Below are 115,343 nucleotides of genomic sequence, written 5' to 3' on the forward strand. Positions count from 1 at the left end.
ATTTATCGGCCTGGAAATCTCATTTTCGGGTCGCTATTTTTATTTATCGGCCTGGAAATTGCATTTTCGGGTCGCTATTTATTCATTAGACATATATTTCGTTGATTTTGCTTTACCAACTCTTTTGAAATTTTTATATAGTATTCTTTTAATCGCGCTATTTGAGACCCCCGTCCACATTTCTGCTTCTTTTACTGAAAATGGTGCGCCTTTTAATAAATATAATTCTTCTAATGATTGAATAATAATATTCGCTCTATTCAATTCTTTCTTACAATGGTGACATTTTAAATATTTTCGTTTATTAAATAATTCATCTACTCGAATCAACTTTCGACAGTTTGTACATCGTACGCCTCCTTTTAAATCTTTATAGTCTATATTCAAATTTGGTATTTGATTTGTATTTAAAAATGGTTCGTGTAGGCTTTTTAGTTTGCAGTATATCCATTTATTTTCTTCATATTTAAAGTTTTGTGATACCATGTCTTTTATTTTATGTATCTCACTTTTTAAAATAATGTTCATTCGAGATCGTAAATCACCATGTAACGTGAATGTTGGATGTATAAAAACAACATAGCTTTCTACTTTGCGTTTTAATTTATATTTCTCAACGATTCTTTTTAAGCCTTCTTGAGCGACTTCATATTGATTAATAAGATCTTTAGATACAAAACCTGTACTTCTAAATAATTTGTGCTGATCATAATAATAGTCACCTGTATAATTTTTAATTTCAAATTGAATAATAGCATCGTCAGTTATGACTACAAAATCAAGTTGAATATGGTTAAAATTTTTAATCTGCAAATCATATAGCCACCATTCTGCCCCATAACTTTCAAGTATTTGAGCGAATGCTTTTTCACCTTCGTACCCTTGTTTTGTGACTTGGTATTGTTCATCTACATTTTCAGGTAACACATCTATCCTATTTTGCAATGCATCAATATAAGCTAAAAATAAATTTTTACGTATTTTCATAAAATACCACTCATTTCTTCAAAAAATTCAAATCCAAAATAAAAAAAGTCCTCCAAATTAAATTTGGGGACTTTTTTCTAAAATACGTTTCATATTATAGTCTATCTTCTAATTCTTTTTTCAAGTCTTCGAATCCTGGTTTACCAAGTAATGCGAACATATTTTGTTTATATGCTTCAACACCCGGTTGGTTAAATGGATTCACACCTAACATATAACCACTCATTGCACATGCTAATTCGAAGAAGTATACAACATAACCGAATGTATATGCATCTAATTGAGGAACTTTAACAACTAAGTTTGGTACGCCACCATCTGTATGTGCTAATAATGTTCCTTGGAATGCTTTCGTATTAACGAAGTCAACTGTTTCACCTGCTAAGAAGTTTAAACCGTCTAAATCGTCTTTGTCTTCTTCAATTGTAATATCATGTTTAGGATTTTCAACTTTTACAACTGTTTCAAATAAGAAACGACGGCCTTCTTGTACATATTGACCAAGTGAATGTAAGTCAGAAGTGAAGTTTGCACTTGATGGATAAATACCTTTGAAGTCTTTACCTTCAGATTCACCGAATAACTGTTTCCACCATTCACTGAAGTATTGTAAAGCTGGTTCATAGTTGATTAACATTTCTGTTGAATATCCTTTTGCATATAAGATATTACGAATTGCTGCATATTGATATGCAATATTGTCATCAAGTTCTGAAGATGATAAATCTTCACGTGCAGCTGCAGCACCTTTCATCATATCTTGAATATCAATACCACTTGCTGCGATTGGTAATAATCCAACTGCTGTTAATACTGAATATCTACCACCGACATCATCTGGTACGACAAATGTTTCATATCCTTCACCAGTTGCTAAATCTTTTAAAGCACCTTTTTCTTTATCAGTTGTAGCAAAGATACGGTTTTTAGCTTCTTCTTTACCGTATTTTTCTTCTAAAATTTTCTTAAAGATTCTAAATGCTACTGCAGGTTCAGTCGTTGTACCTGATTTAGAAATAACATTAATAGAGAAATCTTTACCATCTATATACTCAATTAAATCATGTACATAAGATGAAGATAAATGATGACCTACAAATATAATTTGAGGATTTTCACCTTTTTCATAATTAGCAAATGTAGAATTTAACATTTCAACTGCTGCACGAGCACCTAAATATGAACCACCAATACCAATTACAAGTAATACTTCAGATTGTTCTTTGATACGTTTAGAAGCAGCTAGAATTCTATCGAACTCTTCTTTGTCATAATCTACAGGAAGGTCAACCCATCCTAAAAAGTCGCTACCTGCTCCAGTCTTTTCATGTATAACATGATGTATATTTTTTACTAGATCACGTGATTGTTCTAACTCATGTTCACCAAAAAATGTTAAAGCTTTTTTATAATCAAATTGAATATGTGACATAATATCCTCCTATGTAATCTATATTTAATTTCAACAACGTCTTTATTTTACTCTAGTTTTCATAGGCTTTCAATCGAAATGCAACGATATACTTTTAAGTGCATAAATATTTAAAATAACTATTGAACATTCATTCCTAATATGATATTGTATGTTTATCGATTAAATATACAAGATATTAAATATTAATACAAAAGCGAGGTTTTTTTAATGACTAACAAAGTTGTATTGGCATACTCAGGTGGATTAGATACGAGTGTTGCAGTAAAATGGCTAATTGAAAAAGGATATACAGTAATTGCATGTTGTTTAGATGTTGGTGAAGGTAAAGATTTAGAACTAGTAAAACAAAAAGCATATGATATGGGTGCAGAAAAATCATATGTAATAGACGCAACTAAAGAATTCAGTGAAGATTTTGTTGGATATGCAATTAAAGGGAATACAATGTATGAAGGAAGTTATCCACTTGTTTCTGCATTAAGTAGACCACTTATCTCTAAGAAATTAGTTGAAATCGCGCAAGAAGAAGATGCGATTGCAATAGCACATGGCTGTACTGGTAAAGGGAATGACCAAGTACGTTTTGAAGTAGCTATTAAAGCATTAGCACCTCATATTGAAGTATTAGCGCCAGTACGTGAATGGTCTTGGAGTCGTGAGGAAGAAATTGATTATGCTAAAAAACATAACATTCCAATTCCTATCAATTTAGATTCTCCATATTCAATTGACCAAAATTTATGGGGTCGTAGTAATGAGTGTGGTATTCTTGAAGATCCATTTGCGACACCACCAGAAGATGCATATGATTTAACGAAACCAATAGAAGAAACACCTGATACACCAGAAGAACTTGAAATTGTATTTGAAAAAGGTTTACCTATTTCAATCAATAATAAATCATATCCGTTAGATGAATTAATTTTACAACTTAATGAAATTGCTGGTTTACACGGTATCGGTAGAATCGATCACGTAGAAAACCGTTTAGTTGGTATTAAATCACGTGAAGTCTATGAAACACCGGGTGCAAAGGTTATAATGGAAGCACATAAAGCGTTAGAAACGATTACTTTAACTAAAGACGTTGCACACTTTAAACCAGTAATCGAAAAACAATTAGCTGAACAAATCTATAATGGATTATGGTTCTCTCCATTAACAGATAGCTTAAAACAATTTATCGATTCTACACAAACTCAAGTAACAGGTACAGTTCGTGTTAAACTATTTAAAGGAAATGTAATCGTTAATGGACGTAAATCTCCATTTAGTTTATACAATGAAGCACTTGCTACGTATACTAAAGAAGACGCATTTAACCAAGAAGCAGCTGTTGGATTCATTGAAATCTTCGGTTTACCTACTAAGGTTAAAGCATTATTAGAAACAGAGGGTGTTTTAAAATGACAAAAAAAGCATGGGGTGGAAGATTCGAGTCTAACCCTGAATCATGGGTAGATGCATTTAATGCATCTATCCATTTTGATAAAAATTTAATTGATCAAGATATTCAAGGTAGTATTGCACATGCAACAATGTTAGCGGAGCAAAATATCATCAAAACAGAAGAAGCAAATCAAATTATTCAAGGTTTAAAAGATATTCAAGCCGACTATTATAACGGTAATCTTGAGCTTTCTGAATCACTAGAAGATATTCATTTAAATATTGAACATGCTTTAATTCAGAAGATTGGTCAAGTTGGCGGTAAATTGCATACTGGTAGAAGTAGAAATGACCAAGTTGCAACGGATATGCACCTTTATACAAAACAACATGTTCAAGAGATTTTCACACTTATAGAGTCTCTTCAAAAATCAATACTTGTTATTGCTGATGAACATGTGCATACTATCATGCCCGGTTACACGCACTTACAAAGAGCGCAACCTATTTCTTTCGCGCATCATATCATGACTTATTTCTGGATGTTAGAGCGTGATAAATCGAGATTTAATGATAGTTTAAAAAGAATCGACATCAGTCCACTAGGTGCTGCAGCTTTAAGCGGTACAACGCACCCTATTGATAGACATCGTACACAAGAACTTTTAAACTTTAGTAGTTTATATGAAAATAGTCTTGATGCAGTTAGTGACCGTGATTATATCGTTGAAACATTGCATAATATTTCATTAACGATGGTTCACCTTTCGAGATTTGCAGAAGAAATTATTTTCTGGTCTACTGATGAAGCTAAATTCGTTACATTATCAGATAGTTTCTCTACTGGATCATCGATTATGCCACAGAAGAAAAATCCTGATATGGCAGAATTGATTAGAGGAAAAGTAGGCCGAACAACGGGTCATTTAATGAGTATGCTCGTTACTTTAAAAGGCTTGCCACTAGCATATAATAAAGATATGCAAGAAGATAAAGAAGGTCTGTTTGATGCCATTCATACGATTAAAGGCTCATTACGTATTTTCGAAGGTATGATTTCTACTATGCAAGTGAATAAAGAGCGTTTAAACGAAACAGTCCATAAAGATTTTTCTAATGCTACTGAGCTAGCTGATTATTTAGTAGAACAAAATATACCTTTCAGAGAAGCACATGAGATCGTAGGTAAAATCGTCTTATGGTGCATTCAAAACGGTAAATATTTATTAGATGTGCCATTAGAACAATATCAATCTTATAACGAACGTATACAAGAAAATGTATATGATTACTTGAAACCTGAAAACTGTTTAAACCGTAGAAAAAGTTATGGTTCAACAGGTCAAGAGTCCGTACAACATCAAATTAATGTCGCTAAAGAACTCATATAATCAAAAAAACACACCATTCAAAATGGTGTGTTTTTTATTGGTTAAGGCTTATGCCCATCCTCTATATCTAGCCGCTTCAGCTGTACGTTTAATACCTACAATATAAGCTGCTAATCTCATATCTATTTTTCTGTTTTCTGATAAGTTGTAAATTGTATCAAAAGCTTTAACTAATTTTTCACGTAGTTTTTCGTTAACTTCTTCTTCAGTCCAGTAATAACCTTGGTTATTTTGTACCCACTCGAAGTAAGATACTGTTACGCCACCAGCACTTGCTAGTACGTCTGGTACAAGAAGAACGCCACGCTCACTTAATATTTTAGTTGCTGCCATTGTAGTTGGACCATTAGCTGCTTCTACTACAATTTCAGCTTTAATATCATTAGCATTTTCTTCTGTAATTTGATTTGAAATCGCTGCTGGAACAAGGATATCACAATCAATTTCGAATAACTCTTTATTAGAAATTGTATCATCAAATAGATTTGTAACTGTTCCGAAGCTATCACGACGATCTAATAAATAATCGATATCTAAACCTTCAGGATCATGAAGTGCACCGTAAGCATCTGAAATACCTACAATTTTAGCGCCTTGATCATATAAGAATTTCGCTAAAAAGCTTCCTGCGTTACCAAATCCTTGAATAACGACTCTTGAACCTTCGATTGTTTTTCCACGTCTCTTAGCTGCTTCTTCAATTGCAATAACAACACCTAATGCAGTAGAACGATCTCTACCTTGAGAACCACCTAAAACAATAGGTTTACCAGTAATAAATCCTGGAGAATTGAATTCATCCATTTGACTATATTCATCCATCATCCAAGCCATAATTTGTGAGTTTGTAAATACGTCTGGTGCTGGAATGTCTTTTGTAGGACCTACTATTTGAGAAATAGCACGAACATATCCACGAGATAATCTTTCTACTTCATGAATACTCATTTGTCTTGGGTCACAGACAATACCACCTTTACCACCACCATATGGTAAATCTACAATTCCACATTTTAACGTCATCCACATAGATAATGCTGTTACTTCTTCGACATCAACATCTGGGTGGAAACGAACCCCACCTTTAGTTGGTCCAACTGCATCATTATGTTGTGCACGATAACCAGTAAATGTCTTAACAGAACCGTCATCCATTCTAACAGGTATACGCACTGTTAATAATCTCATTGGTTCTTTAATTAAATCGTACATTCCCTCGTCAAAACCTAATTTATTAAGGGCTTCACCAATAATTTCTTGTGTCGATGAAACTAAATTTAAATTTTCGCTCATGATCCTCTTCGCCTCTTTTTTAAATACTTTTAATCTCTAAATAATTGTAACATAATTGATTATTTTTAAAAGGTCTTAAACGTTTTTTTGTAAACGTTATCAGATTTTTTATTTAAAAACAGACTTAACTTGATCAAGTGCCCAATCTAAATCTTCTTTTTCGATAATAAGTGGTGGTGCAAAACGAATAACTGTATCGTGTGTTTCTTTACATAACAGACCTAATTCTTTTAATTTTTCACAATATGGTCTTGCATCTTCAGTTAATTCGATACCGATGAATAAACCTTTACCTCTTACTTCTTTGATTGATGGATGATCAATTTTTTGTAATTCTTCTTTGAAATAAGTTCCTAATTCTAAAGAACGCTCAGATAATTTTTCATCAATTAGTACATCTAATGCTGCAACAGATACCGCACATGCTAGAGGGTTACCACCAAAAGTAGAACCGTGTGAACCTGGGTTAAATACTTCTAGAATTTCTTTATTACCAACGATACATGAAATTGGGAATACGCCTCCACCTAATGCTTTACCTAAGATATACATATCTGGTTGAACATTATCCCAATCTGTTGCGAATAATTTACCTGTTCTACCAAGACCAGCTTGAATTTCATCTGCAATGAATAATACATTGTTTTCATCACAAACTTCTCTAATTTGTTTTAAATAACCGTCTTCAGGTACATTAATACCCGCTTCACCTTGAATAGGTTCAATTAATACGGCTGCTGTATTTGGTGTAATAGCAGATTTAATTTGTTCGATATCACCGAAATCAACAAGTTTGAATCCACCTAATAATGGACCGTAACCTCTTTGGTATTCTTTTTCTGAAGAAAGTGAAACTGCAGCCATTGTACGACCATGGAAGTTACCATTCATCGCAATGATTTCTGCTTTGTTATCTTCTACGCCTTTCACATCATATGCCCAACGTCTTGCAGCTTTAATAGCTGTTTCAACAGCTTCTGCACCTGTGTTCATTGGTAATACCATTTCTTTATTTGCAAGTTTACAAATTTTTTCATACCAAGGACCTAATTGGTCACTGTGGAATGCACGTGAAGTAAGTGTTACACGATCTGCTTGATCTTTTAATGCTTGGATAATTTTCGGATGACGATGACCTTGGTTAACTGCAGAATAAGCAGATAACATATCTAAATAGCGATTGCCCTCTGGATCTTTAACCCAAATACCTTCCGCTTCTGAAATTACAATTGGTAATGGCAAATAGTTCGGCGCACCAAATGTATTTGTTTGTTCAATGATTTCTTGTGACTTTGTCATATTAAATCTCCTCCCATTAAAACAGTAGAGCATGTATACGCCCTACTGTATTTTTATTATTTCAACAATATTATAACATTTCTGAAGTAGTACGTCCTTGTAAGTGAAGTACTAAGTAATCTGGTCCACCTGCTTTAGAATCTGTACCTGACATTTTAAAGCCACCAAATGGTTGGTAACCTACAATTGCACCTGTACATCCTCTATTGAAGTATAAGTTACCTACCATAAAGTCTCTACGTGCTTGTTCTAATTTAGAGCGGTTATTTGTAATAACGCCACCTGTTAAACCGTATTCTGTATCATTTGCAAATTCAATTGCTTGATCAAAATCTTTTGCTTTGCTGAAACCAACAACTGGTCCGAAGATTTCTTCTTGCATTACTCTGTCGTCATGTTTTAAATCAGCAATAACAGTTGGGTTAACGAAATGTCCTTTTTCTTCGTCAGTTGTACCACCTGCTACAATACGGCCTTCTTTTTTACCGATTTCGATATATTTTTTAATTTTGTTTAATGAGTTTTCGTCAATTACTGGACCCATATAATTAGCTTGATCAGTTGAATCACCGACAGTTAATTTTTCTGTACGTTCAACTACTTTGTCTAATAATTCATCATAAATATCTTCAACTGCAATGACACGTGAACATGCTGAACATTTTTGACCTGAGAATCCAAATGCTGATTGTACAATTGAATCAGCTGCTAAATCTAAGTCGCCTTCTGAATCAACGATAATTGTATCTTTACCGCCCATTTCAGCAATAACGCGTTTAAGGTGTGTTTGGCCTTTTTGAACTTTTGCAGCTCTTTCGTAAATAGAAACACCTACATCACGAGAACCAGTAAATGAAATAAGACTTGTATCTTTATGATCAATTAAATAATCACCGATTTCACTTGATGAACCTGGAATATAGTTTACCACCCCTTTTGGTAAACCTGCTTCTTCTAAAACTTCCATAAATTTATAAGCGATAACTGGCGTTTTAGATGATGGTTTTAATAACACAGTGTTTCCTGTTACCACTGGTGCTACAGTTGTACCAGCCATGATCGCAAATGCGAAGTTCCATGGTGAAATAACAACACTTACACCAACTGGTAAATAATTATATTTATTATATTCTCCTGGACGACTTTCTACTTTTTTACCGTCTTTTAATTCAAGCATTTGACGTGCATAGTATTCCATAAAGTCGATTGCTTCAGCAGTATCTGCATCTGCTTCTTTCCATGGTTTACCACCTTCTTTAGAAAGTAAAGCTGAGAATTCGTGTTTACGACGTCTCGTAATTGCTGCTGCTCTGAATAAAACGTCAGCACGGACACTTGGATCAGTATCTCTCCATGTTTTAAAGGCTTCTTTAGCAGCTTCCATTGCTTTTTCAGCATGTTCTTTGCTTGCTTTAGAAACTAATCCTACTGTTTCTTCAATATTTGAAGGGTTATATGAACGTGTTTTATCTTCTGTAAAAATACGTTCGCCTCCAACAATAATTGGATACTCTTTTCCTAAATATCCTTCAACTGTTTTAAGACCTTCTAAATAAGCAGCCTTATTCTCCTCTTTCGTAAAATCAGTAAATGGTTCGTGTTTGTATGGAATCATTAAAGTAAACCTCCCTATGTTTATACGGGGTATTAAGAAACCCCTTACATCCCTATAATGACACACTTTTATAGATTACTTCAAGCTATTTTTTTCTGAATTTTTACAATAAAAATAAGTTGTAAATTTACTTCAAATAAATATTCAAAAAGCCGTTTAAATGTTCATTCAATGAAGTGATTTTTCGTATAAAAAAAGCCGGATTATCATGTAAGATATCCGGCTTGTAAAGACGATAGATCATTTATTCGTCTTCAAAATGTTTATTTGATTGTTTAATCCACTTAGGCAACCTTTCTTCCAAAGGTTGAAACCCGTATTTTTCTGTCTCTCTAATTTCATCTAGAACTGAGCGCTTTTCTTTCTTACGTTCTTGTCTTTTGAAATATTCATTATCTTTAAGTGATAAATTCAACTTGCCATCCGCTTCAACTTTAATTATTTTAGCTTTTACTATCTGGCCAACATTAAGAAATTGATTAAGGTTGTGCACGTAATCATTCATCACTTCAGAAATATGAATGAGACCTTCCACATGATCAGGGGTTTCAACAAAGGCGCCATATGGCTGAATGCCAGTCACTTTTACCTTTACAAACTGACCAATTTTATATTGTTTTCTCACTTTTAGAAAACCCCTTGTACTTGAAGTTATTAACTATTTCATCATAGCATAGTTATTTTTATTAAACCATTAATTTGATATATAATTCTGAAAATATTATGCATAAATATAAATCATCTATAAATTCATGAATTTATTATTAGATTAAGAAATAAGTATTCTATGGAGAAAATAGATTAAAGATTCTTTATGTGTTGGAGGATTTGTATGGGGATTTTGTATGATATGCTGGGCGCTAACGATCTTGTTTCTGTTTCTTGAGCGTTAGCGCCTCGTTTTTGCTCTATTTTTGGATTTTTTTCTGCGCTAACGATCTTGTTTTTGAGTCTTGATCGTTAGCGCCCACCCCTTAACTCAAAATATAAAAGAGACTTCGACATACATATGTCTCAGTCTCTTCCTATATATAGTATTCGTTTGGAATGCTTTATTTACTTCTTATTGTTCTTTTTCTCCTCTTGCTCTAAATGATCCATTACTTGTTTTTCAAATGATTTCATTTTTTCTTCGTCTTTTTTAGATTTTTTACGGAACATCATAAATACGATATACGCCAAAATCATAAATAATATCAACGTAGCAACAGCAGGAATATATTCTAATTTATTATCTGGAAAATAAAGAAATTCCATCATAAGCCGACCACTCCCTTAGCAACTAAATTATACCAAAGATTGAGTCGAATGCATTGATTTTTTTATGACAATTGAATGTCGATTTATTTTATAATTTCAATTGTTTCAATTACTACATCTTCAACTGGTTTATCGTTAGCGCCAACTTTAACATTAGCAATCTCTTCAAGAACTGATTCACCTTCAACAATTTGACCAAATACTGAGTGTTTTTGGTCTAACCAAGGTGTACCACCTTTTTCTGCATAGCGATCAACGATTTCTTTAGGCCAACCACCATCTTTAAGTTGAGATAACATATTTGCTGGTACTTCTTTCATTTGAACAATGAAAAATTGTGAACCGTTTGTATTTGGTCCAGCATTAGCCATAGATAACGCACCGTATAAGTTAAATGCTTGTAATGAGAATTCATCTTCAAAAGCACTTCCATAAATACTTTCGCCACCCATACCTGTACCAGTTGGGTCTCCACCTTGAACCATGAAGTCGTTGATAACTCTGTGGAAAATGATGCCATCATAATATTTTTTCTCAGCTAAACCGATGAAGTTTTCAACAGTTTTAGGTGCTAATTCAGGAAATAACTTGAATGTCATGTTTCCTTTAGTTGTTTTAATTTCTACAACTCTTTCACCTTCTAATATTTCAGTTGTTAATTGAGGATAGTTTGTCATTTAATATTCTCCATTCATGTTAAAATAATTACAATAGTGATATCATAACATAATTTTTTAGAAAGGGGATATCAACATGTATTATCAATTTCCACACAAAACAGGTCAATATGTCGTAGAAATAGTTGAAGAAAAAGGAGACCAGTTTCTCGTTAAAGTATTAGCTGTTCTCAAACATCCTAGACAAGGAGATTTACATAGTCCAAATGAAGTTGAAAATGTCTTTTTCCATGAAAGAAAAGCTTTAAGTCAATTCGAAAAAAGATATACAACTGCACAGTTTTTAAAAGACTATCCGCACGATGTTCCGAACTATATTGATTCATTAAAAACATCATTAGCTGAACTTGAAGAAAAAATGATTAAAAGAAATAATGCTTATAGTGAACAAGCTTTAAAGTGTATTGAACAATTAAAAATAGATTATTCACGTCAATACAAGGCGAATTTTTAGCAAAACTAAAAAATTTTTAATAAATTTTTAACGTGTTTCTTCATATTTAAAAATAACCTAAAAATTCTGAAAGATTGACTTGATAGTATTTTCAAGCATTAACTTTATTGTGTATAATAATATTTATAAGATTTTTGGAAGGAGGTTATTAAATGAGTTTGATGCATATTATGATTTTGTTACCTTTAATTTTTGTAATCATAATACCAATTTTATACAGATTTTATAAAGGTATACATCTAGGATGGTTTGTACTACCTATTCCGATTATTATATTTAGTTATTTTATGTCATACATAAATGTTCCAGATTCGGATAAACCATTCATTGTAATATGGGATTTCATGCCTAGATTAGGTATGAACTTCTCCGTTCATTTAGACGGACTAAGTTTATTATTCGCATCTTTAATTACAGGGATTGGTGCGCTCGTTGTTTTATATTCCATTACATATTTAAGTAAAAATGAATCACTCGGTAATTTTTATTGTTATTTACTTATGTTTATGGGAGCTATGTTAGGTGTTGTATTATCAGATAACCTATTAATGCTTTACCTATTCTGGGAATTAACATCTATTTCAAGTTTCTTACTTATCGCTTATTGGCGCCATAAACAATCGTCAATATACGGCGCACAAAAGTCATTATTAATTACAGTGTTCGGTGGCTTAATGTTACTAGGTGGATTTATTTGTATCGCAATTGCAGGTAATTCATGGAGTATTACCTCTTTAGTACAAAATGCCGCTGAAATTCAAAGTTCACCTTACTTTATTTTTGCAATGATTTTAATTTTAATTGGTGCTATGACTAAATCTGCACAATTTCCATTTCACATTTGGTTACCAGATGCAATGGAAGCACCTACACCAGTCAGTGCGTATTTGCACTCAGCAACAATGGTTAAAGCAGGTATATATTTAGTTGCTCGTACAACGCCAATTTTTGCAGCAAGTGCTGGATTTGTTTGGGCGGTAACTGCTGTCGGATTAATCACATTGTTCTGGGCATCATTTAATGCTGTTAAACAACAAGATTTAAAAGGTATTTTAGCATTCTCAACAGTTTCACAGCTCGGTATGATTATGTCCATGCTTGGAATCGGTGCTGTCAGTTATCATTATTCTGGTGAAGAAAGTCAGTTATTCTTAGCTAGTATTATCGCTGCAGTATTCCATTTAATTAACCACGCAACATTTAAAGGTGCGTTATTCATGATTACGGGAACAATCGATCATGAAGTTGGTACAAGAGACATTAAGAAATTGGGCGGTTTAATGACCATCATGCCAATTTCTTGTACATTCACAATTATTACTGCTTTAAGTATGGCGGGTGTTCCACCATTTAATGGTTTCTTATCTAAAGAAATGTTCTTAACAGCAATGTTTGATAGTCATCAAGCTGATGTATTTGGTTTATCAACACTTGGTTACTTACTACCTATCGTTGCGATTGTTGGTAGTATCTTTACGTTTGTATATTCATTTAAATATGTACATGAAATATTCTTTGGAGATTACAAACCTGAAGCATTACCTAAGAAACCACACGAAGCGCCATTACTTATGTTATTGCCGACAGGTATTTTGACATTCTTAGTTGTGTTATTTGGTTTATTCCCAAATATATTAAGCAACAGTATTATTGCACCAGCAGTAAGAGCAATTGCACCATTCGCTGATGCGCCTGATGTTCATATATCTCATTGGCACGGTATAACACCTGCTTTAATAGGTACATTAATCGTATTTATTATTGGTTTTATATTATTTAAATCAGTAGAAAAATGGTTCAATATTTACAGTATTCAACCTGAATACTTAACGTTTAATTATTATTACGACAGAGGTATTCAATTAAGTTCTTATATCTCAAACAAAATCACACAAAGCTATATGACTGGATTTATCAGATCATACTTAATGTATATTTTCGCATTCTTTATCATTATGACTGCACTTACGTTATTTACACATCCTGTAAGTGTTGCATTCGATAATATAAGCGAAATTAGACCATATGAAGTGATTTTAATGGGCTTAATTCTAGTGAGTACATTCTGTATCGTATTAGCTAAATCAAGACTATTTAGCATCATTATGTTAGCAGCAGTTGGTTATTCAGTTGCTTTATTCTTTGTATTCTTCGGTGCACCAGACTTAGCACTGACACAATTATCAATTGAAACAATTTCGACTGCCCTATTCTTACTATGTTTCTACCATTTACCTAAAATGAGTAGACATGATGAAAATAGAAACTTTAAAATTGGTAACTTAATTATTTCGATTTGTGTAGGTATTGGTGTTATCACAATCGGATTAATTTCATATGGAAATAGACATTTTGATTCTATTTCTCAATATTATATAGATAATGTATACGATCTAGCCGCTGGGAAAAACATGGTAAACGTTATTCTTGTAGACTTCCGTGGATTCGATACATTATTCGAGTCAGCTGTTTTAGGTATTGCTGGCTTAGGTATTTACACATTAGTTAAATTAAGAGACAAAGGTAAAGATGGAGGTGAAGAACATGAAGAAACAATCGAATGATGTATTCTTTCAGTTTAATGCCATTATCATTTTCCTAATTATTATGATGTATGCTGTTTCTATTTTCTTTGGTGGACACTATACACCAGGTGGCGGTTTTGTAGGTGGATTATTACTTTCATCTGCAGTCATTATTATCGGTATAGCATTTGACACTAAAACATTAAAGAAAATGTTCCCATTTGACTTTAAATTAGTAACAGCAACTGGTTTGTTCTTCTGTGTTCTAACACCAATTTTAAGTTGGACATACAACAAAACATTTTTCACACATAAATTTGGAGAATTCCATCTTCCTATCTTTGGTGAAGTTCATTGGCATACAGCAATGCTATTTGATTTAGGTGTATTACTAGCTGTTGTGGGTACCGCCATTACTATCATATTAGCGATTGGAGAGAATGAATAATGGAAATATTAATGATTTTCGTTGCAGGTATTATTATATCCGTATCAGTGTACCTAGTTCTCTCTAAAAGTTTAATTAGGATAATTATTGGTACTACATTACTATCCCATGGCGTACATTTAATGTTACTGACAATGGGTGGATTGAAAAAAGGTGCCTTACCAATTGAAGAAGAAGGTATTAAGAACTATGTTGACCCATTACCACAAGCATTGATCTTAACTGCCATCGTAATAGCTTTCGCTGTTACAGCATTCTTCTTAGTATTAGCTTTTAGAAGTTATAAAGAATTAGGAACTGATAATTTAGAAGAGATGAAGGAGGTACCGAAAGATGAGTAATTTGATTATTGTACCTCTTGTCATTACGTTTTTAACGGCCGTTACGTTAATTTTTGTCGGTCACAGACCTTATGTTAAACGTAAAGTAGTATTAACAGGTTTCTCGTTAGCATTTTTAGTGAGTTTATACAACCTCTACCACATATATATGAATGGAACACAAACTTTAAATCTAGGTAGCTGGCCAGTTCCATACAGTATTGTGATTTACGTGGATATGTTAAGTGCATTACTCGTAACTGTAAGTTTATTGATTACGCTTATCGTACTCATATACTCTCACCAATCAATTGGACTCCATCGTGAAAGATATTTTTATTACTTCGGTGTTTCAATGATGGTAACAGGTGTTAACGGCGCATTTATGACTGGTGACTTATTTAACTTATTCGTATTTTTCGAAGTATTTTTAATGTCATCATATTTATTACTTGTTATTGGTGGTACTAAAATCCAACTACAAGAAAGTATTAAATATATACTCGTTAATGTATTAACATCTGCATTCTTTGTATTAGGTGTCGGTATGCTTTACTCAATTACTGGTACATTAAATATGGGAGATCTACATGTTAAATTCGCTGAACTTTCAGGAACAGATTTAAATATCGTTGTGATTACATTTATTATGTTTCTATTTGTATTTGCGACTAAAGCAGGTATGTTTCCACTGTATTTCTGGTTACCTGGCGCTTATTATGCACCACCAATTCCAATTATCGCGCTATTCGGTGCTTTATTAACTAAAGTCGGTGCATATGCAATTATGCGTACATTTAGCTTATTCTATTCAACAAATAGTGAATTTATTACGCAAACATTAATTGTTCTAGCAATTTTAACAATCATCATGGGTTGTATCGGTGCTATCGCTTATTACGATGTTAAAAAGATTATCATCTATAACATTATGATCGCGATTGGTGTTATCTTAATTGGTGCTGCTATGATGGATAAAAATGGCATGATGGGAAGTATATACTACTTGTTACATGACATGATTATCAAAGCTGCTTTATTCTTATTAATTGGTGTCATCATTAAAATAACTGGTACCCCTGATTTAAGAAGGTTCAGTGGTTTAATCAACCACTATCCAGTTCTTGGTTGGATTTACTTTATAGCTGCCCTTTCGTTAGCAGGTATACCACCATTAAGTGGTTTCTATGGTAAATATATCATCGTAATGTCTACATTTGAAAATGGTTATTACATAAGTGGTATTATCGTTCTTTTATCAAGTTTATGTGTACTCTATTCTGTAATGCGTATTTTCTTAATGGCATTTTGGGGCGAAGAAAAAGGTTATGTTTATAACCCTAAACTACCAATTAATAAATTAATGATCGCATCAGTTGCCATTACAATTGTAGCTATTCTATTTGGTCTTGGTGCAGACTACTTATATCCATTAGTGGAAAAAGCTGCATTACCATTCTATAACCCAGAGACTTATGTTAATGCGTTAGGAGGCGATTATTAATGGCGATACAAGTACTCATAAATGTTCTTTTAGCTGCATTATGGATGATGCTTTCTGATACGTATACATTTGGTGCATTTGTATTTGGTTATCTATTTGGTATATTGTTCGTCTTAGTAGCCTTACCGCTTCTTCCAGGCAAACATTTATACTTACGTCCTGTTTGGAAATCGCTTATTTTAGCAGTGATATTCATGAAAGAATTAATTTTAGCGAATATAGATGTTATTCGAATAGTTATTCAAAAAGAAATCCATAATAAGCCAGCATTTTTCGCTTATCCTACAGATTTAGATAAAGATTGGGAAATTAGTTTATTATCACAATTAATCACTTTAACACCAGGTACAATCGTCGTAGCAATTTCAGATGACAAAAAAACACTCTATATTCATTCAATTGACTTTTCAGATATCGATTCTGAAGTGAGTGCGATTAAAGATTCATTTGAAAAAGCTATCAAGGAGGTGAGCATACGATGACAAATATATTCGTTATTATCGCGATTATCATCGTTGCACTCTCTATGATTGGTATGCTGATTCGTGTTATTATTGGCCCTACTCTTGCTGATAGAGTCATTGCGCTCGATGCATTGGGTATTACATTAATGGCCATCATAGCTTTATTCTCAGTATTAACTAATACTAGATATTTATTCGTTATACTTTTATTAATAGGTATATTAGCATTCTTAGGTACTGCAGCATTTGCGAAATTTATGGATAAAGGAGAGATCATTGAAAATGATAGAAACGATTCTTATTAGTATCTCAATTTTTATGATGGTCATTGGAGCTTGCTTTAGCTTTTTCGCAGCGTTAGGTATTCTAAGATTACCAGATGTCTTTTCTCGCGCACACGCCTCAGGAAAAGCTTCTACGTTAGGTGTTATGCTTATCTTATTAGGTGTATTGATATACTTTATCGCAAAAGAAGGACATTTCAATGTTCAATTACTACTTGGTATTATCTTTATATTCATAACAGGACCATTAGCAGGTCACTTAGTTTCAAGAAGTGCTTACTATATGGGCGTTAGACCTAGTGAAAGAACAATACGTGATGATTTAAAAGATGCAAAATAAATAATAAGAGCATGGGACAGTTAGTCCCATGCTCTTATTTGTTTATCTTTTCTTTTTGATAGCAATTGTTGCGCGTATAACGGAGATGAGTTCGTCTTGTTCGTTCGTAACTTTGACGTCCCATACTTGAGTTGTACTTCCGATATGAAGGGCTTGACCTATTGCGCGTACTGTACCTGATCGAGTTGACTTTATATGGTTTGCGTTGATTTCTAATCCTAATGGTATTTCATCTTCACTTGAAGCGTAATGTGCTCCCATAGATGCTGCTGTTTCTGCTAATGCTATTGTTGCACCGCCATGTAAGAATCCGAATGGTTGTTTAACTTTATCCGTTACGGGCATCGTCATTTCTATATAACCATGACTTGATTCGATTGTTTCTATTCCAAAGTTCTCTATTAAATCCATATGATTAATCCCCCTTAATCATACTATAATACCATTGCTGCAATAAATCCAAAAATAATTAGCGGGATATTATATATTAAGAAGTTCGGTATACACGTATCTCTAATATGATCGTGTTCACCATCAACATTTAAACCAGCTGTTGGTCCTAAAGTTGAATCACTTGCAGGACTTCCTGAATCTCCTAACGCACCTGCTGTTCCGATAACAGCTATTAATGCCATTGTGCTAAGTCCAATTTCTTGTCCAAATGGAATAAATAAACTAGCAATAATCGGGATTGTCGCAAATGATGATCCTATGCCTAGTGTTACAACAAGACCAATAGCATACATCATTATAATACTGAATGCTTTATTATCTCCTGTAATTGATGCTAGACTTTCAACTAGTGAACCTACTTCATTTGTGGCACTCATCACACCTGCAAATCCGTTTGCTGTTAAAATCACAACACCAATGTATGCCATGATTTGAATACCTTCAACTAATTTAGCATCTAAGTCTCTCCAGTTATATAATCCTGAGAAGAAGAATATTAAAATCCCTGCTAATGCACCAAAAATCATAGATTCCGTTAATGTTTGAACAACGAATGTTCCTAAAATCGCTAAGCCAGTCACAATTAATGGATATGGCTTTAATGTTTTCATTTCTTCGTCTTCTTCTACTTTAATTGTTTTATATGTTCTAGGTTTCCAATACATTATAATCGCAACGATTAATCCGAATACATAACCCATTGATGGAATTAACATTGCTTTCCAAATACTATTGAATTCTATATCTACGTTTGCTTTTCCAAATGCATCAAAGATAATAGATTGGAATATGTGACCATAACCGTATGGGAATAAAATATAAGGGAAACATAGTCCGAATCCAATAACTGTAGCAATTAATCTTCTATCCATTTGTAGTTCATTAAATAAGCTTAATAATGGTGGTATAAGAATAGGTATAAATGCGATATGGACAGGTATAATATTTTGACTGAGTACTGATATGACAAGTAATACAGCCACTAATAATATTTTTATTTTTACTCTACTTTTCTGTGAATTTTCTTTTTTCATTGATGTAATGATTTTTCCTACGATGTAGTCAGTAATACCACTATATGAAATCAGTGCTGCAAATCCTCCTAATAATGCATAAGATAGTGCAACTTCTGAACCATCAACGATTGTTTTACCAAATGTGGAAATGACTTTATCAACAGACATTCCACTTAATAAACCACCTGTTAATGCACCTATGAATATACTTAGTACAACATTTAAACGCATTAAACAAAGTATAATCATCACAATAACAGCTACTAATACTGCATTTATTTCCAAAAAGACCCTCTCCATTCTTTAGTTCTCTACCACGATAAAGTGAAATAATGAACTTATCATATCAGTTGAGAAATAGCATGTCAACATTTCAAGAATTAGTCCGAATATTCTGAATCGAATTTCGTCATAATTAAAGCGGGATCTAAACCTAGTTTTTTACATAGATTTTTTATCCCGCTTTTTATATGTTTGATTTTATTTATTTTTTAAGAAATGTAGTACTGTTGGTATCATAGCACCTGTCGCACCTTTTGGACCTTTGAATGAATCCTTTTCTGTTTCCCCTGAACCTGCAATATCAAAGTGTAAGTGTGGTATTTCATCACTAAAATGCGTTACAAATGCTGCTGCAAATAAAGCTTTACCGTTTTTATTTAAAATACAGTTAGTTAAATCTGCAACTTCTGAAGATTTAATATCTTGTTTCTCTTCATCTGTTATTGGTAATTCAAAACTTACTTCATTTGAATATTTTGCAGCTTGTTTCACATCATCAATGTATTGATCAGCATCGCTTGAGAATATCCCCGTTTTCCCTAAACCTAATGCTGCAACAACAGCTCCTGTTAATGTCGCAAAGTTCATAATAAGCTCTGGCTTATATTGTTTAACGAATGAAACAGCATCACCTAATACTAATCTTCCTTCAGCATCCGTATTTGTTATTTCAACTGTTTCTCCACTTAATGCTGTATATACATCATCTGGTTTCATTGCATTGCTTGAAATCATATTTTCAGCTAATGGTAATACTGCTACTACATGAATTGGTAATTGTAATTTGTTTATAGCATGCATCATACCTACTACGTTACTTGCACCACTCATGTCATATTTCATCGTTGGCATACCTGTTTTAGATTTAATTTGGTAACCACCTGAATCATATGTCACACCTTTACCTACAAGTGCAATTGGATCTTGAGTTGAGCCTTTATATTCAAGCACGACTAAACGTGGTGGGTTTATAGATCCTTTACCAACTGCATCTAATAAACCAATACCTTCTTCTCTAATTTCATTTTCATTTTTAATCGTTACTTTTACTTGTGAATCTTTAAAGTGCTGTTCAATTTGGTTTGCGAAATAATCTGGCGTTAAAATATTCGGTGGTGTTTGTGAATAAGTTCTCGCTATATTAACACTCTCTCCTAAAATTTCACCTTGATTAATAAATGTCGTAACATCTTCATTTGTCGTTGTAACATAATTAATGACTGTATCAACATTTGCTGATTTGTTTGATTTATACGTATCAAATACAAATGTAGCTTGTGTGAATAACCAACCAAAACGATAAGCACGTTCTTGATGAGATACATTTTGTGATACAAACGTATCATCTAACAAATGTACTTCTTCAATTCTATTACTTTGTAAATATCTGCTTAAGTTTCCGTACACAACTTGATAGTCATTTTCTTTAATTTCTTTTAAATTACTTAACCCTACAGCAATTAATTTAACGACTTGTCCATTTACGATAATCGCTGTACTAGTGATTTTACCAAGTTCGCTACTAATAATTTGTTGTTTTTTTAAATTTTCAAGTTGTCCGCCTAAAATTTGATCAATTTCATCAAAATTGTGCATTTGATTTAAATGACTTGGACAACCGATTACAATCGGATGTTCATTATTAGAATATGATTCTTTAATTTTTATATTCATCATTATTATCCCCTTTTGTTAAAACATTGAATAACCGCTTCTTCGTAAATTCCTTATAACAAATCCTGCGACAATCGCGCCAATCCATCCTGAACCAAGCATTAATATATCCGCAGTATGTATGTGTGTTAAACCTGTAATAAGTTTTGAAAATGCAGTTGTTGGATCTGTAAAGTACATAGCCGTGGAAATTTTATCTACAATTGCAAAAATAACAAATGGATAAAGTACGACCATTAACCAAGTACCTTTTAATAGCATATTTAATATAAAAGCGATTCCAAAAAACAGAACAAAAAATAATGCCATTGATATGATAACTTGCGGTAAAGATATCATAGCTAACCTCCTTTAAAAAAAGAGACCCGCCTAATAGCAGGTCTCTACACTTAATAATGAATCAATTAGAATTTACCTTTTTTATAGGCTAATCCGATACCACCAATTTTGAAAATTGCACGAGTATCGATAACTTTTTTCATGAATGCTGCTTTTTTACCAGTAATTTCACGACCCATAACAACACCAACACCATCATGGCTACCTAATGAACATACAGTACCTTTGTCATCGTATACGAATGGTTCTGTTTTCTCACCATTGAAGATGTTTTTGATGTTTTTAGCAAGGTGTTCACCTTGTTGCATAGCGATTTGTGCTGTTGTTGGAAGTGGACGTTTGTTGTCTCCTTCACCAGCCATAACAGCTGAACAGTCACCAATTACGAAGATATCATCATAGTTGTCGATTGATAAATCATCTTTAACTACGATACGACCACGTTTAACGCCGTCAAATGATTCTTCCATTAATTTGCTACCTCTAACACCTGCAGCCCAAATAGCTGTGTTAGCTTCTAAAGTTTGTTCTTCGTCGTTAACTTTAACTACGAAACCTTTTTCATTACAAGCAACGATTGGAGTAGAAATTTTGAATTCAACACCACGGTCTTCTAAATATTTAACAACGTAGTTCACTAAGTTTTCTGAGAACATAGGTAACATTTTTGGAGCAGCTTCAACACAAGTAATTTTAACTTTAGATTGATCTACACCGTATTTTTTACATAATTCAGGAATGCGTTCTGTTAATTCACCTAATAATTCAACACCAGTGAATCCAGCGCCACCTACTAAGATTGCTAAGTCATTTTCATCTTTTTCTTTAGATGCAGCATAATTAGCAAATTTATCTTCGATGTGTTTAGCAATACGACGAGAAGTGTTAATGTTTTCGATTTGTAAAGCATGTTCTTTCATACCTTCAATACCGAATGTTTCACTTTCAAATCCTAATGCAACAACAAGAATATCATATTCAAATACACCGTTAGATGTTTCAACTGTTTTAGCATCTTTGTTGATTTTTGTTACTTCTGCTTTAACGAAGTTTACTTTATTTCTGTCGATTACATTTGTAATTGGATATAAAGCATCCTCATAGTTTAAAGTACCTGCAGAAGCTTCGTGTAACCATGTAGCTTCGTAGTGATAATCGTTTTTGTTGATTAATGTAACATCAACGTCTTGGTTTGAAACTAATTTTTGCAATTTAGTTACTGTTTGTAAGCCAGCGTAACCTGCCCCTAATACTAGAACTTTTTTACGTTCAAATCCCATTATTTTCACCTATACTTTCTAAATTTTGTTTGACACTTATAGGAAAGTTGTGTCACTTTGTGTTTTTCCTCACAAATAAAGATAATACTATTTACATACAAGTTTTATTGTATATTTTTATAAAGATAAATTCAAGTGTGACATATCAATTCCTTAGCATTGTTCTGGTGTACCAGAAACATCTTTAGTCTTAAATGAGCTTCCGCAACCACAAGCTGCAATCGCATTAGGGTTGTCAATCGCAAATCCGCCACCCATTAAAGATGTCTTAAAGTCAATTGTTGTACCATTTAAAATTGGTGCATCACTCTTATCTACTAACACTTTCACACCATAAAATTCTAGAACTTCATCATTCTCTGCTGGTTCTTCTTCTGCTGACATCCCGTAAGAAAGTCCCGTACAACCGCCACCTTTAACAGATACTTTCAAATAACCATTTGGCATATCGTTATTTTTCATCATATCTTTAACTTCATAAGCTGCTGCTTCAGTTAATATAACAGTTGACATATTTATTCCTCCTAAAAAATCCAATTTTCTTCTATATGACTATATATATTTTCAAGTAATTCTTCTGGTGTTTCTCCCTTGACCATATCTCCATTGACTAATGCATATAACCCTCTTGCACATGGTCCACAATTTTGTAGACAACCGTATTCCAATACATCTACTTCTGGATCATTGTCGAGCTTGTTAAACACTACATCAGCACCTTTGGCCAAGTTTGAAATACAAAATTCGACAATTGGGTTCAATGTGTTCACCTACTCACTTTTTATTCATTAAACTATTTTAACATTCATTGTAGTTTATGCCAAAAACGATTATACTAAAAGTATACTTATATATTATAAAATATATACATACAAATTTGTAGAAATTTGATTTATGGACAAAGGAGAATAACGATGAAAAGCTTAGTATTATTAGGGGGCGGATACGGTAATATGCGCTTAATGAAAGAAATACTTCCTAGCACATTACCTTCCGATTATTCAATTACGCTGATTGATCGTATGCCATTTCACGGTTTAAAAACAGAATTCTACGCATTAGCAGCAGGCACAAAACCAGATAAAGATATTCGAGTTCAATTTCCAAAAGATAAAAAAATTAATACAGTATATGGGGAAATTACTGATATTGATTTAGACAATCAAATTGTTTCAGTTGGAGATACACGAGTTGATTATGATGAACTTGTAATAGGTTTAGGTTGTGAAGACAAATATCACAACGTACCTGGCGCAAAAGAATATACTTATAGTATTCAAACTGTACAAAACGCACGCAAAACATACCAAGCAATATGTGACTTACCAAGCGATGCAACTGTTGGTATCGTTGGTGCAGGGTTAAGCGGTATAGAACTTGCAAGTGAATTACGTGAAAGTAGACAAGATATTAAAATCAAACTTTTCGATAGAGGTGCACGAATCTTACCTGCATTCCCAGAGAAATTAAGTAAATACGTAAAAAAATGGTTTGATAAACATGATGTAGAAGTTGTACCAAATTCAAATATCACTAAAGTTGAACCAGGACAACTTTATAACAACGAAGATATTCATAACGTTGATTTAGTCGTATGGACTGCCGGTATACAACCAGTTGAAATCGTTAGAAATCTTCCAGTTGATACTAATGACGGTAGAAGGGTTATCGTAAATCAATATCATCAAATTCCAACATATCCAAATGTATATATTGTAGGCGATTGCGCAGCATTACCACATGCACCAAGCGCATATTTAGCAGAAATACAAGCTGATCAAATCGCTGAAGTCATGAAATTACAATGGGCAAACAAACCACTACCTGAAAAGATGCCAGAATTGAAACCACAAGGATTTGTAGGTTCACTTGGTGAAAAACAAGGATTCGCTTATTTAATGGAACAAACCGTAACAGGTCGTTTAGCAAGAGTCATTAAATCAGGCGTCTTATGGTTATATAAATATCATAACGGATAAGAAAAAAGTAGCAGATTACTCTGCTACTTTTTTTCTGTTGTATGTGGGGGTTGGATGGAAGTGAAGATGTGAGTTTGTTGCCTCTTTAACTCACATCTTTTGCAATCTCGTGAGTTTACTACCTCTTTAACTCACATCTTTGGCGATCTTGTGAGTTTACTTCACCTTTAACTCACATGTTTGGCGATCTCGTGAGTTTATTTCTTCTTTAACTCACATCTTTTGCAATCTCGTGAGTTTACTGCACCTTTAACTCACATGTTTGGCGATCTTGTGAGTTTACTTCACCTTTAACTCACATCTTTTGTGATCTTGTGAGTTTATTACCTCTTTAACTCACATCTTTTGCAGTCTCGTGAGTTTACTGCACCTTTAACTCACATGTTTGGCGATCTTGTGAGTTTACTTCATCTTTAACTCACATCTTTTACTATCTCGTGAGTTTACTTCATCTTTAACTCACATGTTTGGCGATCTCTTGGCTTTATTCGGACATTAAGCCACATCTTGCCTCATATCACACATCTACTCTCTACCCAACTCACCTGTCCCCAACAATCTTCCCAACATTATTCTTATTTATTGTTCTACTGCTACGTGTTCATCTATAAATTTTGTTACTGGCTTTAATTGAACATAACCATCTGCTACGTATTCATCATTGATTGTTACGAGTGGATAGAATAGTTCGTCTTCGTTTATTCTTTCAATAAATTGTTGGTCGTGATCTGTTAAATTTTCAGTTTGATTCATAATATCAATATATGTGTATTCAAGGTTTAACTCTGGATATTTTCTTCCTAAAATTGCTTGTAACCACTCAAATGTATCTTTTGATGATGGTGCATTTACACAACTTGCACATACAACATCAGCCCCATAAATTACTATACTTGCCTTGGACATTTTAGCATCCCCCTAGTTTCATGAATAGATTTTTTACCTTATTTCTATTATAATAGATAAATAAGATTAATGTATCTAATAACACTTGATGAGAGGAGTATTAATATATATGGCTACCGAACAACAAACAATGTTTGATCAAGTTAGTGATGTACTCGAAAAGTTAAGACCATTCTTATTACGTGATGGCGGCGACTGTGAACTAGTAGATGTTGATGACGGGATTGTTAAATTACGTCTACTTGGTGCTTGTGGTACTTGCCCAAGTTCTACTATTACGCTAAAAGCCGGCATAGAACGTGCTTTATTAGAAGAAGTACCTGGCGTAGTGGAAGTAGAACAAGTATTCTAACTTTATAATTAATAAAAAATAGGACATCGTTTATAAGACGATGTCCTGTTTTTTATTTCCTAGGTAATATTAATGATAATGTCTACTCTCTTTTCCATCATATGTTCCATTGATGTGTTGTATCATTTGTTCATTAATATATACCCAGCCTTTCCATCCAATATGAACGGCATCTGTTATAACATACGGTTCATATTCTTTATCGGTTAAATCATATACTTTCATATCGTTCTTTTGAATCATATGATTGATTTTCTCATATACCGCTTCACGTTTCTCTTTATCGACATGGATATGGTCATACCATTTTCCATTTGCTGGAATAACGATAAACAATGGATCTGCTTTGGCTTCTTTTAAAGTATCAATTAATAATTGTAAATCATCAAATTCTTTCGAATGCATATTAAACTCGTAATTACGATTATATCTTTTACGTTGCTGCTTTAATAAGTGCCAATATTTATCATTCATACAAAATTTGTTTGTTCTTGAATGTTGTGCGCCATATTCAGAAGCGTATAACTTCAAATCATTCCAATTCATTTGATTAAAATGATGGTGCTCTTCTCTATGTAACTTTGCTTTTTCTTGTCCAAAAATTGATTTTAAAGCGTCGTGTTTTTCATAGATGTTTTTTTCAAAATCATTCATAAATGTACCTTCATCATAATGATGATTTTCTTTTTCTATGATTGATTTTAAGTATGGGTCTGATTTTAATTGTTTGAATTGCACTAATCTTTTAGCAAAACGATCTTTAATTTCTGGACTTAACACTTTATTTTTAAATAAGTGGTCAGCTTGTAATGGTGAAAATCGAGCACTAAAATTATCATTAGTCAGTCCATGATTCGTAAACCATTGTGGAGAAATAATAATCGCTATTTTTTTACCTTTCAGATTATGTGCTTGGCTCCCCATATTAATTGCATGAATTAAATCAGTTGATCCACCCGTACCTATTAGATATGGTTGTAATTTCGCTTTTTTATCATTCAAGATATACGCTGGATGGAAGATGTCTTGTTTTTCCAATTCACTTGATCCAAAGATTGGATAGAACTTTTTGCTTAATAACATTTCTTCTTGTGAGTGCACACCTTTTAGTACTGTATCATCTAAAGATATCGCTTCGTTATTAATACTGTCATACTTTGAAAATGATTTAATCCATTCCACAGGTACGAGTAAAAATAAACCGAATAATAATCCACTTATTAATAATGGTAACAATAACTTTAGTTTCATTGTAATTCCTTAAGTACTTCTATAATTTTATTTGGTGTTGCCCACTCATCTCTATCAAAATCAGTAATTGTCACATCAATGCCTAAATTATTTTGAATTTCTAATAATAATCCAACTGTCGCAAATGAATCGATAATACCTTCTTCAAATATTTCAATATCAGGATTTTCTTTAACGATATCATTTTCTGCAACTTCTGCTAAAATATTTAAAACACTCTCTTCAAAATTCATAATATATCTCCCTTATTTAATGTATTAACTTGCCTGAGAAAAGTAAAAATCCAAATGCTATACAATGGAACGTAATAAGAATTGCTACTATGTTCATAATGCTTGGATTCATCTTTATAGGATGTTTTTTACGCCATTGTTCATAATAGCCATATCCAATAAATAGCATTGCATGATATAAACCATACAAAATATAATGCCATTCAATACCATGCCAAATTCCCATAATAAAGAAATTTAAGAAAAATCCTAAATTAGATATTAGTAACTTATCTTTTAATAATTTTTCTTTAGATACCCAGAACACAAACCGCATATATACGCAATCTCTAAACCAAAATGATAAACTCATATGCCATCTATTCCAGAAATCTTTAATATTTTTAGCTTTAAATGGTTGATTAAAGTTAACTGGTGTTTGTACACCAAATAAATAACTAAATGCAATAGCAAATAAACTGTATCCTGCAAAATCAAAGAATAAATAGAAACTATAACCATACATATAATATAAGTAATTTAAAAATGTCGGATCCGTGTCTATTGGTACAACTTTTATGACATATTCATTAATGTAATAAGCAATAATATATTTATACAAGAATCCCATAAACACCATATGTATCGCTTTGATAAGCATGTCATAGTACTTTTCAGGTTCTATCGTCTTCTCTTCATCTTTAATAAATCGTTTATATCGATCTATTGGACCAGATGAGATGGTTGGAAAGAATGTGATAAAATCGATTAATTTCATCGTATCGATAGATTTTATTCGACTATCACGAATTTCCATAATGAGTTGAATACTCTTAAATGCAATATACGATATACCTAAGAATCCAATAAATTCAATGACTCTATTACCATGTATTGTAAGTTGATGTGTTCCAAGCCAGCTACTTTGTAATACTTTGACAATAATTAACGGTAATATAGATAACAATATTGCACTTACATATAACTTGAAGTTATTCGTTTTCTTTACGAGCGTGTTATAAGTTCTAATCAAAACAACTTGATAACATACGTACAGTGCAAAGAAAATAAGTTGATAACTTAAATATTGATTATCGAATAAATTTTTACTGTCATCCGAAAAAATTAAAACAAGCATAATTAAGGTTATTAACCTATTGTATATAAGACTTTTCTTACCGATTAATCCTAAAATAATTACGGGCAACATTAAGATTAAACAGATGTAGAAATAAGTAAAATCGCCATATGGTGTCATGAATTTAACCTCTCTAATACTTTGTTGCGATCTAATTTACCGTTAGCCGTTAAAGGTAGCTGTTTAGCATAACTGAATTTTCTAGGAATCATATATTCTGGTAAATGTAATTTCAATTCATGTTTCAAATGCATTGTCATGTCATTTTCACTATCTAGCTCGTCATCCATTGGTACAATCGTTGCATGTAAATATTGGATTTTCTCACCATGTTTAATTGGTGAAATGACAGCTTGTTTAACATCTGGTAAATGTTCAAGTACGCTTTCAATTTCTTCAAGTTCCATGCGATACCCATTAATCTTAATTTGGAAATCAATTCTTCCGTTAATGAACCAATAGCCATCTCGATAAGACGCTTTGTCCCCTGTATGATAATTTAATTGGCCATCAAAGATTTTAAACACTTTATTATGTTTTTCTTCATCTTTTAAGTAACCTTGGCTCACACTTTTACCAATAATAATTAATTCACCCTCATCTGTTAACTTCAATTCACTATTTGGGCGCACTTTGCCTATTGGTAAAGGTTTAAATTGATCCAGTATTTCTTGTGTGATTTGTATACTCGTTACAGCAACTGTAGCTTCAGTTGGTCCATATGTATTATAAATAGTCGATGTCGTAAACAAATCATGTAATTTCTGTGCTGTTTTATGACTTAATATTTCTCCACAGAAGAAGAACTGCTTTAATTTCGGATGATGTGTTTCATTAAAATTAGGCAATAAAAGACACATTTCTAAAAATGAAGGTGTAGATACCCAGCTTTCTACTGCTTTTTGTTCAAGTAATTCATATAATTGTTTAGGCTTTTCAATCATCTTCTTATCAACAAGTTGAAGTGTACCACCTGTCATTAAACATGGATAAATGGCCATAACAGACAAGTCAAAAGAAAACGGTGCTTGATTTAACCACATTTTGTACTCGCCTATTTGATTTAATTCCAGCATCCATTCTGTAAAATCAACAAGACTTTCATATCTTATTTGTACACCTTTAGGAAAACCTGTAGAGCCAGATGTAAAAATTGTATAAACAATATCTTTATCAGTTATTCTATTAAAATCTTGATCCACTGATTCAACAGCAAGTATTTCTTCTATTGTTATTTGATTTACATGTAAATTATTCAATAAATTTCCAGTTGTGTTCAAAATAAAAACAGGCTCAACCTTCTCAATGATATGCTCTATTCTTTCTAATGGAATAGATGTATCTATTGGAACGTAACCAATGCCTGCTTTCATACTCGCAATCATTCCCACAATCATATAAGGTGACATATGACCATAAAGTACTATAGGCTTTTCAGAACCTTTAATTAAAGTAGCTAATTTATTAGAATAAAGATCTAATTCACCATAAGTCATTACTTCATCTCTATAATTTATAGCAACCTTATCAGCATGCCACTTATTCATAAATGTTACTTTTTCTAAGATGTCATTCATAAAAGTTCTCCTTCATTAAAATTCATTATATATAAAATCATTACTTGCGCTTCCACCAGCGTAAATCCAAAATAACACAATCATGATTATTAAATAGAAAATCGTTAAACCAATCAGCTTAAAATTTTCAGAGTTTATAATATCCCTAATTTTTTCCATTGTTAATCTCCTTGTGTTTTAATTTTGTAATTATTCTATTTCATCATTATATTCTAAGCATAATGGAATATCAAGAATAATATGTAAAATTTTAGCAATATATGGCAATAAAAAGGGAGCGTGACAGAAATCTAATTTGTTAAAAAAGATTTCGTAGTCTCGCCCCGGCAAGGATGACTAGAGTTGAAAAAGCTTGATACAAGCGTATTTCAATTCAGTCATCTACTGCCAAGAAACTAAAACAGGCTGAGACATTCCATTATGTCCCAGCCTATTTTTTAGTTATTAATTTCGTTTAATTATTTTAATTTAACCGGCGTAATTGGATCATGGTTAGACATAATTTGTTTAGCATTATCCACGCATAGCTGCACCATTTTATCTCGAGTTGCAATTGAACTACTACCAATGTGTGGCACAACGATCACTTGATCCATTTTCAAAAATGGATGATCATCTGAAATAGGTTCATTTTCAACAACATCTAATGCTGCACCTAAAATTTCTTGTTGCTCTATTGCTTCAATTAAATCAGACTCTACAATGTGACCTCCACGTCCGATATTAATTAAAATTGCTGTGTTTTTCATTTTTTTAAATGTTTCTCGATTGAATATACCTTTTGTTTCAGGTGTTAATGGCGCTGTACAAACTACGAAATCACTTTCATTAAGCAATTCATCCAAAGTACGATATTCAACGTTTAATTGCTGTTCAGCTTCTTCTTTTCTAGAGCGATTATGATAAAGTACTTTGCAATTAAAGCCTTTCAATCTTCTAGCAAAAGCTTCTCCAATTGAGCCCATACCATAAATACCGACTGTTGAGCCGTGGACATCTTTTCCTGCTAAAAGATAAGGACCCCAGCTTTTCCATTCACCATTATGTACATATTGAACCGCTTCAACAATTCTTCTTGCTGCTGTCAACATTAACGTAAAGCCTAATTCGGCAGTCGTTTCTGTTAATACTTCTGGTGTATTTGTTACAACAACACCTTTTTCTTCAGCAAGTTTCACATCGATATTATCAAAACCAACAGCTAAATTGACGACACCTTTTATGCGCGTTGCATTGTTAAAAAATTCTTCATCAATTTGCTCGCTTAATGTCGTAATGACAATTGTTGCATCTTGAGAACGTTCTAAAAACGCTTCTCTAGGCATTGGTTCTAATTCGCTATTCCAAACATCTACTTCTGCATATTCTTTAATCTGATTGATAAACTTTTCTGGTAATTGTCTTGCAACAAGCACTTTCTCATTCATGTTCTCAGCTCCTTATGTGAATTTACTTAATCACTTCAAATAAATTCTTAACGCTATATGTTGGTAATACTTCTTTTTTATTAATTTCTTCTAAAGATGTTACACCAGTTTGTACATGTAATGTATCAATGCCACTATTGATTCCAGCTAAAATATCAGTATCATATAAGTCACCAATCATGACACAATCTTCTTTAGCATGACCAACTTTTTCAATAGCTTGTTCCATAATAATTGTTTCAGGTTTACCAATGAATACTGGCGTCTGTCCAGTCGATACACTTACAACGCTTGTCAATGAACCATTTCCAGGTAAAAATCCTCTTTCATTTGGAATCGAAACATCTTTATTTGTAGATATGAATTTCGCGCCATTTCTAACGGCTAAACATGCTACTGAAAGCTTTTCATAAGAAATATTCACATCTAAGCCCATTACGACATAATCAACATGTTCATCTTCTTTCACAACTAATCCAGCATCTTTTAAAGACGTTTCTAATCCACTTCCTCCTACCATATACACTGATGCACCTGGAGAAGCTTCACTTATATATCCAGCCGTTGCCATTGCAGAAGTAATCACATGTTCACTTGAAGTATGAAAACCCATATTATTTAATTTTTCTGCTACTTCAGCAGGAGTTTTTGATGAGTTATTTGTAACAAATAAATAATCTTTATTATTTTCATTTAAATAATTTATAAATTCGATTGCACCTTCAATAACTTCCGTACCTTTATACATTGTGCCGTCTATATCAATAAAATAACCTTTATAATCTTTCATTTTTATCTCCTTCACCAAAAGCTGTTACGGGAACATTTTCATTTTCTAAAAAATGTTTTGTATCTTCAATTGCTTGTTTATAAAATGGCGTCGCAATTTCAAAAGCTTTTCTTAATTGATCATGATCAAGATTTTCATAATTTCGAATAAGTTCTTTTCTGTAATCAATAGATGTTCTAATTGCTTCAGCAGTTGAAGGTTGGAATACTTTTTCAAGTTCCATAATATCAATCACATCTTTATAATTACCAGGATCTCTTAAAATAAATGCATCAATAATCAAATTTCCAATATCGACTACAGATTCAATCATCATATGTGCGATTCTTTCTAAAGCATATGGAGAATTTTTCTCGCTTTCAAAATCTACCGTCAATTTTTCTAAATAATTTAATTTTAAAGTTAAAGTTTTGCTATCTACGAAATACATGTAGAAGACCTCCTATCCATATATCATCATATCATAATTTTGAATTGTAGGGCATTGCTCTGTATACTATACAAGTAAAGAAAGATTTTTAAAAAGGAGTCGCTAAACATGATAGATATGTTCTTATATGATGAGCAAGATGAAGCGAAAATACAATTTGTAGGATTTGTCGGTGAACATAGTCGCTATGACTTAACACTGATTTATACAGATAGACATTATGGAAAAACAATGGTACTCAATACTCAAAACAATACATTTGGTATTATCGGTAAAGATGACTTAGAAGAAGAAGGCTATATTAGTCACATCCTCGGTTTAACAGAAGAAGAAGGCGAAGAAGTAACAGAATATTTACATGATGTTATAGATATATAGATTTGAATTAAGTATGTGATTAATATAGTGTGAGCGTTATTAGCAGTTCTGGCCGAAAGTGCAAATACTGATGCCTTTATTAGCAAGTTTTGCCCAAAGTACAAATAAGAAGTCCCGTAATGACACTTCTCGGTAGTTTTGTAAATAAAACACTCCATAGTTACATTTCGACCGACTTTTGTAATTATGGACACCCATAGTAACACTTCCGCCGACTTTTGTTACTATAGACACCCATAGTAACACTTCCGCCGACTTTTGTTACTAACGCACCCGTCATTATAAACAACTTCATTCAAAAATATTCACAATCTCACTATAGCTCAATAAAAAAAGAGCCCGGAATTTTCCGGGCTCTTTCGTTTATAAATAATCTTTTAAAGTATTTTTAGATGTAGGTTGTTCTTCAATTACGTCTTCTTCTATTTCTACTGTTTCAGCTTCTTGTTGTTTGTTCTGTTGTTCTTGTTTAGTGTTTTGCTGAATTGTTGGCTCTATTTTAACGTCTTCTAATTTATGTTCTTCGTCTATGAAAGTTGCTTCTTCTGCTGTTAATTTAGATATCTCAGATTTAGATAATCGTCTCAATACAAAATATTTACATCCAAAATTACAATACTCTAATATATAATCTTGAATAGCAGAGAATCGCTTATTTGCATCACTTTTTTTATTAGAATCATGATAAAAGCCTTTTAAACGAAGTTGCTCGTAACCAAAGTCACCAACAATAAAATCATATTTATCTAGAATTTCAGAATAACGTGATGTAAATTGTTCTTCATTGAAAGATTTCTGATCATCTTTAATCACTTCAAAATAGTTATTTTCTATTTTAGTTAACATTCAATCACCTTATTAGTTATTAAGTGCTTGTTCACCTAGAATATGTTTTTGTTTAGCAGCTTCATTAACTTGTTCATCTGCGTGATAAGAACTACGTACCATTGGACCAGCTTGGCAATGTTTAAAGCCTTTTTCCATCGCTACTTTTCTTAATTTACCAAATTCTAAAGGTGTGTAGTATTTTTGAACATTTAAATGTTTGCGTGATGGTTGTAAATATTGACCGATTGTCATAATATCTACGCCGTTTGCACGTAAATCATCCATTGTTTCATAAATTTCTTCAACTGTTTCACCAAGTCCAACCATTAAGCTTGATTTTGTAGGAATATCTGGGTACATTTCTTTAGATCTTCTTAAGAATTCTAATGTACGGTCGTATTTTGCACGTGCTCTAACTCTTGGTGTTAAGCGTCTAACTGTTTCGATATTATGGTTTAAAATATCTGGTTTAGAAGCCATTAATGTTTCTAATGCTTCATAACTACCACCCATATCTGATGGTAATATTTCAATTGTAGTATATGGATTTAACTCTCTTACTTTACGTACTGTTTCTGCATAAACGTTAGAACCAGCATCTTTCAAGTCATCTCTTGCTACAGCTGTAATTACTACGTGTTTTAAGTTCATAAGTTGAACTGATTCTGCTACACGTTGTGGTTCATCTAGATCCAACTCATTTGGAAGACCTGTTTTAACTGCACAGAAACGACATGCTCTCGTACAAACTGCACCTAAAATCATAAATGTAGCTGTACGTCTTTCTCCCCAACATTCGTGAATGTTTGGACATTTAGCTTCTTCACAAACTGTATGAAGATTCTTCTCACGCATCATTTTCTTCAAGCCTGTGTAATTCTTATTCGTGTTTAATTTTATTTTTAACCAGTCTGGTTTACGTAATATTTCTTCATTTTTAGTAGCCATATACGTGAACACCCTTCTATTATTAATTTTCATCTTTATATATTATAACGAATATAAGTATAAATTTAAATGCTCATTACACTTTCTTTTCATGTTGTAATAACTTTTGTTCAAAAATATTTCTTAAAAACTCTGGCATAATATAATTTATATTCATATCTTTCAATATTGGGAAGTATCTTCCAAATGTGTACATATCAATTGTACCGAGTTTATATTGTTCGTGATCTTCTATTTCTTTACCATTTACAAAACATTGACCTGTAGACTCAATATAGCCGATATTTTTAAATACGTATCCTCCAAAAATATCTCCTCTAAAGCCAAATCCAAATGCTACTTCATCCATATAGGACTGTTCCATCGCTTTATAAATAATTTGTTTAAGTTCTACACCTCTTAAATCTACTGAAACAGTGTTTATAGGATGTGGCAACATTTGATGAATATCGTATTCTGTTAACTCATTACCCGTCTTACCTTTAACGATAAGACCTGCATTAATAATTGCACAGTCTGCTCCTGTAAATTCTAATACACTTTCGCATAATAAATCCGTTGTATAACTTGCACTGTTAAGTCGTCGTGGTAATGAAAAATTCCCTTTAAGAATCGGTTTATTTAATAACGACTTACCTTTTTCTTCATAATCATTTGGTACTTCTTCGATTAAGTCAGAATTAATAATTTCCGCTTCTTTATGGATAACTTTTTGATTTTCAATGATTAAATCTACTTTACCAACATAATGCCCATATTTACCAGCTGCAGCCATCAACACACCATTTTGTTCTTCGCCATTTTCAAAATAATGATGTGTATGTGCGCCGAAGATAACGTCAACTTCCGGACATTCTTTGCAAATTTGCTCATCAAAGAAGATGCCGACATGACTTAATACGAGCAGTACATCATACGATTCTTCCACTTGCTCGATTTCATTTTTTAGCGCAAGTAATGGTGACGTTACTTTCCAATCAAGTCTTTCATAAATATGATTAAAAGGTGCTGTCAAACCAATCATACATACTTTAATACCATTAATATCTTTAACAACATGAGAAGTTATATGATTCGGTAAATTGCCATCTAAATCAAATAAATTGCAACAAGTAACATCGAACTGAGCTTCATCATATAAGTGGTTTAAGGCATCATGAGATATTGTCATACCTTCATTGTTACCTATTGTTACAACATCTACGTGACTGTCATTTAAAATATTAACATTTTCTCTACCTTGTGATGCTTCTGTTAAAGGATGAAATAAATCTATATGATCACCTATATCAATATATAGAGTATCATGCTGACAACGACTTCTTTCATCTTTAATATACTGAGATATTTTGGCATATGTATTTAAATGACTGTGTATATCATTTGTATGAAATATCGTGAGCTTCACAAATCCAACTCCTTATAAAACACTTTTTATAATCAAATATATACCTAAGATTAACATTGTAAATCTTAAAATTAAAACGACAGTGTCTGACTTCATTCTACTATTTATTCTTACACCAATTTTTGCACCAAAGTAACTTGAAATAATCAATACAATCGCATGTACCCAAAGTACATTACCTTGCACAATGTGGCTGACAGAACTTGATAAACTTGAGAAGAATATCATCATCATACTTGTACCAACAGCAACATGTGGTGGGAATCTAAATACAATAATCATCAATGGAGTCATCAGTGCACCACCACCGATACCGAATAAACCAGTCGTTATACCAACAATAAATGATGAAACAATAGCAACAAACGGTGGTACACCGTATTTATGATGTTCGCCATATCTATCTGTAAAAGATTTTAAATACTTTTCTTGTTGGAAATACTTTATTGGTTTCACACGATTACGTATCATTAATACGATAGAAATAAAGATTAAGAAAATACCAAAGTACAAATTAAATGAATCTAAAGTAAAATACTTACTTAAATATGCACCGAGTAAAGCACCCGGAATGATACCAACTAAGAATATCAATCCATTTTTTACATCAACTTGCTTCGTTTTCAAATAACCTAATGTTGCTGTTAAACCCGTTGTAATTAAAATAACGGATGATGTACCAATCGCTCTTTGTGGTGTCATACCAGACAATAATTGATGGTCTATACCGAAATATACGAGTGACGGAACAATAATAATTCCGCCACCAATTCCAACTAACGCCCCTAATATTGCAGACGATACACCTATAATAATTAACACTAAATATGCCATACCTGTCACCTCTAAAATAATTTAAGTTGCTTAGGCGCTAAACCTTCGTATTCTATATCTAATAACTTTTGGTAAGTTTTGGCATTTTGTGCAGCATGTCCACCAGAATTATTATTAAATACTACATAAACATCTTTCGCTTTATGCTCTAGAATTTTAACTTTATCAGCTAACTCTTTAAGTTCTGCTTCATTATAATTATATAAATATCTGACATCACGCCACTCTTGATCTGTCATATCTTTCTTCGTCCATCCGTTTACATTTCGACCATGATAACGGACGAAAGCAACATCATGCGTAATACGATTAACAAGTGGTATAGACCCTTCTCCACTCTGCGGTTCATCACAAACACTGTGAATAAATTTCATTTCGGTTAAAAATTCCAACGTATACTCTTTAACATCTTCTTTAAACCAAGTACGATTACGGAATTCGATACAAACATCAAAATCTTTTAATTGCTCACGTACATAACGTAAATAATTAATATTTTGAGGCTGTAAATCAAACCAAGGTGGAAACTGTACGAGAATCATCGCTAACTTTCCTGATGCTTTCAACGGTGCCATCGAATCTTTAAATAAATTAAATAATGTCATTTTGTCCTCAGCAAAATCAGTTACCTCAGCATGACCTGTTAACGCCTGATGAATCTTAACAACAAACTTAAAATTATTAGGCGTTTCCCGAATCCATTTTTCAATATTTCGTTGCGGTTGAATCGCATAATAAGTTGCATCTAATTCCACAATAGGAAAATGAGCAGCATATGCTTTTAACTTATCTTTTTTATTAGACAGGTCCTCATATAAAGAATCATGATCTCCCCATCCAGTTAGGCCAATTTTTATCATATCTCATCACCATACTCATCATACCACACAGAGTATTTATAGTTCAGTTTGTTTGATTAAAATTATGTAAAACTATGAATGAGCAGTAAAGAATCGTATGTCGCTCGTTACACTTCTTATACAATTTGTAATTATAGGCCGTCTTAGTTACACTTCCTCCAATTTTTGTTACTATGGGCTGCCTTAGTTACACTTCCTCCAACTTTTGTTACTATAGCCTGCCTTAGTTACACTTCCACAGACTTTTGTTACTAAATCCACCATTCTTTTCAACTCGTAAAAAATAACGGCTATGACAATCAATAATGTCCTAGCCGTTTTAAATATTGTATTCCAAAAATATTATTTAGTAACTTGTTATCTTAAAGCATTTACATGATTTATTGTTTAGTCACCTTTTCATACTCTGATTTACTGATATATTCTATAAAATAAACCCACTTACCTTTGTGATCAATTTTTACGTATTTTTCAGAAGGACTATATCCTTTAAAGTCCAATAAGTAGTTATTTTTATGACCATTTTCATCATAAGATTCTATATCTTTATAATCTTGGATATCTATTATTTCTTGTTTACTTAGATGTTCTGCATCATTAGTACTTGGGACTACAGCATAACTCCAACCTCTTTTAACTAATGGATTAATTACATCTATTTTTTCATCAATATTTTTCATCGTAAATAAAATTATACAAATGACCATAATGCTTGCTATTAATGTATAAATTAATTTTTTCATTATTGAGTCTCACCTCTTCTTGCATCTTTCAACAAACAATATTTATACCAGTAATAAGTATCTCGATAGAGCGTAATTTGAATGAAATAATTAAATTCAGGACGTCTTAAGAATAATATATTTAATTCATAATATTCTGTCAATTACTTTTTATACAGTTTTTTACAATTAAAACCCTCGCTATTTGTTTGTTGATAGCGAGGGTTTTGTGGTATATTTAATTTATTCGGATACCTTACATAATGTTATTTAATGATGGCCGTCATTGTATAATTTTTATGGTTAAGGTATTTTTTTCTGCGTTTTTGTTCATTATTTTGTCTCCTATTTTAATTTCAATACTTGTCCGATTTGTATGACATCTGATGTTAATCCGTTCAATTTCTTTAATGTTGCTACGGTAACGCCTGTTTTTTGACTGATACTCCACAGTGTATCTCCTGCTACGACTGTATATGTTGTTGGCTTCATATTGAGGGCACCGCCGTTAATGGCTTCTGCTACTGATTTTGTATATGCATTTAAATTATTTTTAATGTAATTCATATCTTTTGTTGAGGTAATAAATCCTAACTCTACTAATCGATAATTGATATATTCTGCTTTAGCAACGTTACAATGTAATAGGTCACTTCTTTCTGTAATGCCTCTAACAGTACCTACATGTTTTTTCACGGCTGCTTGTAATGCTGTATCAATACTGTCTGCTGCTAATCCACTTGGAATAATAACATGACCTCCTGTAGCTGATGCGGCTGCTGAATCTAAATGTAATTCTACTACAATTTCATAACCTTGTGATTTAACCCAATATAATCCGTAATCTGTTTTATTTCCAACTTGTTCGCCGTATGCTGTATCTTGATACATATCTTGGTCTTTACCATATATTCCAACTGTATGACCTGCTTGTTTTAAATAATTTGCTACTCTGTCTACGATATTCGCTCTAATAAAATCTCTTTCGTTTGTTCCATTTCCTACTGCGCCTGGATCATTATATCCATGCCCTGCTACAATCATAATTTTTCTACTCATTTTAACGGCTCCTTTATTGTTAGATTGATCTAATTTTTGATTAAGTTTGGATATGTCATATTTTTCAATTGGCATACCACTGCACACTCTTGTTACTTCTTTAGAAATGTCTTCACCTTTTTGACGTAATTGGATATGCAAATGTTCACTCATCGGATTATTGTTATAATTACTATTGCCTTGTAATCCAATAATGTCACCTTGAATGACTTTATCACCTTTAGAAAATTGCAATGTGTCTCTTTGCATATGTCCGTAAATCCAATCATTGCCATTATTATCTCTAATTTCAATTGTGCCTCCGAAATTACCAAATGGTTCACTTAATATAACTGTTCCACTTGTAACTGCTGGAATTTGATTCGTTTCATTACTATAGACATCAAAAGCTCTATGATAACCATTACAATAGGCATCATAATTTATGCCATCCTCTGTGTAATTTCTATATCCATAGTTTTTCGGATATTGATCGTACGTTCTTGGGTCTGATGAAATTTCCCATCCTTTTTTAGTTAAATATGTTATAGCTGTTAACATTCAATCATCCTTTCTTATTTTTATTTTTTACCAGATTCTTTTAAGAACTTTTCTTGTTCACGTGATTGATTTGTAAAAATGAATGTGTTTTTCCAAATACCATAAAGCACAAATACAATAGGTATCCCTGTGTTTAATACATTCATCCATGCATTTAACTTTTGAGGGTTCAACCATTCTACCGAAATACCAGATGCATTCAATGCTAAATATAGTGCACCTAAGAACCCACCTATCATTGCGATAAATTGTTTAACTTTGTCTGGATCAATTGGGATTCTGTTATCTTCTTCGGAATAATTCAAATTTACTTTATCTGTTTTGAAGTTCATTTTAACCATGTGTATCACCTCCTTGGTTACACTATAATATAACTTTTGGTTGACGTCAATAACTTTTAGTTATATTTTTCTGCAAAATTATTGATAAAATATAACTATAGGTTATAATAAGAGTATCAATCATATAAGGAGCGGGAAACTTATGGTGTCTCAAAATAAACTCTCTGAACAAATAAGTTTATTAAGAACAAAAAATGGATGGACGCAACAAAAATTAGCAGATGCGTTACAAGTTTCAAAACAATCCATTTCATATTGGGAAACAGGAAGAAAAGCACCAAAGATGAAGAAAATAGAAGAAATGGCAAAGTTATTTGACGTGAGTGTCAGTTACATTTTAGACGGGGAAGCTAAACAAACTTATAACTCTACTGCAGAAACGATTGCCGCACATTTAGATGGAGAATTAACAGAAGAAGAATTGAAGAAAGTATTAGAATATGTTGATTTTCTAAAGCATCAAAACAAATGATTTATTAAACGGATAATATGGTGGGGATAATTTGAATAGATATGAAAAAACACTTATCAATAATGAACACATCGTGATTAAAGAAACAAGTAACCTTCCGAATCAACTGAAAGGTTTATATGTAGATGGATTAATTTTATTGAAAGATGATTTATCTAACAAAGAAAAGTTAGAAGTGCTAGGAGAAGAGTTAGCCCATCATGATATATCTTATGGAGATATTCTCGATACAAGTGAATTATTGAAATGGAAATTTGAGCATAAAGCAAGAAGATTAGGATTTGAAAAAATTATACCTTTAAAAAGTATTGTGCAAGCATATCAATCAGGTGTCCATAATAAATTTGAACTGAGTAATTATTTAGACGTATCTGAAGGTTATATAGATGAAGCTTTAGAACATTACAAACAAAAATATGGATTAAGCACATGGTATGATCATTATTTAATAAAGTTCAACCCCCTTCAAGTTTATGAATATAGAGAAATCAATTAAAGGCTGAGACGTCATTGTCTCAGCCTTTAATCATGTTATAAACATACGTTATATTTACCATTCTGCAATGCTTCCATCTTTATGTCTCCAAATTGGGTTATGCCAATCATGCCCGACTTCCGCCATTTTTCTGACATGTGCTTCATCAATTTCTACACCAAGGCCAGGCTTTTTAGGAATATCTACATATCCATCTTTAAATTCAAATACTTCTTTGTTTGTAATATAGTCTAGAATATCACTGTCTTTATTGTAATGAATGCCTAAGCTTTGTTCTTGAATAAAAGCATTGTGACAAGTTGCATCTACTTGTAGACATGATGCTAAAGCGATAGGTCCAAGTGGACAATGAGGTGCAGCACCTATATCATAAGCTTCTGCCATAGAAATAATTTTTTTACATTCTGTTATACCACCAGCATGTGATAAATCAGGTTGAATGATATCGACAAATCCACTTTCTAAAATAGGTTTGAAATCCCATCTAGAAAATAATCTTTCCCCAAGTGCTATAGGGATAGTAGTCGTTTGACTAATTTCTCTAACCGCTTCTATATTTTCACTTAACACAGGTTCTTCTATAAACATTGGATTGTATGGCTCTAATTCTTTCGCTAAGACTTTAGCCATTGGTTTATGAACACGCCCGTGAAAATCAATTCCAATACCTAAGTGATTGCCAGCTGCTTCTCTAATGCCAGCTACACGTTGAACAACACTTTCTATCTTGTCATAACTATCTATATATTGTAATTCTTCAGTTGCATTCATTTTGATTGCTTCAAAACCATTTTCAAAAGCTTTTTTAGCAGCGTTCGCAGTATCTTGAGGTCTGTCACCACCAATCCATGAATATACTTTCATAGATTCTCTACATGCCCCTCCTAATAATTCATGAACAGGCGCGTTATAATATTTACCTTTAATATCCCACAATGCTTGGTCTATACCTGAAATGGCACTCATTAAAATTGGACCACCTCTATAAAAGCTACTTCTATACATCATATTCCAGTGATCTTCGATATTTAAAGGATCCTTGCCAATCAACTGTTGCATAAATTCATCAACCGCTGCACCAACAGTTTGAGCTTTACCTTCAATTACAGGTTCACCCCATCCAACGATACCTTCATCCGTCGTAATTTTTAGAAACAACCAACGCGGTGGTACTTGAAACAACTCATAGTCTACAATCTTCATGTTAGCACTCCTCTTTAATGTACTTTGTTATAAAATGCTTGTGCTTTTTGTTCTAGTTCTTCAAAATATGCTTTATTCGTTTCTACTTTCGTATTAACTAAAGCACTTCCTAAACCGACACCAACTGCTCCCGCTTCAATAAAGTCAGTAACATTGTCTATACTCACACCACCTGTTGGTAAAAGTGGAATATGCGGTAATGGACCTTGTAAATCTTTAATATATTCAGGACCTAAACTTGTTGTTGGAAAGACTTTAATAATATCTCCACCGTATTCATAAGCTTCTAAAATTTCCGTTGGTGATAAAGCACCTGGTATACTTACGGCACCGTATTTTTTACTCATGCGAATCGTATCTTTATCTACCGTTGGCGATAATATAAACGTTGCACCACTTAAAATAGCTAACCTTGCTGATTCTGCATCTAAGACTGTACCTGCTCCGACTACAACTTTATCCTTCATTTCATTAGAAATCAGTTCAATAGATTCTAACGCTTTAGGTGAATTCATCGTAACCTCAATCGCTCGAATACCTGCTTTATATAACGTTTCTACGATTGGTAAAATATCATTGGGTTTTGCATTTCGTAAAATTGCGATTAATTTAGTTTCTTTGATTGTTTGTAATGTATCTATTTTAGACGCCTCCTTATCTAATTACATCATCTACATGACCTGTATGCTTCATCTGTTCAATTTCTTCTTTAGTTGGTAAGCCTTCAACATCACCTTTAACCGTTGTCACAAGTGCACCAGCATTACAAGCCTGTTCAGTCGCTTCATGAATGGATAATCCTTCGATAATACCTGCAATTAAACCTGCCGCAAAGCCATCTCCAGCACCAACAGGATCAACCACTTCTATTTCTTTTGAAGCTTTTGCATAACCTGAAATGTCGTTATGTACATAGTAAGCACCTTTACTTCCTAATTTAACAACTACTGTTGATGCACCTAAATTAATAATTTCTTGAGCGATTTCTTCTTCAGATTGTGTATTGAATAAAAATGCCCCTTCACTCGTTCCTGGCAACACAATATCACTTAAAGCTATTAATTGTTTTAATGTCTCTTTCGCTTCATCTTCAGACCATAATTTGAGTCTTAAGTTTGGATCGAAAACAATTTGTAATCCTAATGATTTTGCTGTCGAAATGAGTTTAAATATTGTTTGTTTACAAGATGCACTTAAAGCAGGCGTAATACCTGTGACATATAAATATTTAAATTGAGCGACATAACTTTCATCTATATTTGCTTCAGACATTAGACTAGCTGCTGAACCTTTTCTATAATAATGGACGCGTGTTTGATCTTGTCGAAATTTCTCTTTAAGAAAAATGCCAGTTGGCGCCTCAGATATTAATTTTACAGAATCTACATTAATACCTTCACCACGAACAAAATTTAAAATCTTCTGTCCTAATTCATCATTTCCTAATTGACTGATCCAGCCAGTTTTAACACCAAGCTTTTCTAACCCAATAAGCGTATTTGTTTCAGCCCCGGCTATATGCGTTGAAAAGTCTTGAGCATAACGCATTGGTCCTACTTCTTTAGGTGCAAACACAACCATCGTTTCTCCAATAGACAATACATCCATCTTCATGACCCTCCTTATAACTTAATAACCGTCTGCGTTGTATAAACGTGCAGATAAACCACCATCAATGACTAAGTGTTCACCTGTCATCATTTCAGAATCATCAGATGCTAAATATTGCGCTAATTTACCAATATCTTCTGGTTCATTAATTCTTGATGTCGCGTGTAAATCTAAGACACCTTGTCTCACTTCATCTTCGTTTTCCATTGAATCAAACCAATTTTTTAAATGTGATGTGTTCGTAAATCCAGGACATATCGCATTAACACGAATATTGTATTTACCTAAACTTAATGCCATACCTCTTGTCATCGCATTAACGCCACCTTTAGCTGCAGCATACATATCAGTATCTGGTAAAGTCGCGATTGAGTGGTTTGAAGAAATGTTGATAATTGAACCGCCACCTTGTTTCTTCATTTCAGGGATGACATGTTTAGAACATAAAAATGTGCCTCTCAAATCAATATTGATAATAGAATCCCAATCTTCAACTGTTGCTTCTTCAATTGATTTAAACACTGTGATACCTGCATTATTAACGAGTGTGTTGATTTTCCCATAATGATTCACTGTTTCGTTAACCATATTAATAATACTTTCTTCTTTAGATACATCTGTTTCAACAAAGTATGCGTCGCCACCGTTATCGATTATTTCTGTTACTGTTTCTTTACCAAACTCAGGATCAATTGTAGCAACGACAATCTTTGCACCTTTACTGCCAAGTTGTTTTGCAATACCTTTACCGATTCCTTTTCCTGCGCCAGTTACAATAATGACTTGTTCATTTAATTCACTCATTTATAATTCCTCCTTATATTCATTTATTTGGTTTTGGTAATGAGAATATTTCTTCTACAATTAAAGATGCTGCGCCAATCGTGTATAAATCGTCCCCTAAAGCAGAAGTTACGATTGGAGTCTCTTTCGCATCTTCCCCCATTACTTTTAACCGAATGATTGCTTTAATTTCTGGTAGTAAGAGATGACTAATTTTTGTTAAACTACCACCTAATACAATAAATTTTGGTCCAAATAAATTGATTAATATTGCAAATCCTAAACCAAGGTTCCTACCAACTTCTTTAGCAATTTGGACACATAATTCATCGCCTTGATTCACTGCCTCATAAAAATCTTCAATACTTAAATCATCAATTTCAGAATGTATATTTAATATTTGACTTTTACGACCAATTTTTAATTGACGCTTAATCATTTTTAAAATTGCTGTTTCTGAAGTCAATGTTTCTAAACAGCCATAATTACCGCAAGAACATAATGGACCATCTGGATCTATCGTGACATGTCCAATTTGACCTGTAATATGATGATTGCCTCTTAAAATCGATCCATTATTGATAATACTGGCACCCACACCATAATCCACGATGACCGATATAAAGTTTGTTTCTTCTTTGCCTTGACCAAACCACATTTCTGCAAGTGCTGCACTATTACAATCATTATCAATTAAGACCATCAAGTCTGTTTCAGATTCTAATATCGATTTAATTTCGATATTTCTCCATCCTAAGTTTGGCGCAAAGATATTTGTACCATTTTGAGTATCGACCAATCCGTGCATGCCTACTCCAATACCTAGCACTTCAATTTGCTGTGCTGAATATTCTTCTGCAATTAAACGAATTTCTTGTCCTAAATAAACAATCATGTCATTCGGATCTTTTTGTAAATCCATTTCTATTTGTTTCTCAAATAGGATTTCCGCTCTTAAATTGCTGACAATAATACTCGTTCTATATGCACCAATTTCTAAACCAATCATCACTTTTTTCTCTTTATTAATATCAAGTGGTATCGGTTGTCTGCCTCTAACTTTTCTTTCCATTGCCTTCTCTTCTATCCATTGTTCATCAATTAATATTGAAACAATTTCTGAAACTGAAGGTCTTGATAAGTCAATTTTATTCGCAATTTCTACTCTAGAGATTGGTCCATACTTTTGAATCGTCCTTAATACAAGTTGCTTATTATAATCTTTCATTAAATTAATATTGATCCGAGATGATTGCTTCACGACACCCCTCCTTAACTTTAAGTAAATTAAAATAACTAAATAGAATATATTTATTCATATATTACTTGATTTTCTATTTGAAAAGGCTTACATTAATAATTAAATCAGATTCAAAGTGTAATTACAACTTTTTTAGTTATCTTAAATAATTAAATACCATCAACGAGCTTCAACCTTTTATTTTAACTAAAGTTTCTGATGGCGTTATTCAAATTACATGGGGGTAATAAAATGGAAGCAAGCAATTATCGAACGAAGTTAATTTTCTTCCTAGGTGCTTTAGGTGGATTGCTTTACGGATATGACACGGGTGTTATATCTGGCGCGTTGCTTTTTATAAAAAATGATATACCACTCACAAGTTTCACTGAAGGTTTAGTCGTGAGTTCAATGTTAGTCGGTGCAATATTTGGCTCAGGATTCAGTGGACCACTATCGGATAAACTCGGTCGAAGAAAGCTCGTATTTGTTATTGCGATCGTCTTTATCGTCGGTGCATTAATTCTATCATTAGCACAATCAATGATTATCCTAGTTATAGGTAGATTTATAATCGGGTTAGCAGTCGGCGGCTCTACAGCGATCGTGCCAGTCTATTTATCAGAAATGGCACCTACTGACACGAGAGGTTCTTTAAGTTCATTAAACCAACTGATGATCACAATAGGTATTCTTGCTTCATATTTAGTCAACTATGCGTTCGCAGATATGGAAGCTTGGAGATGGATGGTTGGATTAGCAGTTGTACCTTCTGTCATCTTAATGATCGGTGTTTACTTTATGCCAGAGAGCCCTAGATGGTTACTTGAACATAAAAGTGAAAAAGCCGCTAGAAAAGTTATGGCAATTACAAGAAAACAATCAGAAATTGATAAAGAAATTGATGAAATGAAAGAAATCATTCATATATCAGAAAGTACATGGACAGTCTTAAAATCCGTTTGGCTAAGACCCGTACTTGTTATAGGCTGTATATTTGCACTACTCCAACAAATCATAGGCATTAATGCCATCATTTACTATGCACCAACAATCTTTAGTAAAGCAGGTTTAGGAGATGCAACAGCTATTCTTGGAACAGTCGGCATCGGATCAGTCAATGTAATTGTAACGATATTTGCAATATATATAATGGATAAAATTGACCGTAAAAAACTACTCATTACAGGTAATATCGGGATGGTTTGTTCATTACTTATTATGGCAACACTCGTATGGACAATCGGATTACATTCAACAGTCGGCGCATGGATTATTGTCGCATGTTTAACATTATTCATTGTCTTCTTCGCATTCACTTGGGGACCAATCTTATGGATCATGTTACCAGAACTATTCCCAATGAGAGCAAGAGGTGCAGCAACAGGTATCGCGACATTATCATTATCAATAGGTAGTTTATTAGTCGCACAATTCTTCCCACTACTCACATCAGTAATGGGAATCGAACAAGTATTTCTAATCTTTGCAGTCATCGGTATACTTGCAATGATATTTGTCATTAAATACTTACCAGAAACAAGAGGCAGAAGCCTTGAAGAAATCGAAGTAGACTTAAGAAATAGAACATCATCCGTTACATTATCTAAAATAGATTAAGAAATAGAAAAACCCTGTAGAAATTCTACGGGGCTTTCTTTATATGGTAGTATTATAAATCCAAAATTCACTTCTTTTCTATTATCATAAATAAGACATAAAACAATAAGAGAACTGAAATACCTAATATTATAAAAAAGATTGATAATATAAAATTAAAATCATAAACTAAATCTCCAGCAACAATTAACACTGTTCCTAAAAATAAACAAGTAGCAAATATGTATGAAATTTTAGCTATATTTCTTGGCTTTACTTTATCATGTTCTATAGAAGCAATAATATTTATATTTTTAGATATTGCAACATATATAGAAATGGTTAAAGAAATTACTAATATACATATATCTATTATGATATTAAACACGGTCTACCTCCAAGCATTAATTATTATTGATTACTTTTGAAATAAAGACACCTTATTATATGATAAATTAAATTTCATCATTATCAATATCCAATATTAAATGACTATACTTCTTAGAATATAATAGATAATCTTCACTTTTATAAAAAGCTAACCAAAGACCTCTATCATCATATAAATGATATATTAAGTTTTTAGTATTATTGATTATATATATTTCTGAATAATTATAGTCCTGATTAATATTTGGAACTAATCCTTTAAAATCTTGATTGGAAATAGCCTTTAATAGCTTTTTATACTTTATATCTTTCCTTGAACAATTATATGAAAACTCCTCACACATAATATTATCATTATTCATTTTTATGTATTCTTTAAAATAAGACAATTCATCTATAGTTAACGAAGTGAATTTTTTTATAATATTCGTTTTTTTGTATGGCTTATTATAAACATATACAACATGAACTAAATTTATAGAATCTGAAGGTGAAAATAATTCTTCAAAAATGTTTATTGCATTTTTATATACAGTTAAAAAATAATCATTGTTAATAGTGACGCCATCTTCTAAAAATTGATACTTATCATCACTTAAATTTAAATGAATAGCCTTTTGTAAATCTCCAAAATTTAATAATTTAATGTCCGCGCTATCTGTGTCAAAATACATAATATTCATCACCTAACTTCCTATAACTTTTTAAATAAATATCCAATTATTAAGGAATTACTACTCAATAAACAAATATAAATACCTTTAATAATCGAATATTACTAATTCATATCATTCATTAAATTACAAATAATGTCAATATTCGTTTTGTATTTTTTAATATGAACAAATAGGCTATGATATAATAATAAATTATAAAACGAATATAGAATTTCTGTTTGGATGTGAGATCATATGAAGAAAGTTGTTATACTTGGTTCAAGTGGTTCCGGAAAATCATATCTATCTAAAAAACTATCTAGAGAATTAAGTATTGAAGTGTATCATTTAGATAATTTAATGAGAAAATCAGACTGGAAACCTGTTAGTTATAAACAAAAGTGTGATATACAAAAGAAAATACTTAGTAATGACACTTGGATCATAGAAGGTAATTACACTAACATTCTAGATGAAAGATTATTAGAAGCTGATACTATCATCTTTTTAAATATTAATAAGTATAAATGTATTTTTAATGTAATTAAAAGAACATTTATCTATAGAAATAAAGATAGACCAGATAAGCCATACAATGCAATTGATAAATTAAACTTACATCTATTGATATGGACGTGGAATTTTGATAAAAATGAAAAACCTGTCATTATAAAAAAAGTAAATAAGTTTAGTAAAACAAAACGCATAATCATATTAAATACTATTAAAAACATTAATAATTACTTTAATAATGTTACAAAATAGATAAACAGCTATAAGATTTGATTTAATAATAATTTCAAAAAACTCTCTCTTAAATGAATTACCATTTAAATGAGAGTTTTTTTAATTTCTTTCTTTTACTGATGTTAGAGTTACTCCAATAATAGTTATAATACCGCCAATTATAGCTAATTGTGATGGTATCTCTTGTAGTATCAAATAAGATAATATTAATGAAATAACTGGTGTTAAATAAAGAGATATTGTGGCTTCAGATGTACCAATTTTCTGTATTGTATAAGCTAAAGCAATATATGGAATCACACTAGGAAATATACCTAGATATATGACAGCTAAAATAGAAATATTACTTGCTGAATGTAATTCATTAATTGCATCAGGTAGAAATATAATTGTAAATATCGTACCAGAGATAATCGTATAAATTGTAAAAGGAATAAAACCATATTTATTCAAAAACTTATTTTGAAAAACGAAGTAAATGCTCTCACCTAACGAGGCAATCAAAACTAAAATAACTCCAAACCCCATTACTTTATTATTGCCATTACTTAAGCTTAATAATCCAACTCCCAAAAAAGCAATACATGAACCATACCATGATTTTTTTGTAAATCTTTCTTTTAAAAAATACTTTGCAAGTATAGCTGAGAAAATTGGAGTAGTTGAAACCAATAAACTTGCTACGCCAGCACTAATATAATATTCACCAAAACTTAATGCCACATGATAGATAGTAAATCCACTAAATCCAAGCAACATTATTAATGGGATATCCTTTTTTTCAGGAAGTGGGTATTTTTTTATAACTGCTAGTACTATCAACACTATTGAGGCAATAAATAATCTTATCGCAGATAAATTCTCAGCTTTAAAATCTACAAGAGCAATTTTAATCATTGGAAATGCAGAAGCCCATAAAATAATGGTTAATGAAAAAGCGAATAATATGTATGGATCATATCTTGCATAACTATTCTTTTTGATTAAACTCATTTTATCCACTCTTTTCTTCATAAGATATTCTTATATTAAGGAAAATAATGTAAAATAAGTACAACCAATTATATTTATAATCATACAACCAATTTTTGTGAGGTGATTTATCATTAAATATAAAGAAATAGCTTCATATATACGGGATAAAATAATGCATGGTGAATGGTTTTATGGAATGCGTATTCCTTCCCAAAGAGTTTTAGCAAAACAATTTAATGTGAATAGAGTAACTGTTATCAGAAGTATAGAGTTATTAGAAGCAGAAGGCTTTGTTTATACTATGATTGGAAGTGGTACTTACGTAAATAACTATTTGGATGAAGGTTACATTTCAACCAAATGGACAGAAATGATGAAGTGGTCTTATAGTAGTAGGAGTGATTATACAGTTCAATTAATTAATAAATTTGAAACTGATTTAAATTACATTCATATTAGTAAAGGTGAGTTATCTGAAGATCTACTACCTCATTTATATTTAAAAAATGCTTTAAACGAAGTTTCAAAATACATAGGTAATTTATCTTTTGGTTACAATAACGGATTTGGATATAACAAATTACGTAAATTAATAGCAAATAGATTACAACATGAAGGTATAAATGTTACCCCAAATAATATCCTGATAACTTCAGGGGCACTTCATGCAATTCATCTATTAACAACTGGTTTTTTAAGTCAAAACGCATTAGTATTTTCATTTACTCCTTCATACATTGATTCAACTCATATCTTTAACACGTCTAATTTAAAACAAATAAAGATTCCATATAGCAATAATCAACAATTTAATAAGACAATTCAAAAATATCATCACTATAAAGACAAAGTAATATACGTAGAATCTACATTTAACAATCCTACTGGTCAGTCTTTATCATCTCAAAGTAAAGAAAACATCATTAAGTTAAGTAGCCGCCACAATATACCTGTAATTGAGGATGATATCTATAGAGATTTATGGTTTGAAGAAAAGCCCTCTCCCCCGTTAAAATCATTTGATAATATTGGTAAGGTTTTTTATATAAGTAGTTTTTCAAAAACTCTTGCGCCAGCATTAAGAATTGGTTGGATTGCCGCTTCAGAAAAAGTTATAGAACAATTAGCCGATATCAGAATGCAAAGTGATTATGGTTCTAGTATATTATCACAAGCAGTTGTATATGAAATGCTTAAAAGCGGTGACTATGATATTCATTTAACAAGACTAAGAAAAATTTTAAAAGATAAACAAAACTTTATGCTAACAATATTAGATAAACTATTCTCTACAATAGCTACATGGCATATACCATTAGGAGGATTTTTTATATGGATAAAGTTTAAAGATGGTGTAAATACGAAAAAATTATTTTTAGACTTACTTCATAAAGAAAAAATTTTGTTGAACCCAGGATTTATATATGGTGGCGAAGAAAATACTATTCGATTATCTTATTCATATGAAACTGCAGATAATATAGAGTTCGCACTTCATAAAATTCATGAGTACGTAAAACATTGTATAGATAATTAACCAAATAAAAAAGCACGATAGATTACACAAATTTGACAACATTTATAAAGTAAATGGTATCGAATTGGTATCAATCGTGCTTTGTTTATCTACAATAGTATTGGAATAAGGTTAAAACTTATCCAATTGAACCTTCCATTTCGAATTTGATTAGACGGTTCATTTCTACTGCGTATTCCATTGGTAATTCTTTTGTAAATGGTTCGATGAAGCCCATTACGATCATTTCAGTTGCTTCTTCTTCTGAAATACCACGGCTCATTAGGTAGAATAATTGTTCTTCAGATACTTTAGAAACTTTCGCTTCGTGTTCTAATGAAATGTTATCGTTCATGATTTCATTGTAAGGAATTGTATCTGATGTAGATTCGTTATCCATAATTAATGTGTCACATTCAATGTTTGAACGTGCGCCAGTTGCTTTGCGTCCGAAGTGTACTTGACCACGGTAAACAACTTTACCACCATTTTTAGAAATTGATTTAGAAACAATTGTTGATGACGTATTAGGTGCTTTATGAATCATTTTTGCACCAGCGTCTTGAACTTGTCCTTTACCTGCAAGCGCGATTGATAAAGTCATACCTCTAGCGCCTTCTTCAAGTAAGAAACAAGATGGATATTTCATTGTTAATTTAGATCCTAAGTTACCATCAATCCATTCCATCGTACCATTTTCATATACAAAAGTACGTTTTGTAACTAAGTTATAAACATTGTTAGCCCAGTTTTGGATTGTTGTATAACGGCAGTATGCATCTTTCTTAACGATAATTTCAACTACAGCTGAGTGTAATGAATTAGTCGTATAAACAGGTGCTGTACAACCTTCTACATAGTGTACTGAAGAACCTTCATCAGCAATAATTAATGTTCTTTCAAATTGACCCATGTTTTCAGAGTTAATTCTGAAGTAAGCTTGAAGTGGTGTTTCTAATTTTACGCCTTTTGGTACGTAAATGAATGATCCACCAGACCAAACTGCTGAGTTTAATGCTGAGAATTTATTATCTGCAGCTGGAATAACACTTGCGAAATATTCTTTGAATAATTCTTCGTTTTCACGTAATGCTGAATCAGTGTCTTTGAAGATAATACCTTGTTCTTCTAAGTCTTGTTCCATGTTGTGGTAAACAACTTCTGATTCATATTGCGCAGATACACCTGCAAGATATTTTTGTTCTGCTTCAGGAATACCTAATTTATCGAAAGTATTTTTGATTTCTTCTGGTACTTCATCCCATGAACGCTCTGAACGTTCTGATGGTTTAACGTAGTATGTGATTTCATCAAAGTTTAACTCTGTTAAATCGCCACCCCACATTGGCATTGGCATTTTGTAAAATTGTTTTAATGATTTCAAACGAAAATCAAGCATCCATTGTGGTTCGTCTTTCATTTCAGATATTTTTTTAACGATTTCTTCTGTTAAACCTCTACCTGAACGGAAAATAGAAACGTCTTCATCATGGAAGCCATATTTATAATCTCCAACTTCTGGTGATTTTTTAGCCATTTTCTTCACTCCTCTTTTATAATAGCGTTCGCCCATTTTTCAAAAGTTACGCGTTATTTTGCTCTTTTGTTCCTTTTTCAAATGCTTTCCATGCTAAAGTAGCGCATTTGATTCTTGCTGGGAATTTAGATACACCTGATAGTGCTTCTATATCGCCCATTTCTTCTGTAATATCGTAGGATTCACCAAGCATCATGTTTGAGAATTCTTGACTCATTTCTAATGCTTCTTCGATTGTATGACCTTTAACCGCTTCAGTCATCATAGATGCGCTAGACATTGAAATAGAGCAACCTTCACCTTCAAACTTAGCATCTTTAATAACATTATCTTCTACATCTAATGTTAAGCGGATGCGATCTCCACATGTAGGATTGTTCATATCTATTGTTAGAGAGCCATCTTCAAGAACGCCTTTATTACGAGGATTCTTATAATGGTCCATAATGACAGAACGGTATAGTTGATCTAAATTGTTAAAATTCATAAGAGAAAAACTCCTTCGCGCCATTTAGTGCCTGAATGAGTTGGTCAACATCTTCAGTAGTATTATAAATATAGAAACTTGCTCTTGCTGTTGACGATTGGTTTAACCATTTCATTAATGGTTGTGCACAATGGTGACCTGCTCTTACAGCTACGCCTTCAGAATCTAATGCTGTTGCTAAGTCATGTGGGTGAACACCTTCTACATTAAATGTAATTAATCCAGCTCTTTTATCAGGAGTAGGTCCATATATTTCAAGTCCATCAATTTTAGACATTTCATTGTAAGCATAATTCACAAGATCATACTCATGTTGATGAATGTTATCTAAACCGATAGCATCAATATATTTAATCGCTTCAGCTAAAGCAATTGCTTCAGCAATAAGCGGTGTACCAGCTTCGAATTTCGTTGGTAAGTCAGTCCATGTTGCATCTTCTAATCCAACAAAATCAATCATATCTCCACCAAATTCGATTGGTTCCATCTTATCTAATAAATCACGTTTACCATATAAGACACCTATGCCAGTAGGGCCTAACATTTTATGACCACTAAAGCTAAAGAAGTCTACATCTAAATCTTGAACATCCACTTTCATATGTGGTGCTGACTGTGCACCATCTACTGCAATAACAGCATTATGACGATGTGCGACTTCTGCAATATATTTAACATCATTGATTGTACCTAATACGTTAGACACATGAGCGACTGCGACAATTTTAGTTTGATCATTGATCGTACTTTCAATTGCCTCTCTTTCGAGTTCGCCACTTTCTGACATTGGAATAAATTTAAGTTTAGCACCTGTTCTTTTAGCAAGCTGTTGCCATGGCACAATATTCGCATGATGTTCCATTTGTGTGACAACAATTTCATCACCTTCAGAAACATTTGCATCACCGTAACTATGCGCCACTAAGTTGATTGCTGTTGTAGTTCCTCTTGTGAACACAACTTCTTCAAAATATTGTGCATTTATAAACCTTCTAACAGTTTCTCGTGCTTTTTCATAAGCATCCGTAGCAAGTGTACCTAGTGTATGCACACCTCGGTGAACATTAGAGTTATAACGGTTGTAGTAATCTACAATGCTATCAGTGACTTGAGTAGGTGTTTGACTTGTGGCTGATGAATCTAAATACACGAGTCTACTACCGTTAACTTGTTGTTCTAATATCGGGAAATCTTTTATAATTTTTTCTACATTAAATGTTGATTCGGCCACATTATCAGACCTTTCTGTGCCTTTTTTATATTTGTGTTGTTACTTTTAATTCAATAACTTCACGTAATTGACGTTTAACGTCTTCGATTGGCAATGCAGATACAACTGGATCAAGGAAACCGTGAATAACTAAACGTTCTGCTTCTTCACGAGAAATACCTCTACTCATTAAGTAATAAAGTTGAGTTGGATCTACTCTACCTACTGAAGCTGCGTGTCCTGCTGTTACATCATCTTCATCAATTAATAAGATTGGGTTTGCATCTCCACGTGCTTTTTCAGATAACATAAGAACACGAGATTCTTGTTGAGCATCTGCTTTAGTACCACCGTGTTTGATGTAACCAATACCATTAAAGATTGAAGAAGAACTATCTTTCATAACACCATGTTTCAATATGTGACCATTAGATTCTTTACCATATTGAATGATTTGTGTTGTGAAGTTTTGTTTTTGTTCTCCGCGACCAACTACGACTGTTTTTAAGTTACAGTTTGAACGGTCACCCATTAAATAAGTCGTGTTGTCGTTAATTGTACTACCGTCATTCATTAAACCTAAAGCCCAATCGATTGTCGCATCAGCTGCTGCTGTACCACGACGGATAATGTGACCAGTAAAGCCTTTATCCATAAAATCAACTGTACCGTAAGTAATGTTTGAGTTTGCACCAGCAATTACTTCAGAAACGATGTTTAATTGACCTTCGTTTGAAGATACTGTAGATAAATAGTTTTCAACGTATGTTAATTCTGCACTTTCTTCAGTTACGATAATCGCATGGTTGAAGAAACTTGCATCGCTATCATCATGTAATACAACGTATTGAACAGGGTCTTCTACAACAACATTTTTAGGTACGTATACAAATACACCACCGTTAACTAATGCTGCGTGTAAAGCTGTTAATCTATGTTCATCAACTTTAACTGCGTCTGTCATGAAGTATTTTTGTACTAAATCACTATTTTCAATTAAAGCTGTTTTTAAATCTTTAATTACAACGCCTTGTTCGACTAATTTTTCATCTACTTTAGTAAAAGCAGGTGTATTATTATGTTGAACAATTAAGTTTGTAGCATTTTCAGTATCGATAATTTTACGAACTGATTCTGGTAAATTGTCGATAGTATCAAATGTTTCACTTGTAACAGCATGTTTTTTGAATGAATCAAAATCCCATCTGTCAATTTTTGTTTTGTCTGGTTTAGGCATTTCTAATGTATCTAATTTTTGAAAACTTTCTTTTCTTAAATCAGTCATCCATTGTGGTTCATTTTGAGATGCTGAATAATTAACTAAGTCTTCAACGTTAATATTTAACTTTGTTTCAGTTGCCATTTATACTCCTCCTACTTGACTATCATGATCATATATTATTCAGCGTTAATTGTTTCGTCTTTAATGTTAAGTTCTTCTTTAATCCACTCGTAACCTTCTGCTTCAAGACGTTTTGCTAATTCTTCGCCACCTGATTTAACAACTCTACCTTGCATCATAACGTGTACAAAGTCAGGTGTAATATAGTTTAATAATCTTTGATAGTGAGTAATAATTAAACAACCAAAGTCTTCTCCACGCATTTTGTTAATACCTTTTGATACAACTTTTAATGCGTCAATATCTAAACCTGAGTCAATTTCATCTAAAATTGCAAATTTAGGTTCTAACATCATTAATTGAAGAATTTCGTTACGTTTCTTCTCACCGCCAGAGAAACCTTCGTTTAGGTATCTTTGAGCCATATCTTGGTCCATTTCTAATAGATCCATTTGTTTATCTAATTTCTTAATGAATTGCATTAAGTTAATTTCGTCGCCTTCTTCACGTTTAGCGTTAATTGCAGAACGTAAGAAATCAGCATTTGTTACACCAGAAATTTCTGATGGGTATTGCATAGCTAGGAATAAACCAGCTTGCGCACGCTCGTCAACTTCCATTTCTAATACATTTTCACCATCAAGAAGTACTTCACCTTGTGTTACTTCATAACTAGGATGGCCCATGATTGCAGATGATAAAGTTGATTTACCAGTACCGTTAGGTCCCATGATTGCGTGGATTTCACCTTGTTTAATAGTTAAATCTACACCTTTAAGAATTTTCTTACCTTCGATTTCTACGTGTAAATCTTTGATTTCTAATATTGATGCCATATTATTTTTCCCTCCAGAGAATTTATTCACATTTAAAAAAGATAACCCTACATTATCTTTTCTAGTTTATAATAATTTTAATGTAACGTCAAAGTTTGCTGTGAATCTTTACCCTTAATATTATAACGTAGTTACACGGGCAAATAAACATTTTCGCTTTATTTATATAGAAGAAACTGCTCATATAAACTATTTTTCTGAAATGTTTTTCAAATGATAATCATTTCAATTAATTCTCAATTTATAAATATTCTATTTCAACGTCTTCCGAATGCCTTTCTATCCAATATATACTATAATGATGATAAATAAATATGCAGTTTATGAAAGGAAAATTACATGAAACGCTATGAACAATTTGCATTCGTTATAAGTGCAATATGTGCATTTATACTTTTATTAAATTTAGTCAATGTTATTAATTTGAGTAGTCTCTTAAACACATTATTAACAGCTGCTACAATTGTTACAATCGCTACATTCAACGTTAGAAATTACAGATTTGTCGGTATCATTTTATATGCCATCGCCGTATTTATGCTCATCATTTATTTCTTTAACGGATATATTTAAGAATTGATTATCGCACGATATCTCTCAGTCTTCGTGCGTTATACCCTAATTTTGTACCCTAGCGCACGATATCTCTCAGTCTTCGTGCGTTATGCCCTATTTTTGTACCCTAGCGCACGATATCTACCAGTCTTCGTGCATCTTAAACATATTTTCATCCTTACTAAAACAAAAAGCAGTCGACTCTCCGTTTACGTCGGGAGATCGACTGCTTTTTATTAAATATTATTCATAAACTCGGTATGTTTGACCGGAATGAATACCTTCTACACTTTTCAAGTATGCTTTAGCGGCTTTTTTAGCTGGGACTGCTTGATAACCTTTAAAGAAATCACCATAATCTTCGAGTGCTTCTTCAATTACATTTGGACTTACATTATTAATTCTTAAATCACGTTTTAATTCATATGCAGCTGATTTCACAAATGCTTGAATACCGCCACCAGCCATAGCTGATGATACGCCACCTTTAATTGGTTCGTCCATAATAACACCAGTTGTTAATGTGAAACTTCCGCCATCATTAATATAATGTTGTCCGATTAGTACTAAGTTGATTTGTCCAAGTAATTTACTCGTAACAGCAACTTCATTTGATTCAGGTGTTAAGTCAGATAAATCATCAAAATTCGCTGCACCTGCAGTAGAAACAACTGCATCCACATTTTGAATTTGTTCAAACATTAATTTAATATCTTCTACATTTGACATATCCATTTGATAGTCACCTGAGTTACGTCCAACTTTCACAACTTCATGTCCATTTGATGTAAGTTCTTCTGCCACTGCTGAACCAATAGTACCATTAGCACCAACTAATATAATCTTCATAATTTACCACCTTTTCATTTAATTAAATAAATTTTAACTATAAATGAAAGCACACACAAACATAATGCCCAAAGATGAGTAATAATACAAAAAACATCTAACCTTATGTCTAGATGTAATGTCTTATAAAATTATAGTTTGTGGTTCAGTATTATCATCATGATTGGCTATTGCTTTTATACAGTTTTTATCTTCTGAAATATACTTAACCCAATTTAAAGATTCTTGAGCATCTTTTCTATTTACTAAAACTCCGGGTAAAATATTTCTTTCCCATGATCTATTTGCATATCCAACATCAGATGCTAAAAGTACAAATTTATCTTGTCCCTCTTTTTTCACCAACGTTGCACATAACCCTTTACTATGTCCAGGACACCATACCATTTGCAATGTGCCATCTCCAAATAAATCAAATGAATATCCTTTAGGACCTATATTTGTGTAACTTAATTTAAAAGTAGATAAATCTACATCTTTCCATTCATGAGGAAGGTAATGCATTTTATCCGATTTAATCGCTTCATATTCAGGTTCACTCAGCAATATTTTTTTAGCATTTTTTACATGTCTTAAACCATCCGCATGATCGCAATGCATGTGACTCATGAGCACATAATCAATATCATCAATTTCATAACCTAAGTTTCTTAATTGTTCATGAACAGCTTGACCTTCTGGAAGAGAAGCTTTATTTACAGGATACTGAAATAAAAGATTTTTCTTTTGATTAACTCTATTGTCAGTATGCCAACCTGTATCAATTAAAACTAACCCTTTAGGATGTTCAATTAAATAAACAGATACTGGTAAAGAAATTTGGTGTCTTTTATTCCTAAATAAACCAGTCCAAGCAATAGGATTTCTACTAGAAGTACTAAAAGGTAAAGCTTCATCTACAATAACAGTTCCAGTGTGTAGAACATGAATTTTTATATCATTTACCAATTTCATCACCTCACGTTTATATATATCAAATATATCACATTATATAATTAAAGTTGGGCTTACACCTAATACCATGTAGTTACTATAAGTAATTTTTCTCAAAAACTTTTTCTACTCACAAAAAAACATCTAACCATATGGCTAGATGTTTTTTAAATTTCTTACTTAGCTGCGATTACAGCTCCGTCGTATTTCTTGTTGATGAAGTCTTTAATTTCTTTAGATTGTAAGACTTTCATTAAAGCTTTAATTTGTTTGTCATCTTTATGACCTTTTTGAACTGCAATTAGGTTTGCGTATGGTGAATCTTTTCCTTCTACTGCAATTGAATCTTTAAGTGGATTTAAGCCTTGTTCGATTGCAAAGTTAGAGTTGATTATTGTAGCGTCTCCTTCATCTGCTTGATAAGATTTAGGTAAAAATTCTGCTGATTGTTTATTGTTGAATTTAATATTTTTCTTGTTTTCTACGATGTCATCAAATGTTGCGTCAACTGGTTTAACACCGTCTTTGATTTTGATTAATCCTTCTTTAACGAAGAATGAGATGAATCTACCTTCTTCTGCTGGATTGTTTGATACATAAACTGTTGCATTTTTAGGTAAGTCAGATAATTTTTTATATTTCTTAGAGTAAACTGCCATTGGCTCTAAATGTACGTTACCTGCTGATTCAATTTTATATCCTTTTTCTTTTGATTCAGTTTTTAAGTATTGTGTATGTTGGAAGAAGTTTGCATCAAGTTCACCTTTGTCTAATAATTTGTTAGGTGTTGTGTAATCATTGATTGTCTTGATTTCTAAGTCATAACCTTCTTTTTTAAGAAGTGGTTTAGCTTCTTCTAAAATTTCAGCATGAGGTGCTGGTGATGCACCAATTTTAATTGTTTCGTTCTTTTCTTTCTTGTCGCCACTACCGCCACCACAAGCTACTAGCACGACTGTTAAAATCGAAATAAATAATAACCCAAATACTTTTTTCATTAAAAACACTCCTTAACGTTTATCAATTCTTTTTACAATTAAATCTCCAATAAATTGGATAACAAAAACAATAATTAAAATAAAGATTGTTGAAATTAAAATGACGTCATTTTGATTTCGTGTAAATCCAGTTAGGTAAGCTAAGTTACCTAAACCACCTGCACCAATTACACCGGCTATAGCAGTTGATCCAACTAAAGCAATAGCTGTAACTGTGATTCCCGATACTAAAGCAGGTAATGATTCTTTTATTAATACTTTTCGAACGACTGTCCAAGTAGTAGCACCCATTGAAACTGCCGCTTCAATAACACCTTTATCAATTTCTTTCATGCCGATTTCAACAAGTCGTGCATAAAATGGTGATGCACCAATAATCAATGCTGGTAAAGCGCCTTTAGGTCCACTAATTGTACCTAGTAAGATGTCCGTAAAAGGTAGTAATAATAATATTAAAATGATAAATGGAATAGCTCTAAATAGGTTCACGACAAATGAAACGATTGAATAGAACACACGTGAACTTTTAGATGTTCCTCTTGATGTTAAAAATAGTAAAGTTCCTAAGATTAATCCAAATACTAAAGTAAATACTGTAGAAATAATCGTCATATATAACGTTTCATACAATGCTTCCCATACATCATCCCATCGTACGTTAGGCATCGTGACCATTTCTGTAATGATATCTCCAAATGATTTATTCACCTACGTTCACCTCTACTTTCACGCCTAGATTATTCAATTCTTGCTTAATTGCTTCCTTAGAATAATCTCCTTGAGGTAAATGAACGATCATATGTCCAAAAGTACCGTTTTGAGTTAATTTAACGTCACCTTCGATAACGTTAATATCGATATTATAAGTTTTTATAATTTTCGCTAATACTGGATCAGAACTTGTTCCACCAACGAAGTTTAACTTCCAAATTTCACCATTTGGTTGTTCTTTCTTAAAGTCTTGTAAAGTTCTTTGTAAATCATCTGCTTTAAGATCATCTTTAACAAATCGTTGTGTAACATATGTTTGAGGGTTATTAAATACGTTAATAACTTCACCCTCTTCAACAAACTTACCGTTCTCCATGACTGCTACATGATCACAAATTTTTCTAATGACATGCATTTCATGTGTAATCAGTATGATTGTTAAATCCAGTTCTTTATTAATATCTACTAATAAATCTAATATTTCATCAGTAGTTTGTGGATCGAGTGCACTTGTTGCTTCGTCACATAATAAGACATGTGGATCATTAGCTAGTGCACGGGCAATACCTACTCTTTGTTTTTGCCCTCCTGATAGTTGTGAAGGATAGGCATTTTCGCGTCCTTCTAAACCAACTCTTTTAATGAGTGCTTTAGTTCTCTCATTAATTTCACTTTTAGATACACCAGCGATTTCTAATGGAAATGCGATGTTATCTTTAACTGTTCTAGACCAAAGTAAGTTGAAATGTTGGAAAATCATGCTTACTTTTTGTCTTTTTAATCTAAGGTCTTGTTTCGATAATTGTCCAATGTTTGCACCGTCAACAATTACCTCTCCCTCAGTAGGTGTTTCTAGGCCGTTAAACATACGTATAAGTGTACTTTTACCTGCACCAGAAAATCCAATTACACCATATATACTTCCTTTATCTATTTTTAAGTCAACATGGTCAACAGCTGTTATGTCACCTTTTTTTGTTTTGAAAGTTTTAACAACTTTATTTAACTCGATCAAATCTGTTGCCTCCTAATCTCTAAATTAAAAACGCCTCACTCTTAAAATAAGAGAAAGGCGTCAAAAATTTGTCTTTCTCTCATCTCCAAAAGTTAACACTTTTTGTGAATTGGCACCATTTCATATTTATATGACGGTTGCCGGGCTTCAAAGGGCACATCCCTCCACCACTCTTGATAAGAGTTATTACGTATTTAATTAAATTCATACTATCATGATAAGTTTTTATCGTCAATAACTTTTTGAATATTCTCTAATATATACGGAACAGACTGAAAGGCATAGATTCGACGGATAACTTGATCTTTATGCATGATAAAAAGTACGGGTACTGACATGATTTCAAATTCTTTACAGAATTCTGGATAAAAATTTAAGTCACACTTATTAATAGGTAATTGTGATACTTCGTTTGCAATATCTAACATGCGTTCTGATATTTTGCACGTTCCACATGTTGGCGTATATCCAAATAATAAATGGATATCTTTATCAAAATGCTTGTATATATCGTTCAATATTTCTGTGTGTTTCATGGTAACGATACTTCCCTTTCAATACAAAATCATTCTTAACTATAAATCCATGATAGTTTAACACATTCGCTAAATATTGTCTTGGACAGCGCGCTACTTCAGAAAATGTAGAATCAATATAAATATGCTGACTTTCACTCGCATATTTCTTAAACCATTTTCTAATTTTCTTACCTTCTTTATCTTGATCTACTAAGACATATACTTGAGAACCGTATATCTCTTCTAGTAGCTCATCCATTTTTTCAACACCCATCGTTCCATGGGTACAAATGATATGAACATGATCATTTAATACTTCTTCCACTCGTTTTTTATCAGAAATACCTTCTACGATTATAATCTTTTTAATCATCGCCATGAATATCACCTTCTACAAATGAGATAGTATTACTGTTCAGTTTCATGATAAATATTTCAAAAAAACTCCATGACACATCAGTATCGTGGAGTTTAATGTTATGTTATTCACCTATCATTTCGCTATAAGCGTCTGCATCTAATAATTCATCTAATTGAGCTTTATCAGATAGTTCAACTTTGACCATCCAAGCTTTATCATATGATGATTCATTAACAAACTCAGGGCTGTCTTCTAGTTCTTCGTTTACTTCAACGACTTTACCAGATAGTGGTGCATATAGTTCAGAAACTGTTTTAACAGATTCTACACTACCGAATGAATCTCCACTAGTTAATTCGTCACCTTCTTCTGGCAACTCAACAAACACGATGTCCCCTAATTCTGATTGAGCAAAATCAGTAATACCGATTGTTACGATATCTCCATCTACTTTTACCCATTCATGTTCTTTTGAATATTTTAACTCACTAGGCACTGTCAAAGTAATCCCCTCCTATATGTAATTCAATTATAATCATGACATAAAGCCATTATTCAAGCAACTATTTTTATAACCAAGTTTGACGATATTCGTCTTCTTTAAATCCAAGTGTCACTTTATTTCCTAAAACAGCTAAAGGTCTTTTAATTAACATGCCATCAGATGCTAATAAATCAAACTTTTCGTTGTCTGATAAATCATCCATTTTATCTTTTAATCCCAATTCGCGATATTTAGCGCCTCGAGTATTAAATAATTGATTAACATTGATGTCTGTCCCATCAATGATATCTTTTAATTCTTTAGCTGTTGGTGTTAATTGAGTAATATCAATCGGTTCAAAACTGGCACCGTTCATTTCTAAGAACTTTGCTGCTTTTTTACAAGTTGTACAATTAGGATATTGATAAAATTTTATCATGTCTTTACCTCCATATGTCTATTTAATTTTATTATAACAATATTAGTACAGAACATGTAGTAATGAGTTAAATATTTTTTTAAATATTAGAAATAAGATATACTTACCTTATAATCATTATTTCTAAGGAGCAGAATAAATATGAGAACAATAAGTCAATATGCTGAATTTGAAGAAATTACACAAAGCGATGAACCAGTTGTCGTTAAATTCTTCGCAGATTGGTGTCCAGATTGCACAAGAATGAATCAATGGATCGATCCAATCATCGATGAATACAATCAATACAATTGGTATCAAATCAATCGTGACCAAGTTCCTGAAGCAGCAACTGAAAATGATGTAATGGGTATCCCAAGTTTATTAGTATTTAAAAACAACGAAAAACTTGCACACTTACATTCAGCAAACGCAAAAACACCAGAAGATGTTAAAGCGTTCTTAGCTGAGAACTTAAAATAATCATATTAAAACCCACAATTGAGTATAAGAACTCAGTTGTGGGTTTCGTTATTACCACTCAGTGATTAATGATTTATTTTTTCTTTCGGCCGCTTTTACACTTGAATCTTTTTCAGTTAAATATAAAAATCCACATACATCTTCATCATCCTGAGCACCGACTGTTTTTCTAAATGATGGATTAAATATAAATGCAGGTGTTTTCCAACATGAACCCATTCCCTCATCATGCATCAATAACATTAAATTCTGTACAAATGCGCCGATTGCCATTTGATTTTCAAGATTTTCTTTTTGTCTTGAGTCTCTTTTTGACAAGATGACAAACATGCCACCAACTTTGGTCACTTTATTGATATATTTTTCTTGTTTAGCTGGATCGTTAACAAATGCTGATTGTGCTACTTCTTCTGCAAATTCAGGAATTTGTTTTTTATTGATATACACAAGTCTCCAAGGTTCTCTCATGCCATGGTTTGGTGCGTATGTTGCTAAATCAACTAAAGAAAATACTTTTTCTTCGTCTATATACATATCATAATCATATTTTTTGACGCTTCTTCTTTCTTCAATCGCTTTCTTTAATTCCATTATTTACACTCCTAATTCATTGATAATTATTATCAATTGTATCATAAAATAAAGAAGCGAGATAGAAATCTAGAATTATCCTAAAGATTTCTACACTCGCTTCATCATTATTATGCTTAATAATGTGATTAATTTTGATATAAAGCTAACTGTTCTTTAATATCTTTAACATGAATTTGTCCTGGTGCCGCTTCTTTACCTACGAAACCATAAGTAAATTTAGATCCAAACATACCACCAGTTATTCTTGTCATCTTACCTAATTCACCCATAGATATACCAATTACATCAATATCTAACTTATGAAAAGCTCTATTCATAGCATTTAACATCGATAATAAATGACGTTCGTTCTGAGGCATCACAGCTAGTTTACCAATATCTGCACCTAACTCTGCCATTTTCTCATATGTGACAAACATTTCTTCAACGTCAGGTGTCGATTTAAAGTCATGATGTGAAATAATAATTTTAACATCATTATGCTGAGCTTTCGTAATGCAATTCATAAGATTATCTTCGTACGTATCGAGTTGAATATCGACGTATTCAGCTTTTTTGTTACATATAATATCTTGCATGATTTTGTAATATGTTTCATGATCAAAGTCACCATGACCACCTTGTCCTACTGAACGATAAGTGAACAGAATTGGCGCATCATAATATGCACTTTTAAATTTCTCTAATGTTTCATTAATGTTTTCAATTGAAGTATTTTTTAAAGTATCTGCTCTAAATTCAACAATATCTATTGAATCCTTATGAGCATTGAGTTCTTGCACTGTTTTTTCAATATCATCTTGAGTTTCTAATGAAATCGTTGCAACGATATACGGAAACGCTTTCTTTTGTTCATCAGTCATAGTCATTCCTCCAATATGCTTCTATTTTCATTTTACATGAGTCGAGGACTTTTTTCTATGAAACGATGCATGATGATTCAAGAAATCTATTACTTAAATCAATGTGTGCTTACTATTTCACAATTAATACAGGAATTTTAGCTCTTTTAGCGACTTTATGGCTGACACTTCCTAATACCATTTTATCTGTGTCTTCTGCTTTTCTATTACTCAACACAACGATATCAAAATCACCACTATTTGCTCTATGCACTAATTCTGTTTTAGGATTCCCTTTCGCAAATTCAATTTTATATTGAATGTTTTGCTCATGGAAATAATCTAAGACATGTTTCATAGCTTCTTGGCGTTTTTCTTGAATTTCATCTAAATGAACACCCATTCTTACTGAAGCTTGAAGGTCCTTATCAGCGACAACATTCAGTAATGTAACCACAGATCCTTCTCCTGCGAGGTGATTAATTTGTTCTAAAACTTTTTGATTTTTCATTTCTGTATCAATGCCAAACAAAATATTTTTATACATATTTATCACTCCTTTATTACTATATTACCCCCTTTTGCATAAAATTTACAAACATTCATATTCTACAAAATCATTAAATATTAAAGTACTATAAATTTTTTATAAATTTAATAATAAGCCTAGATTTATTTCCCAGTTTACTATAAACTAAAAATAATTAATAAATAACACAATTGTTTATCAATAGTTGAAAACTTATACACAAGAATTTCGATTAAGTGGAAACAATAATTTTTTATTAAAATAAAGTAATGAATAAGGGGGAAATATTATGGCTAATTCTAATCAATCAGATCAGAATCCTTTTAATCAGAACACCTCAGAACAACAAAATAATCCATTTAACGAAACAAATGGTAACAATCAGCAACAACAATCGGGAGACGGCAATGGCTCTAGTATGAAACCTTGGTTATTCGGCTGTGGTGGATGTTTAGTTATATTCATTATTTTAGCTGTTATTTTAGGTGCATGCGCTGCTGGTCCAATTAAAGACCAAATCGATGAGTTCACAAACAAAACTGAAGATAATTCTACTGAAGAAAACTCAACAGAAGAAGAAACAACTGAGGAGTCTACTGAGGAAGAAACGACTGAAGAGTCTACTACTGAAGAATCTACAACTGAAGAAAAAACAGATGAAGATGATAATGATTCATCTATCATCGATAGACAAACATCAGTTGGTAACGGGATTAGTGCAATCGGTACAAAGATTACAGTTGAAAGAGCAGAATTTGTTACTCCACCATCTGACGGAACTAAACCTTTAAAAGATAAAATATTAAAAGTTAACTACAAACTTGAAAATATTAATAACTCTAGCCTAATCGTTGGAGATGCTAACTTCGGTGTTACTGCTGATGGAAGCAGAGTTTCAAAATACTATGGTATGAATGACAAAAATGATGGATTCTCATTCAGTCTAAAACCTGGAGAATCTGATACTGGTTATGTATACTACGATGTTCCTGAAGCGGATCAATATGACGTACAATTACAATTACGTTCATCTGATAAACGTTACAAAATGAAATGGGAAATCGATAAAGACGATGTAAAGTAAATAAAAAGCCATTAGACAGTCAACGTGTCTAATGGCTTTTCTTATGCTTTAAATAAATTAGAAAATGTATTATTTCTTAAATTTATCGATTACTTCGTTCGCTTTATCTTTAACATTTTCTACTGCTTCTTTAGCTTTACCTGAAGCTTTATCTTTTTTACCTTCAGTTTCTAAGTCTTTGTTATCTGTTGCATTACCAACTGTTTCTTTAATGTTACCTTTTGCTTGTTCGAATTTGCTTTCGTCTGCCATTTTATATCACCCTTCATTAAACTTTATTGAATGATTGACCATTCGTATATATTTTACCCTGTAAAAGGATTTTTAAACATCTCACTTCATGATTTTTTGAAAATTTTACCAATAGAAATATGATCGATAAAACTATATATACACATACCTATTATAATGAGTGCTACACCTACCATACTTAGACCATTTGGTAACGGTAAGCCTAGGAGAATCATTTCACCAATAATGGCAAATACAACTTCTAATGACTGTGTTGCTTCAACGGCTGCTAATTGTTCTTGGTTATCTTTCACAATATTTGTAGCATAGAAAAATAGAATTGTTGCGATAATGCCCGAAAATAGTGCGACGATAAATGCTTGTACAACTTGACTAGAAGAAGGTAATCCTTCTTTAAGTACACCAACAATAAAAATGACTACCCAAATAGGCAATGTGACTAACGTCATACCAAATACTCGTTCAATAGTACCAAGCTCACCATTTACAACTTGCATCATTTTTCTATTTCCTAAAGGATAACTAAAGGCTGCAATTAAAATCGGTAAGAAACCTAATAAAAATAAATTTAATTTAATTTCATTTGCTTGAGGAATTTGGATAATGATAATACCGATAAACATAATGCTTGAAATCAATAATGAACGCCATGGAATTTTATGTCTAACGATTGTTTCTTTACCATTTATAACAACTGTTTCTACAAATAATGGCGCGAGAATCATACCGCAAATAATTGTTATTTGCCAAGTACCTGAAATCAACCACCCTGGGCTATACTCTGCTGAAAAAGTTATTGGTACATAAAATAATACAAACCCAACTGCACTCCATATGAACCAAACCTTTTTCTCTTGTTGAATATGCTTTAAAACAAATTTTGTCCTTCCTTTGATTAATACAAACAAATATAAAAATGGCAGCATAAAAATAAAACGTAAAGAGGAACTGAAATACCAACTTCCACCATCATTAGCCATCATATGATTAACGACAAATGTAACTGCAAAAAATAAAGCTGCCAAGACACCTATTAAGATTGCTTTCATGTTGTGACCTCTCTTATTTTGATATTGTATATTATTTCATATTTCCGACAATTTATATATGAAAATTTATAATTTATAAATGATTTAAAAAATAATATACGGGTAAACAGATAATATACTTTAAAGGAGGTATTTTTTTATGGCAACTCATTATGAAACAAAAGCTACAAACACAGGTGGACGTAAAGGTCATGTTTACACTGACGATAAAGCAATCGATGTAGATGTATTACCACCACAACAAGCAGATGGTAATGCCACTAATCCAGAACAACTTTTCGCAGCAGGTTACGCTTCATGCTTCAACGGTGCTTTTGATTTAATTTTAAAACAAAACAAAGTTCGTGATGCTGAACCAGAAGTTACGTTAACAGTTCGTTTAGTTGATGACGAAAATGCTGAAAGTCCTAAATTAGAAGTAGATATTGCCGCTAAAGTAAAAAACGTATCTCAAGAAGACGCAGAGAAATATTTAAAAGCAGCGCATGATTTCTGCCCTTACTCTAAAGCAACACGTGGAAATATTGACGTGAATTTAGAAGTAGAAGCTGTTTAATTAAATATAAGTTACACAAATAAAGACTGAGACAAAATTTTGTCTCAGCCTTTATTTTTTTATGATTTATTTGGTTCTTCGTGATTCCACCATAGTGCATCTTTCGGATTTTCATAAACTTCTTGTAAGTCTTCTTTATTATCAACATTAGGATATGATCCTCTTAATGATTTATTAGACGTTGTCTTAAACATAAATAAGAAAATGACAAGTCCAACGACATTAATCAATGTTAAATAATAAGATGGTGCAATTTTTTGACCAGTTGTTTCGACTAAAGTTGTTAAAATAAATGGTGTTAAACCACCAAATATCGCTGCACCAATATTGTAAACAAGTGATAATGTTCTTAATCTCACTTTTGTATAGAAAATACTTGGTAATACAGATGGCATAACGCCTTCAAATGTAGACATAAACAGTGCAATGATAAATAGTCCTAAAATAACAATTGGTATTGAAGGAATACTCATTAACCAGAAGGCTAATACTGAGAATAAACTAAATCCTATTAATCCAAATAAAATGGTATTTTTATTCCCAACTTTATCACTGTACCAACCAAAGAAGAATACTGCTGGTATCATTGCTGCCATCGTTAACGTACTTAAGATACTACTCATCGTACCACCTAAATCTAAAGTGCCATTTAAGAATGACGGCATATATGATAATACCATGTAATTAGCAACGTTTAAGAAAGCTACACCTGCGAAACAAACAATGATATCTCTCCAATATTTTCTGAAGATATCTTTATAAGAGTATTCAAGCTCTTCTTGCTCTTCAAGTGTTGTTTCATAAGCTGGACTTTCATCTAAATTATTTCTTAAATAGACACCTATAATACCAAGAGGTGCAGCTATAATGAATGGGATTCTCCAGCCCCAAGCTGCCATTTGATCATCACTCAATAGAGCATACATAATCCCTACTAAAGCAGCGGCTAAAATACTACCTGATAAAGTACCGATTTCAAGTCCACTACCGAGTCTGCCTCTCGTCTTATCTGGTGATATTTCTGCAATATAAGTCATTGCACCGGCATACTCACCACCAGTAGAGAATGATTGAATCATTCTAATAATTAATAATAAAATTGGTGCCCAAATACCGATTTGGTGTTGTGTCGGTAATAGTCCTAAAGCAAGTGTAGATAAAGCCATCATAATAATTGTAGTTGAAAGGACAACTTTACGACCATGTTTATCTCCTAAATGACTAAAGAATATACCACCAATCGGTCTTACTATAAATGCAAAAGCAAATACCGCAAATGTTGATGCAAGCTGAATTTCTTTTGGCATATTCCCAAAGAAATTCATACTGATAATGACGGCTAGTTGAGCGTATAGACCGAAGTCAAACCACTCAATCGCATTACCAATACCTGTTGCAACGACCGTTTTTTTCGTTTTACTGGCGTCGACAACATTAACGTTCTTTCTTTTAAATTTCATAATTATAAACACTCCCCATTTTGTCTATATAATCATATAACCTAATAAAATGGTTTTAATCAGAAAATTCACTATTTTATGAGTTGAACAGTGTTGAGCCCTATCATTATGCAATTTAAAATTTTAATTTTTTCATAAAAAAACTTCATTCAGCTCGCTATTTTATCCTAACGACACTGAATGAAGTACTTATTTGTTATATCTTTTTAGCTAAATCTGTCATGTAATCAAAGAATCCATCTCTATCAACATCATTAATGATATTGATCATTCTACCTTCATCACTTTTGAATGTTCTACCTTGACTAGGTCCATCTGTAATGACGGATACTTTTTGTGATTCTTTCTTAACGAGTTCAGGTTTCCCTACATAAGCTGTTGTTAATACATCCCATAAGAAATAAGTTGAATTTGTTACAAAATGCGTTAATGGTGGCACAAGCGCATAACATATACCTAAGAAATCAACACCTTCATATTGTCTTTCATTCGCCCAACGTTTACGTACATCTGGTGTTAAAGGTACTTTATTCGTGCTTTCTAATGCGACAATATCAATCGGTAATTGCGTATCAAAAACAGTTTTTACTGCTTCTGGATCCCAAAAAGCATTCCATTCAGCTGTACCATCATGTTCAGGTTCTTCAACGTTACCTTTATTCAGCAATGTGCCACCCATCCATACAACTCTTTCAATACGACTTTCAATTCTTGGTTCAACTTTCAAACTTTTAGCTAAATCTGTTAATGGTCCTGTAAACAGCATTGTTACCTTTTCAGAACTATTCATTACCTTTTCAATGATATCTTCATATGCTTCTTTTTCAGAAATTGTAGAATTTACTTCAACATCTTCATTTAACATTGGCATCGCATCTACATAGAAGGCATGCATTCTCCAATCTTTAGGAAATGGATTTTTCCCTCTTTCTTTCGAAGCTGCAACATTTAATTTTTGTGATGAAAATCGATTAATGATTTTACAAGAAGCATTTGTTGCTGGTTCTACATAGCTATCTGCACCAATTGCACTTACACCAATCAAATTTACATCTTCCATTTGTAATAATAAAAATAATGAAATTAAATCATCTACGCCACCATCATGGTTAAAATATACTGTCGTCATTTGGTTACCTCTTTCTTATGTTACGCATAAATTGTTCATTTGATTAACTAACGTTCTTTTTGTTCATTTGAATTATTTTGAGATTGTCTTTGCTCTGTTGATCTTTCTTTTGCTTTTTGTGCTGCATCTTGAGCTGCACGATCTTTCTCTCTTTGTGCCTCTTGATCTCTTTGTTGTTGCTGTTGTTTTTCACGTTCAGCTGCTGCTTGTTCATCACGTTTTTTCTGCTCTGCTGCTGCTTTTTCGTCAGCTTCTTGTTGTTTTTGTTCAGCTTCTTCAGCTTTTTTATCCGCTTCTTCTTGACGTTTTTCTTCTTCCTCTTTAGCTGCCTTTTCTTCTTCAGCTTTCTTCTCTGCTGCTTCTTTATCTGCTTTTTCTTTAGCCTCTTTATCCGCTTCTTCTTGTTTACGTTTTTTCTCAGCTTCTGCTTTTTTCTTCTCTTCATCCGCGTTATTGTTAGGTTGTTGAACCGTTCTTTGCTCATAAGTTGGCGCTTCTTGAGTCGAATTGATTTCTTCAGTTGGATTCTCTTTAGGCGTATTATCTTTAATATCCTTATCATTTATACGCCAATTAGCATTATACGTTTTCTTAGAAGTTTCGTAATTCATTTTAACATCATATTTATCAGCGTCAGCTACATCATAGTATAAATAACTTGATTTGCTGTCATCTTTATCAAGTTGATGTTGGAATCCACCTTTATTATCTTTCATACCATTAAATTGCGGTTGTACCGCTCCACCAATAGTTAGTTGAAAATTAGAATTATCGATTAATTTTTTATCTTTTTCTAAATTTTTGAACTTATATGTGACTTTAAGAATTTTGCCATTTTGTGAATAAGAATAACCGTCATCAGGTTGAACAACTTCTGCTTTCGTAACGGTCACTTCTAGACCATCAACAATAATTTTATCACCTAGTTTGATATTTTTTAAATCTTTTTTAGGTGTGTCAGAAACATGTTTAACAGCTTTAGGTTTATCTTCTTTAAATAATTGTTTATATGAATATTCTTTATCGAATGACAGACTGACAAATATACATACAAAACTAATCACACCTATTACAAATAGTAGAATTGTGCTCACTAAATAGCTACTATACTGTTTTTCTTTAGCATATTTAACGACTGTAATAATCAAAGTCGTTATAAAGGCAATCGAAATAACAACCCATAATAACGCAAAAAGTAGACTACTCATTTTTTCTCTCCTCTACAAATGATTAATAATTTCATCATAGCATGAATTATTCAAAATAATAGTACAAAATCAAATAATTATTAACTATAATTGACCTATTTATATATGGCTTCACTTAAAAAAACAGGTTAAAAATAATTTCAAAACCTGTTTATGTAAAACCTTTATTCTTCTAATTTTTCAAAAGTTATTTCATATAAATCTTTATCATCCATATTTACAAAATCATCGATGGATATTCTATATTCATTGGAAGATCGTTTTTTAGAAACTTGACCATCATACTTTAACTCAATTGTCATATTCGTTTCAATATAGTGATTGTCGATTGTCTTCTTAAATTCATTAAAGACTTTTTGGTTAAGAGGAATTAAATAGAATTGATTATTAGGTAAAATATTAATACGTTTACGTTGTATCACTTCATCGCCATTTAACTTTAAGACGACTTCAATATTTTTAGCAGAACCGCCGCCTAAATTTAATAGCTTAAAAGCCGTATTTAAATATTCATGATCAGACGAAGTTAAATTCATCACTTTAATACCACTTTGTTTCTTCTCCAATATAATCTGATCAAAAGACAAATAAGGAATAAATGATATTTTAATTTGGCGAATTTGAATCATGACGGATATAAAATATAGAATCGCCATAATAAAGGTCCCTATAGAACCAATCGCTTGAATAATATTAATCATGCGCTCACCTCACAATATAACCATGTCCTAAATTATACCCATTTGTGTACGTGTAAATCATAGATTTATAATCTTCAAGCTTTCTCTAACAATCCTCCGTGGAAACAATAATATTTATCAGCATTTAAATCTTTAATTTTCTTTAAGGAATTTTCCGCGTCTTCTAAGTTCATACTATATTCAGGATTCGCAACGTTTAAAGTCTCTCCTTCTTTCACAACAGCATCTCCAGTAATGACGCTATTGACTGATTGTATATATAATGAAATATGCCCTGACGTATGTCCTGGTGTCGCTATAACTTCCACTTCATTATTTAATATGAGCGCCCCATTTGTAACTTCTACATCAACATCGACATGTTCTAATTCTTGTAGCATATTAACAAATGCTTCACCATATGGTTTTTCATCTTCTGACATTTCATTTAACAAATTTTCAGCTTGAATTAATCTTTCTGATTTAGCATATCCACTTATATATTTGGCTTCTACAAAGCTACTTATAATTTGTGTATTAGGATATTTATCTTTAAAAGCTTTTAACGCACCGATGTGGTCATCATCATAATGTGTAATAATAATGTTTTTCAAATTTTCTATATTGTAATTTAACCGCTTAATTTCTCGTTCAATTTTATCCATGAAACCTGGATAACCTGTATCAACGAGTGTCAATTCTTCATCTTGGATGATAAGTGTAGGATGTATTTCGTAGTTATCTCCTTCATAATCAAAATTTATATTCAACTGTTCTACTTTAATAGGCATAAAAGTTCCCCTTTATAAAATGACGTATATTTATATACATTTAAGGTAATTATATGACATTTTAGTCATTTAATCATAAAATATTATTTGTACGACTTTTGATTAAATAGAATCTAATTTTCACAGGAGGTTACTTATGGTTCCAAAACATATTGTTTCAGCTGCTTGTATTGTCTTAAATGACGAAGATAAAATATTACTTATTAAAGGTCCTAAACGTGGTTGGGAAATGCCTGGAGGTCAAGTTGAATTGGGTGAACCTTTATATGATGCGGCAATTCGCGAAGTTAAAGAAGAATCTGGTGCTGATATCGAAATTATAAGATTTTGTGGTATTTTCCAAAATACGAAAAGTTCTATCGTCAACACGTTATTTTTAGCGCGTTATAAAGGTGGCACACTTCAAACAAGTGACGAAAGTTTAGAAGTAGGCTTTTTTACTTATGATGAGGTTATGAATATGGTTACTCGACAAACATTCAAAGAAAGGTTCGAGTACTGTTTAAATCGTACTGAACCTTTTGTTGTTTCATTTTAATATTCTTCTTTTAAAATACTATAAATCAATGAATCTCTGTAGCCATCTTTAAGCTTTGTATCTTGTCTTAAGATGGCTTCATGTTTCATACCTAGCTTTTGTAGTACAATTTCAGATGCTGTATTACGAATATCTGTTGATGCCCAAATTCTATTAAGCTTCAATACTTTAAAACCATATTTAATAATCGTTCTACCAATATCCGTTGCGATGCCGTTACCCCAATAATCAGGATGAACGATATAACCAAGTTCTCCGCTTTTATTTTTCGTATCACATACTAATTGCACTGCGCCAATGACTTTATCATGTTCTGCATCTACTATGACATTGTACATCCAGTTCTCATCTCGATTTAATAACATCTCAACAAATGCTTCTGTTTCTTCATATGTTTGTGGCTCCCATGCTTGATACTGACTCACTTCAGGTAAAGCATTATATGCATGAATATCTTCTATATCTGATCGTTTCAAATCCCTAGTATAGTAATCCATTTAAAATCCTCCAATGATGATATGTAATTTAATGATTGGGAATATCTTATCATAATTTTCAAACTATACAAAACCATTCTTATAAGAATACTCAACTTTATAAAAAATAAAGTGCTAGGACATTGAATCATGTCCTAGCAATAAATAAATTATCTATCTAATTTTACATGTTTGTACTCTTTCGTACCTACGTAATGAATGATACGTCCGTGAACTTCTTTTTTCGTTAATCTCGCTTTACCTTTTTGATAAAGTGGGATAACCATTGCATCATTCAATAACATTTCTTCTCCTTTAGCGAGTTCTTTCCATCTCTTGTCTGGATCTTGAAGTAATGAAGATTTACCTTCGTTGATAATTTTGTCGTATTCAGGATTATTATATCCCGTTTCACCTTTAGTTGTTTCACTATGGAATAAATCTAAAAATGTCATTGGATCTGGATAGTCTGGTCCCCAACCTGTAATTGCTACATCATAATCACCTTTTTTAGTCAGTGCTATTTTCTGTTTGTTCGGTTGTTGTTTAATTGACATCGTTACACCAGGTAAATGTTTTTCAACTTGTTCTTTAAAATACTCGGCATCTTTTTTAGCATTATCTTGATCAAATGTTAAAAATTCTATATCTATTTTATCTTTACCTAATGCTTTTTTAGCTTTTTTCAATGAAGCTTGTGCTTTTTTAACATCATACGTATAAGGTGCATTGACTAACTTGTTATAATCTTCTTTTTTCTCATTCGTAAATACTTTTTCAGGTGTAAATGTATCTATCGGTTTTGAACCATCATTTAAATTATGTTCTACGTAAGATTTTTTATCGATTGCTTGTGCAAGTGCAGCACGTAAATCTTTATTTTGTAAGTCTTTATTCGTTTGCGTATTAATTTGAATATAATAAGTAGCAGATTCTAACTTCGTATCAAAGCCTTCTTTATCTTTGTTAGATTCTACGTTTTGCGAACTTAATTCCGTTGTATCCACTTTATCATTATTATATAAATTGAGTGCCGTTTGTTCGTCTTTAATGACTCTATAATTAATACCTTTAAGTGATACATGATCTTTATCCCAATAATGTTTGTTTTTCTTAAGCGAGTAATTATCTTCAACTTTCCAACTCTTCATTACAAATGGTCCACTATATAACGTCTTATCAACAGTCGTCCCATACTTACTGCCTTGCTTTTTAACAAATTTTTCATTCAATGGCATAAATGTTCCAAATGTTAATAGTTCTTTATAATAAGGTAACTCTTGATTGAGCGTTAACTGTAAAGTATGGTCATCAATTGCTTTCACACCTAATTCTTCAGGTTTTTTCTCACTTTTGTTAATCGCTTCGGCATTTTTAATATCATACATGATGTATGCATATTCTGATGCCGTCTTTGGATCTACAACCCTTCTCCATGAATAAACGAAATCATGCGCAGTAATTGGATCTCCATTAGACCATTTCGCGTCTTTTCTTAATTTAAATGTCCAAGTCTTTCCATCATTTGATTTTTTAGGATCACCAGTTGCAATCGCTGGTTCTGCCTTATCATCTTTGTCTAAACGATATAATCCCTCTTGTGTCGCATTCATCACTTCAAAAGCACCAGCTTCAACAGCCAAGCTAGAATCTAATGTCGTTAAATCAGACGGTGCAATTAAACGTAGCGTATCCTTTGAATCACCACTCGCACCATCACTATCCCCGCCACTACTACAACCAGCTAAAAATAACGCTAACACTAATACATAAATCCCCACTTTATAAATATTTTTCATCAAATCAATCCCCTTTGCTTGTTTGATAATGTTTAATTGTGTTTATTCTATCATAATATTTTGAATATTCAATTGATTATGTTCGATTAATTTAATATAGCAACAATAACGAACTGTTATGTAGTATGTAGAAGCTGAGAAAATGAAAATAAGCTGAATCGTCTTATGGACAATTCAGCTTATTACATTTTTCGGGTCGATATTTTTATTTTATCGGCCTGCAAATCCCGTTTTCGGGTCGATATTTTATTTTATCGACCTGCAAATCCCGTTTTCGGGTCGATATTTTTATTTATCGGCCTGGTAATCCTGTTTTCGGGTCGATATTTTATTTTATCGGCCTACAAATCCCGTTTTCGGGTCGATAATTTTTTTATCGGCCTGCAAATCTCGTTTTCGGGTCGATAAATTTTTTTATCGGACTGGTAATCTCGTTTCTGGACCGATAATTATTTTTATCGGTCCATATTTTTCATTTCTGGACCGGTAAATTTTTTTATCGGTCCGTATTTCCCATTTCTGGACCGGTAATTTATTTTATCGGTCCATATTTCTCAATCCAGTTTCTTCACTCTATTTCATATCTCATCATGTCTTCATCAAAATAATCTTTTCCATCAAATATCGCATTTGGTTCAGTAGCATATTTGTCAAAGCCGACTTTATTATAAAATTCTACTGCGCGTTGATTATTAGAAAGGACACTTAAATCAATATATTTTAAACCTGTTAACTTGGATACTTCAATAATCAATTTATCGACTACTTTCTCAGCAATACCTGTACCTCGATAATCAGGATGACAATACATCGCCACTAAATTTCCTTTATGATACATCTTCTTAACCGCTTCTCTATAAAAAGTAGCTACACAAACTAGGTTATCATCTTCAAATCCACCCATAGTAAATTTTGTATCACTACATTCTAATCGCTGTTCAAATTTACTAATCGGATAGTTTATTTCAATATCATATAAAGACGCAAATGCAGATGGATCTGTCTGCAAACTTAGTAACCTAAGACTTCTAAATGCATTTACATCATTTTTATTTAGTAACCTTACTTCCATCCCACCACTCCTTATTCACTAAAGTAATAAACGTTGCCTTCTCCGTCGTAATCATCTAGTTCTGGATTATGTTTAAATCCTAATTTTTCTGCTGTCTTTATTGAAGGTGTGTTTTCTTTTTTAGTTAATGCTACGATTTTATATTGGTTATTTGTTAATTCTTTGACGTGCTCGATTATTTTTCTACTTGCTTCTGATACGAGTCCTTGTTGTGTTTCTGCAGCTTCTATTCGATAGTAAATGTTCAAATATGTTTGTCCTAATATTTCTTTATACTGCAACCCACATACGCCAAACGGGAGATAGTGATCTTTCTTAATCAAGAAGTAATATCCAAATCCATGGTCTTCATAATGCTTAATCCATTGATCTAATGTTTCTCTAAAAGCTTCTATTGTTGTTGCTGGACCTGCTGGGTTGTATTTTTGATTTGCTGGATCATGGTGCACTTCAAATAATTTTTCAAGATATGTATATGCTGGGGGTACGAGTTTGATTCTTTCCGTTTCTAATATCATTGTAATGACTCCTTTTTAGTTACAATTTAGTTATTTAATATCATAACATTAAGCATCTCATATTGGGAGGTCGTAGATATTTTTATGCATAAAAAAATGCATGAGCAGTTACTTATGCTCATGCTTTTAACTTATACTGTTGATAGTTGCCATTGGTAAGGTTCGTTTAACTTTGTCCAATCTGCATCGATTTCTTCTGAATTTAATAAACATTGATCTAATGCTTTTGTAATTTCTTCTTTATTTAAATCACTACCGATAATGACAAATTGTGTTTCTCTGTCGCCATATTCTGGATCCCAATCAGCTTTAATTTCTGGTCTAGAAGCAAAGATTTCTTGTTTCGCTTCTTCTTCCATCGCATCAACCCAGAATGTAATTGGATGAATATTTACAAAAGAACCTGCCTGAGAAAATAGACATGCTACGTGATTATATTGAGCTAACCACACGATACCTTTAGCTCTTATAATATTTGTTGGCATATTTTCCATCCATTGATTAAATCTTTCCGCATGAAATGGTAGTCTTCTCTTGTAGACAAATGATGAAATACCATATTCTTCAGTTTCTGGTGTATGATGTGCATGGCCACCTTCTGTTAATTCTTTAATCCACCCAGCTGATTGACTTGCATCTTCAAAATTAAATAAACCTGTATTAAGTACTTCTTGAAGCGGCACATCTGCATAACTCGTCTTGATAAATTTCGCTTTAGGCTGTAACTTTTTCAAAACGATTTCTAATTGTTTTAAATCTTTTTCTTCTACTAAATCAGCTTTATTTAAAATAAGTACATCACAAAATTCAATTTGGTCAATCAACAAGTCTGAAATAGAACGTTCATCTTCTTCACTGACGCCTTGGTCTCTATCTTTCAACAAATCTTCAGAATACATATCATGAACAAATCTATGTGCATCTACAACTGTAACCATCGTATCTAAACGACATATACTAGTTAAATCAATGCCTAATTCATCATCTATATATGAGAAAGTTTGGGCAACAGGTACCGGCTCTGAAATACCAGTTGATTCTATTACGATTTGATCGACATCTCCTCGTTTAGCAATCTTTTCGACTTCTATTAATAAGTCTTCTCTTAAAGTACAGCAAATACAGCCATTCGATAATTCTACTAATTTTTCGTCAGTTCGTGAAATACCTCCGCCTTGTATGACTAAATCTTTATCTATATTAATTTCACTCATATCATTTACAATGACTGCAATTTTTAATCCTTCTCTATTTTTCAAAATATTATTGAGCAGCGTTGTCTTTCCAGATCCTAAATAACCACTCAACACTGTAACTGGTATTTTATTCAACACATTTCCCCTACCTTTTATCTATTTATCCCATATAAACCAAAAATCTTACCAACTTGATTTTTTTAATCCAGGTATTTGACCTTTATGTGCGTATTCTCTTAAAGCAATTCTAGACATACCGAATTTTCTATATACACCTCTTGGTCTGCCAGTCACTTGGCATCTACGTGTAATACGTGTAGGAGAAGCGTCTCTCGGTAATTTTTTCAAACCTTCGTAATCTTTATTAGCTTTTAATTCTTCACGTTTTTCACGGTATTTTTCAACCATTTGAATTCTTTTTTGTTCTTTAGCAATTTTTGACTTCTTCGCCATTTTATATACTCCTTTTACATTTAAAATTTTTGAAATAAATCATTAGATATAAAGAGTGAGACGGCAATTGATGTCTCACTCTTTTGAAATCGTATATTAAGTAAGTAAAGTAGCCATCTCATTTCCGGAGGTAAATCGTAATGACTACGTTTTAACTATAATACATGATTTTTTATTTGGCAAGAGCAAATTTTTATTTTTCATTTAGTATTGATAATAACAATCGAAAAAATAGAGCCTAAGACAACGTAGCGTGTCTTAGACTCTGCTTTTCTCTATTCAACTTTCCATACATTAAATCCATGTAATTGGCTGTTTGCATCATATTTCAAATCTTCTTTACCATAAAAAGTATAGCTTTCGCCTTCTTCAAGTTTTTTATGATCATAATCTATAATATAATATGACACTTTATCGTCCCCACTACCTTTTGTAACTTCGACGATTTTATCACCTGCTTCACTATGGCTAATTTTATCAACCTTAGCATTTGTGATTTTCAACAATTCGTTATGGCTATATGTTTCATTATTATACTTGTCATAATTAATCTCTTTAGAATGGTTCATTTTTTTCTGAACATATTCATTCGCTTGTGCTTCTGCTACGTGATCATCGAACTTAATTTTTGAATGATTATCTTGGACAGGTTCAGTTGAAACAATTCCAACAGCACAACCTAAAGTTAAAAAGAATAATATAATGGTACTTAGCAACGGAATCCTGAACCTAGTATCTCTAATCGCTTTAACAACCGTCGTGCCTAACATCACAATAAAAGCTATTAATACTACAACTCCAATAACGCTAAATATAAAACTTTCCATTTTCATTACTCCCTTGATTTATTCACTATCATATTTGTACATATTAGAACATCTCAGCTAATATTTCATCTATTTTGTTTCAGTTTTCGAAATAAATCAATATTATGCTAAAGTATGAAAGCGTTAACCTGTTTGCTATATAAAGGATAGGCAAGTTTTAAATTTTTTATTGGAAAGTCGCTGTTATTCTTTAAAATTAATATCTTCCAACACTTTTTCCACCATCTCGTTTAAACTTATATGTTCTGTTATTATTTTTTCATTTTCTAAACCTAAGTAATCATGAGCAACAAACCACTTACTCATTTCTTCCTTACCAAATTCAGCATTTTCTTTATTCTTATGTCTGCTTAACGTTTCTTCAAAAGAGATATCATAGTAATACGTAAACACATTTTTCTTGCCTGCAAAATGTTTTCTCAGCATATCACCATACCTATGCGCTTTAAGAATACCCTCAATAATCATATAATCACAATTTTCCAATCCATATCTGATTAAATGATCGATGAGTTCCACTGTCTTATTGCCAGGCTTATCGTATAACATTTCTCTTCTAATCGTATCTTGTGAAATTAACAAAGTATGAAATCCTATTCTATTTTGTAATTCTTTTGCTAAAGATGACTTCCCACTTCCTGAATTCCCTCTAATTATAATAACTTTTGTCATTTTCCACCGCTTCTTCTTGTAATTATTAGTATGATTGGTCTCTTGCTACTATTGTTTGATATTCAAATCTAATCAATACATAATCAGTATTACCAAGTACTGATTTAAATCTCGGATGCCAGTTATTTTCTTCACCCATATATTTATGGAATAATTTTTTTATAATCTTATTATCTGCCTTTTCTAGGTATGCATAACCTCTGAATCCTATATGCTTAACAATTCCATTTGTTACATCATATTCTACAATGCCTATTGCACATTTCCCATTTTCTTCTATTCTCTTTGGAAAAGAATCCGTCTTATAGTTTCCAATAAACCATAATGATTTATTATCCCAAATGAACCATACTGGAGATTCTCTTGGCTCACATTTTTCTACAGTAGATAAATGGGCAAATAAAGGTTTCGACAACACTTCTTCACATAATAATCTTTGTTGCTCTGTCAAACTATCCATTATCTCACTCCCTTATTTCCTAAATAGGTATTCACTTAATTTTTGCTTTTTTCCTTCTTTATTCCATTGTTGATAGTGTTTGATCATCTTATGAATGTTGCCTTCATAGTAGTTTTCAACTAAATCAACTATTGCTAAAAAGCTTTTCCAGTAATGAAACATGACATATGCATTATCATTACTTTTATAAATTTCATATGTGAATGATTCTAAATTATTTTCATCATATTTTGATTTGTAATAATTAAATAATTCTGTTTCATACTGTATAATTTCTTTAAATTCTTTGTCATTATATAAATAATACCTTGGTAAGAAAGTAACCAATCCTTCTTCAAACCATAAGTCATCTGATGATATGTCAAGATCATCAAATTCTGTTAAAAAGAAGTCGCAATGGTGCGTAATTTCATGACCTAATATGCACAATATTTCTTTTTCTAAATAGTTATTAAATATGTTTTGAGTCGTTTCTGACATGTCACTTTTGATTTGACCATTTAAAAAGGTCATCCAACTTTCTTTTTCAATATTCATAAATATACCTTTTTCATTTGTAAACGCTGGTACCTTATTCTTAAATACGTGTGTCATTACATAATCACTTGTCCATATGACGTGTTCTGGCATGTCATTTAATTCGTAATCTTTTTTCAGAATATCAATATAATTTTCAATTTTATCTATAAAATATTTTGCTGTTTTTTGAGTTTCTTCCATATCATTTAGTTCATCCATCATAAAAATAGATTTCATGTGTCTATCCCCTTACAAATATCAATAAATATAGTATTAGTAATCATATTATAACAATATTCATTATCTTTTTATTCAATTGAATTAATTTCTACTTCATACTATGATTTATATTAAGCGATTTACAGGAGGTTATGATGTCGTACTTGAAATCTTTTTTAGAGGATAAACAAATTTATATATATCTTTTATTTATTATGATGGGCGTAGGTTTCGGTCTATTGTTTGACCATGCTAGTCTTATTTTTGAACCTTTTATTTCTATTTTAATTGCGATTCTATTGTTTAGTATGTTTGCGCAAATTCCTTTTTTATCTTTACGTCAAAAGGTATCAAATTTTAAATTTCTTGTAGCACTTATTATTTCTAATTTTATTTTTATTCCTATCATTGTTTTTCTAATTGTCACAGCATTTCATATTACATCTACACCGCTTCTAATCGGCATTTACTTAGTTTTACTGACACCTTGTATTGATTATGTGATTGTTTTTACGAAGTTAGGTCATGGAAATGAAAGCTTTATGTTGATTGCTACACCTATTTTATTTATTCTACAAATCATTTTATTACCGATATATTTTCTTATATTTTTAAACCAAGATTTCTCAGAATACATTGACTTTATACCTTTTCTAAAGACTTTTGTATATCTTATTCTAGTACCTTTATTCATAGCAATTTTCATGCAGATTTTAAGCAAAAAGTCCGATGCTATGTCGAACATTTTATCTTTATCAGAATGGTTGCCTGTTCCTTTTATGGGATTCGCATTAATGACTGTTATAGGCTCTCAAATTTCAAAAATATTTAATGATTTACACGTCGTATGGATAGTTGTTCCTGTTTACATTTGTTTTATGATCATCGCGCCTTTTATTGGATATCTTTCTGGTAAAATCTTTGCTTTACCTTCAGATTTAAAACGCACGATTGCTTTTAGTACTAGCACAAGAAATGCATTAGTTGTCTTGCCATTAGCTTTATCTCTACCAGACAAATGGTCAACAATTGTGACAACTGTTGTCGTCACACAAACACTTGTCGAGCTTATTGGCGAACTATTCTATATTAAATTGATACCTAAATTTAAATAAAGAAACACCTCTAAAGTTACAGTAACGCTTGCACTTTAGAGGTGTTTTTAATTATTTCAGTTTCAATACTTGTCCTACACTTATATCATTTGAACTTAAATTATTTAATGATTTAAGTTTAGCTACACTTACGCCGCTTCTTTGTGAGATATTATACAACGTATCTCCAGAAACAACAGTATGTGTATCGCCTGTAATAGTGTCACTTGTTTCATTTAAATCATTATAATGCTTTTGTACAAGACTATAAAATTGATCCATATCATAGCCCCATTGACTAAAGTAATTGATTGGATCTGTATGATCTGTTCCACCATAATACTGACTAATGGCATTGTGACTGATAACTGTACCTGTTCCTTCATTATTATCGGCTAATGATGGTTTCAGTCCATTTTGGTGTAACATTTTCGCAGTTAAATATGCTTGATTATTGACCGATTTCGCAAACTGGTCAAATGTACTAGATTGAGCCAATTCTATTTGATAGAAATATGGATTGGCTTTTGCGCCTGCACCCCAAGCTAAATAACCACTAGATGCTGTTTGAACGATTTTACTGCTACTTGCATAAGCATGAACAAACGCGCTTTCATAATTGTTATACATGTAATTGATTTCTTCATCTATTGTGCTATCAGGATTAGCTGTTTCATGTATAATCACACCGATAAACTTATCTGATTTATAATCATACTTCGGCAAACTATCCATTCTAGAATCTTGCGTGATTGTAGATGGCTTAATATTATTTTTAGCAATATAATTATTAACATCTTGATAAGCTTCATTTGTATGTTGATTTGACTCTATTTCTGTAGAATTTTCTTCTGCATCTTTATTATGTAATTTAAGATCTTCATCCGTTAGCAAGCCTGTTAATTCTTTCGGGTTCATCTTTTGTGCTCGTTCAAAACTAATCGATTTGCTTGTATTCTCTGTTTGTTCACTTTGATGTTCTTCTGCATTGATATATCCAACAGATTGAGCAAATAATACACTTGTCGTCAAAATTATTGCTGTTCCAAACTTGTACTTCATAATAATCCCCCTTATATTTTATTTTTATATTGTATTACAAACCATAATTAATTAATATACTTGAAGAATATTTCGTTATATTAAATATTTATTACAACTAAAAAAGGAACGAGATAATTAGATTATCCCGCACCCTTTATTCTATAGCGTTTAGCGCTTTCTTTGGTATTTCACTTTTATCAACTTCTTCAAATGATTCCACATGTGTACCTTTATGCTTAATTTTTAAATAGTGATTTGTTTTAAGCTCATCTGATGATATAAATTCCACTTTCGTACGTTTACCATCTTCATCTACAATATCTTGCTTATATCTTCTAATATTATGTTCTTCAACAGCATCAGGTAGCTTTGTCTTTACATAAGCGTATTTCTCTTTCATAAATGGATTTAATTGATCTGATACACCTTTAATCTCACTTGAGCCAGATGTACTAAATATAACGATTAATAAACAACAACATAAAATGACAAATATAATTAGAAAAACAATACCTTTTAATAAACCTTTCAATGTTATCTCTCCTTTCAAGTAAAATGATAGCATCATCTCACTTGAAATAGTCCTAACATTGTTGTCACAACAGGCTTCTAAGCTTACAATTTTGTAAGATTAAGTCTCTCTTATTAAAACACACCTAACATATTCTGACATAATGAGCACCTCTCTTTTTTATATTTTATAATTAGTAAATTTAGATTCTAAAAAATGTATTTATCAATTTTAATCTTTCAATCCAACTTTCTTTAGGCGAACATACTTATTATTTACATATTTATAAATATAAACCTCATTCACTTGAAATGGTTTAAATATATCTTTCTCATTCAATTCTTTTTCCATATTCAACAAATGATTTATATTATTTCCAGTACTAATGTTATCTCCATAACTTTGCTTACCCACAGTTAAATGTGGTACATATAAATCCCCTTCAAAATACTTTTGTTGCATTTCCTTTGTAACATTTAATAATCCCACTATTTGTTGATGTAAGTCATGAATTTCTAATGAATCAAATGACACGTATAATACTTCTTTACCAAAATAATCTGTTTGTTTTGGTGTTACAGTAAATTTAGAAGTATGATTAATCAAATTAGTAATATCTTCTATCCAATTTTCATCTATTGTTAAATTACTTTGAGCTTTTAAAGTAATATGTGGTTCTACACCTATTCTATCCATATATTGATGTTGTAAGTTAAGTACCGTACTATACATAGGTTCAGGTGGTACAATTCCAATAAAATATTTACTCATCATATCCCTCTTTTGTTAGTAAATTAATGTATCTATTAATACTAGCTTAAATCAGAGCAATTGTTCAAATTCATTTCTCGTAACATATTCTGACATAATGAGCACCTCTCTTTTTTATATTTTATAATTAGTGAATATAATTGTCAAAAACTGTAAAACTGAAATAAGTATAATTTTTCCAATTCACATGATAAAATAATTTTAATTATTTTATACAGAACTGAGGGATAACATGGGTAAAAATCGCGAATTACATATTAGACCTATTAAGTTAGAAGATTTAAAGAGTATATGGCAGATGGCTTTTAAAGATTCAAATCCTGAATGGAAGTTATGGGATGCGCCTTATTTTCCTCATCATGCTATGTCGTATGATGATTTCTTGCTACAAAAGGATGATTGGATCAATGTTCCGAATAGATGGGCTGTGATATACAACAACGAAGTTATTGGTACAGTCTCTTATTATTGGGAACATGAACCTTCTAAGTGGCTAGAGATGGGTATTTCAATCTATCAATCTGATAATTGGGGTAAAGGCATTGGCACAAATGTCATGCGTATGTGGATTGATCATTTATTCAATACTTTAGATATTGTTCGCGTTGGTTATACAACTTGGTCAGGAAATAAAGGGATGATCAAAATTGGAGAACGTCTTGGTATGACGATGGAAGCTAGAATTAGAAAAGTAAGATATTATAACGGGACTTATTATGACTCTATTAGAATGGGACTTTTACGGGAAGAATGGCAAGATTTAAAGTCTTAATGTAGTACGTAACATTCATAAAATGATAACATATTGTGCTTTTACACAAGTTTATACTTTACAAAATAGAACGTATGTTCGTATAATAAAAGTACAATATGACTAGGGTGATTTTTATGTATGACTACAGTTATTGTCTAAATCGGGATATTTTATGTGTGGATTTAAAGAGTTTCTTTGCGTCTGTTTCATGTATTGAAAAAGGTTTGAACCCGCTAACGACTAAGCTAGCTGTTGTGGCTGATACGAAGCGTAAAGGTTCTGTTGTCTTGGCAGCTACTCCACCTTTAAAAGCAATTGGCATTAAAACAGGTTCTCGTTTATATGAAATACCTCAACGTAAAGATATCTATGTTATTAATCCATCTATGAAGAAATATATGCAATTATCAACACAGATTAGCAAAATTGCTTTGGATTATGTTGCTCCTGAAGATTTTCATCAATACAGTATTGATGAATTCTTTATGGATGTATCAGAGTCTTACCATTTATTTGCGCATTCTCCCTTTTCATTAGCGATGCAACTTCAAGAGCGTATATTTAATTATACTCAAATTCGTAGCACGATTGGTATTGGATCTAATTTATTACTCGCTAAACTTTCGATGGATATTGACGCAAAGCATACGAGTCTTGGTATATCAGAATGGCGCTATGAAGATGTGCCGTCTAAAGTTTGGTCCATTCAGCCTTTACGAGACATGTGGGGAATCAATCGACGTACAGAAGCTAAGCTTAATAAGAAAGGGATATTTACAATTGGTCACTTAGCTAATTATCCTGTGGAATATTTGAAGCGGGACTTTGGCGTTATTGGTGTTGACCTTCATTTGCATGCTAATGGTATTGATGAAAGTGTCATTAGAAATCCTCATCGTATATATGATAAATCTCTAGGTAAGTCGCAAATACTTATGCGTGATTACAGTATGAATGAACTTAAGACTGTATTAAATGAACAAGTAGATGAAGTTTATTTCCGTTCTAGGAAGCTCAATTTATACCCTACACGTATTAGCGTGAGTGTCGGTTATGCAGACGTTGGAGGTGTGCGGAAGCAATTTACAAATAAAACGGGATTCATGAATACTTATGTTATCACACAATTATTATGGGATTATTTATCTCAACGGTTAGAGCCGGACAGACTTTATAGAACGATTGCTATATCATTTGGCAAATTTATTCCGAACCAAATTAAACAATTATCTTTATTCGACGATCCATATCAAATTAAGACAGAGACACTCGAAAATCATTTAGATTTTATACGTATGAAATATGGCAAAGATGTTGTTATGCGCGGTTCAAGCCTATTAAATAGTGGTACATTATTAGAAAGAAAAGACTTAATTGCAGGTCATAAAGCTTAATATTTATGGAGTGTATAGTTATGAAAGAACTTAATATAAACTGGGAAGCAGATTTTATTGAATACCAAACTTTATTATATAGTGGTGTCGATCCAGAATGGTTCTATGCCTGTATTAGAAATGATGTTTTAGTACCAGCATATACAGGACAAGGCAAACAATATTTTTGGACTAAAGATATCCTGGAAGCTCATAAAATAATACCAATATTTTAAAAAACCAACTATTTACTACAATTATTGTTTAATTTTACCAATTATTTTCTTTATAAGTGTTTAACGAATCTTCACATTGGATATATATAAAGAAGTGTAAAAATAGGAGGTAATTATATATGGGCTTTATATTAATGTTAATCGTCGGCGGTTTAATCGGCTGGCTAGCAGGTGTTATTTTAGGTAAAGATATTCCAGGCGGTATTATTGGTAATATTATCGCAGGTATTATCGGTTCAGCAATTGGTGGTAAATTATTAGGAGATATGGGACCAGTAATAGGTGGAATTGCAATTATTCCAGCATTAATCGGTTCAATCATCTTAATCTTAGTACTTTCATTCATTTTAAAAGCAATTAAAAAATAGAAAGTACAATAAATATAAAGAAGCATATCACTTAATTAATTTTGTGATATGCTTCTTTTTTGATACAGATATATTTAACAAATAAAAGCACCACACAAATTTGTGCGGTGCTTATGTCATATACGAATAAATATTTTCAAAACCACTCTAGGTAAATAGCTTTGTAATAATAAAATACCCGACGTATATAAACTCTAAACATTATTTTAATAATAATCTAAAGAAATTCATGATTCTTTAACGTTTATTAGAACCTTTACTAAAAAGATTTCTTATAAGTCTCATAATTAATACTGTACCAACATATCTTAAAATACGTTTTACTATGTTTCCCATCCTTATCAGCTCCTCTTACAATATATCATTTACTATTACTACTTCACTACTTTACCCAATTAAGTCTTTCATTACACATATAAAAAATTTCTTAGTCCCGTTCCTGCAAGGATGACTAGAGTTGAAAAAGCTTAGTACAAGCGCATTTCAATTCAGTCACCTACTGTCAAGAAACTACAAGAGACTGAGACATTATATTGTGTCCCAGTCTTTTTATAAGGAAAAATCAATATTAGCGTGAGCTTCTATGTTGCTTGTTTGATCAGTCTTGCAATATACAAGGCGACTATTTATCTTGTTTGGTCAATCTTGATAAATACAGGGCGACTATTTATCTTGTTTGGCTAGTCTTGATAAATACAACGCGACTATTTATCTTGTTTGGCCAGTCTTGATAAATACAAGGCCGCTATTTATCTTGTTTGGTCAGTCTTGATAAATACAAGGCCGCTATTTATCTTGTTTGGTCAGTCTTGATAAATACAACGCTCCTATTTATCTTGTTTGGTCAATCTTGATAAATACAGGGCGACTATTTATCTTGTTTGGCTAGTCTTGATAAATACAAGGCCGCTATTTATCTTGTTTGATCAATCTTGATAAATACAAGGTCTTGAACATTGCTTGTCACGCCTCACTTGCAATATTCAGTCCTCAACATTGCTTGTCACGCCTCACTTGCAATATTCAGTCCTCCAACATTGCTTGTCGCACCTCACTTGCAATATTCAGTCCTCCAACATTGCTTGTCACGCCCCACTTGCAATGTTGACCCTCATATTTCTAAAAATATGAAAAAGAGTCTGGAACATTTCTGTCCCAGACTCTTTAATATAAATTATGATTTTGTACTTTCGTTATGCCACCATAATGAATCTTTCGGATTTTCTACAGCATGAACAAATTCTTGTTTCGATGCTACAGTTGGATAAGATCCTTTTAATGATTTTTTAGAAGTATCTTCAAATAATGTTAAGACAACAATCAGACCAATAATACTCACACCTAATAAATAGAATGCAGGTGCTAAATTATTACCTGTCACGTGTACTAACCATGAAGCTACTAACGGTGTTGTACCACCAAATAACGAAACTGAAATATTAAATGTCCATGATAATGTTCTGTAACGAATATCTGTATGGAACAATGTTGGTAATGACCCTGGCATTGTACCTTCGTAAACTGATAATACGATACCTAACAATAGTAATCCAAGGAATAAGAATCCTAGTCCACCAATGTTTAAGAATTGGAATGAAACAACAGATACTAATATACCTAAGATTAGACCGAAAGAAATTACTTTCTTATTACCTATTTTGTCACCAAGTCTACCAAATGTAAGTGCGAACGGTACCATAATCAGTAATACAACCGCTGTTATCGGTGTACTAATACGATCACTAATACCAACCGTTTCATCTAGGTATGATGGCATGTAACCTAATAATACATAGTTTGTAATATTAAAGAAGGCTACAAACACAATACATAATAAGATATCTTTTTTATATTGTTTTATAATTTCAATAACGCTTAGTTGATCTTTTTGATCAGCGATATCATTTTCAAAAATTGGTGTTTCTTCTAAATGTGTTCTCAAGTAAAGACCAATCAATCCAATTGGCGCACTTAAGAAGAATGGAATTCTCCAACCCCAAGAATTCATTTGAGCATCTGATAGTGTCCAGAATAATACTGTAACAAGGATAGATGCCACAATATAACCAGATAAAGTACCGATTTCTAAACCACTACCTAATCTAATTCTTTTATTATCCGGTGAAGACTCTGCGATATAAACCATCGCACCAGCATATTCCCCACCTACTGAGAAACCTTGTAAAATACGAGCTAGCAATAATAAAATTGGTGCCCAAACTCCGATCTGATCATATGTAGGTAATAGTCCAATAATCAAAGTAGAAATTGCCATCATTATAATTGTAAATGTTAAGACAACTTTTCTACCTAGCTTGTCACCTATTTTACCAAAGACGATTCCGCCCACTGGTCTAAGTAAGAATGCTATCGCAAATGTTGCAAAAGTGAAAATTAATTTTAATTCATCATTTTGAACTGGACTGAAGAAATTCTTACTAATGATAACTGCAAGGTAAGAATATAGTGCAAAGTCAAACCATTCCATTGCATTACCAATACCAGTAGCAAATACACTTTTCTTTGCCATACCGATATCTACGACGTTGATTTTCTTTTTATTAAACTTCAAACGTATACAGCTCCTTTTCATGTTTAAAGAGTATACGCTCACTTTTTTATAGTGTCAACTTAATATTTAAATATAATAATATACACTTTTCATCTAATGGTATACAAACAAAAAATTGTCCACGCTTACATCTTAGTAAGCATGGACATTATAAATTTAAACGATATTCACTTAAGTAAATAGTATATATGAAAAATAAATGACGATTGAAACTGTGACTGAACTTAATAATGTAGAGAATAAAACAATTTGAGCATGTAGTTCTGGTTCCACATCATATTCAAAAGCAATTGTTGATGTATTTCTTGAAGTTGGAAATGCACTAGCTATAAATAACGATTGTGCAATAACACCATCAATATGGAATATATAAATTAAACTAAGTGCAATAAGTGGTCCAATTATCAACCTACCAATCAACGATCCCATAATCGCTCTATGCAATAATTTCAATTTAATATGCGCTAATTGAGCACCTAATAAAATTAAAGCAATTGGCGCAAAACTATCTGAAATTTGATGGATAGGAATAAGAAACACTTGAGATAATTTAATATGCCCTACTTGAAATATAATACCTAAAATCAGTGCGTGAAAAACAGGTAGCTTCAAAAAAGAAATGACAATATCTTTTAAACTTTTAGTAGTGGAAAGTAAATTATACATACCATAAGAATACGTAAGTAGATTTTGGAAAATAAGCACGAAGATTTGTACAGCAACACCAATAGGATTTTGACTAAAGATTAACTGACTGACCGGCAAACCGTAGTTCCCAGAATTCATCAAAGAGATACTATTCTTTAACGCTGCACTCTCACCTTTTTGAAGATTCAATACTTTAGCAAATAAATTACCAATTAAAATCATAACTAAACTATAAGCTACAATATAGTAAAGAACCTTTAACAACAAATCCATCTGAATCGTAATATCATAAATATTCGCAAAAACCGCAACAGGCATTAAACAATAAGTAATAAGTGTAGAAAAATGTTTTAAATTAAATGCAAACTTTCTCTGTAATAAAAACCCAACAAAAATTAAAATAAGAAGCGGTAATAACACTTCCATTAAAATGAAAACAAACATAATATCCTCTTTCTCTCTATATTTCTCTTATATTCAAGCTATCACAAATGAATCATAATAAATATGACAAATTAAGTATTTTGAATGATAAGTTTAAGTTATGAATATAGAAATATAGATAACTAAAGCTTAGGTAGTTTTATTTAAATTTTTCCATTCTATAAATACCTTCATCATCTTGAAATTTGATACCATTCTTGAAATCATAACCATACTTTCTATAGAACTCTACTGCTGTAACTGACGCTGGAATTTCTATACGTCGTGCGCGTTTAAAGTAATAGTCATTTTCAAGAGTTTCTATTATGAGCTTACCAACACCTCTTCCTTGATGATCTGGTGATACAAAAATGGTAAACAAGCTACTTTCAGTTTCGCTATCCCAATACGGTCCAATTGCACCTGTTGCTATTATTTGATTATTTTCTTCAAATATATAAAAATTTGTAAAACTTGCTCTTTCAATTATTGCTTCAGGTGTCATGCTACTCACAACTTTTTCTATCTCTTCAACAGGCTCGTCTTTTACATTGGTTGTTCTCAATGTGTGAATAATCATTTCACTAACTGCTTTTGCATCTTTTGAATCGAACATTCTAATTTTCATACAATCATCCTTTATATCTCACCAATTTTCTTATATTGAGACAAGTGATTTACTTGATTACATTCTAATATTTCTACTTTATCGTCTGATATTTTTAACGACGATATGCTACCGTTTGTAAGTTTAATTTTTCCTGTCCCTGTTTCTCCATTTGAATAATGATATAATATGGCATTAATGAAGGCGCCATGAGATACAACTACTACATTTTGATTTGGATATTTTTCATGTATTTCAGACAATCCATTTAAAATTCTACGCTCAATGCTAGACCCATCTTCACTATTAGGATAAATTCGATCTGGGAATCGTTCGAGTCTTTCAGCTAGCGTCAAACCTTCAGCATCACCAAACGATAATTCAATAAACGCTTCTCTTTCAATCAAATCTACATTCAATTGTTCTTGAACGATTTCGGCAGTTTTTTTAGCTCTTTTTAAAGGACTCGTAATAATGACATCAATTTCTTTATCCTTTAAAGCAACACCACTTTCCTTTGCTTGTAATTCGCCATTACGATTCAAAGGAATATCCGTTCTACCTTGCGTTCTACCTTCCAAATTCCAATCCGTTTCACCATGTCTTAAAAAATATACATTTGTCATCATTCAAACCTCACATTAAATAATTTAAAATCTATTGTATCACTTATAACGGTACATAACACGCTAAATTTCAGTATATATACATTGAAAATTGTGAAGAAAACTTTTGAATTGAGCTTAACAATATTGTATAATATTTCCATACAATACAACCATGATAGCTTCCATCATGGACAACACCAAACCCCCTTATTTTCGTGGAATAAGGGGGTTTTTTAGTGTGGTTAGTCACCTATTATTTTTTGTTCTGCTAGCGTAACCAATTCGCAAATAAAGCAACAATACAACTACTTATAATGGTTGAAACTATACTTATCAGTGCTTCCACCATAGGACTCCACCTCCTCTCAACGCTAAATTAACGCCAGAGATAGGCGACGAAATTATTATATCAAGCTAACTATTAAATCCACTAATCTCATATTTTTAACTTCATAAATACTTTATTGGTCAATATGATGATAAACACTTCATAAATTAACATTCTATTGCTGTCTAGATTCATAATTTCAATAAAAGTAAATTTACCATTCTTAAATAAACCCTAATTATTCTACCTAAATATAATAGGAAATTATGTTTGATTACTTTAAGAAATTTTACAATTATATTTAAAAAGTTTACCATTACAACTAGTTGATTATTTTTTCCACTTTAATTTAATCTCTTCATATTATTTACAAAGGAGTTCAACATATAATGATTAATTTAACAAGTGAAGCAAGAAAAGAATTATATAATACATTAACAGATGAAAAGATTAAAATATTAGATATATATCATAAAAAAACAAAAAGAAGTATCTTTTTTAACGGTATTTTTGAAGAAGATGATGGTTGGATTATAAAAGATTTACAAATCAATCTAGAGTATGGAAATCAAATGGATGACTCACAAAAGTTATATTGTGATAAATGTGGAAAAGAACTCAAATATCAGTATATTATAGGATCAACTCATAATTACAAGATTCATAAATTAGGTATATCATGTTTATCTCAACATTTAGGAGTACCAAAAGCAGTCGCTACTGAAGTACATAATAGAAAATTGAAAATCGATGAATGGTTGGATGATATTCTATATAATTTAAACGATGACTATACAAATGAATGCGTTAAAAACATTTATCAAACTAACGATGATTCTGTTATAGAAACGATATTTAATAGTAAAGAACAAGTGTTGGTTTCTGACTTTATTAAAGTAGACTTACCACTGCCTTCAAGGTTGCAGGAAAAACTAATTAACTATGAAAATACAAAGAAGAAAAAAGAGCTTGAAGCTAAAAATGAGATTTATAGAAAAGAACAGGCTGAGCTAGAACGTATTAAAAGAAATGAAGAAGCGGATGAAAAAATTGATAAGATATTTAAAAATAAAAGAGAAAAAAATAGAACGTTCCAAAATAATAGAGGTACCTTTAAAACTACAAAGAAAAACAAAAATAAAATAGATATTCATCCTGTATATCAAAATTTATCTGCAGAAGAAAAACGAAAAGTTTTAATGATAATTGCATCTTGTAGGATGAATATATGGAATGTATTTAAATATAATCGTAATAAAAATGAAATTCTTTCATTAGAATATGTTTTTGGTAATAAAACACATTACAACAAGCTATTATCATATTTTACAATCTATGATGCTATTCAAGAAATTATCAATTCTGTTCTTAAATATCATGATTTAAAAATAATATTCGAACATGGATTTAAGTGCAAATAATATAACCCGGCCATAAATTAACTTATGGCCGGGTTTAAATTTAATTTACTTCACATGCAAAGTTATCTTTGTCTCTATCTAGTTTACCATTGTATGCTGGATGTGTACTAGGTACGCCATTGGGATATACTTTTCTAAGTGCTGTACAATTTGGATAATATTCTGATCCTGCATTTTGAGAAGTATTATTTGGTGTTTGTGTTGTAGCACTTTTTGCTCTGTTTGAACTTTGAGTATTATTTGATGCTGATTGTTCAGTTGTAGATTGTTGTGTGCTTGCTTGATTATCTTCAAATGCACTTCCTAAACTCCAAATGCCTAATTTTTCTTCTTTGGCTTTTTCTTGTACACTCTCTAATTGATCTAAGTACCTTGTATTTGGCGGATATACATATGCTACTTTAGCTAATCCTTCTCTCACCAATATTTCATTAAGCATTTTACCGTCTACATATATGTATGCTAAATAACGTTGATATTTATCTGTTTGTCCACCTACATCAAACTCTACTTCGATTTTATTTGCATTTGTTAACAATTCTTTCGTTCTATCTGATGCTTCTTGTCCAAATGGTTGCTTACCTAGTCTTGGGTGTTTCGTTTCAGGTGTATCAATTAGTAAAAACCTAAATGATTGTTGGCTGCCATTATAAATAAATTTCGCAGTATCTCCATCAACAGTACCCGCTAATTCAACTGGAATTCTGTCAGTTGTACCTGGTTTATATGATTTTTCTTGCGTATCATTTTGAGTAGTTTTCTCATTATAATTAGAATTTTTCTCGGAAGTCTCTATTTTTTCCTTTAGCTTTTTATTTGTCTCTTCTAATTCTTTTTGTTTGCTTTTTAATGCTGTATTCTCTTGTTTTACGTTTTCATCTTCGCTATTATCAGTACTTACATTACTACAACCACTTGTAATAGTTGCTAAGAATAAAATACTTACACATAACAATATAATCTTTTTCATAACACTTACTCCTACTTAAATATTCACTTGTTAATTATACTAAATTCACAAAAATTTATCGTATGTTTTTATTATCTTGTTCGATTAAATTACCTTAAAAGATTATATTTACAACATGTATAAATAAAAAATGTTCAATGGATTCAAACCAAAAAAAATAAAAACACCTTTACGATGTTTTTAGTCAAATAATCGAAATATCATTCTAAATATCCAGCCTATAGCTCTTGGAATTGTAACAAATATTGCTCTGATAATATCTCCAATATAAAAGAACCCTTCTAAATAATCCCCAAAAGATAATTTATCAGCTTTATGTTTTTTATTTTCTTTACCCATATGACGCCTCCTATCTTAATTTATAAATGTACAGAAGCAAATTCAACTAGATAATTGATACCTTTTATAAATATATAAAATGCATAAGCCATAGTGCCTAAAATAAATAAAGCAGACATTATTTTAATTTTTTCTCCCTTATCTCTATAAACGATATGGACGATAATAAACAATGTCATTAAAGAAAGATAAGCAAAAGCCACTGCAGTTAACATACCTACCGTATTCCGCTTCACATGAAAGTGACTCGTAATCCATGAATCATAAAATGCATCTCTAATACCAAGATGCCCTGTATAAAGATCAAAGCCTATTCCTAGTAATATCAGTAAACCTTCAACAATAAATGCCATCAACAATAAGAATGCTTTCATTTAATCACCTTTAGTATTTTAATTAATTCCATAATTAATAAATAACATTTGTTATGAATAATAGTAATATACTTATGAAATAAGGGCAACATGTCGTAACACATTGCCCATGAAAATTTCATATCACTCTTCTAAAATACCCTTTAAATTCAGTGAAAAATACCACTTAATTATAAAATAGTATAGTTATTTTAATATTTCTTTGTTATATTATTTAAAACAAATCATCAATAAGAGGTGTTGCATATATGGATAATTGGTTAAGTTTCGTAGTTATTGCATTAATGATCATTATTATTCCAGGACCGGATTTCTTCATTGTATTAAATAATACTTTAAAAGGAAATGCTAAAAATGGCATTATGGCTGGCTTAGGAATATCGAGTGCACATGTTTTTTATTCAGCTTTAGCAGCATTTGGATTAATTTTTATATTAACAACTTCGTATTATGTTTTTAGTGCTATCAAAATATTAGGTTCTGTTTATATTGCTTATTTAGGTGTTAAGACCATTTTAAATGCTAAAAAGACTTTTAACATTACAACTGAACCTACAATACAGACGAATGTTAGTCTGACATCATCATATAAACAAGGATTTTTAAGTACAATGTTTAATCCGAAAGCAATACTATTTTATGTGAGTATATTACCTCAATTTATTACAAAACAAGACGGATCAATGACAATAATCATTCTCTCCTCTTTATTTATCATCACAGTATTTGTGTGGTTCTTTATCTGTAGCTTTCTATTTAACTATATAAGACAATTATTTAATAATCACAAATTTAAATCCATCCTCGACTATGCAATAGGCACCGTCTTAATCGGCTTAGCCATCAGTATATTTAGATTGGAGAAATAATTAAAGTCCTGGCTAATTAAATAGCTAGGACTTTTTGTTAGACGTAAATATTCATCTTAATAATCAATTACTCTAGTATCTAGAATTGGGAAAGCACTTATAATATGATATGATTTTCCTTTTCATAAGCTTCAATTTTCTGACGGCTCTCTTCTTCTTTATCTAAAGTTATATGTAATTCATATGTTCTATTCGTATGTTCATCTATGGAAAGATAAGTCTTTACATCGACCCCTGCAAAAACTTTTCTATACGCATCAATGATCTCCTGATCTGCATCAGTTACAGGTACATTCAGTATCTCAGAATAAGGGTAATAAGGTTCGCTATTAAAATAATCTTTTACTAAATCATGTAATACGCTATTACAATAACTTGGTTGGTTACTTTGGAATTCAATAAAATGTTCTTTTGGATCAAATAATAAATCATATACTTTTTTGCCTTTTAACATGTGATACAACTCATATAAACAATGATTAGTATTACTTTTTATTTTCTTTACCCGTTCTTCTGATTGCTCTTTATTGACACCAAAAAAACTAGTATGCTCTCCATCATTTCGAATCATGCGAAAATATGGTTGAAATTCTTTTCTAAAATCTCCATATAAGCCTGATCCGAAGTTCACTTCATATTCATACAAGTCATAAAACATACAATACCAATCAATATAAAATTCAATATATGCTTTATTTTTCAAAAGTAGCACCTCCAATAGATTACCTCATAAAGAGCTATTAAATAATTTCAAAATCGGGTCAAAGTTAGTACTGATTATTTTTTATGTTTTTAGCGAAAACCTATTATTCATAATCAGCTGAATCATATTCATTTCCATATTTTTCAACGTCTCGTTTCATAATTTCTTCTTTTTCAGCTTCGGTTGCATTATTCCATTCGTCCTGTCCATTTACCCATTCTTCATGTGCAGCTTGTTCTTCAGGAGTTCTGTATACACCATTATTCTCATAATCATAAGTTTCTTCTTCATCTTCATTAGCTTGTTCGTCATAAATAGATTTTTCTAGTCCACTTTCAACTCTTAACGAACTTTCATACGCAGCTTGTGCTGGCCCTTCAAGTACGTTACCTTGAGGGATAACACCATTTGAAACTGCACTATTGTATGCAATAATTTTCTGCTCTTCAGTATAATTACCATTCAAAATTTGAACTAATGAATTTCTATCAGTTATATTATTATAATCAATTGAGCTAGTTGACTCTTGTTCGTTTGAAGATTCTTGCTCATTAGTTATATTTTTCTCAGTAGACTCTTCTTCTGTTTTAGGTTCTGATTCCTTAGTTGTTTCTTTGTCTTTTGAATCGTTCTTTTCTTTATCTTCTTTTTTAGTTTCTTTCTTGTCTTTTTTCTCATCTTTTGGTGCAGGATCTAAAATTGATTCTTCTTTTTTCTCTCCACATGCTCCTAATATTAGTAATGATGATAATAATAAAACAATTAGCTTTTTCATATTTCTCCCCTTATATAAATATAATATTATTAATTTGATTATAATCTAATTATACTTGATTAGTATATACTTCTTATATTTATTTTTGAGCGGAAAATTCTATTTACTCTTCTACACCTTCAACCTATCATTTGAAATAGACAACATAAATGAAATATGTTAATTTATATATAGAAAAGGGTGACACACTTATTGTGTATCACCCAAGTGAGCCCGTTAAAAAGACGGTGACTTTGTAAAAATGCTTAAATAACCATCAAACTCGGTCAAAGTTAGTGATGGTTATTTTTTTTGGTTTTCTTTAATCATGACTAAAGCAATGACAGTAAAGACTATCATTAAAATCTCATAGTCAGACATGTTATTCCTTTCTAGGAGTAACAACTATAACCATAGGCATCACCCCTTTATAAGAGATTAGCCACCATCTATCTAACTTGATCATTTTTAATTAAATTTAGCATAATATTGTCTATAAATAAATGCTGCATTTAGCTGTAATTTAAGCACCTAATCAACTTGATTTTCAAATACAGTTATTGCCTTTAAAAAGTCCCAACTAATCAAATTAGCTAGGACTTTTTCTTAACCTCTGTGTTAAAACTTTCTATTCAAATTAAAATAACTTAACATCTCTTCTGCTATCCTTTTACATGCTTTTTTATCTGAATACTTATATATTTTATCTAAATTATTTTTATGTTCTTTATACATTGAAGTATTTATTAATTCACTCATTAACTCATCTTGAGTAGTTATCACTTTACCTGGCAATAAGTCAGTTGTTTCTTCCACAAAATCATCACCTAATATTTCTTTAGGTCTATAATATAATACCTTTTTATGCATTAAAGCAAAATCTAATCCAACACTAGAATAATCTGTTATCAAAACCTGATACTCAGCTAATAAATCTTTAACATCATGATCTCGTTCTGAAAGAATTTCAATATACTCCGAAGAAAAAAGTTTATTAAATACTTGGAAGTTACGATGCAAATATAAAGATACTTTATATCCTTTTTCCTCAATTAATTCATAAATCTTAGGGTTATTGATTAATGTTTGAAATTCTTTATAATAGTTTGATTCCATGAATTTTTCATCAGAGAATGTATGCATCCCTGTTCTCCAAGTAGGCATGATCAAGATTTTATTCTTATTTTTAAATTTTTTATATTTGTCTTTTCTAGTTTTAATAACTTCATCAAATCTTGGTAACCCGGTCAATATTATTTCATTATTTTCAAAACCATAATCTTTATGGACCAATTCTCTTTCTCTATTAGAAGAAACTACAAATAAGTCTGCGATTTTATCGTTAGGTTTTCTACCATAAATTGAACTTACATCTTTTGAACCAATAATGCCATGTTGCAGAAATACCCTATTCTTTTGATTTATCATTTGTTCTGTTTTATTAGTAGCAAATGGTAACACATATCCTGCCGAGTGAGAATGACAAATAACGCTTGCATTATATGCAATTGCTAAATTCTCTTTAGATTTGTAATAAATAATATGATTTTCATATCCTTTCAAATTTTCTAAATCATTACTTGCTGAACTGATCAAATAATAAATATTTAATTTTTTGCCATATTTTTTTACTAACCATTTAAAAAATATAAGACCATTTTCCTGAGCTTTTTCTGGATACTCTAAGCAAACAATACTTTCTTTGTTATTGCCTCTTTGCATTACTGATCCTGAAATATAGTATTGATATGTATCTTTTGGAACTGGAATAAGCCTCATTGAAAGATTCCCATATATCGTGGGGTATGGTCTACAAAGCAACATAAACGTATCGCTAAATTCTAGCCAATTTTCGTCATTAATGAGATATTTATTTTGCTGTGAAAATTTTAATCTAGCATAATATTTGGATATCAACATTTCGTCAATTTGATAATTTATACTTATATCATATATATCTGAATTATATTTATAAAAAGGCACATCCCCCATAAATAAATATTCTAATTCCTCTAACTTAATCTCAAGTTGAGCTGTAACTTTAAAAGTATTCATATTTTGATTAATATCTATTATTTTTCCATTAACTATAATTTCAATATCTTTATTTCTTACTTTTATTTTGCCTTCAATATAAGTAGGCTTATAGTTGTAACATTCAAAACTCATTTTCATTATTAATTGATTATTAACAACATTTACATCTTCTAATACACCATTTTTATTGTAGAAGTTTAATAATGCTGGCCTTTTATTATATATCACAGCAATTTTATTTTCTTTAGTTATATATATGTAATAAGTAGCTTTCTTTTTCTTAATCGATGTATGTCCAAATTTATGTATTTCATTATTTACAATTATATCTTCATCATGTTGACTTTTAAAAAATAAAGGCTGATTTTTTTCCTTTAATAATTCTTGTAGGTCTTCAAATTTAATCACTATTTTGCCGTTTACGGAATCAAATGACTTATTAATGCCATTGTTTGATAATTTTATTTGTGATTCTTTTAGATTTTCAATCACAAAACATTCATTTTCTACTTTAATCTCCAATTATTTATCCCCTTTTCTTTTTATAATTCTAACAATTGAATTGTAGATATAAAATCATATGAATTAATAAATTATTACTATTAATTTGATTATAATCTAATTAAGCTCGAACAGTATATGTTGTTTGTATTTATTTTATAAAAAGTCCTAACTAATCAAATTAGCTAGGACTTTTAAAAGCGTACAAGTGCAATTTATACTGTCATTTGAAATAGACAACACAAATGAATGCGACAATATTAAAAGATACTGATTTTAAAGATACTAACATTCTTTTAACACTAGAACATATCAAGTCTGAAACGATTGATGGTATAAATCATTTGTTCTTCAACATGATTGTTACTTATGAAAAAAGTAGTATAGAAAAAGAAATTATTTTATTTGAAGACGATATCTTAGACTCAGATATTAATAATTTTACCAATGATTCCCCAGACTATTTCTTTAATGAACCAGATTTTTGGTTTACAATTATTCAATAGAATCCTTTAATTAAAGAATTTGGATTTAAGCTTTTTAAATAAAACTACTACACCTAAAATTATTACTACCACTATAATTAGTGAAATTGGTCCTCCTACACCTATTAGCATATTGCACCTCCTAAAACGATTTTGAATTTTATATCAAAATACTCAATTATTAGTATTATCTCATTCATTGTAAATATTTTACATAATCTCAATTTTATTATAATATGAATCAATAAATTTTAATAGTTATAGTTAGCAAAGCTATATCTAAAAGCTCACACAAAAAACACGTAACATTATTGGTAGAAATGTATACAATTTTATACAAAAAAACGATCATATATATCAAATGGGTGAATCAAATCAATGAAAAGTATTAACATTTTATTAAATTTATTACCAACTGAATTGCAAAGAATGTTAGAAAACGAAGATATGCATAATATTTTAATATATTTTATGTCAAACGATATTTCAGATGAAAAATTGGCATTTTATTTATCTAATCTTGCTAATCAAGTTAATACAATTGAATATCATGAAATGGCTGCTAGCCTCTACCATTTTCATTTTAATTATATAGATGGTGCTTATGATTTAGCTTATTATCATTATTGGCAGTCGTTAGAGATTTCACAATTTAAAAATCAAAATCTGTTAAATGAGTTTTTAAAAATTCTTGATGAACCAGATTTTGATATGATTACAAATGAGAATATAAAATTTGTTGCCAATAAAGCTCTTGAAAAAGATTCTAAAAATAAGCTAGCAATTAAATATGCTAATTAATCCCTCTTTCAATCATGATGATTGTAAGAGGGATTTGTTTTTATGAAAGATTGATATTTAGGAACTATGCTCTCTGTTAAAGTACTCTAGTGATCCCAATATAATAGTTGACAAAATCAACTATTAATTTTATGCTTAGATAGTTGCATAATACAACTATTAAGGAGTGGACGTTTTGGCTATCAAAGATATTAGACATTTTAATCGTTACTACACTAGAGTCCTAGGGATATTCGATAATAATGTATTTAAACTCAAATATTCATTAATTGAAATAAGAACTTTAGGTGAAATTGGCAGACACGATAAAGTTACTGCTCAATCCCTTTGTAAAATACTTAATATTGATAAAAGTTACTTAAGTAGAATTATTAATAAGCTTATAAAAGAAAACTTAGTTTATAGAGAACGTAGTGAACAAGATAATAGATATTTTTACCTTTCATTAACATATGAAGGTATGAAATTAAATGAGTATGTTGAGAAAGCGTCAGATGATAAGATTCAAGAACTTATAAAGGACTTAGATGATGCCGAAATTAAAGAACTTCAAGATTCAATGAATAAGATTGAAAATATTTTAAATAAACACATTAAATTGGAGGAATAATTAAATGATTTCTTTTGAAAATGATTATTTAGCTGGTGCGCATGAGAAGGTTTTACAAAGATTAATCGATACTAATTATGTACAAGAATCTGGTTATGGAAATGATCAATTTACGGCAGAAGCTAAAGATAAAATTAAAGAAGTTATAAAATCTCCAAATGCTTATATATATTTCTTGGTAGGTGGCACTCAAACCAATCAAGTCGTTATCAATTCAGTACTTAAACCATATGAAGGTGTCATTGCTGCTGATACTGGGCACATTATTACTCACGAAGCTGGCGCAATTGAGCATAGCGGACATAAAATTTTAACACTTCCTTCAACTCTTGGCAAAATTTCGTCTCAACAAGTAAATGACTATATTGAGACTTTTTATGAAGATGCCAATCATGAACATATGGTATACCCAGGAATGGTTTATATCTCATACTCTACCGAATATGGCACATTATATAGTAAACAAGAACTCACTGAGTTATCCAACGTTTGTAAATCTTACGACATACCATTATATATAGACGGTGCTCGCTTAGGATATGGATTAGCAAGTGATGAAGCAGATTTAACGATAGAAGATATTGCGGACATTGCAGATATCTTTTATATTGGTGGGACTAAAATAGGTGCACTATGTGGTGAAGCTATTATATTCACAAATCAATACGAACCTAAACACTTTACGACATTGATCAAACAACATGGCGCATTGTTAGCAAAAAGTAGATTAATAGGCGTACAATTTACTGAACTGTTTACTAATAATTTATATATGGAAATTAGTAAACATGCGATAGATATGGCATTAAAATTAAAACAAGCCTTTATTAATAAAGGGTACCAGTTATACCTAGACTCACCTACTAATCAGCAATTTTTTGTAATGCACAATGACAAGATCAAAGAACTGAGTCAACATGTTAAATTCTCACAATGGGAAAAATATGACCATAACCATAAAATAGTCCGCTTCGCTACAAGTTGGTCTACAACTGAAAATGATATAGCTACATTAATTGAATATATTTAAATAATGATAATCCCCAAAAATAAATTCACTATATATTTGCTAATGATTATAATCATTCGTTAAACTAGAAATAGAAAAATATAGGAGTGTAATTATGAAACTTAGAGCACTAGAAGTTAGTGATTTGCCATTTGTCCATAAATTGAACAATGAATATTCAATTATGTCTTATTGGTTTGAAGAGCCTTACGAATCTTTAACGGAACTTCAATATTTATTTGATAAGCATTTATTAGACGAATCAGAAAGACGGTTTATTGTAGAAGATGGGAATCAAGTTGTGGGAATAGTAGAGTTAGTTGAAATTAATTATATTCATCGTAATTGTGAAATTCAAATAATTATTAAACCAGAATTTAATGGTAAAGGATATGCTAAATTTGCTTTCGAAAAAGCAACAAGCTATGCATTTGATATATTAAACATGCATAAGATCTATTTATATGTTGATACAGATAATGAAAAAGCAGTTCATATATACGAATCTCAAGGTTTCAATATAGAAGGATTACTTAAAGAACAATTTTATACAAAAGGTAAATACAAAGATGCATATATCATGGCATTGTTAAAGCATGAGTATATTTCATAAAATAATACAATATTACTTTATATCCACTCCTCATCAATGAGGCAGTGGATTTTTTTGAGCAAATTTGGGGCAATAATGGGACGAAATAAAAACAAAATTTGAACCATCAATCAAAAAATTATTACTAATAAATTTTATATTAAACAATAATAATTATAAATAATATTGACATAAGTATAAATAAAAGATAATATATGTACTAATCCTTAGTAAACAGATAGGATTAATAACTTTATTAATCAACTGTAGGTATTACATGAACAAAATTATTATATTTGCTTTAGCTGGATTTTTAGCAGAATTAGTAGATGGTTCCCTTGGAATGGGATATGGCGCTTCATCTGCATCAGTGTTACTTACATTTGGAGTTGCCCCTGCTATAGCATCAGCAACAGTCCATTTTGCCGAAATTTTAACAACTGCCGCAGCTGGAACATCACATTTAAAGTTTAAAAATGTCCACAAGCCATCAGTCTTGAAACTTGCTATCCCTGGTTCAATTGCTGCATTTATAGGTGCATTCTTTTTAAGTAATATTAATGGTGATTTCATCAAACCATTTATCTCAATTTTCTTATTATCTTTAGGTATTTATATCATTTACCAATTTCTATTTAAAAATAAACCAGATGAACCAAAAATTACTGGTGTAAAAAAGATATCTAATTTTGTTTTAGTACCACAAGCTACAGTAGCAGGATTACTTGATTCTATAGGAGGCGGTGGCTGGGGCCCTGTAAATACGCCTATGTTATTATCAAGTAAAAAATTAGAACCAAGGTACGTTGTTGGTACAGTTTCAGCAAGTGAATTTTTTGTAACTGTTGCCTCTTCGATAGGTTTTTTAATATTTTTAGATTGGTCATCAATCAATTGGATTTTAGTATTATCCTTAAGCTTAGGTGGCGTAGTAGCTGCTCCTATATCAGCTTGGTTAGTAAAATCTTTACCAGTTAGTGTCCTTGCAATAGGAGTTGGAGGTCTTATAATATTTACAAATGTAAGTTCGTTAGCAAGCTTATATATTAATAATTCACATATTATTTGGTCTATTAAAATAGTGATCATTCTATCTTGGTTATCATTAGTATTGGTAACATTTTATAAAAGTAAATTAAAAAAATTAAACACTAGTACATAAAAATAAGACAAATACCCCCCCCTCAACCAATGCGGATTAGAGGGGGGGTTAACTGTTGCAAATTTGGGGCAATACTGGGGCAACAAAAATAAAAAGCCCATAACCACAAGGGTTATAGGCTATATAATGGAGACGGCGGGAGTTGAACCCGCGTCCAGAGATCCTGATACAAATGTTTCTACGTGTGTAGTCTAGTCGTTAAGGTTTCGCGTTGTCTCAGGGGACTGACACCCAAAGACAATGCTAGCTTGATTAATCTCTTCTCGTCAGACTTCAAACGGCAGTGACGAGCGTATCCTACTTAAGTTGAATCACGTTAACGGCACATAGGCGATGCGGTTAGGTGATGCAGAGTGCTATTACGCAGCTACTGCTAAATTATCTTGTTTGCCAGTTATTATAACTGTTGTGTTGATGACGAAGACAACCCTCCGACACGCTTCATAAGCTCGGGGACCCCTGTCGAATCCGTAACGTCCCCTCAATAAGAAATATACTTCCTTTTAACAGAAGTATATTTAATCTTAACAATTTTTGATTGATTTTTCAATACAAATTGCTTAATATCGTTGTTTCATTGCTCTTTCAACGTCACGTTTTGCTTCTTTTGCTTTTAATGCATGTCGCTTATCATAGTCACGTTTACCTTTAGCTACACCTAAAAGAACTTTACAGTAACCGTTTTTAATGTAGAGTTTAAGTGGGATTAATGCATATCCTTTTTCTCTTGTAATACCAAAGAGTTTATCGATTTCTTTTCTTTTTAAAAGTAATTTTCGGTTTCTCAATGGATCATGATTAAATCGGTTACCTTCTTCATATGGCGCGATATGCATGTTATATACATACATTTCTCCATTAAATACACGCGCATATGAATCTTTTAAGTTTGCACTGCCTCGGCGAATGGATTTGATTTCAGTACCTTGAAGTACAATACCCGCTTCAACCGTATCTTCTATTGTGTAATCATGGCTTGCTTTACGATTTTGTGCTAATGGTTTACTTTGAACTTTTGGCACATCCATCACCTACTTTCTATTTTTTCTTTCGTCTTGCTTTGTTTTTCACAGCTTTTGCTTTGTAATAAGGCTTTTTATTTTTCTTACCTTGTTTACCTTGATTGCCGCCTTGTTTACCTTTAGCTCTACCTTTTTTATGCTTATTAGGTTTATCTTGTTCTTTAGCTGTACCACGTTTTTTAGCTTTGATTGTTTTTTCTCTTGCTAAGCGTTCTCTATTCTTTTCAGCTATTGGCATACCAACAATTTGAAAATCAATCATACGCTCATCAACGTTAACATTAATTACTTTAACTTCGACTTTGTCACCAATTCTAAATACTTTAGCTTGGCGCTCACCTATAATGGCCATATTACGCTCATCAAAGTTGTAATAGTCATCTGTTAAGTTAGAGATATGCACCATACCTTCAATTGTGTTCTCTAGCTCTACAAACATACCAAAGTTCGCTACTGAACTGATAATACCTGTAAACACTTCTCCAACGTGTTGAATCATATACTCTGACTTCTTCAAGTCATCTGTATCACGTTCAGCATCAATTGCTCTTCGCTCACGTTTAGATGTATGGTCAGCGATGTCTGGCAACATTTCTTCCCAATGTCTAATTTGTTTGCTGTTCATAGATTTTTCAATTAAATATTTACGAATTAATCTATGCACAATCAAGTCAGGATATCTTCTGATTGGAGATGTGAAATGTGTATAGTAATCTGCTGACAAGCCAAAGTGACCTAAATTATCTTCACTATATCTAGCTTGTTGCATACTTCTTAACATTAAAGTAGAAATAACCATTTCTTCTTTCTGTCCAGCAACTTCTTCTACAATTTTCTGTAATGTTGCAGGGTGTATGTCTTCACTTGAACCTTTAACAGCAAGTCCAAAGTTTGAAATAAATTCAAAGAATTGGTTTAATCTTTCTGCTTTTGGATTCTCATGGACACGATAGATAAATGGCACTTCGAGTTTACTAAAGTGTTCAGCAATCGTTTCGTTAGCAGATAACATAAAGCTTTCGATTAAACGCTCTGCATCATTTCTTTCTCTCACTTTAATGTCTGTAGGTATACCATCTTCATCTACCAATACTTGCGCTTCTTTAATATCAAAATCAATTTCCCCACGTCTTTTACGTTTAGCGATTAATTGTTTTGATAGTTGTTGTGCTAAATCAAGCATTGGTGTGATTTCTGAATACTTTTCACGAATGTCTTGATCGTCATTTTCAATAATGGCATTTACATCTGAATATGTCATTCTATAATCTGAGTGAATAACACTTTCAAAGATATCATGTCTGATGACTTCACCTTGTTGATCTATTTCCATTCTACAACTCAATGTTAATCTATCTTCATGAGGGTTTAATGAACAAATACCATTACTTAATCTATGCGGAATCATAGGTATTACTCTATCGACAAGATATACACTTGTTGCTCTGTCATATGCTTCTTTGTCTAACTCACTATTTTCTGTTACATAGTAGCTGACATCAGCAATACTAACTGTAAGTTCTGTTAAACCATTGTCTAAAGCTTTTACAGAGACAGCATCATCTAAATCTTTCGCATCTGCACCATCTATCGTGATAGTAAGTTCGTCTCTTAAATCTCTTCTACCTTTAATTTCGTCTGGGCTGATTTGATCTGGTACATTTTCAGCTTCTTGAATAACATTGTCAGGAAATTCAATATTAATACCATGTTGATATATGATAGATAAAATATCGACACCTGGATCATTCTTATGACCTAGAATCGCCTTAACATGACCTTCTGGGTTATGCGTACCATCGGCATATTCTGTAATTTCTACTAATACTTTATGACCTTCAATTGCACCAAGATTTTTACCTTTAGGGATAAAGATATCTTGTGTAATACGTTTATCATCAGGTAACACGAAACCGAAATGTTTCGCTTCTGTATAAGTACCAACGACTTGCGTAATATTACGTGTCGTAATTGCTTTAACTCTACCTTCAATCTTACCTTTATGATCTCCACGAGATGGCACAACTTCTACTAATACTTCATCGCCATCCATCGCTTTATTAATTTGATTAGGTGGGATAAAGATGTCTTCTATTGTGTCATCTTCCGGTCTTAAAAAGGCAAATCCTTTTTTGTGTTGACTTAAAGTACCTTTTACAAGGTCTGATTTCTTACTTTTCTTCTTATATCTATCCGTTTTTGTTCTTTCTAGTTGACCCGTTTGTTCTAAATCAACTAGAACTTTAATTAATTCTTTAAATGAATCAGCATTACTAAGTCCTATTGCATCTTGAAATTCACTTACGGTCATAGGACTGTATTCTTTATCATTGATGATTTCTTCAACTTCTTCTCTTAGATTCATAGTGGGCCTCCTTTCTCGTTTATATTATGTGTGTCTTACTCGGACCAATCTAATGATTCTAAGAATTGATACACGTCTTCAAATACTTGTTCTTTTTCTTGTCCGATTGTTATAACATGACCAGATTCTTCATACCATTTAATATTTTTGTCATCAGAAGATGATTCATTATAAATAATATTAGCTGAATCAGGGTTAATCATTTCATCTAGTTTACCTTGTACAACAAACAATGGATCAAATACTTCATCTACTTGATCTCTCACACCTTGAATTGTTTCTTGTAAATCTTTCAAAGTATTCGTAGGATGAAAATGTTTCATTTCTTCTTCAATTTGTTCAGGTGTTTTGCCTTCATATTTTTTAAATTCTCTAGCATAATCTAACACACCTTCAAACATCGTGCCTTCAGTTTTTATATACATAGGTGAGCACATTGTTACAATACCTTTTACATCTCTGTTTAAACTTAATTTTAAACTAAATACGCCACCTAGTGATAATCCAGCTACTGCTATTTCAGTATATCCTTTTTCTTCTAAAAAATCATATGCATCTAAACAGTCTTTAAACCATACATATGGACTTGATTCCAAAATTTCTTCAGGTGGTCTACCATGACCTTCATAATGCGGAGCATATGATGTATACCCTTTTTTCTGTAAGTAACGTCCTAATTGTCTAACATCTGATGAATTACCTGTAAATCCATGTAAAAGTAATACTGCTCTTTTTCCTTCTTCAAAAAAGAAAGGTTTAGGTAATTGAATTCTCATGAATGACCATCCTTTAACATAATCTAGTTCTATTGTATCGTTTTTTTACTTGTATATAAATAAAAAAGTCCGACAATACAGTCGGACCACTACATTTTGAAGTAAGTAATTGCTAACATTAATAAGAAAAATAAAATTGCTAAAATAATTGTAACTCTGTGTAAAATTAAATCTATTCCACGTTGTTTTTGTTTTCCAAATAATTGTTCTGCTCCGCCACTAATTGCACCAGATAAACCAGTACTCTTACCTTCTTGAAGTAATACGACGGTAATCAATGCAATACAAACGATGATTAATAAGACGATTAAAAATGTATGCATGGACTCGGTCCTCCTGTCTATTATAACAGTAGCATTATAGCATATTTACAATATGCACTCAAGTTTTCATTAATGATACTCAACCGATATACCTAACGATGCTAACATTTCAAAATATGTTGGGCAAGTCTTTGATACACATGAAGGATCTAATAATTTAATCCCATCAACTTTAGTACCCATTAAACTTAATGACATTGCAACACGGTGATCATCATAAGTATCTAGAGTTGCTGCTTTTACATCACCCGGTGTTATAGTCCAACCATCTTGATGTTCAGTAACTTCAATACCTAATTTTGTTAAACTTTCTGTTAATGCAGATACACGATTACATTCATGATGACGTATATGTTCTACACCTGTAATTGTAATTGGACCATCAGCAAATACAGCTAAACTGCCAATTGTTAAAGCTTGGTCTGAGCAAGCATTCATATCAATTGTTAAGTTCCCTTTTAATTGTTCAGGACCAGAAATCACAACATAATCAGGACCTTTTTCAACAGTTGCACCCATTCTTTCAAGAATATCGACAACTTCTAAATCAGGTTGATGACTTTCCATATTTAAATGATTAATTTTAATCGTAGACTTATTAAGTGCTGCTAATGCCATAAAATAGCATGCTGTAGATAAGTCAGCTTCTAGTGGTAAAGTAGCTGCTTCATACTCACCTTGTTCTACTTTCATATTTGTATAATCATCTGATACATCTACATGTAAGCCAAATTGTTTCATCATTTCAATAGTAATATCCACATAAGCGCTTTGAACTATCTTAGTCGTAAGTTCTATTTCAGTTGGTTTGTTAAATAAAGGTGCCGCCATTAATAAACCACTGATAAATTGACTTGATTGATTACCAGCAATTGAAACTTTTCCGCCCGTTTCCGGTGCACCTTTTATAGTTACTGGTAACTGACCTTCTTTTTCAAGATACGTTAATTGAACACCTAATTGTTTTAACGCATCATGTAAAGTCTTGTGAGGTCTACCAGCAAGTTGTTCAGTTGAAGTAATAGTGATTTCACTTTTCTCTTGAGTTCCTAAAATACCTGGTAAGAATCGAGCAGTCGTACCAGCAGAACCAATAAATACTTGTTGTTTCTCAGGTAACTCTGAACGATTAATACCTGTAATATGAAGTTCATCACCTACTGCTTCAACAGTAGCACCTAATTTTTTAATTGTTTCCATACACCAGTATGTGTCATCACTCTTTAAGTATCCAGATAATTTAGAAGTACCCTTACTAAAACCAGCCAAAATAAAAGCACGATTCGTTACACTCTTACTACCCGGAATCATAACTTCTTTATTAAATGCTTCTTTAATAGGATGAAGAGATAATTGATCCACACCATCTAAACTAGACCAAGGTGATTTTGCACTTTTTAAATTAATCGTCATTATGATCCTCCTATAAAATTCATTGCCTCTATTATAGAACATTTTCAAATAGAATGAAATGATAAAATAGTATTGATTTAAAGCGTTAAAGAATTTGTTTGGTAATGTGGTTGTGGAAGATGGGAGGTATATAGTGTGTAAGGTTTAATTGTGAAGTGTGGGATTTCTTGGATTTATTTGATGTGAGGATACAATTTGGGTGATCTCTTGGCTTAAGTTAGAAGTTAAGCTACGACTTGGGCTATCTCTTGGCTTTATTCAGAAGTTAAGCTACGACTTGGGTGATCTCTTGGCTTTATTCAGAAGTTAAGCTATGAGTTATGCAATCTCTTGGCTTTATTCAGAAGTTAAGCTACGACTTGGGTAATCTCTTGGTTTTATTCAGAAGTTAAGCTACGACTTGGGCTATCTCTTGGCTTTATTCAGAAGTTAAGCTACGACTTGGGCTATCTCTTGGCTTTATTCAGTAGTTAAGCTACGACTTGGGCTATCTCTTGGCTTTATTAGGTAGTTAAGCTACGACTTGGGCCATCTCTTGGCTTTATTCAGGAGTTAAGCTACGACTTGGGCCATCTCTTGGCTTTATTCAGTAGTTAAGCTATGACTTGGACCATCTCTTGGCTTTATTAGGTAGTTAAGCTACGACTTGGGCCATCTCTTGGCTTTATTTAGGAGTTAAGCTATGAGTTATACAATTTTTTAAGTAATCAAAAATGTTCATTCCTAAATAATCATATAATTTTTGAAAAGATGTGAGTTTACTGCCTCTTTAACTCACATCTTCTTCAATCTCGTGAGTTTACTACATCTTTAACTCACATGTTCAGCAATCTTGTGTGTTTACTGCCTCTTTAACTCACATGTTCAGCAATCTTGTGTGTTTACTGCCTCTTTAACTCACATCTTCTCCAATCTTGTGAGTTTACTGCCTCTTTAACTCACATCTTCTCCAATCTCGTGAGTTTACTACTTCTTTAACTCACATCTCCCAATACACCATACTCCCCAACCGCTCCGACCACTCCAGGCTTCAACTAGCCATTTTCTATATCAAATACCAATCTACCTTATCTACCAAAATTTCTCCACCAAACACCTCCCTACCTTACCTACCAAAATTTCTATAGCAACTATAAAAAGCCCAAAAGATGTGACGACATCTTTTGGGCTTTATGTGAACCATTTTTATTTATATGCTCAATTATTTTGATAAGTTATAGAAAGCTTTGATTCCTTCGAATTTACCTGTTTCGAATAATTCATCTTCGATACGTAATAATTGGTTGTATTTAGCAATACGGTCAGTTCTTGATAATGAACCTGTTTTGATTTGGCCAGCGTTAGTTGCTACTGCGATATCAGAGATTGTAGTATCTTCTGTTTCACCTGAACGGTGTGATACAACTGCAGTGTAACCAGCTTT

The 115,343-nt window shown here is 31.8% G+C and carries 129 protein-coding genes, 1 other RNA gene, 1 pseudogene and 1 riboswitch (1 of these 132 running past the window's edge); of the genes and pseudogenes, 36 read left to right on the top strand and 95 right to left on the bottom strand.

The window, feature by feature from the left end:
- Positions 1-78: 78 nt before the first annotated feature.
- The gene (locus LQ622_RS05615) at positions 79-987 is read right to left on the bottom strand and encodes a nuclease-related domain-containing protein (RefSeq protein ID WP_239762240.1); all 909 of its coding nucleotides are present in this window, start codon (positions 985-987) and stop codon (positions 79-81) included.
- A 94-nt stretch (positions 988-1,081) separates the two neighbouring features.
- Positions 1,082-2,419: a glucose-6-phosphate isomerase gene (locus tag LQ622_RS05620; protein ID WP_037588854.1), complete on the bottom strand. Its 1,338-nt coding sequence runs from the start codon at positions 2,417-2,419 to the stop codon at positions 1,082-1,084.
- A gap of 210 nt (positions 2,420-2,629) precedes the next feature.
- Between LQ622_RS05620 and LQ622_RS05625 the strand changes: the two genes are divergently transcribed.
- Positions 2,630-3,832, top strand: a complete 1,203-nt coding sequence (locus tag LQ622_RS05625) for an argininosuccinate synthase (protein ID WP_025904705.1) — start codon at positions 2,630-2,632, stop codon at positions 3,830-3,832.
- A complete protein-coding gene (gene argH, locus LQ622_RS05630; RefSeq protein ID WP_204188809.1) occupies positions 3,829-5,202 on the top strand; it encodes an argininosuccinate lyase in 1,374 nt (457 codons plus the stop codon). Before LQ622_RS05625 ends, argH begins: the two co-directional genes overlap by 4 nt.
- 48 nt (positions 5,203-5,250) lie before the next feature.
- On the opposite strand, the gene LQ622_RS05635 is transcribed toward argH, so the two are convergent.
- The 6 genes from LQ622_RS05635 to LQ622_RS05660 form a co-directional block, all read right to left on the bottom strand.
- Complete coding sequence (locus tag LQ622_RS05635) at positions 5,251-6,495, bottom strand: Glu/Leu/Phe/Val family dehydrogenase (RefSeq protein WP_025904703.1); 1,245 nt, start codon at positions 6,493-6,495, stop codon at positions 5,251-5,253.
- Positions 6,496-6,603: 108 nt separating this feature from the next.
- Positions 6,604-7,794, bottom strand: coding sequence for an ornithine--oxo-acid transaminase (locus LQ622_RS05640; protein ID WP_025904702.1), 1,191 nt, complete (start codon positions 7,792-7,794; stop codon positions 6,604-6,606).
- A 70-nt stretch (positions 7,795-7,864) separates the two neighbouring features.
- Positions 7,865-9,409: an L-glutamate gamma-semialdehyde dehydrogenase gene (gene pruA, locus LQ622_RS05645; RefSeq protein WP_058591479.1), complete on the bottom strand. Its 1,545-nt coding sequence runs from the start codon at positions 9,407-9,409 to the stop codon at positions 7,865-7,867.
- 244 nt (positions 9,410-9,653) lie between these two features.
- Positions 9,654-10,034, bottom strand: coding sequence for a S1 domain-containing post-transcriptional regulator Ygs (gene ygs, locus LQ622_RS05650; RefSeq protein WP_204188810.1), 381 nt, complete (start codon positions 10,032-10,034; stop codon positions 9,654-9,656).
- A gap of 431 nt (positions 10,035-10,465) precedes the next feature.
- A complete protein-coding gene (locus LQ622_RS05655; RefSeq protein ID WP_025904699.1) occupies positions 10,466-10,669 on the bottom strand; it encodes a hypothetical protein in 204 nt (67 codons plus the stop codon).
- An 83-nt stretch (positions 10,670-10,752) separates the two neighbouring features.
- A complete protein-coding gene (locus LQ622_RS05660) occupies positions 10,753-11,346 on the bottom strand; it encodes a peptidylprolyl isomerase (RefSeq protein WP_239762239.1) in 594 nt (197 codons plus the stop codon).
- 76 nt (positions 11,347-11,422) lie between these two features.
- Between LQ622_RS05660 and kapB the strand changes: the two genes are divergently transcribed.
- The 8 genes from kapB to mnhG all read left to right on the top strand — a co-directional run bounded on the left by kapB (position 11,423) and on the right by mnhG (position 17,685).
- A complete protein-coding gene (gene kapB, locus LQ622_RS05665; RefSeq protein ID WP_037588851.1) occupies positions 11,423-11,800 on the top strand; it encodes a sporulation phosphorelay system protein KapB in 378 nt (125 codons plus the stop codon).
- Between the two features lie 152 nt (positions 11,801-11,952).
- Complete coding sequence (locus LQ622_RS05670; RefSeq protein WP_239762238.1) at positions 11,953-14,364, top strand: Na+/H+ antiporter subunit A; 2,412 nt, start codon at positions 11,953-11,955, stop codon at positions 14,362-14,364.
- Positions 14,345-14,773 (top strand): Na(+)/H(+) antiporter subunit B, encoded by a 429-nt coding sequence (locus LQ622_RS05675; protein WP_025904695.1) that lies wholly within the window; start codon positions 14,345-14,347, stop codon positions 14,771-14,773. Before LQ622_RS05670 ends, LQ622_RS05675 begins: the two co-directional genes overlap by 20 nt.
- Positions 14,773-15,114 (top strand): Na(+)/H(+) antiporter subunit C, encoded by a 342-nt coding sequence (locus tag LQ622_RS05680; protein WP_025904694.1) that lies wholly within the window; start codon positions 14,773-14,775, stop codon positions 15,112-15,114. Before LQ622_RS05675 ends, LQ622_RS05680 begins: the two co-directional genes overlap by 1 nt.
- A complete protein-coding gene (locus LQ622_RS05685) occupies positions 15,107-16,597 on the top strand; it encodes a Na+/H+ antiporter subunit D (protein ID WP_037588849.1) in 1,491 nt (496 codons plus the stop codon). The genes LQ622_RS05680 and LQ622_RS05685 overlap by 8 nt, the downstream gene beginning before the upstream one ends.
- A complete protein-coding gene (locus LQ622_RS05690; RefSeq protein ID WP_025904692.1) occupies positions 16,597-17,079 on the top strand; it encodes a Na+/H+ antiporter subunit E in 483 nt (160 codons plus the stop codon). The genes LQ622_RS05685 and LQ622_RS05690 overlap by 1 nt, the downstream gene beginning before the upstream one ends.
- Positions 17,076-17,366: a Na(+)/H(+) antiporter subunit F1 gene (locus tag LQ622_RS05695; protein ID WP_025904691.1), complete on the top strand. Its 291-nt coding sequence runs from the start codon at positions 17,076-17,078 to the stop codon at positions 17,364-17,366. The genes LQ622_RS05690 and LQ622_RS05695 overlap by 4 nt, the downstream gene beginning before the upstream one ends.
- Entirely contained in the window at positions 17,344-17,685 is a 342-nt protein-coding gene (mnhG, locus tag LQ622_RS05700; protein WP_025904690.1) for a monovalent cation/H(+) antiporter subunit G, read from the top strand. The genes LQ622_RS05695 and mnhG overlap by 23 nt, the downstream gene beginning before the upstream one ends.
- 42 nt (positions 17,686-17,727) lie before the next feature.
- On the opposite strand, the gene LQ622_RS05705 is transcribed toward mnhG, so the two are convergent.
- From LQ622_RS05705 to LQ622_RS05735, 7 genes are all read right to left on the bottom strand, one after another.
- Positions 17,728-18,096, bottom strand: coding sequence for a PaaI family thioesterase (locus LQ622_RS05705; protein ID WP_204170982.1), 369 nt, complete (start codon positions 18,094-18,096; stop codon positions 17,728-17,730).
- Positions 18,097-18,119: 23 nt separating this feature from the next.
- Positions 18,120-19,433, bottom strand: a complete 1,314-nt coding sequence (locus LQ622_RS05710) for a Na+/H+ antiporter family protein (protein WP_257213180.1) — start codon at positions 19,431-19,433, stop codon at positions 18,120-18,122.
- Positions 19,434-19,634: 201 nt separating this feature from the next.
- On the bottom strand, positions 19,635-21,110 hold the full coding sequence (locus LQ622_RS05715; RefSeq protein ID WP_239762242.1) for a M17 family metallopeptidase: 1,476 nt from the start codon (positions 21,108-21,110) through the stop codon (positions 19,635-19,637).
- Positions 21,111-21,128: 18 nt separating this feature from the next.
- Complete coding sequence (locus LQ622_RS05720; RefSeq protein WP_107577233.1) at positions 21,129-21,449, bottom strand: YuiB family protein; 321 nt, start codon at positions 21,447-21,449, stop codon at positions 21,129-21,131.
- 65 nt (positions 21,450-21,514) lie between these two features.
- A complete protein-coding gene (locus tag LQ622_RS05725) occupies positions 21,515-22,729 on the bottom strand; it encodes an NAD(P)/FAD-dependent oxidoreductase (protein ID WP_037588845.1) in 1,215 nt (404 codons plus the stop codon).
- 153 nt (positions 22,730-22,882) lie between these two features.
- Entirely contained in the window at positions 22,883-23,242 is a 360-nt protein-coding gene (locus LQ622_RS05730; protein WP_204252792.1) for a HesB/IscA family protein, read from the bottom strand.
- A gap of 11 nt (positions 23,243-23,253) precedes the next feature.
- Positions 23,254-23,490 carry a YuzB family protein gene (locus tag LQ622_RS05735; RefSeq protein WP_025904683.1) on the bottom strand — a complete coding sequence of 79 codons (237 nt, stop codon included), beginning with the start codon at positions 23,488-23,490 and terminating at the stop codon, positions 23,254-23,256.
- 153 nt (positions 23,491-23,643) lie between these two features.
- On the opposite strand from LQ622_RS05735, the gene LQ622_RS05740 reads away from it, so the two are divergent.
- Entirely contained in the window at positions 23,644-24,708 is a 1,065-nt protein-coding gene (locus LQ622_RS05740; protein WP_159315247.1) for an NAD(P)/FAD-dependent oxidoreductase, read from the top strand.
- A 579-nt stretch (positions 24,709-25,287) separates the two neighbouring features.
- Here the strand turns inward: LQ622_RS05740 and LQ622_RS05745 are convergent.
- Positions 25,288-25,614, bottom strand: a complete 327-nt coding sequence (locus LQ622_RS05745; RefSeq protein WP_037588843.1) for a YuzD family protein — start codon at positions 25,612-25,614, stop codon at positions 25,288-25,290.
- 109 nt (positions 25,615-25,723) lie between these two features.
- On the opposite strand from LQ622_RS05745, the gene LQ622_RS05750 reads away from it, so the two are divergent.
- Entirely contained in the window at positions 25,724-25,966 is a 243-nt protein-coding gene (locus LQ622_RS05750) for a NifU family protein (RefSeq protein WP_025904405.1), read from the top strand.
- A gap of 69 nt (positions 25,967-26,035) precedes the next feature.
- Here the strand turns inward: LQ622_RS05750 and dltD are convergent, their stop codons facing one another.
- The 8 genes from dltD to LQ622_RS05790 all read right to left on the bottom strand — a co-directional run bounded on the left by dltD (position 26,036) and on the right by LQ622_RS05790 (position 32,791).
- Positions 26,036-27,217 (bottom strand): D-alanyl-lipoteichoic acid biosynthesis protein DltD, encoded by a 1,182-nt coding sequence (gene dltD / locus LQ622_RS05755; RefSeq protein ID WP_191835726.1) that lies wholly within the window; start codon positions 27,215-27,217, stop codon positions 26,036-26,038.
- Positions 27,214-27,450, bottom strand: coding sequence for a D-alanine--poly(phosphoribitol) ligase subunit 2 (gene dltC, locus LQ622_RS05760; RefSeq protein ID WP_037588840.1), 237 nt, complete (start codon positions 27,448-27,450; stop codon positions 27,214-27,216). The genes dltD and dltC overlap by 4 nt, the downstream gene beginning before the upstream one ends.
- A gap of 16 nt (positions 27,451-27,466) precedes the next feature.
- Positions 27,467-28,687: a D-alanyl-lipoteichoic acid biosynthesis protein DltB gene (dltB, locus tag LQ622_RS05765; RefSeq protein ID WP_126477211.1), complete on the bottom strand. Its 1,221-nt coding sequence runs from the start codon at positions 28,685-28,687 to the stop codon at positions 27,467-27,469.
- Positions 28,684-30,144, bottom strand: a complete 1,461-nt coding sequence (gene dltA, locus LQ622_RS05770; RefSeq protein ID WP_126477212.1) for a D-alanine--poly(phosphoribitol) ligase subunit DltA — start codon at positions 30,142-30,144, stop codon at positions 28,684-28,686. Before dltA ends, dltB begins: the two co-directional genes overlap by 4 nt.
- 15 nt (positions 30,145-30,159) lie before the next feature.
- Positions 30,160-30,303, bottom strand: a complete 144-nt coding sequence (locus LQ622_RS05775) for a teichoic acid D-Ala incorporation-associated protein DltX (RefSeq protein WP_078099933.1) — start codon at positions 30,301-30,303, stop codon at positions 30,160-30,162.
- Between the two features lie 299 nt (positions 30,304-30,602).
- Positions 30,603-31,571, bottom strand: coding sequence for a 2-hydroxyacid dehydrogenase (locus tag LQ622_RS05780; RefSeq protein ID WP_126477213.1), 969 nt, complete (start codon positions 31,569-31,571; stop codon positions 30,603-30,605).
- A gap of 22 nt (positions 31,572-31,593) precedes the next feature.
- Positions 31,594-32,361: a TIGR01457 family HAD-type hydrolase gene (locus tag LQ622_RS05785; protein ID WP_126477214.1), complete on the bottom strand. Its 768-nt coding sequence runs from the start codon at positions 32,359-32,361 to the stop codon at positions 31,594-31,596.
- Entirely contained in the window at positions 32,348-32,791 is a 444-nt protein-coding gene (locus LQ622_RS05790) for a DUF86 domain-containing protein (protein WP_025904398.1), read from the bottom strand. The genes LQ622_RS05785 and LQ622_RS05790 overlap by 14 nt, the downstream gene beginning before the upstream one ends.
- A 108-nt stretch (positions 32,792-32,899) precedes the next feature.
- Here LQ622_RS05790 and LQ622_RS05795 point away from each other — a divergent pair, with 108 nt between their 5' ends.
- A complete protein-coding gene (locus LQ622_RS05795) occupies positions 32,900-33,169 on the top strand; it encodes a DUF3055 domain-containing protein (protein ID WP_025904397.1) in 270 nt (89 codons plus the stop codon).
- A gap of 468 nt (positions 33,170-33,637) precedes the next feature.
- On the opposite strand, the pseudogene LQ622_RS05800 reads toward LQ622_RS05795, so the two are convergent.
- The 8 genes and pseudogenes from LQ622_RS05800 to LQ622_RS05835 all read right to left on the bottom strand — a co-directional run.
- Positions 33,638-34,015, bottom strand: a pseudogene (locus tag LQ622_RS05800) (YutD family protein); the annotation flags it as partial.
- 12 nt (positions 34,016-34,027) lie between these two features.
- On the bottom strand, positions 34,028-34,945 hold the full coding sequence (lipA, locus tag LQ622_RS05805; RefSeq protein ID WP_025904395.1) for a lipoyl synthase: 918 nt from the start codon (positions 34,943-34,945) through the stop codon (positions 34,028-34,030).
- Positions 34,946-35,021: 76 nt separating this feature from the next.
- Positions 35,022-36,353, bottom strand: coding sequence for a bifunctional metallophosphatase/5'-nucleotidase (locus LQ622_RS05810; protein WP_239774746.1), 1,332 nt, complete (start codon positions 36,351-36,353; stop codon positions 35,022-35,024).
- A gap of 12 nt (positions 36,354-36,365) precedes the next feature.
- Entirely contained in the window at positions 36,366-37,187 is an 822-nt protein-coding gene (locus LQ622_RS05815; protein WP_126477217.1) for a sulfite exporter TauE/SafE family protein, read from the bottom strand.
- An 11-nt stretch (positions 37,188-37,198) separates the two neighbouring features.
- On the bottom strand, positions 37,199-38,047 hold the full coding sequence (locus LQ622_RS05820) for a DUF72 domain-containing protein (protein WP_204184888.1): 849 nt from the start codon (positions 38,045-38,047) through the stop codon (positions 37,199-37,201).
- Positions 38,048-38,427: 380 nt separating this feature from the next.
- Positions 38,428-38,790 carry a YxeA family protein gene (locus LQ622_RS05825; protein ID WP_107572704.1) on the bottom strand — a complete coding sequence of 121 codons (363 nt, stop codon included), beginning with the start codon at positions 38,788-38,790 and terminating at the stop codon, positions 38,428-38,430.
- A gap of 324 nt (positions 38,791-39,114) precedes the next feature.
- Positions 39,115-40,368, bottom strand: coding sequence for an N-acetylmuramoyl-L-alanine amidase (locus LQ622_RS05830; protein ID WP_239774747.1), 1,254 nt, complete (start codon positions 40,366-40,368; stop codon positions 39,115-39,117).
- A 20-nt stretch (positions 40,369-40,388) separates the two neighbouring features.
- Positions 40,389-40,709 (bottom strand): phage holin, encoded by a 321-nt coding sequence (locus LQ622_RS05835; RefSeq protein WP_078099932.1) that lies wholly within the window; start codon positions 40,707-40,709, stop codon positions 40,389-40,391.
- Between the two features lie 142 nt (positions 40,710-40,851).
- On the opposite strand from LQ622_RS05835, the gene LQ622_RS05840 reads away from it, so the two are divergent.
- Both LQ622_RS05840 and LQ622_RS05845 read left to right on the top strand, forming a co-directional pair.
- The gene (locus LQ622_RS05840) at positions 40,852-41,181 is read left to right on the top strand and encodes a helix-turn-helix transcriptional regulator (protein ID WP_025904388.1); all 330 of its coding nucleotides are present in this window, start codon (positions 40,852-40,854) and stop codon (positions 41,179-41,181) included.
- A gap of 31 nt (positions 41,182-41,212) precedes the next feature.
- Complete coding sequence (locus LQ622_RS05845; RefSeq protein ID WP_204258312.1) at positions 41,213-41,677, top strand: toxin; 465 nt, start codon at positions 41,213-41,215, stop codon at positions 41,675-41,677.
- A 54-nt stretch (positions 41,678-41,731) separates the two neighbouring features.
- Here LQ622_RS05845 and dgoD read toward each other — a convergent pair whose 3' ends face one another.
- From dgoD to LQ622_RS05870, 5 genes are read right to left on the bottom strand one after another with little or no spacing between them, the layout of a single operon-like run.
- The gene (gene dgoD / locus LQ622_RS05850; RefSeq protein WP_239774748.1) at positions 41,732-42,880 is read right to left on the bottom strand and encodes a galactonate dehydratase; all 1,149 of its coding nucleotides are present in this window, start codon (positions 42,878-42,880) and stop codon (positions 41,732-41,734) included.
- A 14-nt stretch (positions 42,881-42,894) separates the two neighbouring features.
- A complete protein-coding gene (locus LQ622_RS05855) occupies positions 42,895-43,521 on the bottom strand; it encodes a bifunctional 4-hydroxy-2-oxoglutarate aldolase/2-dehydro-3-deoxy-phosphogluconate aldolase (RefSeq protein WP_126476595.1) in 627 nt (208 codons plus the stop codon).
- A 13-nt stretch (positions 43,522-43,534) separates the two neighbouring features.
- Positions 43,535-44,488: a sugar kinase gene (locus LQ622_RS05860; RefSeq protein ID WP_159315259.1), complete on the bottom strand. Its 954-nt coding sequence runs from the start codon at positions 44,486-44,488 to the stop codon at positions 43,535-43,537.
- Positions 44,489-44,509: 21 nt separating this feature from the next.
- The gene (locus LQ622_RS05865) at positions 44,510-45,295 is read right to left on the bottom strand and encodes an SDR family NAD(P)-dependent oxidoreductase (protein WP_239774749.1); all 786 of its coding nucleotides are present in this window, start codon (positions 45,293-45,295) and stop codon (positions 44,510-44,512) included.
- Between the two features lie 19 nt (positions 45,296-45,314).
- Positions 45,315-46,535 (bottom strand): ROK family transcriptional regulator, encoded by a 1,221-nt coding sequence (locus tag LQ622_RS05870; protein ID WP_239774750.1) that lies wholly within the window; start codon positions 46,533-46,535, stop codon positions 45,315-45,317.
- A gap of 231 nt (positions 46,536-46,766) precedes the next feature.
- Here LQ622_RS05870 and glcP point away from each other — a divergent pair, with 231 nt between their 5' ends.
- Positions 46,767-48,134 (top strand): glucose transporter GlcP, encoded by a 1,368-nt coding sequence (gene glcP, locus LQ622_RS05875; RefSeq protein WP_126476598.1) that lies wholly within the window; start codon positions 46,767-46,769, stop codon positions 48,132-48,134.
- 67 nt (positions 48,135-48,201) lie between these two features.
- On the opposite strand, the gene LQ622_RS05880 is transcribed toward glcP, so the two are convergent.
- Together LQ622_RS05880 and LQ622_RS05885 are read right to left on the bottom strand one after the other, a co-directional pair.
- Positions 48,202-48,501 (bottom strand): hypothetical protein, encoded by a 300-nt coding sequence (locus tag LQ622_RS05880; RefSeq protein ID WP_239774751.1) that lies wholly within the window; start codon positions 48,499-48,501, stop codon positions 48,202-48,204.
- A 67-nt stretch (positions 48,502-48,568) separates the two neighbouring features.
- Positions 48,569-49,177 carry a DUF3885 domain-containing protein gene (locus tag LQ622_RS05885; RefSeq protein WP_239774869.1) on the bottom strand — a complete coding sequence of 203 codons (609 nt, stop codon included), beginning with the start codon at positions 49,175-49,177 and terminating at the stop codon, positions 48,569-48,571.
- Positions 49,178-49,414: 237 nt separating this feature from the next.
- Here LQ622_RS05885 and LQ622_RS05890 point away from each other — a divergent pair, with 237 nt between their 5' ends.
- A complete protein-coding gene (locus LQ622_RS05890; protein WP_103361032.1) occupies positions 49,415-49,924 on the top strand; it encodes a P-loop NTPase family protein in 510 nt (169 codons plus the stop codon).
- 81 nt (positions 49,925-50,005) lie between these two features.
- Here the strand turns inward: LQ622_RS05890 and LQ622_RS05895 are convergent, their stop codons facing one another.
- Positions 50,006-50,899: a DMT family transporter gene (locus tag LQ622_RS05895; RefSeq protein ID WP_239774752.1), complete on the bottom strand. Its 894-nt coding sequence runs from the start codon at positions 50,897-50,899 to the stop codon at positions 50,006-50,008.
- Between the two features lie 109 nt (positions 50,900-51,008).
- On the opposite strand from LQ622_RS05895, the gene LQ622_RS05900 reads away from it, so the two are divergent.
- Positions 51,009-52,418 (top strand): aminotransferase-like domain-containing protein, encoded by a 1,410-nt coding sequence (locus tag LQ622_RS05900; protein WP_345773280.1) that lies wholly within the window; start codon positions 51,009-51,011, stop codon positions 52,416-52,418.
- 118 nt (positions 52,419-52,536) lie between these two features.
- On the opposite strand, the gene sufB is transcribed toward LQ622_RS05900, so the two are convergent.
- From sufB to sufC, 5 genes are read right to left on the bottom strand one after another with little or no spacing between them, the layout of a single operon-like run.
- Positions 52,537-53,934, bottom strand: a complete 1,398-nt coding sequence (gene sufB, locus LQ622_RS05905; protein WP_025904379.1) for a Fe-S cluster assembly protein SufB — start codon at positions 53,932-53,934, stop codon at positions 52,537-52,539.
- Between the two features lie 46 nt (positions 53,935-53,980).
- Positions 53,981-54,421, bottom strand: a complete 441-nt coding sequence (gene sufU / locus LQ622_RS05910; RefSeq protein WP_025904378.1) for a Fe-S cluster assembly sulfur transfer protein SufU — start codon at positions 54,419-54,421, stop codon at positions 53,981-53,983.
- Complete coding sequence (locus tag LQ622_RS05915) at positions 54,411-55,652, bottom strand: cysteine desulfurase (protein WP_159315263.1); 1,242 nt, start codon at positions 55,650-55,652, stop codon at positions 54,411-54,413. The genes sufU and LQ622_RS05915 overlap by 11 nt, the downstream gene beginning before the upstream one ends.
- Before the next feature lie 25 nt (positions 55,653-55,677).
- Positions 55,678-56,994 carry a Fe-S cluster assembly protein SufD gene (gene sufD / locus LQ622_RS05920; RefSeq protein ID WP_239774754.1) on the bottom strand — a complete coding sequence of 439 codons (1,317 nt, stop codon included), beginning with the start codon at positions 56,992-56,994 and terminating at the stop codon, positions 55,678-55,680.
- A gap of 35 nt (positions 56,995-57,029) precedes the next feature.
- Positions 57,030-57,809 (bottom strand): Fe-S cluster assembly ATPase SufC, encoded by a 780-nt coding sequence (gene sufC / locus LQ622_RS05925; RefSeq protein ID WP_025904375.1) that lies wholly within the window; start codon positions 57,807-57,809, stop codon positions 57,030-57,032.
- Between the two features lie 339 nt (positions 57,810-58,148).
- Here sufC and LQ622_RS05930 point away from each other — a divergent pair, with 339 nt between their 5' ends.
- Complete coding sequence (locus LQ622_RS05930) at positions 58,149-58,382, top strand: hypothetical protein (RefSeq protein WP_025904374.1); 234 nt, start codon at positions 58,149-58,151, stop codon at positions 58,380-58,382.
- A 225-nt stretch (positions 58,383-58,607) separates the two neighbouring features.
- Here the strand turns inward: LQ622_RS05930 and LQ622_RS05935 are convergent, their stop codons facing one another.
- The 9 genes from LQ622_RS05935 to LQ622_RS05975 form a co-directional block, all read right to left on the bottom strand.
- Positions 58,608-59,213 carry a short chain dehydrogenase gene (locus LQ622_RS05935; RefSeq protein WP_107577680.1) on the bottom strand — a complete coding sequence of 202 codons (606 nt, stop codon included), beginning with the start codon at positions 59,211-59,213 and terminating at the stop codon, positions 58,608-58,610.
- 123 nt (positions 59,214-59,336) lie between these two features.
- Positions 59,337-60,161, bottom strand: a complete 825-nt coding sequence (locus tag LQ622_RS05940; RefSeq protein WP_371683245.1) for an N-acyl homoserine lactonase family protein — start codon at positions 60,159-60,161, stop codon at positions 59,337-59,339.
- A gap of 161 nt (positions 60,162-60,322) precedes the next feature.
- A complete protein-coding gene (locus LQ622_RS05945) occupies positions 60,323-61,144 on the bottom strand; it encodes a MetQ/NlpA family ABC transporter substrate-binding protein (RefSeq protein WP_239774755.1) in 822 nt (273 codons plus the stop codon).
- 12 nt (positions 61,145-61,156) lie between these two features.
- Positions 61,157-61,852, bottom strand: coding sequence for a methionine ABC transporter permease (locus LQ622_RS05950; RefSeq protein ID WP_239774756.1), 696 nt, complete (start codon positions 61,850-61,852; stop codon positions 61,157-61,159).
- Positions 61,845-62,870, bottom strand: coding sequence for a methionine ABC transporter ATP-binding protein (locus tag LQ622_RS05955; protein WP_037588812.1), 1,026 nt, complete (start codon positions 62,868-62,870; stop codon positions 61,845-61,847). The genes LQ622_RS05950 and LQ622_RS05955 overlap by 8 nt, the downstream gene beginning before the upstream one ends.
- A gap of 76 nt (positions 62,871-62,946) precedes the next feature.
- Positions 62,947-63,053: riboswitch (SAM riboswitch) on the bottom strand.
- Between the two features lie 29 nt (positions 63,054-63,082).
- The gene (locus LQ622_RS05960; RefSeq protein WP_025904369.1) at positions 63,083-63,406 is read right to left on the bottom strand and encodes a thioredoxin family protein; all 324 of its coding nucleotides are present in this window, start codon (positions 63,404-63,406) and stop codon (positions 63,083-63,085) included.
- A complete protein-coding gene (locus LQ622_RS05965) occupies positions 63,363-63,767 on the bottom strand; it encodes a toprim domain-containing protein (RefSeq protein ID WP_025904368.1) in 405 nt (134 codons plus the stop codon). Before LQ622_RS05965 ends, LQ622_RS05960 begins: the two co-directional genes overlap by 44 nt.
- Before the next feature lie 103 nt (positions 63,768-63,870).
- Complete coding sequence (gene gcvH / locus LQ622_RS05970) at positions 63,871-64,251, bottom strand: glycine cleavage system protein GcvH (RefSeq protein ID WP_025904367.1); 381 nt, start codon at positions 64,249-64,251, stop codon at positions 63,871-63,873.
- A gap of 67 nt (positions 64,252-64,318) precedes the next feature.
- Entirely contained in the window at positions 64,319-64,672 is a 354-nt protein-coding gene (locus tag LQ622_RS05975; RefSeq protein WP_025904366.1) for an arsenate reductase family protein, read from the bottom strand.
- Positions 64,673-64,813: 141 nt separating this feature from the next.
- Here LQ622_RS05975 and LQ622_RS05980 point away from each other — a divergent pair, with 141 nt between their 5' ends.
- Positions 64,814-65,134, top strand: coding sequence for a thioredoxin family protein (locus LQ622_RS05980; RefSeq protein ID WP_037588811.1), 321 nt, complete (start codon positions 64,814-64,816; stop codon positions 65,132-65,134).
- A gap of 51 nt (positions 65,135-65,185) precedes the next feature.
- Here LQ622_RS05980 and LQ622_RS05985 read toward each other — a convergent pair whose 3' ends face one another.
- The 3 genes from LQ622_RS05985 to LQ622_RS05995 all read right to left on the bottom strand — a co-directional run bounded on the left by LQ622_RS05985 (position 65,186) and on the right by LQ622_RS05995 (position 67,117).
- On the bottom strand, positions 65,186-65,725 hold the full coding sequence (locus tag LQ622_RS05985; protein WP_126476604.1) for a nitroreductase family protein: 540 nt from the start codon (positions 65,723-65,725) through the stop codon (positions 65,186-65,188).
- 128 nt (positions 65,726-65,853) lie between these two features.
- Positions 65,854-66,591 (bottom strand): type I 3-dehydroquinate dehydratase, encoded by a 738-nt coding sequence (gene aroD, locus LQ622_RS05990; RefSeq protein WP_159315264.1) that lies wholly within the window; start codon positions 66,589-66,591, stop codon positions 65,854-65,856.
- A 112-nt stretch (positions 66,592-66,703) separates the two neighbouring features.
- Entirely contained in the window at positions 66,704-67,117 is a 414-nt protein-coding gene (locus tag LQ622_RS05995) for a universal stress protein (protein WP_126476606.1), read from the bottom strand.
- A 271-nt stretch (positions 67,118-67,388) separates the two neighbouring features.
- On the opposite strand from LQ622_RS05995, the gene LQ622_RS06000 reads away from it, so the two are divergent.
- Entirely contained in the window at positions 67,389-68,183 is a 795-nt protein-coding gene (locus tag LQ622_RS06000) for a DUF4352 domain-containing protein (RefSeq protein ID WP_126476607.1), read from the top strand.
- Positions 68,184-68,252: 69 nt separating this feature from the next.
- On the opposite strand, the gene LQ622_RS06005 is transcribed toward LQ622_RS06000, so the two are convergent.
- Complete coding sequence (locus LQ622_RS06005) at positions 68,253-68,435, bottom strand: CsbD family protein (protein ID WP_037588806.1); 183 nt, start codon at positions 68,433-68,435, stop codon at positions 68,253-68,255.
- Between the two features lie 86 nt (positions 68,436-68,521).
- Positions 68,522-69,484, bottom strand: a complete 963-nt coding sequence (locus LQ622_RS06010; RefSeq protein WP_204255679.1) for a DMT family transporter — start codon at positions 69,482-69,484, stop codon at positions 68,522-68,524.
- A 139-nt stretch (positions 69,485-69,623) separates the two neighbouring features.
- On the opposite strand from LQ622_RS06010, the gene LQ622_RS06015 reads away from it, so the two are divergent.
- The gene (locus LQ622_RS06015; RefSeq protein ID WP_025904358.1) at positions 69,624-70,040 is read left to right on the top strand and encodes an organic hydroperoxide resistance protein; all 417 of its coding nucleotides are present in this window, start codon (positions 69,624-69,626) and stop codon (positions 70,038-70,040) included.
- A gap of 59 nt (positions 70,041-70,099) precedes the next feature.
- On the opposite strand, the gene LQ622_RS06020 is transcribed toward LQ622_RS06015, so the two are convergent.
- From LQ622_RS06020 to LQ622_RS06040, 5 genes are all read right to left on the bottom strand, one after another.
- Positions 70,100-71,500 (bottom strand): MFS transporter, encoded by a 1,401-nt coding sequence (locus tag LQ622_RS06020; RefSeq protein ID WP_037588804.1) that lies wholly within the window; start codon positions 71,498-71,500, stop codon positions 70,100-70,102.
- A 196-nt stretch (positions 71,501-71,696) separates the two neighbouring features.
- Positions 71,697-72,629, bottom strand: a complete 933-nt coding sequence (locus tag LQ622_RS06025; RefSeq protein WP_037588803.1) for a nucleoside hydrolase — start codon at positions 72,627-72,629, stop codon at positions 71,697-71,699.
- A gap of 47 nt (positions 72,630-72,676) precedes the next feature.
- Positions 72,677-73,837: a DUF4352 domain-containing protein gene (locus LQ622_RS06030; RefSeq protein ID WP_204188821.1), complete on the bottom strand. Its 1,161-nt coding sequence runs from the start codon at positions 73,835-73,837 to the stop codon at positions 72,677-72,679.
- Between the two features lie 164 nt (positions 73,838-74,001).
- Positions 74,002-74,538: a hypothetical protein gene (locus tag LQ622_RS06035; protein ID WP_126476611.1), complete on the bottom strand. Its 537-nt coding sequence runs from the start codon at positions 74,536-74,538 to the stop codon at positions 74,002-74,004.
- A 74-nt stretch (positions 74,539-74,612) separates the two neighbouring features.
- Positions 74,613-75,302, bottom strand: a complete 690-nt coding sequence (locus LQ622_RS06040; protein WP_239774871.1) for an MBL fold metallo-hydrolase — start codon at positions 75,300-75,302, stop codon at positions 74,613-74,615.
- 142 nt (positions 75,303-75,444) lie between these two features.
- Here LQ622_RS06040 and LQ622_RS06045 point away from each other — a divergent pair, with 142 nt between their 5' ends.
- Entirely contained in the window at positions 75,445-75,846 is a 402-nt protein-coding gene (locus LQ622_RS06045) for an NUDIX hydrolase (RefSeq protein WP_239774757.1), read from the top strand.
- Here LQ622_RS06045 and LQ622_RS06050 read toward each other — a convergent pair.
- The 10 genes from LQ622_RS06050 to LQ622_RS06095 all read right to left on the bottom strand — a co-directional run bounded on the left by LQ622_RS06050 (position 75,843) and on the right by LQ622_RS06095 (position 84,075).
- Entirely contained in the window at positions 75,843-76,343 is a 501-nt protein-coding gene (locus LQ622_RS06050) for a GNAT family N-acetyltransferase (protein WP_204169753.1), read from the bottom strand. The genes LQ622_RS06045 and LQ622_RS06050 overlap by 4 nt on opposite strands.
- Positions 76,344-76,492: 149 nt before the next feature.
- Positions 76,493-78,121 carry a peptide ABC transporter substrate-binding protein gene (locus LQ622_RS06055; protein WP_239774758.1) on the bottom strand — a complete coding sequence of 543 codons (1,629 nt, stop codon included), beginning with the start codon at positions 78,119-78,121 and terminating at the stop codon, positions 76,493-76,495.
- Between the two features lie 568 nt (positions 78,122-78,689).
- A complete protein-coding gene (locus LQ622_RS06060) occupies positions 78,690-79,193 on the bottom strand; it encodes a GNAT family N-acetyltransferase (protein ID WP_239774759.1) in 504 nt (167 codons plus the stop codon).
- Between the two features lie 11 nt (positions 79,194-79,204).
- Positions 79,205-79,711 (bottom strand): GNAT family N-acetyltransferase, encoded by a 507-nt coding sequence (locus LQ622_RS06065; protein ID WP_239774760.1) that lies wholly within the window; start codon positions 79,709-79,711, stop codon positions 79,205-79,207.
- Positions 79,712-79,842: 131 nt separating this feature from the next.
- Positions 79,843-81,042 (bottom strand): GTP-binding protein, encoded by a 1,200-nt coding sequence (locus tag LQ622_RS06070; protein ID WP_239774761.1) that lies wholly within the window; start codon positions 81,040-81,042, stop codon positions 79,843-79,845.
- 48 nt (positions 81,043-81,090) lie between these two features.
- On the bottom strand, positions 81,091-81,360 hold the full coding sequence (gene rpsN / locus LQ622_RS06075) for a 30S ribosomal protein S14 (protein WP_025904347.1): 270 nt from the start codon (positions 81,358-81,360) through the stop codon (positions 81,091-81,093).
- Positions 81,361-81,635: 275 nt separating this feature from the next.
- Positions 81,636-82,187 carry an NADH-quinone oxidoreductase subunit J gene (locus LQ622_RS06080; RefSeq protein ID WP_239774762.1) on the bottom strand — a complete coding sequence of 184 codons (552 nt, stop codon included), beginning with the start codon at positions 82,185-82,187 and terminating at the stop codon, positions 81,636-81,638.
- Positions 82,188-82,370: 183 nt separating this feature from the next.
- Positions 82,371-82,859, bottom strand: coding sequence for a kinase (locus LQ622_RS06085; RefSeq protein WP_239774763.1), 489 nt, complete (start codon positions 82,857-82,859; stop codon positions 82,371-82,373).
- 25 nt (positions 82,860-82,884) lie between these two features.
- Positions 82,885-83,319 (bottom strand): pyridoxamine 5'-phosphate oxidase family protein, encoded by a 435-nt coding sequence (locus tag LQ622_RS06090; RefSeq protein WP_204258301.1) that lies wholly within the window; start codon positions 83,317-83,319, stop codon positions 82,885-82,887.
- A gap of 12 nt (positions 83,320-83,331) precedes the next feature.
- Positions 83,332-84,075, bottom strand: a complete 744-nt coding sequence (locus tag LQ622_RS06095) for a hypothetical protein (protein WP_239774764.1) — start codon at positions 84,073-84,075, stop codon at positions 83,332-83,334.
- A gap of 137 nt (positions 84,076-84,212) precedes the next feature.
- Here LQ622_RS06095 and LQ622_RS06100 point away from each other — a divergent pair, with 137 nt between their 5' ends.
- On the top strand, positions 84,213-85,172 hold the full coding sequence (locus tag LQ622_RS06100; protein ID WP_239774765.1) for an arsenic resistance protein: 960 nt from the start codon (positions 84,213-84,215) through the stop codon (positions 85,170-85,172).
- 51 nt (positions 85,173-85,223) lie between these two features.
- Here the strand turns inward: LQ622_RS06100 and LQ622_RS06105 are convergent, their stop codons facing one another.
- The 3 genes from LQ622_RS06105 to LQ622_RS06115 form a co-directional block, all read right to left on the bottom strand.
- Positions 85,224-86,213, bottom strand: coding sequence for a LysM peptidoglycan-binding domain-containing protein (locus LQ622_RS06105; RefSeq protein ID WP_239774769.1), 990 nt, complete (start codon positions 86,211-86,213; stop codon positions 85,224-85,226).
- A gap of 136 nt (positions 86,214-86,349) precedes the next feature.
- Complete coding sequence (locus LQ622_RS06110; RefSeq protein WP_159315279.1) at positions 86,350-86,727, bottom strand: YxeA family protein; 378 nt, start codon at positions 86,725-86,727, stop codon at positions 86,350-86,352.
- Between the two features lie 210 nt (positions 86,728-86,937).
- The gene (locus tag LQ622_RS06115; RefSeq protein WP_239774772.1) at positions 86,938-87,477 is read right to left on the bottom strand and encodes a 2'-5' RNA ligase family protein; all 540 of its coding nucleotides are present in this window, start codon (positions 87,475-87,477) and stop codon (positions 86,938-86,940) included.
- Positions 87,478-87,709: 232 nt separating this feature from the next.
- On the opposite strand from LQ622_RS06115, the gene LQ622_RS06120 reads away from it, so the two are divergent.
- The 4 genes from LQ622_RS06120 (at position 87,710) to LQ622_RS06135 (ending at position 90,208) form a co-directional block, all read left to right on the top strand.
- Positions 87,710-88,249 carry a GNAT family N-acetyltransferase gene (locus LQ622_RS06120; protein ID WP_204188831.1) on the top strand — a complete coding sequence of 180 codons (540 nt, stop codon included), beginning with the start codon at positions 87,710-87,712 and terminating at the stop codon, positions 88,247-88,249.
- A 116-nt stretch (positions 88,250-88,365) separates the two neighbouring features.
- Positions 88,366-89,625, top strand: a complete 1,260-nt coding sequence (locus LQ622_RS06125; protein WP_126476625.1) for a Y-family DNA polymerase — start codon at positions 88,366-88,368, stop codon at positions 89,623-89,625.
- Between the two features lie 20 nt (positions 89,626-89,645).
- Positions 89,646-89,840 carry a hypothetical protein gene (locus tag LQ622_RS06130; RefSeq protein WP_037588788.1) on the top strand — a complete coding sequence of 65 codons (195 nt, stop codon included), beginning with the start codon at positions 89,646-89,648 and terminating at the stop codon, positions 89,838-89,840.
- A gap of 119 nt (positions 89,841-89,959) precedes the next feature.
- On the top strand, positions 89,960-90,208 hold the full coding sequence (locus tag LQ622_RS06135) for a GlsB/YeaQ/YmgE family stress response membrane protein (protein WP_025904335.1): 249 nt from the start codon (positions 89,960-89,962) through the stop codon (positions 90,206-90,208).
- Between the two features lie 1,174 nt (positions 90,209-91,382).
- Here the strand turns inward: LQ622_RS06135 and LQ622_RS06140 are convergent.
- The 5 genes from LQ622_RS06140 to LQ622_RS06160 all read right to left on the bottom strand — a co-directional run bounded on the left by LQ622_RS06140 (position 91,383) and on the right by LQ622_RS06160 (position 95,415).
- The gene (locus LQ622_RS06140; protein WP_159315282.1) at positions 91,383-92,780 is read right to left on the bottom strand and encodes an MFS transporter; all 1,398 of its coding nucleotides are present in this window, start codon (positions 92,778-92,780) and stop codon (positions 91,383-91,385) included.
- A 171-nt stretch (positions 92,781-92,951) separates the two neighbouring features.
- Positions 92,952-93,872: an AEC family transporter gene (locus LQ622_RS06145; RefSeq protein ID WP_159315283.1), complete on the bottom strand. Its 921-nt coding sequence runs from the start codon at positions 93,870-93,872 to the stop codon at positions 92,952-92,954.
- Between the two features lie 139 nt (positions 93,873-94,011).
- A complete protein-coding gene (locus LQ622_RS06150) occupies positions 94,012-94,479 on the bottom strand; it encodes a GNAT family N-acetyltransferase (protein WP_239740067.1) in 468 nt (155 codons plus the stop codon).
- A gap of 11 nt (positions 94,480-94,490) precedes the next feature.
- The gene (locus tag LQ622_RS06155) at positions 94,491-95,084 is read right to left on the bottom strand and encodes a histidine phosphatase family protein (RefSeq protein WP_239774774.1); all 594 of its coding nucleotides are present in this window, start codon (positions 95,082-95,084) and stop codon (positions 94,491-94,493) included.
- A 250-nt stretch (positions 95,085-95,334) separates the two neighbouring features.
- Positions 95,335-95,415, bottom strand: a complete 81-nt coding sequence (locus LQ622_RS06160) for a type I toxin-antitoxin system Fst family toxin (protein WP_239774873.1) — start codon at positions 95,413-95,415, stop codon at positions 95,335-95,337.
- Positions 95,416-95,783: 368 nt separating this feature from the next.
- Between LQ622_RS06160 and LQ622_RS06165 the strand changes: the two genes are divergently transcribed.
- Positions 95,784-96,815 carry a hypothetical protein gene (locus LQ622_RS06165; RefSeq protein WP_239774776.1) on the top strand — a complete coding sequence of 344 codons (1,032 nt, stop codon included), beginning with the start codon at positions 95,784-95,786 and terminating at the stop codon, positions 96,813-96,815.
- Positions 96,816-96,855: 40 nt separating this feature from the next.
- On the opposite strand, the gene LQ622_RS06170 is transcribed toward LQ622_RS06165, so the two are convergent.
- The 3 genes from LQ622_RS06170 to LQ622_RS06180 all read right to left on the bottom strand — a co-directional run bounded on the left by LQ622_RS06170 (position 96,856) and on the right by LQ622_RS06180 (position 98,498).
- Positions 96,856-97,785, bottom strand: coding sequence for a thermonuclease family protein (locus LQ622_RS06170; protein WP_239774786.1), 930 nt, complete (start codon positions 97,783-97,785; stop codon positions 96,856-96,858).
- A 180-nt stretch (positions 97,786-97,965) separates the two neighbouring features.
- Entirely contained in the window at positions 97,966-98,124 is a 159-nt protein-coding gene (locus LQ622_RS06175) for a hypothetical protein (RefSeq protein ID WP_159315288.1), read from the bottom strand.
- Between the two features lie 20 nt (positions 98,125-98,144).
- On the bottom strand, positions 98,145-98,498 hold the full coding sequence (locus LQ622_RS06180) for a hypothetical protein (protein ID WP_037588781.1): 354 nt from the start codon (positions 98,496-98,498) through the stop codon (positions 98,145-98,147).
- 248 nt (positions 98,499-98,746) lie between these two features.
- Here LQ622_RS06180 and LQ622_RS06185 point away from each other — a divergent pair, with 248 nt between their 5' ends.
- Entirely contained in the window at positions 98,747-99,367 is a 621-nt protein-coding gene (locus tag LQ622_RS06185; protein ID WP_239774788.1) for a LysE family translocator, read from the top strand.
- A gap of 97 nt (positions 99,368-99,464) precedes the next feature.
- Here LQ622_RS06185 and LQ622_RS06190 read toward each other — a convergent pair whose 3' ends face one another.
- The 3 genes from LQ622_RS06190 to LQ622_RS06200 form a co-directional block, all read right to left on the bottom strand.
- Positions 99,465-100,070 (bottom strand): hypothetical protein, encoded by a 606-nt coding sequence (locus tag LQ622_RS06190; protein WP_239774790.1) that lies wholly within the window; start codon positions 100,068-100,070, stop codon positions 99,465-99,467.
- 103 nt (positions 100,071-100,173) lie between these two features.
- Positions 100,174-100,845, bottom strand: a complete 672-nt coding sequence (locus tag LQ622_RS06195; protein ID WP_239774800.1) for a hypothetical protein — start codon at positions 100,843-100,845, stop codon at positions 100,174-100,176.
- A 597-nt stretch (positions 100,846-101,442) separates the two neighbouring features.
- A complete protein-coding gene (locus LQ622_RS06200; protein WP_239774802.1) occupies positions 101,443-103,383 on the bottom strand; it encodes a CDP-glycerol glycerophosphotransferase family protein in 1,941 nt (646 codons plus the stop codon).
- A gap of 224 nt (positions 103,384-103,607) precedes the next feature.
- Here LQ622_RS06200 and LQ622_RS06205 point away from each other — a divergent pair, with 224 nt between their 5' ends.
- The 6 genes from LQ622_RS06205 to LQ622_RS06230 all read left to right on the top strand — a co-directional run bounded on the left by LQ622_RS06205 (position 103,608) and on the right by LQ622_RS06230 (position 108,021).
- Positions 103,608-103,868, top strand: a complete 261-nt coding sequence (locus LQ622_RS06205) for a hypothetical protein (RefSeq protein ID WP_239774804.1) — start codon at positions 103,608-103,610, stop codon at positions 103,866-103,868.
- Positions 103,869-104,225: 357 nt separating this feature from the next.
- Positions 104,226-104,648: a hypothetical protein gene (locus LQ622_RS06210; protein WP_126476632.1), complete on the top strand. Its 423-nt coding sequence runs from the start codon at positions 104,226-104,228 to the stop codon at positions 104,646-104,648.
- 175 nt (positions 104,649-104,823) lie between these two features.
- Positions 104,824-105,258, top strand: coding sequence for a MarR family winged helix-turn-helix transcriptional regulator (locus tag LQ622_RS06215; RefSeq protein ID WP_239774806.1), 435 nt, complete (start codon positions 104,824-104,826; stop codon positions 105,256-105,258).
- A 4-nt stretch (positions 105,259-105,262) separates the two neighbouring features.
- Positions 105,263-106,288 (top strand): threonine aldolase family protein, encoded by a 1,026-nt coding sequence (locus tag LQ622_RS06220; protein WP_239774808.1) that lies wholly within the window; start codon positions 105,263-105,265, stop codon positions 106,286-106,288.
- 94 nt (positions 106,289-106,382) lie between these two features.
- A complete protein-coding gene (locus LQ622_RS06225; protein ID WP_191836313.1) occupies positions 106,383-106,880 on the top strand; it encodes a GNAT family N-acetyltransferase in 498 nt (165 codons plus the stop codon).
- Between the two features lie 256 nt (positions 106,881-107,136).
- Positions 107,137-108,021, top strand: coding sequence for a sulfite exporter TauE/SafE family protein (locus tag LQ622_RS06230; protein ID WP_239774810.1), 885 nt, complete (start codon positions 107,137-107,139; stop codon positions 108,019-108,021).
- A 124-nt stretch (positions 108,022-108,145) separates the two neighbouring features.
- On the opposite strand, the gene ssrA is transcribed toward LQ622_RS06230, so the two are convergent.
- The 7 genes from ssrA to eno form a co-directional block, all read right to left on the bottom strand.
- Positions 108,146-108,502, bottom strand: a transfer-messenger RNA (tmRNA) gene (gene ssrA / locus LQ622_RS06235).
- Positions 108,503-108,581: 79 nt separating this feature from the next.
- Positions 108,582-109,043, bottom strand: a complete 462-nt coding sequence (gene smpB / locus LQ622_RS06240) for an SsrA-binding protein SmpB (RefSeq protein ID WP_025906370.1) — start codon at positions 109,041-109,043, stop codon at positions 108,582-108,584.
- 16 nt (positions 109,044-109,059) lie between these two features.
- Positions 109,060-111,408 (bottom strand): ribonuclease R, encoded by a 2,349-nt coding sequence (gene rnr / locus LQ622_RS06245; protein ID WP_204255698.1) that lies wholly within the window; start codon positions 111,406-111,408, stop codon positions 109,060-109,062.
- Between the two features lie 35 nt (positions 111,409-111,443).
- The gene (locus tag LQ622_RS06250; protein WP_049319750.1) at positions 111,444-112,184 is read right to left on the bottom strand and encodes an alpha/beta hydrolase; all 741 of its coding nucleotides are present in this window, start codon (positions 112,182-112,184) and stop codon (positions 111,444-111,446) included.
- A gap of 89 nt (positions 112,185-112,273) precedes the next feature.
- Complete coding sequence (gene secG / locus LQ622_RS06255; protein WP_025906376.1) at positions 112,274-112,507, bottom strand: preprotein translocase subunit SecG; 234 nt, start codon at positions 112,505-112,507, stop codon at positions 112,274-112,276.
- Between the two features lie 69 nt (positions 112,508-112,576).
- Positions 112,577-113,920 carry a 3-phosphoshikimate 1-carboxyvinyltransferase gene (gene aroA / locus LQ622_RS06260; protein WP_239774811.1) on the bottom strand — a complete coding sequence of 448 codons (1,344 nt, stop codon included), beginning with the start codon at positions 113,918-113,920 and terminating at the stop codon, positions 112,577-112,579.
- A 1,201-nt stretch (positions 113,921-115,121) separates the two neighbouring features.
- Positions 115,122-115,343, bottom strand: the end of a protein-coding gene (gene eno / locus LQ622_RS06265; RefSeq protein ID WP_025904549.1) for a surface-displayed alpha-enolase. It continues 1,083 nt past the right edge of the window; only the last 222 of its 1,305 coding nucleotides appear in the window; its start codon lies off the right edge, out of view; it ends in the stop codon at positions 115,122-115,124.

It is taken from the genome of Mammaliicoccus sp. N-M50 (genome assembly GCF_022386995.1).
Lineage (GTDB): Bacteria > Bacillota > Bacilli > Staphylococcales > Staphylococcaceae > Mammaliicoccus > Mammaliicoccus sciuri_A.

What these genes read in the sequence shown, in the direction of transcription:
- LQ622_RS05730 (WP_204252792.1), bottom strand. Translation starts at nt 23,242, where the DNA reads ATGTCAACTGTTATATTAACTGAAGCAGCAGCTTATGAAGTTAAAGAT.
- LQ622_RS06045 (WP_239774757.1), top strand. Translation starts at nt 75,445, where the DNA reads ATGGTTCCAAAACATATTGTTTCAGCTGCTTGTATTGTCTTAAATGAC.
- LQ622_RS05720 (WP_107577233.1), bottom strand. Translation starts at nt 21,449, where the DNA reads ATGATATCTTTACCGCAAGTTATCATATCAATGGCATTATTTTTTGTT.
- LQ622_RS06135 (WP_025904335.1), top strand. Translation starts at nt 89,960, where the DNA reads ATGGGCTTTATATTAATGTTAATCGTCGGCGGTTTAATCGGCTGGCTA.
- mnhG (WP_025904690.1), top strand. Translation starts at nt 17,344, where the DNA reads ATGATAGAAACGATTCTTATTAGTATCTCAATTTTTATGATGGTCATT.
- LQ622_RS05830 (WP_239774747.1), bottom strand. Translation starts at nt 40,368, where the DNA reads ATGTTAACAGCTATAACATATTTAACTAAAAAAGGATGGGAAATTTCA.
- LQ622_RS05960 (WP_025904369.1), bottom strand. Translation starts at nt 63,406, where the DNA reads ATGAAACACACAGAAATATTGAACGATATATACAAGCATTTTGATAAA.
- lipA (WP_025904395.1), bottom strand. Translation starts at nt 34,945, where the DNA reads ATGGCTACTAAAAATGAAGAAATATTACGTAAACCAGACTGGTTAAAA.
- glcP (WP_126476598.1), top strand. Translation starts at nt 46,767, where the DNA reads ATGGAAGCAAGCAATTATCGAACGAAGTTAATTTTCTTCCTAGGTGCT.
- LQ622_RS05945 (WP_239774755.1), bottom strand. Translation starts at nt 61,144, where the DNA reads ATGAAAAAAGTATTTGGGTTATTATTTATTTCGATTTTAACAGTCGTG.
- LQ622_RS06220 (WP_239774808.1), top strand. Translation starts at nt 105,263, where the DNA reads ATGATTTCTTTTGAAAATGATTATTTAGCTGGTGCGCATGAGAAGGTT.
- LQ622_RS06050 (WP_204169753.1), bottom strand. Translation starts at nt 76,343, where the DNA reads ATGGATTACTATACTAGGGATTTGAAACGATCAGATATAGAAGATATT.
- LQ622_RS05740 (WP_159315247.1), top strand. Translation starts at nt 23,644, where the DNA reads ATGAAAAGCTTAGTATTATTAGGGGGCGGATACGGTAATATGCGCTTA.
- LQ622_RS05890 (WP_103361032.1), top strand. Translation starts at nt 49,415, where the DNA reads ATGAAGAAAGTTGTTATACTTGGTTCAAGTGGTTCCGGAAAATCATAT.
- sufC (WP_025904375.1), bottom strand. Translation starts at nt 57,809, where the DNA reads ATGGCATCAATATTAGAAATCAAAGATTTACACGTAGAAATCGAAGGT.
- LQ622_RS05795 (WP_025904397.1), top strand. Translation starts at nt 32,900, where the DNA reads ATGATAGATATGTTCTTATATGATGAGCAAGATGAAGCGAAAATACAA.
- LQ622_RS05895 (WP_239774752.1), bottom strand. Translation starts at nt 50,899, where the DNA reads ATGAGTTTAATCAAAAAGAATAGTTATGCAAGATATGATCCATACATA.
- LQ622_RS06145 (WP_159315283.1), bottom strand. Translation starts at nt 93,872, where the DNA reads ATGTTTGTTTTCATTTTAATGGAAGTGTTATTACCGCTTCTTATTTTA.
- LQ622_RS06095 (WP_239774764.1), bottom strand. Translation starts at nt 84,075, where the DNA reads ATGAAATCTATTTTTATGATGGATGAACTAAATGATATGGAAGAAACT.
- LQ622_RS05935 (WP_107577680.1), bottom strand. Translation starts at nt 59,213, where the DNA reads ATGAAGATTATATTAGTTGGTGCTAATGGTACTATTGGTTCAGCAGTG.
- secG (WP_025906376.1), bottom strand. Translation starts at nt 112,507, where the DNA reads ATGCATACATTTTTAATCGTCTTATTAATCATCGTTTGTATTGCATTG.
- LQ622_RS06080 (WP_239774762.1), bottom strand. Translation starts at nt 82,187, where the DNA reads ATGGAAAGTTTTATATTTAGCGTTATTGGAGTTGTAGTATTAATAGCT.
- LQ622_RS06010 (WP_204255679.1), bottom strand. Translation starts at nt 69,484, where the DNA reads ATGAAAGCAATCTTAATAGGTGTCTTGGCAGCTTTATTTTTTGCAGTT.
- LQ622_RS05745 (WP_037588843.1), bottom strand. Translation starts at nt 25,614, where the DNA reads ATGTCCAAGGCAAGTATAGTAATTTATGGGGCTGATGTTGTATGTGCA.
- LQ622_RS06185 (WP_239774788.1), top strand. Translation starts at nt 98,747, where the DNA reads ATGGATAATTGGTTAAGTTTCGTAGTTATTGCATTAATGATCATTATT.
- dltA (WP_126477212.1), bottom strand. Translation starts at nt 30,144, where the DNA reads ATGAATGACATCTTAGAAAAAGTAACATTTATGAATAAGTGGCATGCT.
- LQ622_RS06170 (WP_239774786.1), bottom strand. Translation starts at nt 97,785, where the DNA reads ATGAAAAAGATTATATTGTTATGTGTAAGTATTTTATTCTTAGCAACT.
- pruA (WP_058591479.1), bottom strand. Translation starts at nt 9,409, where the DNA reads ATGATTCCATACAAACACGAACCATTTACTGATTTTACGAAAGAGGAG.
- LQ622_RS05785 (WP_126477214.1), bottom strand. Translation starts at nt 32,361, where the DNA reads ATGAAAGATTATAAAGGTTATTTTATTGATATAGACGGCACAATGTAT.
- LQ622_RS06000 (WP_126476607.1), top strand. Translation starts at nt 67,389, where the DNA reads ATGGCTAATTCTAATCAATCAGATCAGAATCCTTTTAATCAGAACACC.
- LQ622_RS05885 (WP_239774869.1), bottom strand. Translation starts at nt 49,177, where the DNA reads ATGTATTTTGACACAGATAGCGCGGACATTAAATTATTAAATTTTGGA.
- LQ622_RS05670 (WP_239762238.1), top strand. Translation starts at nt 11,953, where the DNA reads ATGAGTTTGATGCATATTATGATTTTGTTACCTTTAATTTTTGTAATC.
- LQ622_RS05680 (WP_025904694.1), top strand. Translation starts at nt 14,773, where the DNA reads ATGGAAATATTAATGATTTTCGTTGCAGGTATTATTATATCCGTATCA.
- sufB (WP_025904379.1), bottom strand. Translation starts at nt 53,934, where the DNA reads ATGGCTAAAAAATCACCAGAAGTTGGAGATTATAAATATGGCTTCCAT.
- aroD (WP_159315264.1), bottom strand. Translation starts at nt 66,591, where the DNA reads ATGACTGATGAACAAAAGAAAGCGTTTCCGTATATCGTTGCAACGATT.
- LQ622_RS05840 (WP_025904388.1), top strand. Translation starts at nt 40,852, where the DNA reads ATGGTGTCTCAAAATAAACTCTCTGAACAAATAAGTTTATTAAGAACA.
- rpsN (WP_025904347.1), bottom strand. Translation starts at nt 81,360, where the DNA reads ATGGCGAAGAAGTCAAAAATTGCTAAAGAACAAAAAAGAATTCAAATG.
- argH (WP_204188809.1), top strand. Translation starts at nt 3,829, where the DNA reads ATGACAAAAAAAGCATGGGGTGGAAGATTCGAGTCTAACCCTGAATCA.
- LQ622_RS05620 (WP_037588854.1), bottom strand. Translation starts at nt 2,419, where the DNA reads ATGTCACATATTCAATTTGATTATAAAAAAGCTTTAACATTTTTTGGT.
- LQ622_RS05635 (WP_025904703.1), bottom strand. Translation starts at nt 6,495, where the DNA reads ATGAGCGAAAATTTAAATTTAGTTTCATCGACACAAGAAATTATTGGT.
- LQ622_RS05685 (WP_037588849.1), top strand. Translation starts at nt 15,107, where the DNA reads ATGAGTAATTTGATTATTGTACCTCTTGTCATTACGTTTTTAACGGCC.
- LQ622_RS05815 (WP_126477217.1), bottom strand. Translation starts at nt 37,187, where the DNA reads ATGGCATATTTAGTGTTAATTATTATAGGTGTATCGTCTGCAATATTA.
- dgoD (WP_239774748.1), bottom strand. Translation starts at nt 42,880, where the DNA reads ATGAAGATTGTAGACTATGAGTTGTTTCAAGTACCACCGCGTTGGTTG.
- LQ622_RS06250 (WP_049319750.1), bottom strand. Translation starts at nt 112,184, where the DNA reads ATGAGAATTCAATTACCTAAACCTTTCTTTTTTGAAGAAGGAAAAAGA.
- sufU (WP_025904378.1), bottom strand. Translation starts at nt 54,421, where the DNA reads ATGAATTTTAACAATTTAGATCAACTATACCGTTCTGTCATTATGGAC.
- LQ622_RS05835 (WP_078099932.1), bottom strand. Translation starts at nt 40,709, where the DNA reads ATGGTTAAAATGAACTTCAAAACAGATAAAGTAAATTTGAATTATTCC.
- LQ622_RS05930 (WP_025904374.1), top strand. Translation starts at nt 58,149, where the DNA reads ATGAAACGCTATGAACAATTTGCATTCGTTATAAGTGCAATATGTGCA.
- LQ622_RS05775 (WP_078099933.1), bottom strand. Translation starts at nt 30,303, where the DNA reads ATGGAAAAAATTAGGGATATTATAAACTCTGAAAATTTTAAGCTGATT.
- LQ622_RS05860 (WP_159315259.1), bottom strand. Translation starts at nt 44,488, where the DNA reads ATGGATGTATTGTCTATTGGAGAAACGATGGTTGTGTTTGCACCTAAA.
- LQ622_RS05980 (WP_037588811.1), top strand. Translation starts at nt 64,814, where the DNA reads ATGAGAACAATAAGTCAATATGCTGAATTTGAAGAAATTACACAAAGC.
- LQ622_RS06065 (WP_239774760.1), bottom strand. Translation starts at nt 79,711, where the DNA reads ATGATATTAGAAACGGAAAGAATCAAACTCGTACCCCCAGCATATACA.
- LQ622_RS05640 (WP_025904702.1), bottom strand. Translation starts at nt 7,794, where the DNA reads ATGACAAAGTCACAAGAAATCATTGAACAAACAAATACATTTGGTGCG.
- dltD (WP_191835726.1), bottom strand. Translation starts at nt 27,217, where the DNA reads ATGAAACTAAAGTTATTGTTACCATTATTAATAAGTGGATTATTATTC.
- aroA (WP_239774811.1), bottom strand. Translation starts at nt 113,920, where the DNA reads ATGACGATTAATTTAAAAAGTGCAAAATCACCTTGGTCTAGTTTAGAT.
- LQ622_RS06030 (WP_204188821.1), bottom strand. Translation starts at nt 73,837, where the DNA reads ATGAGTAGTCTACTTTTTGCGTTATTATGGGTTGTTATTTCGATTGCC.
- LQ622_RS06150 (WP_239740067.1), bottom strand. Translation starts at nt 94,479, where the DNA reads ATGAAAATTAGAATGTTCGATTCAAAAGATGCAAAAGCAGTTAGTGAA.
- LQ622_RS05725 (WP_037588845.1), bottom strand. Translation starts at nt 22,729, where the DNA reads ATGGGATTTGAACGTAAAAAAGTTCTAGTATTAGGGGCAGGTTACGCT.
- LQ622_RS05750 (WP_025904405.1), top strand. Translation starts at nt 25,724, where the DNA reads ATGGCTACCGAACAACAAACAATGTTTGATCAAGTTAGTGATGTACTC.
- LQ622_RS05995 (WP_126476606.1), bottom strand. Translation starts at nt 67,117, where the DNA reads ATGTATAAAAATATTTTGTTTGGCATTGATACAGAAATGAAAAATCAA.
- LQ622_RS05690 (WP_025904692.1), top strand. Translation starts at nt 16,597, where the DNA reads ATGGCGATACAAGTACTCATAAATGTTCTTTTAGCTGCATTATGGATG.
- kapB (WP_037588851.1), top strand. Translation starts at nt 11,423, where the DNA reads ATGTATTATCAATTTCCACACAAAACAGGTCAATATGTCGTAGAAATA.
- LQ622_RS06090 (WP_204258301.1), bottom strand. Translation starts at nt 83,319, where the DNA reads ATGGATAGTTTGACAGAGCAACAAAGATTATTATGTGAAGAAGTGTTG.
- LQ622_RS06205 (WP_239774804.1), top strand. Translation starts at nt 103,608, where the DNA reads ATGAATGCGACAATATTAAAAGATACTGATTTTAAAGATACTAACATT.
- LQ622_RS05695 (WP_025904691.1), top strand. Translation starts at nt 17,076, where the DNA reads ATGACAAATATATTCGTTATTATCGCGATTATCATCGTTGCACTCTCT.
- rnr (WP_204255698.1), bottom strand. Translation starts at nt 111,408, where the DNA reads ATGAATCTAAGAGAAGAAGTTGAAGAAATCATCAATGATAAAGAATAC.
- LQ622_RS05975 (WP_025904366.1), bottom strand. Translation starts at nt 64,672, where the DNA reads ATGATAAAATTTTATCAATATCCTAATTGTACAACTTGTAAAAAAGCA.
- dltB (WP_126477211.1), bottom strand. Translation starts at nt 28,687, where the DNA reads ATGACACCATATGGCGATTTTACTTATTTCTACATCTGTTTAATCTTA.
- LQ622_RS06180 (WP_037588781.1), bottom strand. Translation starts at nt 98,498, where the DNA reads ATGAAAGCATTCTTATTGTTGATGGCATTTATTGTTGAAGGTTTACTG.
- LQ622_RS06155 (WP_239774774.1), bottom strand. Translation starts at nt 95,084, where the DNA reads ATGACAAATGTATATTTTTTAAGACATGGTGAAACGGATTGGAATTTG.
- LQ622_RS06130 (WP_037588788.1), top strand. Translation starts at nt 89,646, where the DNA reads ATGAAAGAACTTAATATAAACTGGGAAGCAGATTTTATTGAATACCAA.
- LQ622_RS05675 (WP_025904695.1), top strand. Translation starts at nt 14,345, where the DNA reads ATGAAGAAACAATCGAATGATGTATTCTTTCAGTTTAATGCCATTATC.
- LQ622_RS05820 (WP_204184888.1), bottom strand. Translation starts at nt 38,047, where the DNA reads ATGATAAAAATTGGCCTAACTGGATGGGGAGATCATGATTCTTTATAT.
- LQ622_RS05985 (WP_126476604.1), bottom strand. Translation starts at nt 65,725, where the DNA reads ATGGAATTAAAGAAAGCGATTGAAGAAAGAAGAAGCGTCAAAAAATAT.
- LQ622_RS06160 (WP_239774873.1), bottom strand. Translation starts at nt 95,415, where the DNA reads ATGGTGGAAGCACTGATAAGTATAGTTTCAACCATTATAAGTAGTTGT.
- LQ622_RS05780 (WP_126477213.1), bottom strand. Translation starts at nt 31,571, where the DNA reads ATGAATGAGAAAGTGCTTGTTGCAAGACAATTACCAGAAAAGTTTATC.
- LQ622_RS05655 (WP_025904699.1), bottom strand. Translation starts at nt 10,669, where the DNA reads ATGATGGAATTTCTTTATTTTCCAGATAATAAATTAGAATATATTCCT.
- LQ622_RS05660 (WP_239762239.1), bottom strand. Translation starts at nt 11,346, where the DNA reads ATGACAAACTATCCTCAATTAACAACTGAAATATTAGAAGGTGAAAGA.
- LQ622_RS06195 (WP_239774800.1), bottom strand. Translation starts at nt 100,845, where the DNA reads ATGAAAAAGCTAATTGTTTTATTATTATCATCATTACTAATATTAGGA.
- LQ622_RS06015 (WP_025904358.1), top strand. Translation starts at nt 69,624, where the DNA reads ATGGCAACTCATTATGAAACAAAAGCTACAAACACAGGTGGACGTAAA.
- LQ622_RS06085 (WP_239774763.1), bottom strand. Translation starts at nt 82,859, where the DNA reads ATGACAAAAGTTATTATAATTAGAGGGAATTCAGGAAGTGGGAAGTCA.
- LQ622_RS06035 (WP_126476611.1), bottom strand. Translation starts at nt 74,538, where the DNA reads ATGATTAATATTATTCAAGCGATTGGTTCTATAGGGACCTTTATTATG.
- LQ622_RS06165 (WP_239774776.1), top strand. Translation starts at nt 95,784, where the DNA reads ATGATTAATTTAACAAGTGAAGCAAGAAAAGAATTATATAATACATTA.
- LQ622_RS05715 (WP_239762242.1), bottom strand. Translation starts at nt 21,110, where the DNA reads ATGAATATAAAAATTAAAGAATCATATTCTAATAATGAACATCCGATT.
- LQ622_RS06210 (WP_126476632.1), top strand. Translation starts at nt 104,226, where the DNA reads ATGAAAAGTATTAACATTTTATTAAATTTATTACCAACTGAATTGCAA.
- LQ622_RS05965 (WP_025904368.1), bottom strand. Translation starts at nt 63,767, where the DNA reads ATGGCGATGATTAAAAAGATTATAATCGTAGAAGGTATTTCTGATAAA.
- LQ622_RS05705 (WP_204170982.1), bottom strand. Translation starts at nt 18,096, where the DNA reads ATGGATTTAATAGAGAACTTTGGAATAGAAACAATCGAATCAAGTCAT.
- LQ622_RS06225 (WP_191836313.1), top strand. Translation starts at nt 106,383, where the DNA reads ATGAAACTTAGAGCACTAGAAGTTAGTGATTTGCCATTTGTCCATAAA.
- LQ622_RS06230 (WP_239774810.1), top strand. Translation starts at nt 107,137, where the DNA reads ATGAACAAAATTATTATATTTGCTTTAGCTGGATTTTTAGCAGAATTA.
- LQ622_RS05790 (WP_025904398.1), bottom strand. Translation starts at nt 32,791, where the DNA reads ATGTATTTCGTAGATAGCAAAACTTTAACTTTAAAATTAAATTATTTA.
- dltC (WP_037588840.1), bottom strand. Translation starts at nt 27,450, where the DNA reads ATGAATTTTGAAGAGAGTGTTTTAAATATTTTAGCAGAAGTTGCAGAA.
- LQ622_RS06055 (WP_239774758.1), bottom strand. Translation starts at nt 78,121, where the DNA reads ATGAAAAATATTTATAAAGTGGGGATTTATGTATTAGTGTTAGCGTTA.
- LQ622_RS06025 (WP_037588803.1), bottom strand. Translation starts at nt 72,629, where the DNA reads ATGACGACAGTATATTTTAACCATGATGGTGGCGTAGATGATTTAATT.
- LQ622_RS06060 (WP_239774759.1), bottom strand. Translation starts at nt 79,193, where the DNA reads ATGGAAGTAAGGTTACTAAATAAAAATGATGTAAATGCATTTAGAAGT.
- LQ622_RS06020 (WP_037588804.1), bottom strand. Translation starts at nt 71,500, where the DNA reads ATGAAATTTAAAAGAAAGAACGTTAATGTTGTCGACGCCAGTAAAACG.
- LQ622_RS06005 (WP_037588806.1), bottom strand. Translation starts at nt 68,435, where the DNA reads ATGGCAGACGAAAGCAAATTCGAACAAGCAAAAGGTAACATTAAAGAA.
- sufD (WP_239774754.1), bottom strand. Translation starts at nt 56,994, where the DNA reads ATGGCAACTGAAACAAAGTTAAATATTAACGTTGAAGACTTAGTTAAT.
- LQ622_RS06100 (WP_239774765.1), top strand. Translation starts at nt 84,213, where the DNA reads ATGTCGTACTTGAAATCTTTTTTAGAGGATAAACAAATTTATATATAT.
- LQ622_RS05615 (WP_239762240.1), bottom strand. Translation starts at nt 987, where the DNA reads ATGAAAATACGTAAAAATTTATTTTTAGCTTATATTGATGCATTGCAA.
- LQ622_RS05865 (WP_239774749.1), bottom strand. Translation starts at nt 45,295, where the DNA reads ATGAGTGAATTAAATGAACAAGTCATTATTGTAACTGGCGCAGGAAAA.
- LQ622_RS06125 (WP_126476625.1), top strand. Translation starts at nt 88,366, where the DNA reads ATGTATGACTACAGTTATTGTCTAAATCGGGATATTTTATGTGTGGAT.
- LQ622_RS05625 (WP_025904705.1), top strand. Translation starts at nt 2,630, where the DNA reads ATGACTAACAAAGTTGTATTGGCATACTCAGGTGGATTAGATACGAGT.
- LQ622_RS05825 (WP_107572704.1), bottom strand. Translation starts at nt 38,790, where the DNA reads ATGAAAAAATTAATTTATACATTAATAGCAAGCATTATGGTCATTTGT.
- LQ622_RS06120 (WP_204188831.1), top strand. Translation starts at nt 87,710, where the DNA reads ATGGGTAAAAATCGCGAATTACATATTAGACCTATTAAGTTAGAAGAT.
- LQ622_RS06105 (WP_239774769.1), bottom strand. Translation starts at nt 86,213, where the DNA reads ATGAAGTACAAGTTTGGAACAGCAATAATTTTGACGACAAGTGTATTA.
- LQ622_RS06175 (WP_159315288.1), bottom strand. Translation starts at nt 98,124, where the DNA reads ATGGGTAAAGAAAATAAAAAACATAAAGCTGATAAATTATCTTTTGGG.
- LQ622_RS06115 (WP_239774772.1), bottom strand. Translation starts at nt 87,477, where the DNA reads ATGAGTAAATATTTTATTGGAATTGTACCACCTGAACCTATGTATAGT.